This window comes from Actinotalea sp. JY-7876 (assembly GCF_014042015.1).
GTDB lineage: Bacteria > Actinomycetota > Actinomycetes > Actinomycetales > Cellulomonadaceae > Actinotalea.
Genome location: NZ_CP059493.1, coordinates 3,320,341 through 3,431,408, shown reverse-complemented (window position 1 = coordinate 3,431,408; position 111,068 = coordinate 3,320,341). Strand labels below are relative to the sequence as shown.

Annotated in this window: 114 protein-coding genes, 1 tRNA gene and 1 riboswitch (2 of these 116 only partly in view); of the genes, 53 read left to right on the top strand and 62 right to left on the bottom strand. The window is 74.6% G+C overall.

The annotated features are described in order from the left end of the window. From H2O74_RS15900 to H2O74_RS15855, 10 genes are all read right to left on the bottom strand, one after another. A protein-coding gene (locus H2O74_RS15900; protein ID WP_182112462.1) for a hypothetical protein crosses the window boundary here: on the bottom strand, positions 1-89 show its 5' end (the start). 1,297 nt of this gene lie to the left of the window's left edge; only the first 89 of its 1,386 coding nucleotides appear in the window; the start codon lies at positions 87-89; its stop codon lies off the left edge, out of view. Beyond that, positions 86-1,549 (bottom strand): AAA family ATPase, encoded by a 1,464-nt coding sequence (locus tag H2O74_RS15895; RefSeq protein ID WP_182112461.1) that lies wholly within the window; start codon positions 1,547-1,549, stop codon positions 86-88. Before H2O74_RS15895 ends, H2O74_RS15900 begins: the two co-directional genes overlap by 4 nt. Next, the gene (locus tag H2O74_RS15890) at positions 1,546-2,136 is read right to left on the bottom strand and encodes a hypothetical protein (RefSeq protein WP_255491679.1); all 591 of its coding nucleotides are present in this window, start codon (positions 2,134-2,136) and stop codon (positions 1,546-1,548) included. Before H2O74_RS15890 ends, H2O74_RS15895 begins: the two co-directional genes overlap by 4 nt. Positions 2,137-2,184: 48 nt before the next feature. Then, positions 2,185-3,435 carry a toxic anion resistance protein gene (locus H2O74_RS15885; RefSeq protein ID WP_182112460.1) on the bottom strand — a complete coding sequence of 417 codons (1,251 nt, stop codon included), beginning with the start codon at positions 3,433-3,435 and terminating at the stop codon, positions 2,185-2,187. Between the two features lie 134 nt (positions 3,436-3,569). Beyond that, complete coding sequence (locus H2O74_RS15880; protein WP_182112459.1) at positions 3,570-4,388, bottom strand: hypothetical protein; 819 nt, start codon at positions 4,386-4,388, stop codon at positions 3,570-3,572. Then, the gene (locus H2O74_RS15875) at positions 4,385-5,386 is read right to left on the bottom strand and encodes a VWA domain-containing protein (RefSeq protein WP_182112458.1); all 1,002 of its coding nucleotides are present in this window, start codon (positions 5,384-5,386) and stop codon (positions 4,385-4,387) included. The genes H2O74_RS15880 and H2O74_RS15875 overlap by 4 nt, the downstream gene beginning before the upstream one ends. Further along, positions 5,383-6,426, bottom strand: a complete 1,044-nt coding sequence (locus H2O74_RS15870) for a VWA domain-containing protein (RefSeq protein ID WP_182112457.1) — start codon at positions 6,424-6,426, stop codon at positions 5,383-5,385. Before H2O74_RS15870 ends, H2O74_RS15875 begins: the two co-directional genes overlap by 4 nt. Next, positions 6,420-6,911: a hypothetical protein gene (locus H2O74_RS15865; RefSeq protein ID WP_182112456.1), complete on the bottom strand. Its 492-nt coding sequence runs from the start codon at positions 6,909-6,911 to the stop codon at positions 6,420-6,422. Before H2O74_RS15865 ends, H2O74_RS15870 begins: the two co-directional genes overlap by 7 nt. After that, on the bottom strand, positions 6,898-7,863 hold the full coding sequence (locus tag H2O74_RS15860) for a DUF58 domain-containing protein (RefSeq protein ID WP_182112455.1): 966 nt from the start codon (positions 7,861-7,863) through the stop codon (positions 6,898-6,900). The genes H2O74_RS15865 and H2O74_RS15860 overlap by 14 nt, the downstream gene beginning before the upstream one ends. A gap of 14 nt (positions 7,864-7,877) precedes the next feature. Further along, the gene (locus tag H2O74_RS15855) at positions 7,878-8,870 is read right to left on the bottom strand and encodes a MoxR family ATPase (protein ID WP_182112454.1); all 993 of its coding nucleotides are present in this window, start codon (positions 8,868-8,870) and stop codon (positions 7,878-7,880) included. Positions 8,871-9,089: 219 nt separating this feature from the next. Between H2O74_RS15855 and H2O74_RS15850 the strand changes: the two genes are divergently transcribed. From H2O74_RS15850 to H2O74_RS15825, 6 genes are all read left to right on the top strand, one after another. Beyond that, complete coding sequence (locus H2O74_RS15850; RefSeq protein ID WP_182112453.1) at positions 9,090-9,320, top strand: hypothetical protein; 231 nt, start codon at positions 9,090-9,092, stop codon at positions 9,318-9,320. A gap of 31 nt (positions 9,321-9,351) precedes the next feature. After that, positions 9,352-9,714 (top strand): hypothetical protein, encoded by a 363-nt coding sequence (locus tag H2O74_RS15845; RefSeq protein ID WP_182112452.1) that lies wholly within the window; start codon positions 9,352-9,354, stop codon positions 9,712-9,714. Then, entirely contained in the window at positions 9,711-10,250 is a 540-nt protein-coding gene (locus tag H2O74_RS15840) for a glycohydrolase toxin TNT-related protein (protein WP_182112451.1), read from the top strand. Before H2O74_RS15845 ends, H2O74_RS15840 begins: the two co-directional genes overlap by 4 nt. A 27-nt stretch (positions 10,251-10,277) precedes the next feature. Continuing rightward, positions 10,278-10,523, top strand: a complete 246-nt coding sequence (locus H2O74_RS15835; RefSeq protein ID WP_182112450.1) for a hypothetical protein — start codon at positions 10,278-10,280, stop codon at positions 10,521-10,523. A gap of 13 nt (positions 10,524-10,536) precedes the next feature. Beyond that, the gene (locus H2O74_RS15830) at positions 10,537-10,851 is read left to right on the top strand and encodes a hypothetical protein (protein WP_182112449.1); all 315 of its coding nucleotides are present in this window, start codon (positions 10,537-10,539) and stop codon (positions 10,849-10,851) included. A 176-nt stretch (positions 10,852-11,027) separates the two neighbouring features. Then, positions 11,028-13,037 carry a cytochrome c oxidase assembly protein gene (locus H2O74_RS15825; RefSeq protein WP_182112448.1) on the top strand — a complete coding sequence of 670 codons (2,010 nt, stop codon included), beginning with the start codon at positions 11,028-11,030 and terminating at the stop codon, positions 13,035-13,037. A 28-nt stretch (positions 13,038-13,065) separates the two neighbouring features. On the opposite strand, the gene H2O74_RS15820 is transcribed toward H2O74_RS15825, so the two are convergent. Further along, entirely contained in the window at positions 13,066-13,305 is a 240-nt protein-coding gene (locus tag H2O74_RS15820; protein ID WP_182112447.1) for a hypothetical protein, read from the bottom strand. A 189-nt stretch (positions 13,306-13,494) separates the two neighbouring features. Here H2O74_RS15820 and H2O74_RS15815 point away from each other — a divergent pair, with 189 nt between their 5' ends. Continuing rightward, positions 13,495-13,734 carry a DUF6458 family protein gene (locus tag H2O74_RS15815; protein WP_182112446.1) on the top strand — a complete coding sequence of 80 codons (240 nt, stop codon included), beginning with the start codon at positions 13,495-13,497 and terminating at the stop codon, positions 13,732-13,734. A 77-nt stretch (positions 13,735-13,811) separates the two neighbouring features. Here the strand turns inward: H2O74_RS15815 and H2O74_RS15810 are convergent, their stop codons facing one another. The 5 genes from H2O74_RS15810 to H2O74_RS15790 all read right to left on the bottom strand — a co-directional run bounded on the left by H2O74_RS15810 (position 13,812) and on the right by H2O74_RS15790 (position 17,754). Continuing rightward, positions 13,812-14,591: an anti-sigma factor gene (locus H2O74_RS15810; RefSeq protein ID WP_182112445.1), complete on the bottom strand. Its 780-nt coding sequence runs from the start codon at positions 14,589-14,591 to the stop codon at positions 13,812-13,814. Next, entirely contained in the window at positions 14,572-15,258 is a 687-nt protein-coding gene (locus H2O74_RS15805; RefSeq protein WP_182112444.1) for an RNA polymerase sigma factor, read from the bottom strand. The genes H2O74_RS15810 and H2O74_RS15805 overlap by 20 nt, the downstream gene beginning before the upstream one ends. Beyond that, positions 15,258-15,908, bottom strand: a complete 651-nt coding sequence (locus tag H2O74_RS15800; RefSeq protein ID WP_182112443.1) for a class F sortase — start codon at positions 15,906-15,908, stop codon at positions 15,258-15,260. Before H2O74_RS15800 ends, H2O74_RS15805 begins: the two co-directional genes overlap by 1 nt. Positions 15,909-16,051: 143 nt before the next feature. Beyond that, complete coding sequence (locus H2O74_RS15795; protein ID WP_182112442.1) at positions 16,052-16,882, bottom strand: DUF4397 domain-containing protein; 831 nt, start codon at positions 16,880-16,882, stop codon at positions 16,052-16,054. Positions 16,883-17,016: 134 nt separating this feature from the next. Next, positions 17,017-17,754, bottom strand: a complete 738-nt coding sequence (locus H2O74_RS15790) for an alpha/beta fold hydrolase (protein WP_182112441.1) — start codon at positions 17,752-17,754, stop codon at positions 17,017-17,019. A gap of 68 nt (positions 17,755-17,822) precedes the next feature. Between H2O74_RS15790 and H2O74_RS15785 the strand changes: the two genes are divergently transcribed. Then, on the top strand, positions 17,823-18,542 hold the full coding sequence (locus H2O74_RS15785; RefSeq protein ID WP_182112440.1) for a YafY family protein: 720 nt from the start codon (positions 17,823-17,825) through the stop codon (positions 18,540-18,542). Between the two features lie 142 nt (positions 18,543-18,684). On the opposite strand, the gene H2O74_RS15780 is transcribed toward H2O74_RS15785, so the two are convergent. After that, positions 18,685-19,185 (bottom strand): hypothetical protein, encoded by a 501-nt coding sequence (locus tag H2O74_RS15780; RefSeq protein ID WP_182112439.1) that lies wholly within the window; start codon positions 19,183-19,185, stop codon positions 18,685-18,687. A gap of 124 nt (positions 19,186-19,309) precedes the next feature. Here H2O74_RS15780 and H2O74_RS15775 point away from each other — a divergent pair, with 124 nt between their 5' ends. Together H2O74_RS15775 and H2O74_RS15770 are read left to right on the top strand one after the other, a co-directional pair. Then, a complete protein-coding gene (locus H2O74_RS15775; RefSeq protein ID WP_255491677.1) occupies positions 19,310-20,395 on the top strand; it encodes a S1 family peptidase in 1,086 nt (361 codons plus the stop codon). Positions 20,396-20,463: 68 nt separating this feature from the next. Beyond that, the gene (locus H2O74_RS15770) at positions 20,464-20,679 is read left to right on the top strand and encodes a hypothetical protein (RefSeq protein WP_182112438.1); all 216 of its coding nucleotides are present in this window, start codon (positions 20,464-20,466) and stop codon (positions 20,677-20,679) included. A gap of 89 nt (positions 20,680-20,768) precedes the next feature. Here the strand turns inward: H2O74_RS15770 and H2O74_RS15765 are convergent, their stop codons facing one another. Further along, positions 20,769-22,319: a hypothetical protein gene (locus tag H2O74_RS15765; RefSeq protein ID WP_182112437.1), complete on the bottom strand. Its 1,551-nt coding sequence runs from the start codon at positions 22,317-22,319 to the stop codon at positions 20,769-20,771. Positions 22,320-22,505: 186 nt separating this feature from the next. On the opposite strand from H2O74_RS15765, the gene H2O74_RS15760 reads away from it, so the two are divergent. Continuing rightward, positions 22,506-24,401, top strand: coding sequence for an NHL domain-containing thioredoxin family protein (locus H2O74_RS15760; protein ID WP_182112436.1), 1,896 nt, complete (start codon positions 22,506-22,508; stop codon positions 24,399-24,401). Positions 24,402-24,496: 95 nt separating this feature from the next. Here H2O74_RS15760 and H2O74_RS15755 read toward each other — a convergent pair whose 3' ends face one another. From H2O74_RS15755 to H2O74_RS15745, 3 genes are all read right to left on the bottom strand, one after another. After that, positions 24,497-25,000, bottom strand: a complete 504-nt coding sequence (locus H2O74_RS15755; protein ID WP_182112435.1) for a CinA family protein — start codon at positions 24,998-25,000, stop codon at positions 24,497-24,499. Positions 25,001-25,098: 98 nt separating this feature from the next. Next, positions 25,099-25,770: a heme oxygenase (biliverdin-producing) gene (locus H2O74_RS15750; RefSeq protein ID WP_182112434.1), complete on the bottom strand. Its 672-nt coding sequence runs from the start codon at positions 25,768-25,770 to the stop codon at positions 25,099-25,101. Between the two features lie 91 nt (positions 25,771-25,861). Next, complete coding sequence (locus H2O74_RS15745) at positions 25,862-26,452, bottom strand: TetR/AcrR family transcriptional regulator (protein ID WP_182114339.1); 591 nt, start codon at positions 26,450-26,452, stop codon at positions 25,862-25,864. 71 nt (positions 26,453-26,523) lie between these two features. Between H2O74_RS15745 and H2O74_RS15740 the strand changes: the two genes are divergently transcribed. Continuing rightward, complete coding sequence (locus H2O74_RS15740; RefSeq protein ID WP_182112433.1) at positions 26,524-27,054, top strand: DinB family protein; 531 nt, start codon at positions 26,524-26,526, stop codon at positions 27,052-27,054. A gap of 683 nt (positions 27,055-27,737) precedes the next feature. Here H2O74_RS15740 and H2O74_RS15735 read toward each other — a convergent pair. Next, entirely contained in the window at positions 27,738-29,168 is a 1,431-nt protein-coding gene (locus H2O74_RS15735) for an Nramp family divalent metal transporter (protein WP_182112432.1), read from the bottom strand. Positions 29,169-29,282: 114 nt separating this feature from the next. Here H2O74_RS15735 and H2O74_RS15730 point away from each other — a divergent pair, with 114 nt between their 5' ends. Genes H2O74_RS15730 through H2O74_RS15720 form a run of 3 tightly spaced genes read left to right on the top strand, consistent with a single transcriptional unit; the run spans position 29,283 to position 31,233 of the window. Then, complete coding sequence (locus tag H2O74_RS15730) at positions 29,283-29,663, top strand: metalloregulator ArsR/SmtB family transcription factor (protein ID WP_182112431.1); 381 nt, start codon at positions 29,283-29,285, stop codon at positions 29,661-29,663. Continuing rightward, positions 29,660-30,313 carry a cation diffusion facilitator family transporter gene (locus tag H2O74_RS15725; RefSeq protein WP_182112430.1) on the top strand — a complete coding sequence of 218 codons (654 nt, stop codon included), beginning with the start codon at positions 29,660-29,662 and terminating at the stop codon, positions 30,311-30,313. The genes H2O74_RS15730 and H2O74_RS15725 overlap by 4 nt, the downstream gene beginning before the upstream one ends. Further along, the gene (locus tag H2O74_RS15720; protein ID WP_182112429.1) at positions 30,313-31,233 is read left to right on the top strand and encodes a cation diffusion facilitator family transporter; all 921 of its coding nucleotides are present in this window, start codon (positions 30,313-30,315) and stop codon (positions 31,231-31,233) included. Before H2O74_RS15725 ends, H2O74_RS15720 begins: the two co-directional genes overlap by 1 nt. A gap of 41 nt (positions 31,234-31,274) precedes the next feature. Here the strand turns inward: H2O74_RS15720 and H2O74_RS15715 are convergent, their stop codons facing one another. Together H2O74_RS15715 and H2O74_RS15710 are read right to left on the bottom strand one after the other, a co-directional pair. Then, the gene (locus tag H2O74_RS15715) at positions 31,275-32,063 is read right to left on the bottom strand and encodes a DUF899 family protein (RefSeq protein ID WP_182112428.1); all 789 of its coding nucleotides are present in this window, start codon (positions 32,061-32,063) and stop codon (positions 31,275-31,277) included. Positions 32,064-32,168: 105 nt separating this feature from the next. Beyond that, positions 32,169-32,981, bottom strand: coding sequence for an alpha/beta hydrolase (locus tag H2O74_RS15710; RefSeq protein WP_370525772.1), 813 nt, complete (start codon positions 32,979-32,981; stop codon positions 32,169-32,171). Positions 32,982-33,186: 205 nt separating this feature from the next. Here H2O74_RS15710 and H2O74_RS15705 point away from each other — a divergent pair, with 205 nt between their 5' ends. The 6 genes from H2O74_RS15705 (at position 33,187) to H2O74_RS15680 (ending at position 39,189) form a co-directional block, all read left to right on the top strand. Next, positions 33,187-34,167 carry a sugar ABC transporter permease gene (locus H2O74_RS15705; RefSeq protein WP_182112427.1) on the top strand — a complete coding sequence of 327 codons (981 nt, stop codon included), beginning with the start codon at positions 33,187-33,189 and terminating at the stop codon, positions 34,165-34,167. Positions 34,168-34,200: 33 nt separating this feature from the next. After that, on the top strand, positions 34,201-34,899 hold the full coding sequence (locus tag H2O74_RS15700) for a YesL family protein (RefSeq protein ID WP_182112426.1): 699 nt from the start codon (positions 34,201-34,203) through the stop codon (positions 34,897-34,899). Continuing rightward, positions 34,899-36,437, top strand: a complete 1,539-nt coding sequence (locus H2O74_RS15695; RefSeq protein WP_182112425.1) for an extracellular solute-binding protein — start codon at positions 34,899-34,901, stop codon at positions 36,435-36,437. Before H2O74_RS15700 ends, H2O74_RS15695 begins: the two co-directional genes overlap by 1 nt. A gap of 76 nt (positions 36,438-36,513) precedes the next feature. Then, positions 36,514-37,809, top strand: a complete 1,296-nt coding sequence (locus tag H2O74_RS15690) for a glycoside hydrolase family 28 protein (RefSeq protein WP_255491676.1) — start codon at positions 36,514-36,516, stop codon at positions 37,807-37,809. Beyond that, on the top strand, positions 37,793-38,266 hold the full coding sequence (locus tag H2O74_RS15685) for a DUF4064 domain-containing protein (protein WP_182112424.1): 474 nt from the start codon (positions 37,793-37,795) through the stop codon (positions 38,264-38,266). Before H2O74_RS15690 ends, H2O74_RS15685 begins: the two co-directional genes overlap by 17 nt. Next, positions 38,263-39,189, top strand: coding sequence for a carbohydrate ABC transporter permease (locus H2O74_RS15680; protein WP_255491675.1), 927 nt, complete (start codon positions 38,263-38,265; stop codon positions 39,187-39,189). Before H2O74_RS15685 ends, H2O74_RS15680 begins: the two co-directional genes overlap by 4 nt. Here H2O74_RS15680 and H2O74_RS15675 read toward each other — a convergent pair. Genes H2O74_RS15675 through H2O74_RS15665 form a run of 3 tightly spaced genes read right to left on the bottom strand, consistent with a single transcriptional unit; the run spans position 39,179 to position 42,568 of the window. Next, complete coding sequence (locus tag H2O74_RS15675; protein ID WP_220457984.1) at positions 39,179-39,997, bottom strand: DUF6807 family protein; 819 nt, start codon at positions 39,995-39,997, stop codon at positions 39,179-39,181. The two genes, H2O74_RS15680 and H2O74_RS15675, sit on opposite strands and share 11 nt — an antisense overlap. Then, positions 39,994-41,025 (bottom strand): LacI family DNA-binding transcriptional regulator, encoded by a 1,032-nt coding sequence (locus H2O74_RS15670; RefSeq protein WP_182112423.1) that lies wholly within the window; start codon positions 41,023-41,025, stop codon positions 39,994-39,996. Before H2O74_RS15670 ends, H2O74_RS15675 begins: the two co-directional genes overlap by 4 nt. After that, positions 41,015-42,568 (bottom strand): glycoside hydrolase 43 family protein, encoded by a 1,554-nt coding sequence (locus tag H2O74_RS15665; RefSeq protein ID WP_182112422.1) that lies wholly within the window; start codon positions 42,566-42,568, stop codon positions 41,015-41,017. The genes H2O74_RS15670 and H2O74_RS15665 overlap by 11 nt, the downstream gene beginning before the upstream one ends. 42 nt (positions 42,569-42,610) lie before the next feature. Between H2O74_RS15665 and H2O74_RS16520 the strand changes: the two genes are divergently transcribed. From H2O74_RS16520 to H2O74_RS15640, 5 genes are all read left to right on the top strand, one after another. Continuing rightward, positions 42,611-44,206 carry a pectinesterase family protein gene (locus H2O74_RS16520; RefSeq protein WP_220457983.1) on the top strand — a complete coding sequence of 532 codons (1,596 nt, stop codon included), beginning with the start codon at positions 42,611-42,613 and terminating at the stop codon, positions 44,204-44,206. Between the two features lie 118 nt (positions 44,207-44,324). Next, the gene (locus tag H2O74_RS15655; RefSeq protein ID WP_182112421.1) at positions 44,325-45,287 is read left to right on the top strand and encodes an ABC transporter ATP-binding protein; all 963 of its coding nucleotides are present in this window, start codon (positions 44,325-44,327) and stop codon (positions 45,285-45,287) included. Further along, positions 45,284-45,991: an ABC transporter ATP-binding protein gene (locus H2O74_RS15650; protein WP_182112420.1), complete on the top strand. Its 708-nt coding sequence runs from the start codon at positions 45,284-45,286 to the stop codon at positions 45,989-45,991. The genes H2O74_RS15655 and H2O74_RS15650 overlap by 4 nt, the downstream gene beginning before the upstream one ends. Next, positions 45,984-49,295 carry an FtsX-like permease family protein gene (locus H2O74_RS15645; RefSeq protein WP_182112419.1) on the top strand — a complete coding sequence of 1,104 codons (3,312 nt, stop codon included), beginning with the start codon at positions 45,984-45,986 and terminating at the stop codon, positions 49,293-49,295. The genes H2O74_RS15650 and H2O74_RS15645 overlap by 8 nt, the downstream gene beginning before the upstream one ends. After that, positions 49,292-52,090 carry an FtsX-like permease family protein gene (locus tag H2O74_RS15640; protein WP_182112418.1) on the top strand — a complete coding sequence of 933 codons (2,799 nt, stop codon included), beginning with the start codon at positions 49,292-49,294 and terminating at the stop codon, positions 52,088-52,090. The genes H2O74_RS15645 and H2O74_RS15640 overlap by 4 nt, the downstream gene beginning before the upstream one ends. A 110-nt stretch (positions 52,091-52,200) precedes the next feature. Here the strand turns inward: H2O74_RS15640 and H2O74_RS15635 are convergent, their stop codons facing one another. Then, positions 52,201-52,833: a hypothetical protein gene (locus tag H2O74_RS15635; protein WP_182112417.1), complete on the bottom strand. Its 633-nt coding sequence runs from the start codon at positions 52,831-52,833 to the stop codon at positions 52,201-52,203. A gap of 266 nt (positions 52,834-53,099) precedes the next feature. After that, positions 53,100-53,173, bottom strand: a tRNA-Gly gene (locus H2O74_RS15630). A 457-nt stretch (positions 53,174-53,630) separates the two neighbouring features. On the opposite strand from H2O74_RS15630, the gene dcd reads away from it, so the two are divergent. Together dcd and H2O74_RS15620 are read left to right on the top strand one after the other, a co-directional pair. Beyond that, positions 53,631-54,206 carry a dCTP deaminase gene (gene dcd / locus H2O74_RS15625; protein WP_182112416.1) on the top strand — a complete coding sequence of 192 codons (576 nt, stop codon included), beginning with the start codon at positions 53,631-53,633 and terminating at the stop codon, positions 54,204-54,206. Positions 54,207-54,268: 62 nt separating this feature from the next. Further along, positions 54,269-55,339 carry a hypothetical protein gene (locus H2O74_RS15620; protein ID WP_182112415.1) on the top strand — a complete coding sequence of 357 codons (1,071 nt, stop codon included), beginning with the start codon at positions 54,269-54,271 and terminating at the stop codon, positions 55,337-55,339. Between the two features lie 459 nt (positions 55,340-55,798). On the opposite strand, the gene H2O74_RS15615 is transcribed toward H2O74_RS15620, so the two are convergent. Next, positions 55,799-58,174: a (Fe-S)-binding protein gene (locus tag H2O74_RS15615; protein ID WP_182112414.1), complete on the bottom strand. Its 2,376-nt coding sequence runs from the start codon at positions 58,172-58,174 to the stop codon at positions 55,799-55,801. A gap of 289 nt (positions 58,175-58,463) precedes the next feature. On the opposite strand from H2O74_RS15615, the gene H2O74_RS15610 reads away from it, so the two are divergent. The 6 genes from H2O74_RS15610 to mnhG are packed head-to-tail and all read left to right on the top strand — an operon-like array spanning position 58,464 to position 65,112. Continuing rightward, positions 58,464-61,628: a Na+/H+ antiporter subunit A gene (locus H2O74_RS15610; RefSeq protein ID WP_182112413.1), complete on the top strand. Its 3,165-nt coding sequence runs from the start codon at positions 58,464-58,466 to the stop codon at positions 61,626-61,628. Then, entirely contained in the window at positions 61,625-62,173 is a 549-nt protein-coding gene (locus H2O74_RS15605; protein WP_182112412.1) for a Na(+)/H(+) antiporter subunit C, read from the top strand. The genes H2O74_RS15610 and H2O74_RS15605 overlap by 4 nt, the downstream gene beginning before the upstream one ends. Next, positions 62,170-63,723 (top strand): Na+/H+ antiporter subunit D, encoded by a 1,554-nt coding sequence (locus H2O74_RS15600; protein ID WP_255491674.1) that lies wholly within the window; start codon positions 62,170-62,172, stop codon positions 63,721-63,723. Before H2O74_RS15605 ends, H2O74_RS15600 begins: the two co-directional genes overlap by 4 nt. After that, a complete protein-coding gene (locus tag H2O74_RS15595) occupies positions 63,720-64,319 on the top strand; it encodes a Na+/H+ antiporter subunit E (protein WP_182112411.1) in 600 nt (199 codons plus the stop codon). Before H2O74_RS15600 ends, H2O74_RS15595 begins: the two co-directional genes overlap by 4 nt. After that, a complete protein-coding gene (locus H2O74_RS15590; protein WP_182112410.1) occupies positions 64,316-64,705 on the top strand; it encodes a monovalent cation/H+ antiporter complex subunit F in 390 nt (129 codons plus the stop codon). The genes H2O74_RS15595 and H2O74_RS15590 overlap by 4 nt, the downstream gene beginning before the upstream one ends. Next, a complete protein-coding gene (mnhG, locus tag H2O74_RS15585) occupies positions 64,702-65,112 on the top strand; it encodes a monovalent cation/H(+) antiporter subunit G (protein ID WP_182112409.1) in 411 nt (136 codons plus the stop codon). Before H2O74_RS15590 ends, mnhG begins: the two co-directional genes overlap by 4 nt. On the opposite strand, the gene H2O74_RS15580 is transcribed toward mnhG, so the two are convergent. The 4 genes from H2O74_RS15580 to H2O74_RS15565 all read right to left on the bottom strand — a co-directional run bounded on the left by H2O74_RS15580 (position 65,102) and on the right by H2O74_RS15565 (position 67,785). Beyond that, on the bottom strand, positions 65,102-65,350 hold the full coding sequence (locus tag H2O74_RS15580) for a DUF4235 domain-containing protein (protein ID WP_182112408.1): 249 nt from the start codon (positions 65,348-65,350) through the stop codon (positions 65,102-65,104). The genes mnhG and H2O74_RS15580 overlap by 11 nt on opposite strands. A gap of 111 nt (positions 65,351-65,461) precedes the next feature. Continuing rightward, on the bottom strand, positions 65,462-66,754 hold the full coding sequence (locus H2O74_RS15575; protein WP_182112407.1) for a sodium:proton antiporter: 1,293 nt from the start codon (positions 66,752-66,754) through the stop codon (positions 65,462-65,464). Positions 66,755-66,758: 4 nt separating this feature from the next. Beyond that, positions 66,759-67,196: a hypothetical protein gene (locus tag H2O74_RS15570; RefSeq protein ID WP_182112406.1), complete on the bottom strand. Its 438-nt coding sequence runs from the start codon at positions 67,194-67,196 to the stop codon at positions 66,759-66,761. A 133-nt stretch (positions 67,197-67,329) separates the two neighbouring features. Continuing rightward, positions 67,330-67,785, bottom strand: coding sequence for a hypothetical protein (locus H2O74_RS15565; protein ID WP_182112405.1), 456 nt, complete (start codon positions 67,783-67,785; stop codon positions 67,330-67,332). Positions 67,786-67,921: 136 nt separating this feature from the next. Beyond that, a riboswitch (TPP riboswitch) is annotated at positions 67,922-68,042 on the top strand. Positions 68,043-68,119: 77 nt separating this feature from the next. Between H2O74_RS15565 and H2O74_RS15560 the strand changes: the two genes are divergently transcribed. From H2O74_RS15560 to H2O74_RS15540, 5 genes are all read left to right on the top strand, one after another. Next, entirely contained in the window at positions 68,120-69,202 is a 1,083-nt protein-coding gene (locus H2O74_RS15560) for a thiamine ABC transporter substrate binding subunit (RefSeq protein ID WP_182112404.1), read from the top strand. After that, the gene (locus H2O74_RS15555; protein ID WP_182112403.1) at positions 69,199-70,944 is read left to right on the top strand and encodes an iron ABC transporter permease; all 1,746 of its coding nucleotides are present in this window, start codon (positions 69,199-69,201) and stop codon (positions 70,942-70,944) included. The genes H2O74_RS15560 and H2O74_RS15555 overlap by 4 nt, the downstream gene beginning before the upstream one ends. Further along, a complete protein-coding gene (locus H2O74_RS15550; RefSeq protein ID WP_182112402.1) occupies positions 70,941-71,987 on the top strand; it encodes an ABC transporter ATP-binding protein in 1,047 nt (348 codons plus the stop codon). Before H2O74_RS15555 ends, H2O74_RS15550 begins: the two co-directional genes overlap by 4 nt. 255 nt (positions 71,988-72,242) lie before the next feature. Further along, positions 72,243-73,379, top strand: a complete 1,137-nt coding sequence (locus tag H2O74_RS15545; RefSeq protein ID WP_182112401.1) for a GNAT family N-acetyltransferase — start codon at positions 72,243-72,245, stop codon at positions 73,377-73,379. Next, a complete protein-coding gene (locus H2O74_RS15540; RefSeq protein WP_182112400.1) occupies positions 73,376-73,777 on the top strand; it encodes an SRPBCC family protein in 402 nt (133 codons plus the stop codon). The genes H2O74_RS15545 and H2O74_RS15540 overlap by 4 nt, the downstream gene beginning before the upstream one ends. A 12-nt stretch (positions 73,778-73,789) precedes the next feature. Here H2O74_RS15540 and H2O74_RS15535 read toward each other — a convergent pair whose 3' ends face one another. From H2O74_RS15535 to H2O74_RS15525, 3 genes are read right to left on the bottom strand one after another with little or no spacing between them, the layout of a single operon-like run. Beyond that, positions 73,790-74,401, bottom strand: coding sequence for a GyrI-like domain-containing protein (locus H2O74_RS15535; RefSeq protein ID WP_182112399.1), 612 nt, complete (start codon positions 74,399-74,401; stop codon positions 73,790-73,792). A gap of 57 nt (positions 74,402-74,458) precedes the next feature. Beyond that, positions 74,459-75,253, bottom strand: a complete 795-nt coding sequence (locus H2O74_RS15530) for an ABC transporter permease (RefSeq protein WP_182112398.1) — start codon at positions 75,251-75,253, stop codon at positions 74,459-74,461. Continuing rightward, on the bottom strand, positions 75,250-76,212 hold the full coding sequence (locus H2O74_RS15525) for an ABC transporter ATP-binding protein (protein WP_182112397.1): 963 nt from the start codon (positions 76,210-76,212) through the stop codon (positions 75,250-75,252). Before H2O74_RS15525 ends, H2O74_RS15530 begins: the two co-directional genes overlap by 4 nt. A gap of 114 nt (positions 76,213-76,326) precedes the next feature. On the opposite strand from H2O74_RS15525, the gene H2O74_RS15520 reads away from it, so the two are divergent. Then, positions 76,327-77,145, top strand: a complete 819-nt coding sequence (locus tag H2O74_RS15520; protein ID WP_182112396.1) for a TetR/AcrR family transcriptional regulator — start codon at positions 76,327-76,329, stop codon at positions 77,143-77,145. Positions 77,146-77,156: 11 nt separating this feature from the next. On the opposite strand, the gene H2O74_RS15515 is transcribed toward H2O74_RS15520, so the two are convergent. The 8 genes from H2O74_RS15515 to H2O74_RS15480 form a co-directional block, all read right to left on the bottom strand. Then, on the bottom strand, positions 77,157-78,425 hold the full coding sequence (locus H2O74_RS15515; RefSeq protein ID WP_182112395.1) for an RNA polymerase sigma factor: 1,269 nt from the start codon (positions 78,423-78,425) through the stop codon (positions 77,157-77,159). A gap of 10 nt (positions 78,426-78,435) precedes the next feature. Continuing rightward, a complete protein-coding gene (locus tag H2O74_RS15510; RefSeq protein ID WP_182112394.1) occupies positions 78,436-78,780 on the bottom strand; it encodes a YciI family protein in 345 nt (114 codons plus the stop codon). Further along, complete coding sequence (locus H2O74_RS15505) at positions 78,777-79,181, bottom strand: YciI family protein (RefSeq protein ID WP_182112393.1); 405 nt, start codon at positions 79,179-79,181, stop codon at positions 78,777-78,779. Before H2O74_RS15505 ends, H2O74_RS15510 begins: the two co-directional genes overlap by 4 nt. A 131-nt stretch (positions 79,182-79,312) precedes the next feature. Beyond that, positions 79,313-80,125 carry an ABC transporter permease gene (locus H2O74_RS15500; protein WP_182112392.1) on the bottom strand — a complete coding sequence of 271 codons (813 nt, stop codon included), beginning with the start codon at positions 80,123-80,125 and terminating at the stop codon, positions 79,313-79,315. Next, positions 80,122-81,207, bottom strand: coding sequence for an ATP-binding cassette domain-containing protein (locus H2O74_RS15495; protein ID WP_182112391.1), 1,086 nt, complete (start codon positions 81,205-81,207; stop codon positions 80,122-80,124). Before H2O74_RS15495 ends, H2O74_RS15500 begins: the two co-directional genes overlap by 4 nt. Before the next feature lie 216 nt (positions 81,208-81,423). Then, a complete protein-coding gene (locus tag H2O74_RS15490) occupies positions 81,424-82,074 on the bottom strand; it encodes a PadR family transcriptional regulator (RefSeq protein WP_182112390.1) in 651 nt (216 codons plus the stop codon). Positions 82,075-82,222: 148 nt separating this feature from the next. After that, entirely contained in the window at positions 82,223-83,437 is a 1,215-nt protein-coding gene (locus H2O74_RS15485) for an EAL domain-containing protein (protein WP_220457982.1), read from the bottom strand. A 100-nt stretch (positions 83,438-83,537) separates the two neighbouring features. Next, entirely contained in the window at positions 83,538-84,137 is a 600-nt protein-coding gene (locus tag H2O74_RS15480; protein WP_182112388.1) for a YdeI family protein, read from the bottom strand. 307 nt (positions 84,138-84,444) lie between these two features. Between H2O74_RS15480 and H2O74_RS15475 the strand changes: the two genes are divergently transcribed. Then, positions 84,445-85,203, top strand: coding sequence for a DinB family protein (locus H2O74_RS15475; protein WP_182112387.1), 759 nt, complete (start codon positions 84,445-84,447; stop codon positions 85,201-85,203). Positions 85,204-85,296: 93 nt separating this feature from the next. Here the strand turns inward: H2O74_RS15475 and H2O74_RS15470 are convergent, their stop codons facing one another. Both H2O74_RS15470 and H2O74_RS15465 read right to left on the bottom strand, forming a co-directional pair. Continuing rightward, a complete protein-coding gene (locus H2O74_RS15470; RefSeq protein WP_182112386.1) occupies positions 85,297-86,235 on the bottom strand; it encodes a hypothetical protein in 939 nt (312 codons plus the stop codon). A gap of 172 nt (positions 86,236-86,407) precedes the next feature. Further along, positions 86,408-87,436: a suppressor of fused domain protein gene (locus H2O74_RS15465; RefSeq protein ID WP_182112385.1), complete on the bottom strand. Its 1,029-nt coding sequence runs from the start codon at positions 87,434-87,436 to the stop codon at positions 86,408-86,410. 250 nt (positions 87,437-87,686) lie between these two features. Between H2O74_RS15465 and H2O74_RS15460 the strand changes: the two genes are divergently transcribed. Further along, on the top strand, positions 87,687-87,860 hold the full coding sequence (locus tag H2O74_RS15460; RefSeq protein WP_182112384.1) for a hypothetical protein: 174 nt from the start codon (positions 87,687-87,689) through the stop codon (positions 87,858-87,860). Between the two features lie 34 nt (positions 87,861-87,894). Here the strand turns inward: H2O74_RS15460 and H2O74_RS16515 are convergent, their stop codons facing one another. The 10 genes from H2O74_RS16515 to H2O74_RS15415 all read right to left on the bottom strand — a co-directional run bounded on the left by H2O74_RS16515 (position 87,895) and on the right by H2O74_RS15415 (position 94,124). Next, positions 87,895-88,197 carry a transcriptional regulator gene (locus H2O74_RS16515; protein ID WP_220457981.1) on the bottom strand — a complete coding sequence of 101 codons (303 nt, stop codon included), beginning with the start codon at positions 88,195-88,197 and terminating at the stop codon, positions 87,895-87,897. Continuing rightward, positions 88,194-88,691 (bottom strand): hypothetical protein, encoded by a 498-nt coding sequence (locus H2O74_RS16510; RefSeq protein WP_220457980.1) that lies wholly within the window; start codon positions 88,689-88,691, stop codon positions 88,194-88,196. Before H2O74_RS16510 ends, H2O74_RS16515 begins: the two co-directional genes overlap by 4 nt. 29 nt (positions 88,692-88,720) lie before the next feature. Then, positions 88,721-89,041, bottom strand: coding sequence for a PadR family transcriptional regulator (locus H2O74_RS15450; protein WP_182112383.1), 321 nt, complete (start codon positions 89,039-89,041; stop codon positions 88,721-88,723). After that, positions 89,038-89,979, bottom strand: a complete 942-nt coding sequence (locus tag H2O74_RS15445; protein WP_182112382.1) for a hypothetical protein — start codon at positions 89,977-89,979, stop codon at positions 89,038-89,040. The genes H2O74_RS15450 and H2O74_RS15445 overlap by 4 nt, the downstream gene beginning before the upstream one ends. 175 nt (positions 89,980-90,154) lie before the next feature. Further along, positions 90,155-90,637, bottom strand: a complete 483-nt coding sequence (locus tag H2O74_RS15440; protein WP_309232652.1) for a GNAT family N-acetyltransferase — start codon at positions 90,635-90,637, stop codon at positions 90,155-90,157. A 19-nt stretch (positions 90,638-90,656) separates the two neighbouring features. Beyond that, positions 90,657-91,382 (bottom strand): trans-aconitate 2-methyltransferase, encoded by a 726-nt coding sequence (locus H2O74_RS15435; protein WP_182112381.1) that lies wholly within the window; start codon positions 91,380-91,382, stop codon positions 90,657-90,659. 81 nt (positions 91,383-91,463) lie between these two features. After that, the gene (locus H2O74_RS15430) at positions 91,464-91,829 is read right to left on the bottom strand and encodes a DUF2255 family protein (protein ID WP_182112380.1); all 366 of its coding nucleotides are present in this window, start codon (positions 91,827-91,829) and stop codon (positions 91,464-91,466) included. 236 nt (positions 91,830-92,065) lie between these two features. Continuing rightward, positions 92,066-92,545 (bottom strand): type II toxin-antitoxin system RatA family toxin, encoded by a 480-nt coding sequence (locus H2O74_RS15425; RefSeq protein WP_182112379.1) that lies wholly within the window; start codon positions 92,543-92,545, stop codon positions 92,066-92,068. 96 nt (positions 92,546-92,641) lie between these two features. Then, positions 92,642-93,163, bottom strand: a complete 522-nt coding sequence (locus H2O74_RS15420) for a GNAT family N-acetyltransferase (protein ID WP_182112378.1) — start codon at positions 93,161-93,163, stop codon at positions 92,642-92,644. A gap of 22 nt (positions 93,164-93,185) precedes the next feature. Continuing rightward, the gene (locus H2O74_RS15415) at positions 93,186-94,124 is read right to left on the bottom strand and encodes an aminoglycoside phosphotransferase family protein (RefSeq protein WP_182112377.1); all 939 of its coding nucleotides are present in this window, start codon (positions 94,122-94,124) and stop codon (positions 93,186-93,188) included. A gap of 97 nt (positions 94,125-94,221) precedes the next feature. On the opposite strand from H2O74_RS15415, the gene H2O74_RS15410 reads away from it, so the two are divergent. The 5 genes from H2O74_RS15410 (at position 94,222) to H2O74_RS15390 (ending at position 97,999) form a co-directional block, all read left to right on the top strand. Continuing rightward, positions 94,222-95,058: a sigma-70 family RNA polymerase sigma factor gene (locus H2O74_RS15410; RefSeq protein WP_182112376.1), complete on the top strand. Its 837-nt coding sequence runs from the start codon at positions 94,222-94,224 to the stop codon at positions 95,056-95,058. Positions 95,059-95,149: 91 nt separating this feature from the next. Continuing rightward, on the top strand, positions 95,150-95,386 hold the full coding sequence (locus H2O74_RS15405) for a DUF1059 domain-containing protein (protein ID WP_182112375.1): 237 nt from the start codon (positions 95,150-95,152) through the stop codon (positions 95,384-95,386). A gap of 384 nt (positions 95,387-95,770) precedes the next feature. Beyond that, a complete protein-coding gene (locus tag H2O74_RS16875) occupies positions 95,771-96,757 on the top strand; it encodes a cold-shock protein (protein ID WP_182112374.1) in 987 nt (328 codons plus the stop codon). Positions 96,758-96,869: 112 nt separating this feature from the next. Further along, positions 96,870-97,556 (top strand): VOC family protein, encoded by a 687-nt coding sequence (locus H2O74_RS15395; RefSeq protein WP_182112373.1) that lies wholly within the window; start codon positions 96,870-96,872, stop codon positions 97,554-97,556. A 23-nt stretch (positions 97,557-97,579) separates the two neighbouring features. Then, positions 97,580-97,999, top strand: coding sequence for a cupin domain-containing protein (locus H2O74_RS15390; protein ID WP_182112372.1), 420 nt, complete (start codon positions 97,580-97,582; stop codon positions 97,997-97,999). Between the two features lie 182 nt (positions 98,000-98,181). On the opposite strand, the gene H2O74_RS15385 is transcribed toward H2O74_RS15390, so the two are convergent. Beyond that, positions 98,182-99,222: a LacI family DNA-binding transcriptional regulator gene (locus H2O74_RS15385; RefSeq protein ID WP_182112371.1), complete on the bottom strand. Its 1,041-nt coding sequence runs from the start codon at positions 99,220-99,222 to the stop codon at positions 98,182-98,184. A 325-nt stretch (positions 99,223-99,547) separates the two neighbouring features. Between H2O74_RS15385 and H2O74_RS15380 the strand changes: the two genes are divergently transcribed. The 4 genes from H2O74_RS15380 (at position 99,548) to H2O74_RS15365 (ending at position 105,777) form a co-directional block, all read left to right on the top strand. Next, positions 99,548-100,858 carry an ABC transporter substrate-binding protein gene (locus H2O74_RS15380; protein ID WP_182112370.1) on the top strand — a complete coding sequence of 437 codons (1,311 nt, stop codon included), beginning with the start codon at positions 99,548-99,550 and terminating at the stop codon, positions 100,856-100,858. Between the two features lie 86 nt (positions 100,859-100,944). Further along, a complete protein-coding gene (locus H2O74_RS15375; RefSeq protein ID WP_220457979.1) occupies positions 100,945-101,937 on the top strand; it encodes a carbohydrate ABC transporter permease in 993 nt (330 codons plus the stop codon). Beyond that, on the top strand, positions 101,930-102,742 hold the full coding sequence (locus H2O74_RS15370) for a carbohydrate ABC transporter permease (RefSeq protein WP_255491671.1): 813 nt from the start codon (positions 101,930-101,932) through the stop codon (positions 102,740-102,742). Before H2O74_RS15375 ends, H2O74_RS15370 begins: the two co-directional genes overlap by 8 nt. A 20-nt stretch (positions 102,743-102,762) precedes the next feature. Further along, entirely contained in the window at positions 102,763-105,777 is a 3,015-nt protein-coding gene (locus H2O74_RS15365; protein WP_182112369.1) for a glycoside hydrolase family 2 TIM barrel-domain containing protein, read from the top strand. 193 nt (positions 105,778-105,970) lie between these two features. Here H2O74_RS15365 and H2O74_RS15360 read toward each other — a convergent pair whose 3' ends face one another. The 3 genes from H2O74_RS15360 to H2O74_RS15350 all read right to left on the bottom strand — a co-directional run bounded on the left by H2O74_RS15360 (position 105,971) and on the right by H2O74_RS15350 (position 108,327). Then, on the bottom strand, positions 105,971-106,366 hold the full coding sequence (locus tag H2O74_RS15360) for a VOC family protein (protein WP_182112368.1): 396 nt from the start codon (positions 106,364-106,366) through the stop codon (positions 105,971-105,973). A 140-nt stretch (positions 106,367-106,506) separates the two neighbouring features. Continuing rightward, positions 106,507-107,457: an alpha/beta hydrolase gene (locus H2O74_RS15355; RefSeq protein ID WP_182112367.1), complete on the bottom strand. Its 951-nt coding sequence runs from the start codon at positions 107,455-107,457 to the stop codon at positions 106,507-106,509. Between the two features lie 39 nt (positions 107,458-107,496). Beyond that, complete coding sequence (locus H2O74_RS15350) at positions 107,497-108,327, bottom strand: helix-turn-helix transcriptional regulator (RefSeq protein WP_182112366.1); 831 nt, start codon at positions 108,325-108,327, stop codon at positions 107,497-107,499. 84 nt (positions 108,328-108,411) lie between these two features. On the opposite strand from H2O74_RS15350, the gene H2O74_RS15345 reads away from it, so the two are divergent. Then, on the top strand, positions 108,412-108,996 hold the full coding sequence (locus H2O74_RS15345) for a dihydrofolate reductase family protein (protein WP_182112365.1): 585 nt from the start codon (positions 108,412-108,414) through the stop codon (positions 108,994-108,996). 122 nt (positions 108,997-109,118) lie between these two features. After that, entirely contained in the window at positions 109,119-110,129 is a 1,011-nt protein-coding gene (locus H2O74_RS15340) for a trans-acting enoyl reductase family protein (protein WP_182112364.1), read from the top strand. A gap of 97 nt (positions 110,130-110,226) precedes the next feature. Here H2O74_RS15340 and H2O74_RS15335 read toward each other — a convergent pair whose 3' ends face one another. Further along, positions 110,227-111,068, bottom strand: the 3' portion of a protein-coding gene (locus H2O74_RS15335) for a hypothetical protein (protein ID WP_182112363.1). Its footprint extends 46 nt past the window's final position; the window shows 842 of its 888 coding nt (coding positions 47-888); its start codon lies off the right edge, out of view; its stop codon occupies positions 110,227-110,229.

The window sequence follows — 111,068 nt, the reverse complement described above, 5'->3', positions numbered from 1 at the left end:
GCGCCCGTCGGGGCGCCGGGGCGCTGCCCGGGCGGTCCCGGCCAGGCCGCGGGCGGGGCGGGCCGTCCGGGTGGGGCCGTAGCGGTCACGCGGCGCCTCCTTGGGCGGTCGGCTCGGTGGGTGCGATCGTCGGCTCGGCGGTCGGTGCGGCGTCGGCGTCGGGGCCCGTGCCGGTCGCGGTGTCGGTCCCCGCGTCGGTCCCGACGGCGAGGGGCTCGTCCGGGCGCTCCTCGAGGTCGCGCGGCAGCAGCAGGCGCAGGTCGTCCGCCGTCGGCTCGGCGACGTCGCGCAGGCGCCAGGCGTGGCGGCCGATGGCGCCCTCGAGCACGTTCCGCGCGAAGCGGCCGTTGCCGAAGCCCTCGCCGCGCGGGGTCGCCGCGAGGATCTCCCGGAACCGCACGAGGCACTCCGGCGTCGGCGTGAAGTCCGCGGCCTCGGCGAGCCGCACGAAGATCGCCTCGAGCTCCTCGTCGGAGTAGTCCGCGAACTGCACCGTCGTGCGGAACCGGCTCTCGAGGCCGGGGTTGCTGTCCACGAAGCGCGCCATGGGACCGGGGTAGCCCGCCACGATCACGACGAGGTCCTCGCGGTGGTCCTCCATCTCCTTGACCAGGGTGTCGACCGCCTCGCGGCCGTACTGGTCGCCGGCGAGCGCGTAGGCCTCGTCGATGAACAGCACCCCGTCGATGGCGCTCGCGACGACCGCCGAGGTCTTGACCGCGGTCTCCCCGAGGTACTGGCCGACGAGCTCGGAGCGGTCGACCTCGACGAGGTGCCCCTTGGCCAGCAGCCCGAGGGCGGCGTAGATGCCGCAGACGAGCCGCGCGACGGTCGTCTTGCCCGTGCCGGGGTTGCCGGTGAAGACGAGGTGCCGCGAGATCGCGGGGGTGCGCAGGCCGTGCGCCGCGCGCAGCTTCTCCATCCGCAGGACGGCGGCCTGCTGGTGCACCTCGCGCTTGACGTCGGTGAGGCCGACGAGCGCGTCGAGCTCGGCCAGGAGCTCCTCGACCGAGCGGCGCTCCGGCTCGGGCTCCGGCTCGGGCTCGGCGGTGCCGGCAGGGGCGGTCCGGACGGCGCCGGGCGCCCCCCGGTCCGCGGTGCCGGGCGCCGTCGGCCCGGCCGCCCCCACCCGGGTCAGGTCCGCGAGGCTGCGGCCGGGCACGGCGGCGATCTGGGCCGCGCACGCGCGCGTCGCGTTGGCCACCACGCGCTCGGTCGGGGTGCCGAGCGTGCACGCCGCCGTCGCGACGCCGAGCAGCGCGTCGGCGTAGGCGTCCGTGCGGTCCGAGCCCTCGGTCGCGAGCCGCGCGAGCAGGTCCGTGGGCGCCGTGCGCCACCGCCGACCCCGGGCGGCCGCGTCGAAGAACGCCTGGCTCGCGGGCAGCGGCGACGGGTCGACCGCCGTCGCCCAGTCCGCCGGCGCCCCGGGCGCGGACTCGGCCAGCGTCGCGGCGAGCGCCGCGCCCTCGGCGCGCACGGCGTCGTCGGGCAGGCCGGCACCTCGGCCGACGTCGGCCAGGGCGTCGAGCGCCGCGGCGAGGCCGGTCACGCGACGCTCCCGGGCGGTCGCAGGCGGCCGTCGTCCGCGCCGTCGGGACCCGGCGTGCCGCCGCCCGTGCCGACGTCGAGCGCGCCGCCCGAGGAGGCGTGGCCGAACTTCTCGGTGAGGAAGCGGCCGTGCGCGACCAGGGCCGCCGCGTCCGAGCGGTTCACCGCGTCGAGCACCTGGTCCATCGTGCGGCCGAGCAGGTCGAGCTGGTCGATGAGCACCATGAGCGACGTCCGCCCGTTGTCGACGGGGCGCGAGTTCGCCCACTCGCGGGGCAGGCGCAGGTAGCTCGTCACGGCCTCGGGCAGGTAGTCGGTCGCGGTGGCCATGACGACGTACGCCGTCTCGCTGCCCGCGCCGAGGCGCTCGAGGCGCGGGACGGCGTCGCGGACCACGCGCACCACCCGGCCGACGCGCGACGCGACCGGGCCGGGCACCGCGCCGTCGGCCACGAGCGCCTCCACCCGGTCGAGCGCCGCCAGCAGGTCCGCGGCGGTCGGCACCGCGGGCACCGTGGGCCCCGGGGGCGGGGACGGCTGCGCGCTGCGTCCGGTCAGGCGCGCCAGCAGGTCACCGAACGCGCCCATGCGCACCCGTCCCGGACCTCGTGGCCGCCTGCGGGCGCGCCCCCACCGTCACCGGCCGCCGCCCGTGCCGTCGAGGTCGAGGCTGCCGGCGGCGGTCCGCTCGTCGTGCTGCCGGACGCGGTCGAGGTACGACTGCGACTTGGTGACCTCGGTCTGGAGCGTGCCGATCGTCGTCGCCATCGAGTCGAGCGCCTCGACCTTGAAGGTGTCGATCGCGTCCATCGTGGCGTAGATGTTCGCGAACGCGGTCTGGAGCTGCGGCAGGCCGATCGTCGCCGAGGCCGCCTGCTCCTGGATCGCGGCCGAGTTGTCCTTGAGCATCTGCGACGTGCGCTCGATGAGGTTCGATGTCGTCGTGTTCAGGGCGGTGATCTGGTCCAGGACGAGCTTCTGGTTCGTCAGCGCCTGGGAGACGATGACGGCCGTGCGCAGCGCCGAGAGCGTCGTGGTCGACGCGCGGTCCACGCCCTTGATGAGCTCGATGTTGTTGCGGATGAGGATGTCGATCGCGAGGTAGTTCTGGATCGAGACCGCCAGCTGGGTCAGCAGGTCCTGGTGCTTCTGGCGGACGTAGAAGAGCACGTCGTCGCGCAGGGCGCGGGCCTTGTCGGGGTCGGTGGCCTCGAGGTCGGCGATGGTCGCCGACAGGCGTGCGTCGAGCCGCTCGGAGACGTAGACGTACTGGTTGAGCCGCGCCATGGCCTCCCACAGCGCCGTCTTCTCCATGTTCAGCGAGACGTTGTCCTTGCGGAGCTCGTCCTGCCCGTCGCGCAGCGAGTGCATGATCGCGTTGAGGTGCGACTGCGCGGACTGGTACTTGCGGAAGTAGTCGGTCAGCTTCTCGCCGAACGGGAAGATGCCCAGGAACTTCTTCGTCGCCGACGCCTCGGACGGGTCCAGGTCCTCGACCGTGCGCCGCAGCTCGAGCAGCGTGCTGCCGACCTTGGAGCCCGACGCGAGACCGCCCTCGGTGATGGCGCGGACCGGGGTCTGCAGCAGCCGGTTGGAGGACTCGGCGGCCGAGCGGATGTCACGGTCGCCCATCGTCCGCACGTCGGCGGCCTGGGCGGCGAACGCGGGCGAGGCGGCCTCGGCCGCGAGCAGCGACGAGAGGTAGGTGTCGACCTTCGCGTCCAGCCCCGGGATCGCCGCCGCGTCGACGGCGGGCGCCATGGCGGGGGCCGCCGTCGCCGCGACGGGCCTGATCGGCTCGGGCGCCGAGAGGACGAGCGGCTGCTCGACCGTGGCGGGCGGGGCCAGCCGCGCGGCCTGCGCCGCATTCGGGTCCTGGGTGCTCATCGCTCGTCCCTTCCTGCGGTCCGCCGGAGGGCGGTCCGCGTGCGTGCCAACCTATCCGGTGACGTGGGTCTCACGGCGCGCCGTCCCGAACGGATCGACGCGCGTGGCGCCCGGAGGTTCCGGGGGCCCGTCCGTCACCAGTTCTTGGTGCCGGCGCCGCCCTCGCCCTCCTGCTCCTGGCGCTCGCGCTCGGCCTGCTGCTGCGCCTCGCGGTTGCGCTGCTCGAGCTCTTCCTGGCGCCGCTCCTCCTCGCTCTGGTCCTGCTCCTGCTCCTGCTCCTGCTGCTCCTGCTCGCCCTGCGCCTCCTCCTGCTTCTCCTCCAGGCGCTCGCTGCTCTCCTCGTTCTGCTGCTGCTGCTCGGACGACTGGCCCTCGGGCTCGCACTCCTCGCGCGCCTGGACGGCCTCCGCGTAGTCGCGCTCGGCCCACTCGGCCTCCTCGGCGGCGTCGGCGCGGAGCTCCTCGGGCGTCGCGTCGGACCACGGCACGCCGGGCGGGTACTCCTGCCCGGCGTCCACATAGCTCTGCGCCTCGTCGGCCCACGCCGCGAGCTCCTTGGCGGACGCGAGCGCCTCGTCGCCCGTCATCTCGAGCGCGATCGCGTAGTTGATGAGGATGAGGCACTGGGTCGTCGGGTCGTCGGGTGCCACCTCGAGCGCGTCCACCAGGTAGAACTGGCCGAGGATGCCGTCCTCGCCCTTGGTCAGGGTGGTGCCCAGGCCGAACGGCGCCTTCCACTTCTCGACCGGGTCGGTGCTCTTGAGGAACGTCCAGCCGACGGCGGCGCCGCCGATGCTGCCGTCGTGGTACTGCCCACGCGCCGTCGCGGCGACGATGTTCATCACCGCGAGGTGCGTCCCGAAGACGAAGGCGCCGAGCCAGAGGGGCAGGGTCGCCCAGACCAGCCAGCGTCGGCGCACGCGGCGCTGCCGCTCGAGCGGTGTGACGGTCATGCGTCGGCCCTCCCTCGGCGCAGGGGCACCCAGCCGCGCGCGGTCAGCCAGGCCTCGGCGCCGAGCAGCCCCGCCACGACGAGCGCGAGCGGCCAGGTCATCGCCCGCCACAGGTGCGTGTCGCGCCGGCCGTCGGTCGCGATCTCCTCGGGGTCGATGCCCTCGAGCAGCGGCGCGACATCGTCGGGCCCGCCCCGGTGCGCGTAGGGCACGCCGAGCTGGTCGGCGACGGTCTGCAGCGCGGCCTCGTCGATGACGGAGACGGCCTCGGACCCGGTGTCGGGGTCGACGATGTAGGGCGCGTCGGGGGCCGGGTCGAGGGACCCGTCGTACGAGCGCATGCGCCCGCCCTCGGCCGTGCCGTAGCCGAGCACCGCGCCGCCGTCGATCAGCGGCGCGAGCGCCTCGTAGGACTCCGGCACGCCGTCGGTCGTCTGCTCGCCGTCGGACAGGAAGAACACGAGGCGCACGTGGCCGGGGTTGCGCTCCTGGGCGCCGGTCAGCGCGCGCGACAGGGGCTCGAGGGGGCGGTCGACCAGCGAGCCGGTCGAGAAGTCGGTGGCCTCCTGGCGCACCGTCTGCGTCCACGACCGCACGGCGCGCGCGTCGGTGGTCAGCGGCAGCTGCCGGCTGGCCTGGCTGTCCCACGCGATGATCGAGTAGCGGGCGCCGGGCATCGCGCCGACGATCGCCGGCAGGTCGTGCCGGACGCCGTCGAGCCGCGGCAGGCCGTCCGCGGACCAGTCCTCGGCGGCCATCGAGCCCGTGCGGTCCACGACGAAGAACACGTCGACCGCGACGCCGACCTGCTGGTCGGTGACGGCGGGCACGGACGGCCCGAGCCCGAGGGCGGTGACGGCCACGACGGTGCCCGCGCGCAGCCACCACCGGCCGCGCGTCGCGGCCGGTCCGGCGACGGCCTGCCGGACGGCGAACGCGAGGACCGGCAGCAGCACGAGCAGCAGCAGCCAGAGCGGGATCAGGGGTCGCAGCGTCATTCGCCCACCCGCCAGCGCAGGCCGAGCAGGAGCAGCAGCCCGACGACGAGGATCGCGAACCACGGCATCGGCCGGTCCGTCACCAGGCGCTCGGCCTCGGCGTCGAGCGCGACGGCCTGCTGCTCGGTGACGTCCTCGATGACCGCCTCGACCGCCGCGGTGTCCTCCGCGAACCAGGACATGCCCCCGGCCTCCTCGATCGCGTTCGTGAACTCCTCGTTCTGCGGCGAGCCGCGCAGCATCTCGTCGCCGCCGTAGAGCCCGTAGAGGTCGACGTCGCGGTCGCTCACGAGGTCGACGGCCTGCGGCAGGGTGTACACCGGCTCGCCGTAGGGGTCGTTGTCGGTGGCCAGGATGATCGAGCGCGACCGCTCGGTGTCCTGCTCGTCGAACAGCAGCGCGCAGCTCGCCAGGCCGTCACCGATGAGCGAGGCCTGCGCCGGGACGCCCTCGGTGCCCGCGACGAAGTCGAGCAGCGGCTCGATGCCGTCCCAGGTCAGCGGGTCGAGCGGGTCGAAGTTCTCGATGTCGAACCGCAGCGCCTCCTCGGCGATCGCCAGCTCGTCGAGGACCAGCGCGTAGTCGTCCGTGAGCGGGAAGACCGTGCGCGACGTGGAGTTGAAGACCGACAGCCCGATGCGCTCGCCGTCGAAGCCCTCCACGAGGTCAGCGAAGGTCGCCACGATCTCCGAGTCGAAGGGGACCATCGACCCCGACACGTCCAGGCACAGCACGATGTCGCGCGTGCCGAACGTGTCGGTGCGCGTCTCGCGGTCGACGGGCCGGGCGGCCAGGACCGCGGTGCTCACGAGCGCGAGGGCGAGGGCGCCGACGGCGGCCCCGCGCACGATCGAGTACTGGCGCACCGCGCGGCGCACCTCGGGCAGCTCCTCGAGCTCCTCGGTGTGGGCCACCCACCGCGAGGCGTCCGTGCGGGCCGGACGCGTGCGCCAGCCCCAGAACGCGGCGCCGGCGACGGCGAGCAGCACCACGGCGAGGAGCCACGGCCACACGAGGTCCCAGACGGTCGAGGTCACCATCGCCGGATCACCTCCCGCGCGCCCTGGATCGCCCGTTCGCTGGACGCGCCGAGGGCGCCGTACCGGGCGAACGCGGGGCGGTAGTACGTCTCGATGAGGTTGGCGAGGGTCCGGGTGCCGTCGACCCGGCGCAGGTCGCTGAGCGTCAGCACACGCGTGTCCACGCCGCGCCGCACGGTGCCGAACTCGCGCACGACCGCGCTGAGCTCGAGGTGGAGCGCGCGCGTGTCGAGCTCGCCCGCGGCGAAGCGCTGCTCGAGCGCGTCCACCTTGGCCAGGTAGACGGGCCGCACTGTCGCGAAGGGGTCGTCGTACGGCCCGAGCCGTCGTATCGGCGGGGGCGGCGGCGCGTCGTGCTCGGGGCGGCGGCGCGTGTGCCGCACGGCCCACACGACGTACGCGACCGCGAGCGCCATGAGCAGCACGCCCAGCACGGGGACCCACCACGAGTACAGGACGGGGTCGTTGAGCTCATCGACGGGCACGGTGGCTCCGGTCCAGCAGCGAGATCAGCGCGGGCACGACGTCGTCGGTGTGGCGCACGACGACGTCGTGCACCTGCAGGCGGCGCAGCATGGTGGCGCGCTCGGCGGAGCGCCGCGCGCGGGCGGCGGCCGCGGCGCGGCGGACGTCGTCGCGGCCCCGCAGCCACGCGGGGACCGCCCAGCCGTCGCCGACGTCGCGCGTCGTGCCCGGGACGGCCTCGAACGGGTCGGCGTCGGCCACCGCGATGACGAGGACCTCGTGGTGCAGGCACACGGTCTTCAGGGCGTCGTGGTGGGCGACGGTCGGGTTGGCCTCGTCGGTGACCAGCACGACCAGGGAGCGGCGGGTGAGCGCGCCGACGCGGGCGAGCAGCCGGCCGACGTCGGACGGCGGCGCCTTGACCTCGTACGCGCGCTCGACGTGGCGCAGCAGGAGCTCCAGGTGGCCCGTGCCCGCGCGCGGGGGGAGCTGGACCAGACGCTCCTCGTCGCCGGCCACGAGCGCGACGCGGTCACCGCGGTCGCGTGCGAGGTAGGCGACCAGCGTCGCGGCGTCGAGCGCGACCGCGCCCTTGGTCTCGCCGCCGGCGGCGGCCGCCGCCATGGTGCGGCCGGTGTCCACCGCCAGCACGAGGCTCAGGTTGCTCTGACGCACGAAGCGCCGGATGACGGGGATGCCGGCCCGGGCGCTGGACTTCCAGTCGATGTCGCCGACGTCGTCGCCTGGGCTGTAGAGCGACAGGTCGTCGAAGTCCTGGCCGTGGCCTTGCAGGATCGAGCGGTGGCGCCCGTCGAGCAGCCCCGTCGCGCGCCGTGCGAGCGGCAGCTCGAGGCGCGAGCGCAGGTGCGCGAAGCGCGACGCCGACCGGCGCGCCGGAGCCGCCGCGGCGGCGCTCGGCGCGGCGTACGGGGGTGTCGCGGGCGCGGCGCCGCCGACGGGGGACCAGGACACGGTGGGGCCCGGGGTCAGGGGGTCGGCACGGCGTCGAACACCGCGTCGACCAGCTGCTCGGTGGGCACGTTGTCGGCGAGCGCGTCGAAGGTCCGCACGATGCGGTGGCGCAGCACGGGGTGGCGCATCGCCTTGATGTCCTCGGGCGTGACGTAGTTGCGGCCGGCCTGCAGCGCCAGGGCCTGCCCGATGCGCATCAGCGCGATCGACCCTCGAGGGCTCGCGCCGACGCGGATGAGGCGGTCGATGCCGGGGATGGGGCGCGGGCCGCCGCCCCGGGTGGTCGCGACCAGGTCGACGACGTACCGCTTGATCGCGGCGTCGACGTACACGCGGTCGGCCATCGCCTGGAGCCGCTCGAGGTCGGCGAGGCTGATGGGCTCACCGGTGATCGCGGCCGTCTGCCGGCCGGTGGAGATCCGCTCGAGGATCTCGACCTCCTGCGCCGCATCCGGGTAGCTGAGGACCTCCTTGACGAGGAACCGGTCCATCTGGGCCTCGGGCAGCACGTAGGTGCCCTCCTCCTCGATGGGGTTCTGCGTCGCGAGCACCATGAAGGGGCGCGGCAGGGGGTAGACCTCGCCGCCGATCGAGGTCTGCTTCTCCTGCATCGCCTCGAGCATGGCCGACTGCGTCTTGGCGCTCGAGCGGTTGATCTCGTCCAGCAGCACGAGGTTCGCGTGCACGGGGCCGAGCTGGGTGGAGAACGCGCCCGTCGCGTAGTTGAAGATCTGGGTGCCGACGATGTCGTTGGGCATCAGGTCGGGCGTGCACTGGATGCGGTGGAACGAGCCCGACACCGCGGCGGCCAAGGTCTGCGCCGCCGTCGTCTTGGCGAGGCCGGGGACGCTCTCGAGCAGGATGTGGCCGCTGGCCAGGAGGGTGCTGACGAGCGCGACCCGCAGGTTGTCCTGCCCCACCACGCGCTGGGCGAAGACGGCGTCGATCCGGTCCAGCAGGCGCCGCGCCTCGACGTGGTCGGTGTCGTTGATCGGCTCGGTCAGCATGCGTGGTCCTCCGGTGGCCGGCTGGGGGCGCACGGCTCGACGAGGGCTTCGGCGAGCCCGGCGTGGCGGTGCGGCAGACGGCGAGTATGCCAGTCGCCGCGCGGACCGCCAGGGGGGCGGCGCACCTGTGGACCGACCCGTGCTGGCGCGCGGCGCGGCGTCGCCCGATCGGTCCAGTGCGAGACCTGGGCACGGGCGGCGGCGCTCGCCGGTGCCGGGATGACCGCCTTCTACGACGCCGACGCCGCGCTCGCCGAGGTCCAGCGCGACATCGCGCAGGCCGCCGAGCGCGCCGAGAAGGCGCAGCAGGTCAAGGCCGAGATCGACGCGGTCCGCGCGGCGCAGCGCGAGGCCGGCGGGCGCGCCGTCGCCGCGATGGCCGAGGCTTTCGGCGAGGACCCGGCGACCACGCAGCACCTGCGCGCCGAGATCGGGCAGCGCTACACCTGAGGATCGTGGACCGGCCTACCGCTGAGCGGTCGTGGAGCGTCACACTCGTCCCGGTTCCGGTGGGTCGCGTGAGGGGGCGGATGAGCGAGCTCGAGGTCGATACGCAGGTGCTGACGGCGCACGGGTCGAGGTTGGCGATGGTGGCCGATGCCGTGCGCTGGCGCACGACGCCGCGAACCAGGTCGACCTGCACGACGGTGCGTTCGGGTTGCTGTGCGCGTTCCTGCCGGGGTTCGTCAACACGGCGGAAGTGGAGACGGGTCGGGCCATCGGCGCGGCGCGGGACACGCTCGAGGCGATGGTCGACGGCGTGGTGGCGATGGCTGAGGACTATCGCGCTGCGGACGACGGGGTCCGGGGCCGGATGGACACGATCGCCGGAGTGCTGCCGTGACGGCGATCGTGCAGTCAGGGCGGCTCACGGTCGAGCGCTCGGACATCGCACCCTGGTTCGGGCAGCAGGGTGGCGGGATGCAGTACAGGTTCTTCAGCCCGACCGGCAAGGAGCTTTCTCAGGGGGACCTGATCGGTCTGGGCGTCATTCGCAAGGTGGGGAGCCGAACCATGGTCGACCAGCCGCAGGCGCCGCCCGAGTTCGTCGCGTTGCGCGCCGAGGGCGAGGCGCGGGGATTCGTCTACGGGATGGACTTCTTCGTCTGGGGGGTGCCCGGCAACGGCAGCAGCGAGTCGATCATCTTCGGGTGCGAGGGGGCGGACTACACCGTCACCTACAGCGACATGGGACGCGAGAGACGCTTGTACGCCTCGGCGTCCTACGACGATGCGAAGCGCCGCTTCTTCGACGAGGTCGCGCGCCTCGCCGGCCCTCGTGGCCGAGGACCGCTGGCTGGCAAGCCCGCACAGACCGGCTACGAAGGCATGACCCAGGAGCAGGTCTACGAGCAGCTCAAGCGCCAGGGCTACTTCTGAGCCGGGACGGTGGAGAGGGTGTCAGGCATGGCTTCGCGAGCTTTCGGCATCCGTCTGAGCTCCTCGGACGGACGGGCGCGGTACGACTACGGGATCGACGAGCAGGATCCCGAGCGTGGCGTCCTCGTCATCCCGGCGACGGATCCTGACGCCTGGTTCATCGAGGGGCGTGGGGACCGGCCGAGGATGGCCTCGGCCGTGATGGCGACGGCGTACCGGGAGTTCCAGCGCACCGGCGAGTGGCCCGCCAACGCCTCCGTCTTCACCGGCTGAGCGGCAGGGCTGGATGAGCTCCCTGACGAACGTCGCCGCCCACGAGACCGACGACGTCTCGCGCGAGGCGATCGAGCGCCTGCTCGACGACCTCGAGGGGCACGCCGGCGAGGAGTCCGCGAGCGTCTCGGTGAGCCACGAGAGCGGGTGGAACCTCGAGCTCTTCACCGACCTGACAGTCCTCGAGGACGTCGAGGCGGACCCGGGGACGGAGCGGCACCTGCGCGGCCTGTCGCGGGACGAGCGGCTGCGGCTGGCGCTGCTCCTCGTGGCGGGCAGGACGGACGACGTGCTCGCGCTGGACTGGGTGCCCGGCTATGGCTCCTGAGCAGGGCCGGTACGCCGGCCGGCCGGCGCAGGGTCGCACGCCCGACGTCGAGGCCTTCGCGCGGGCGCTCGTCGACCAGACCTTCTTCGCCGACCAGCAGCAACCCTGAGCCGCCCGCGGACCACGCCGACAGGTGACCGGGACCTGCGTGCGCGGGGCCGCCGTAGGCTGGTCGGGTGACTGGTCCGAGCGTGCCGACGACCACGGCCCGGCTCCCCGCCGCGGCGCTCGTCTCCGGGTTCCTCCTGGCGCTCGCGGCCGCCGTCCTCGGTGTCGCGTTCTCCGGCGCCGTCGACGCCGCGCTGCTCGACCCGGGTCCCGCGGTGCGCTGGGGCCTGCCGCTCGCGACGGTGACCTCGGAGCTGGCGGCTGCCGTGACGCTCGGCGCCCTCGCGCTCGCCGCCTTCGTCCTGCCCCGCGCCGCCGGCCGCGCGCCGGGCGAGGGCCGCGCCTGGCCGACGGCGCCCGTGGTGGCCTCCGTCGCGGCCGGCGTGTGGGCCCTCGCGAACGTCGCGCAGCTCGTGCTGACCTACGCCTCGATCGTCGGCCGTCCGGTCGGCGGCGCGGGCTTCGGCTCGGAGCTCGGGCTCTTCGTCACGTCCGTCGGCCTGGGGCGCACGCTCCTGGCCGTGACCGTCGTCGCGGCGCTGACCTGCATCGTCGCGCTGCTGGTGACGCGTCCGCTCGGGGCCTTCGCGGCCGCGCTGCTCGCGACGTCGGCCCTGGTGATGCTCGCGACCACGGGGCACAGCGTCGGCGCGACGAACCACGAGCTGGCCGTCTCCTCGATGTTCCTGCACCTCGCCGGTGCCGCGGTCTGGATCGGCGCGCTCGCGGGCCTGGCACTGCTCAGCGGGCGGCTCGGCCGCGACCTCGCGCCGTCGGTCGCGCGGTTCTCCTCGATCGCGGCCTGGTGCTTCGTCGCCGTGGCCGTCTCCGGGACCGTGAACGCCGTCGGCCGCATGGACGAGGTCGCCGACCTCGCGACGCCCTACGGCGTGCTCCTCCTGGCCAAGGTCGCGCTGTTCGCCGTGCTGGGCGTCCTGGGCTGGCTGCACCGGCGCGCGGTCGTCCGGCGCCTGGCCGAGACGCCCGCGTCCCCGCGCGCGCCGGGCGTCTTCTGGCGCCTGGTCGCCGTCGAGATCGCCGTCATGGGTGCCGTCTCCGGCGTTGCCGTCGCGCTCGGCTCGACCGCGCCGCCGGCCGACCTCGAGCCGCCGACGGCGCCGACGCCGGCCGAGATCGTCACGGGACACCCACTGCCGCCCGAGCCGTCGTTCGACCGCTGGCTCACCAGCTTCCAGTGGGACCTGATCCCGGCGCTCGGCTGCCTCGCCGCCGTCGTCGTCTACGGGCGCTGGGTCGCGCGCCTGCGGCGGCGCGGCGACACGTGGCCGGTGCACCGCACCCTGTGCCTGGTCGCGGGCATGGTCCTGCTCGCGTGGACGACGTCGGGCGGGCTCGCCGTCTACGGCCACGTCCTGTTCAGCGCGCACATGCTCCAGCACATGGTGCTGGTCATGGTCATCCCGATCCTCGTGGTGCTCAGCGCGCCCGTGACGCTCGCGGCGCGCGCCCTGCCGCCGCGGGCGGACGGGTCGTGGGGCCCGCGCGAGTGGCTGCTCGGCCTGGTGCACTCGCGGTGGGCGCAGTTCTTCGCGAACCCCGTGGTGGCGGCGGTCAACTTCGCGGGCTCGATGTTCGTCTTCTACTTCACCGACGCCTTCGAGCTGGCCCTGACGAGCTACGTCGGGCACCTGCTGATGATCGCCCACTTCTCCCTGGCGGGGTACCTGTTCGTCAACGGGCTCATCGGCGTCGACCCGGGGCCCAAGCGCCCGGGCTACGCGCTGCGGCTGCTGCTGCTGTTCGCGACCATGGCCTTCCACGCCTTCTTCGGGCTCGCGATCGTCAGCTCCGAGGCGCTGCTCGCACCGCGGTGGTTCGGGCTGCTGGGCCGACCGTGGGGGCCGTCCGCCCTCGCGGACCAGCACACCGGCGGCGCCATCGCGTGGGGCATCAGCGAGCTGCCGATGCTCGTGCTGGCCATCGCGCTCGCCATCGCCTGGACGCGGGACGACGAGCGCACCGCGCGTCGCCGCGACCGGGCCGCGGACCGCGACGGCGACGCCGAGCTCGAGGAGTACAACGCGATGCTCGAGCGGTTGGGGCAGCGGCGCGGCTGAGCGGCCGGCGCGGGCTGCGGCAGTGCTGTCAGCGGGGCGGCTCGCCCGGCTCGGCGCGATCGGCGTCGCCGCGCTCGACGAGGTAGCTGCGGCCGTCCGGTCCGACGACGCGCTCGAGCGTCGTGCGCAGCTCGCTCTCGCGGCGGCGGTCGGCGTCCGTCGCGGGCCGCCCGCGGCGCAGGTCCCCGACCTCCGCCGGGCCGAGGAACGGCAGCAGGAAGCGCTCGGTGAAGCGGATCCCGAAGGGACGACGGCGCTGGTCGGACATGGTTCCTCGATCGTCGGAGCTCTCGACCACTGTAGGACGCACGCGGCTGCGCGAGCTGCCCACCCGGACGGTGGCGGTGGTCACCCGCACGAGCGATCCCGGACGCTCGACGCGCGGGCGCGAGGGGTCTCCGCCATGCTCGTCCCTGAACCGGCCGGGTCGCCCGGCCGCCGAGGAGGAGGAACGAGCATGGGTATCGGAACCGGGATCTTCCTGATCGTCGTCGGTGCGATCCTCGCCTTCGCCATCGCCCCCGACACGTGGGACGTGGTCAACCTGAACATGGTCGGCTACATCATGATCGCGGCGGGGATCATCTCCCTGATCATGGGCATGGTCTACAACAAGCAGCGCGCCAACACCAGCCACCGCGAGGTGGTCGAGCGGTACGACACGCGCACCCCCCCGCCGGCCGGCCCCGCCGTCTGAGCGGCACCCCCTGCACGACCCAGGACGCCGACGCCCGCGCCATGACTGTGGTGCGGGCGTCGTGCTGACCGGCCGACTCAGGCGTCGAGGACGCCGCGCACGATGCTGTCGCCCGAGTGGGCCGGGTCCCCGTCGAACGGCTCCTCGGACACGTCCACGACGGCGAAGTCCGACAGGTCCAGCCCCTCGGGCACGGTGAAGCGACCCTCGGATCCCTGCAGCACGCCGAGGCTCACCAGCCGCGTGACGTCCCGGTCGATGAGCCACACCTCGCGGAAGTCGCCGTCGCTGCCCGCGTCCTCGACCGAGAGGACCAGCTCGCGCGAGCCGTCGGGCGTGACCTCGACGACGGCCTCCCCGGTCGCGTCCCAGCCCGGGAGCGGCTCGAGCCTGGCCTGCGCGAGCACCTCGGAGTCGGCGTCGCGCTCGCGCACGCCGGACAGGAACGTCGCGCCCACGCCGCCGACCACGATGCCGGCCGCCGCGGCCGCCGCGATCCAGGGCAGCCGGGCGCCGCGGCGGCCGCGGGCCGCCGCGAGGTCGACGACGGGCGCCGTCGGCGCGCTCTCGGCGGGCGCCTCGTCCACGGCGGGAGCCGTCACGGCGCGCGAGCGCCCGTCGGGCTCGAGGTCCGCCGCCAGCCCGAGCTCGTCGCGGATCCCCGTCCAGACCTGCGGGGGCGGCGGCACGAGCGCGTCACCGGGCGTCACGGCGCGCCCGACGGCGACCACCGCGGCCAGCTCGGCCACCGCGGCGGCGCACTCCTCGCACCGGGCGACGTGGGCGCGGACGGCCTCGCTCGCCGGCTCGCCGAGCGCGAGCAGCGCGAGGTCCTCCTCAGCGACGTGCTCCACCATCCACCTCCAACCGGTCGCGCAGGCGCAGCAGGCTGCGTCTGATGTGGCTCTTGACGGTCCCCAGGGGCAGGTCGAGCCGCTGGGCGATCTGGTCGTGCGTGAGGTCCTCCCAGAACGCGAGAGCCATGATGGTGCGTTGCGGCTCGCCGAGGCGCGTCAGCTCGTCCGCGACGGTGACGCGCTCCGCGACCGCCGCCGTCTCCGGCTCGGGCTCGGGGCCGGTGCGCGTCGCGACGGCGACCTCGTTGCGGCGGTCGCGGCCGCGCCGCGCGTGCACGTCGGCGACCGCGTTCCGCGCGATGCCGGTGAGCCACGCGGGCAGCGGCGAGCGGGCGGGGTCGAAGCCGCCCCGGCTGCGCCACGCGCTGACGAACACCTGCTGCGTGACGTCCTGCGCGTCGGCGTCGTCCCGGAGCGAGCGCAGGGCGAGCGTGTGGACGAAGGGCGCCCAGCGCCGGAACGCCTCCGCGAGCGCGGTCTCGTCGCCCCCGGCGAACGCGCGCCCCACGACGTCGTCCGCCCAGGAGGCGGGCGCGTGCAGCTGCGCGACGGGTGACGAGGACAGCGGAGCGCTCCTTCCTGCGAAGGGGGTGGGTCCGGGCCCGAGCCACAGGTGCGGGCCGTGCCCGGGTGGCGTCCCACCGGAGAACTCGACGGCGGAGGACATCAGCGGACGGGGTCGGCGGTGACGATGATGTTGTCCGAGTACCGGGAGGCCTCGCGCTGGAACGTACCACCGCACGTCACGAGCACCAGCCGGGCGGGGCCCTCGCGCGTGAAGACGGTGTCCCAGGCGGCGTCGTCCTTCGCGACGGAGGTCACCGAGGTCACGACGTAGGGCACGACGGCACCGTCGGCGAGGCTCACCTCGACGGTCGCGCCCGGGGCGAGGTCGCGCAGGCGGGCGAAGGGTCCCAGGCCGGCGGAGGCGACGGAGTCCACGTGCGCCGCGATGACGGCGGTGCCCTCGGGCTCGCCCGGCGCGGCCCCGTAGCGGTACCAGCCGGCGCGCTCGGCCAAGGGCGGGATCTCCATCTGGCCGTCGGCCTGCACGCCGACCGGGTCGACGGGAACGTCGATCTCCAGGGACGGGATGCGGACCGCGGTCGGGGCCGGGGCGTCCGGGACGGTCAGGGCCGAGAGGTCGGCGGACCGGACGGGGATGTCGGGCAGGGGCGCCGCGGGGGCCGCCGACGCCGGGGCGGAGGTGGCGGGGGCGGGCGTGAGCCCTTCGGCGTCCCCCGACGGCGCGGGCGCCGTGCACGCGCCGAGGAGGAGGAGGGCCGCGAGCGCGAGGGCCGTGCTGCGTGCGGTCATCTCGTCCTCCTGCCCCGCGCGTGGTGCTGGTGCTCGTGTGTCCGGCCGGTCAGGCCGAGCGTCCGGCCGCGCGGAGCGGCCGGACGAGAGAACCGGGCGCGGGTCCGGCGAAGCGGACCCGCGCCCGGCCTGATCGCGGCAGGTCAGTCCCGCGCGGTCGACGTCGCGTAGGCGCGACGCCCCAGCAGGACGGCCCCGCCCGCGGCGGTCAGCAGCGCCGCGCCGATCAGCCAGGGGGCGGACGACGTGGTGTCCGCCAGTCCGAGCTCGCCGGACGGGACGCCGGCGGGCGAGGAGTGCAGGCCCTCGATGGTCTGCACCGCGAGCTGCAGGTTGCCCGCGTCGAGCGAGCCCCACGCGTAGACGATCGTGCTGACGCCCTCGGTCACGGTGACGTCGGTCGGGCCGATGACGGGCGTCGTCGTGCCGGTCGCGGCGACGGCGGCCGAGATCGTGCCGGCCGGGAGGTCGAGTGACTGCTCGCCCGGGTTGGCGAGGTTCGTGATGACCGGCGAGCCGCCCGCCAGCACGTCGACGGCGGGTGCCGCGGCGTCGTGGCGGACCGTCAGCCGTCCCTGGCCGGCGGCCGTGGGCGTGAGGTCGTTGGTGTAGAGCGTCGCCGTCGGGGCGCCGGACGCGTCGAGGTGAGCGACGGCGGTGTAGTTCATGCCGCCCATGAGCGGCAGGTCGACGGGGCCGATGGCCGGGGCGCTCGCGTCGGCGGCGTCGGCCGCGGTGATCGCGACGCTGTACGTGCCGGCGGGCAGGTCCAGGGGCCCGGCGAGGTCCCCGGGCTGGAAGTCGTCGAGCGTGCGCTCGCCGTTGACCCAGACGTCGACGACCAGGTCGGGGACGCCGTGGAGCACCGAGAGCTGCGCGGTGTCGCTCGTGGCGGCGGCGGCCGGGAGCGCCGCCAGGACACTGAGTCCGAGTGCTGCGGTTCCGGCGAGGCCGGTGGCAAGTCGTGCGCGCATGATTCCTCCTGGGTCCTGCCCCGAGGGGCTGGGGAACTGCTTGACACCTGAACTACTGGCGCCGGGCAGCGTTCGGATGCAGGAGGCTTCAAGATCTTTCGGCGTGCGGTGCGGCCGGTGCCGTCGGCGCGGCGTCAGGCGCGCGCGGCCGCCGCGACGGCCGCGGCGAGGTCGTCCGGCCGCGACAGCATCGGCCAGTGCCCGGTGGGCAGGTCGACGTAGGTGACGTCGTGGCTCTCGGGCAGGTCCGTCGGCATGTGCCCCGCCGCCACGAGGTCCTGCAGCACCGGCGACGGGATGCTCGTGCAGACCACCGTGACGGGGACCGCGAGGCGGCGGGCGTCGCCCCGCCGGGCCGGGGCGTTGGCGACGCCCGCCGGGTGGGGCACCGCGCGGTTCTCGAGCTCGGCGCGCAGCGCGTCGTCCAGGCCCGTCGCGCTGCTGCCCTGCTCGGCGAGCTGCTCCCACGACGGCAGCGGGTGGTCGGCGCCGGACGCGTCCGGTGCGATCGCGTGGCCCGCGCTCAGCGGTCCGGCGTCGACGTAGACGACGCGCCGGACGCGGTCCGGGACCCGGTCCACCACGTGCTGGACCACCACGGCGCCGCCGCTGTGCCCCACCAGCACGACGTCGCCGTCGAGCGCGGCCACGAGGTCGAGCACGGCGTCGACGTGGTCGTCGAGCGTGAGGCCGGAGCGGTCGGCGTCGGCGCTCTCGAGGCCCGGCAGCGTGACGGCGTGCGGGACGAAGCCGGCGGCGCGCAGCCCCGGGACCACGCGGTCCCATGCCCACGCACCGAGCCAGAAGCCGGGGACGAGGACGACGTGGACGGCGGGCGCGGCCGCAGCGGGCGCAGGGGTGGGGAGAGTCATGGCACGAGTCTCGGGCCGCCTCGGTGACACCGGTCTGTCACCATTGCCGCGGGACCTGAGGAGGTGGCGTGAACCGGACCGAGCGCCTCTACGCCGTCGCCGAGGAGCTGCGCCGCGCCGGACCGGCCGGCACCTCCGGCCCGCGGCTCGCCTGCCTGCTCGAGGTCAGCGAGCGGACCGTCAAGCGCGACGTCTCTGCCCTCCAGCAGGCGGGGCTGCCCATCTGGGCGCAGGCCGGCCCGGGGGGCGGCTACGTGCTGGACAGCGTCGCCTCGCTCCCGCCCGTGAACTTCACGCCCGCGCAGGCCGTCGCCGTGGCGGTCGCGCTCGCGGCGCTCCCGCCGGGCAGCCCGTTCTCCGCCGACGGGGCCGCCGCGCGCGGCAAGGTCTTCGACGCCCTCGGACCGGGCGACCGGGAGCGCGCGGGCGAGCTCGCCGGCCGGATCTGGCTCGACGGCCGGGTGCCCGGGACGGGCGCGGACGAGCCGGTGGCGGCGCCGGCCGTGCTGCGCGCCGTCGAGGAGTCGCTCGGCCGGCACCTCGTGCTCGCGATCCGCTACCGGTCCGCGACGGGGGCCGTCACGCGCCGCCACGTCGAGCCGATCCTGCTCGCCCACGCGCGGGGCCGGTGGAACGTCATCGCCTGGGATCCGGACCGCGATGCCGTGCGCTGGTTCCGGCTCTCGCGCATCGAGCGGGCCGACGTGACGCGAGAGCCCTACGAGCCGCGCGCGGTCGACGTCGTGGGCGAGCCGCCCCCGGGCGCGGCCCCCGCGAGCACCGGCTGACGACCCGCCCTGGCCTCGCCGCGCGTCGGCCCCGGCGGAATGTGCGGAGCATGTGACGGGTGTGACCAGAGTGGCGCAGGTGACTCCCGTGGGCCCCACGGGTCCCACCAGCACCATGCTCCGCACCTTCGGGCAGGTGCGGTCAGAGCAGGCGGAACGGCACCTCGGGGTCGAGCACGGCCGCGACGTGGAGCGTCGCGTCGTGCACGCGCACGTCCGTGACCACGACGCCCGCCACCTTCGCCGCGAGGAGCCGGCGCGTGTCGACCGCGATGACCGGGTCGCTCGGGCCGGTGCGTACCTCGACCACGCCGTCCGGCAGGCCGGCCGCGCGCAGGCGCTCGCGGATCTTGTTCTCGACGAGCGGCATGAAGCGGTGCAGCGGGATCCCGCGGCTCTCCGCGGTGACCGCGAGCGTGACCACGCCGTCGGCCCAGCCCGTGAAGCGGGCCGTGATCGGGACCTCGCCGGCGAGCCCGCCGAGCAGGCGGCCCAGACCTCCGGAGCGGCCCATGACCTCCGCCGCGTCGACGCGCAGGCGCAGCGTCTCGCCGTCGGCGCGCAGGCCGTGGACGAACGGCGGCACGACGCCCTGCGTCGTGGCGAGCGTGAGCACCTCGTCGAGGGGGAGCTCGATCCGCACCAGTACCTCCTGGGTGTCTGCGACGGCGGTGGACAGGTGGTGGACGCCGCACGGTCGCTGCCGTCACCGTACGGGTGTCGGTGGCGCCCGGCACACTCGGCGCACGGTGTCGACAGGGGGATGCGTGAGCGGCAGGACGACGAGCGGCAGGGTAGCGAGCGCGACGGGGACGGGCGGCTGGGACCTCGACGAGGCGCGCCGCACCAAGGCCGAGGTGGCGGCCTACGTCCGCGAGCTCGCGGAGCGGCAGGTCGCCAGCAGCGCCGCGGGTCCGCGCGCCGGCGTCGCGCTCGGCCTCGCGCCGCAGCCCGACGGCGGCTACGGCCTCGCGGTGCGGTACCGCCTCGGGGTGCCCTCGGCGCGCATGGTCGCGCGGCGGGTGGTCGAGCAGGTCGGGCCCGCGGTCGACGTCCGGCGGACCGGGCGCATCCGCGCCGTCGCGGCCGGTGGCGCGGCCCCGCCCGTCGCGCGGCCCCGGTCGGTCGGCGGCCCCCGTCCGCCGGTGGTCAGCGCGCAGGCGGTCGGCGAGACCGGCCGCGTGCGGCCGCTGCGTCCGGGCATCTCCATCGCGCACGTCGACGTCAGCGCGGGCACCCTGGGCGCGTTCGTGACCGTCGCGGGCCGCCTCCACGCGCTGTCGAACTACCACGTGCTGGTCGGGTCGCCCTCGGCGTCCGTGGGCGACGCCGTCCTGCAGCCGGGTCCCGCGGACGGCGGGCAGGACCCGGGCGACCGCGTCGGCACCCTCGCGGCCTTCGTCCCCCTCGTCCCCGGCACCACGGCCCTGGTCGACGCGGCGGTCGCCGCGCTGGACGACGCCGACGTCGATGCCACCTACCCGGCGGGCCCGGTCACGACGACGGCCCCGGTGCTGGGCGCCGAGGAGGTCGAGAAGATCGGCCGCACCACGGGCGTGACCCGCGGGAGGGTCACCGCGATCGAGCTGGACGACGTCGTCGTGGGCTACGGCGCGGAGCTGGGGGAGCTGTCCTTCGACGACCAGATCGAGGTCGAGGGGCTCGGGTCGGGACCGTTCTCGCGCGGCGGCGACAGCGGCTCGCTGGTCTACCTGCCGGACGGCGGTGCGGCGGCCGCCGTCGGCCTCCTCTTTGCCGGGAGCGAGAGCGGGGGCGAGAATGGGACCGGGCTGACGTACCTCAACCCGATCGGCGCGGTCCTCGAGGCCCTCGAGGCGGAGCTGGTGGGCTGAGTCCGGCCCCGGCGCGGGTCCCCCCGCCGCAGCGCGAGCCCCCGGGCTCGCCGACCCCGAGGTGCTCCATGGCCGACCTGAACGAGGCGCGGACCGCCAAGTCCCACCTGCGCGCTGCCCTGTCCGGGCACGAGGGCGTGCGCGGGATCGGCGTCCGGCCCGACGGCGACGGCTACGCGCTCCGCGTGAACGTCGAGCACCCCGGCGACCGCACGGGGGTGCCCGACCGGGTCGACGGCGTGCCCGTCGACGTGCGCGTGGTGGGCGCGGTCCGCGCGAGCTGAGCCCGACCCGACCGCGGCGCCGCTAGAAGGCGAGCCCCTTCAGGACGCGGAGGGCTCGCCGCCGCGTCTCTGCTCCGCGCTCGTGGTGCTCAGTCGTCCTTGCTCGGGGCGAACCATCCCGCGACGTCCTCGAGGAGCCGCACCGAGCCGGCGTTGTTGTACAGCGCCCAGCCCCCGTCGACTCCGAGACCGACGACGGCACTGTTGGCGAGGTCGATGCCCCGCCGGGCGTTCACGTTGCTGGTGAAGGGCCGTGCCTGGCCGGAGGGGTGGGCGGTCACGAACGTCGTCGGGCTCGTCGCGCGGGTGCTCGTCAGGTTGAGGAGCACGGCCTGGGCGCCGGCCGGCGCCTCGATCCCACGACCGGGGTCCGTCGTGACCCGGGTGGCGCCCGGGCCGAGCGCCGGGCCCTCGCTCGATGCGGTCCGACGGTGGTCCATCGGCCAGAAGGAGAGGCCGTCCGTCTGCGTGTACCAGCCCTGCACGTCGAGGACGACGTGCTGGTTCCCGCTGTTGTTGTAGACCTCGATCGCTCCGTCGTCGGACAGCGGGACGACGGCGAGGTTGGCGACGTCGGCCCCGCGGTACGCGTTGAGGGTGCTGGTCTCCCACCCGTACGGGTCTCCGGCCTCGTACACGGACAGGTACGAGGTGGGCGCGGTCCCGGCCGTCGCCGTGACGTTGACCGCGACCGCGACCGCATCGGCCGGCGCGTCGGTGGCGAGCGCCGTGATCGGCACCTCGAGCGCCTCGCGCGGCCCGAGCGCTCCGACGTCGACCCGTGTGTCCAGCACCCGCTCCGGTGTCGCCGGCTGGTACCCGGCGAAGCCCGGGGCGTCCTGTGCGTAGACGCCCACCAGGTCGACCACCATGTGCGTCTCGCACAGGTGGTTGTAGAGGACCATCCTGTTGATCTCCTCGTTCCGAGACGTGGCGAGGACGGTGTGGTTCGCGACGTCGGCGCCGGCGCGCGCGTTGACGATGCTCGAGTCGGCACCCCAGGGGTAACCGACCACGTGCGACGCCTGGGCGATGTAGGTCGTGGCGCAGCTCGTCTGCGTGGTCGTGATGTTGACGGCGGCCGCGACGACGTCGCCGGGCGTGTAGGGCAGCTCCACGGTCAGGAACTCACCCCGTCGCAACGGCCGCCGGTCGTCGTCGGTGCGGCTGTCGTACACCCGTCGGGGGTCGAGCGGCAGGTAGCGGCCGGGCGCACCCATCGTGAGGATGACGGCCTCCGGGATGCGGTAGGTGGTCGGCTCGGGGGCCGCATCGACCCACTCGCCCCAGAACGGATGGGTGCGGGAGTTGCTGTCGTAGGTGGTGATCAGCTCGCCGGACGGGTCCACCGCGCGCACGGTCGCGCGCCACGGGACGGTGCGGGAGTGCTGGAGGGTGAAGAAGCCGGGCCCACCGGGCGTGCTCGAGTCCCCGGCGGTGGTGGCGCTCGCCAGCACGCCCGTCACGGTGCCCTCCTCATCGACGGTGACCAGCTCGACGCGGATGCCGTTGAGGGGGACCCGGTGGGTGTCGTACACCACGCCCGTGATGACGTCGCCCGCGGCCTGGGACGGCGACGGTGCGATGAGGACCAGCGCCGGGAGGAGGACGGCGAGGACTGCGGCGACCCGACGGAACACGAGACTCTCCCTAGAATCCGCCGCGGCGGTCCGACGGCACCACAGTGTCGCGTTCCTTGCCACCCGAGGGAAGGCCCGAACGGGCGTCGGGTGCCGAGCACGGCGACGGGCCCGCCGGGGCCGGCAGCCCGCCTCACTGACCGGACGACGGGAACGGAGGCCGGGCGTTTCGGGTTCACTACCGGTGTGACCGAGACGAGCGCCCGCCGCCTGCCCCGCGTCCGCGCGTCCGAGCTCGTCGGTCGGGGCTGGCTCAACACCGGCGGTCGGGACGTCGCGCTCGCGGACCTCCGCGGCAAGATCGTGCTGCTCGACTTCTGGACGTTCTGCTGCGTCAACTGCCTGCATGTGCTGGACGAGCTGCGCGAGCTCGAGGAGGAGCACCGCGACGTCCTGGTGATCGTCGGCGTGCACTCGCCGAAGTTCGTCCACGAGGCCGACCCGGTCGCGCTCGCGGCCGCCGTGGACCGCTACGAGGTGCGGCACCCCGTCCTGGACGACCCCGAGCTGACGACCTGGTCCGCGTACAGCGCGCGCGCCTGGCCGACGCTCGTCGTCGTCGACCCGGAGGGCTACATCGTCGCCCACATGGCCGGCGAGGGGCACAAGCACAACCTCGCCGTCCTGGTCCGCGAGCTCGTCGCAGAGCACGAGGCCAAGGGCACGCTGCACCGGGGCGACGGCCCGTACGTGCCCCCCGCCGCGTCCGCCACGACCCTCCGCTTCCCCGCCGAGGCCGTGCGGCTGCCCGACGGCACCCTGCTCGTCGCCGACGCCGGTCACCACTCGCTCGCCCTGCTGGAGCCCGACGGCGAGACGCTCGTCCGCCGGATCGGCTCGGGTGAGCGGGGCCTGGTCGACGGCGGTCCCGACGACGCGCGCTTCAGCGAGCCCAACGGCCTCGCGCTCGTGCCCGAGGACCTGCGCGAGGCGCTCGGCTACGACGTCGTCGTCGCGGACACGGTCAACCACGCGCTGCGCGGCGTGCGCCTGGCGGACGGCGCGGTCCGCACGCTCGCCGGGACGGGCGAGCAGTTCATGGTGGGCGCGGCCGACAACGTCCTGCCGGCCGACGACGAGCCGGCGCGGCGCCACAAGCTCTCCTCGCCGTGGGACGTCGCCTGGTACCCGCCGCTGGGCGCCTTCGTCGTCGCCATGGCCGGCAACCACACGCTGTGGGCGTTCGACCCGGTCGCCGGCACGATCGAGCACCTCGCCGGGACGATGAACGAGGGCCTCCTCGACGGCCCGGCGGGCGAGGCGTGGTTCGCGCAGACGTCGGGCCTCGCGCTCGGCGCCGACGGGCGGCTCTGGCTCGCGGACTCCGAGGTCTCGGCGCTGCGCTTCCTGGAGCACGACGACGCCGGGACCCGCGTCGGGACCGCCGTCGGCGCCGGGCTGTTCGACTTCGGCCACCGCGACGGGCCCGCCTCGCAGGCGCTGCTGCAGCACCCGCTGGGCGTCGCCGTCCTGCCCGACGGGTCGGTCGCGATCGCCGACACCTACAACGGCGCGGTCCGGCGCTACGCGGTCGGGCCCGACGGCGACGGCGAGGTCACCACGCTCGCGCGCGACCTCGCCGAGCCCAGCGGCCTGCTCGTCGACGTGCACGACGACGGCGGCGTCGAGCTGCTCGTCGTGGAGTCCGCCGCCCATCGGCTGACGCGCCTGCGCCTGCCGGCCCGGCTCGCGGGCGAGCTGCTCGACCACGGCGCGCACCGCACGCAGCGGCCCGTCAGCGAGATCGGCGCGGGCGAGGTGCGGCTCGACGTCGTCTTCACGCCGGCCACCGGGCAGAAGTACGACGACCGCTACGGACCCTCGACGCGCCTCACCGTGTCCTCGACGCCGCCCGGGCTGCTGCTCGACGGTGCGGGCGACGACGTCCCGCTCGAGCGCGTGCTCCGGGTCAACCCCGAGGTCACCGAAGGCGTGCTGCACGTGACGGCGCAGGCGGCGTCGTGCGACGCGGACCCGGCGATCGAGTTCCCCGCGTGCCACCTCAACCAGCAGGACTGGGGCGTGCCGGTCCGCGTCGTCCCGGGCGGCCCGGCGACCCTCACCCTCCCGCTCCACGGCTGACCACCGCCCGCCCTCCGCGATGCCGTCCGCGGCGCCCGCTCGGGCTCCCCGTCGGCCGGTGCCGGTCCGACCGTGGACCGTGGGTGGCGGGCGGGTCAGAGGCCTGTCGTGGCGGCGCGGTGGAGGAGGGCCAGGGCGTGCTCGGTCGTCGCGGTGAGGACCTCGGCCGGTCCGCCGGCGAAGACCTCCTTCTCGGTGTGCGAGCCGCCGGGCGACGCGACGCCGAACCACACGGCGCCCGCCGGCTCGCCCTCCTCCGGCTCGGGTCCGCCGACCCCGGTGCACGAGACCACGAGGTCCGCGCCCAGGAGGCGGGCGGTCTCGCGCGCGAGCACCGCCGCGCACTCCTGCGTGACGACGGGTCCGCGCGGCACCCCGAGCAGGCCGTACTTCACCTCGGGCGAGTAGCACGCGATGGTCCCGCGGAACCACGTCGTGGCCTGCGGGGCGGCCGCGAGGACGGTCCCGATGGTCCCCGCGGTCAGCGACTCCGCCGTGGCGACCGTCCAGCCCCGCCGTCCCAGCGCGTCCGCCAGCTCCTCGGTGAGGTCCTCAGCGGCAGCGGCGGTGGTCTCGATCGCGGTGCTCAGGTTCGACATCCGCCCAGGTTGGCCGACGTCGCCGTGGCCCGCACGCCGACCTCGCACGCCGACGCGGCCGCGGCTCGCACGCGAACCGGGACCGCGGCCCGGTGGGATCACGCGCGCGGCGGGTGGCGCTCCCCGAGCTCGGCGAAGAGCGCCGTGTTGAGCTCGAACGCGACGGCGGCCTCGGCCGCGACCCGCTCCCGCTCGGCGGCGTCGAACGGCAGGGCGTCCAGGCGGGCGCGGTACTCGTCCTTGAAGAGCTTCGGCTTGGGGATCGTCGGGAACGTGTAGAAGCTGACGGCCTCGTCGGGCACGCCGTACGAGCGCTGGAGGATCGCCTTGATCGCCAGCCCGCCGGAGAGGTCGCCGAGGTAGCGCGTGTACGCGTGCGCGACGTAGCCGCCGACCCACGTCCCCGCGACGTCGCGCAGCCGGGCGGCGTACCGCTCGGTCGACGGCAGCACCGGGATCTCCTCACGCCAGCGTGGCCCGACGAGCGCCGCCAGGTCACGCTCGATCGAGGGCACGCGCTGCAGGCCGGGCACGATCATGGTCGCGCCGGCGGGGTCGGCGCCGACGAAGGGCTCGGCTGCCTCGAGCGCGCCGTAGATCACGTGGTGCTGGGCGGCCAGCTCGGCGTAGGCGGCCACCGTCAGGCGTCCGCCCATGAGGGCCTCGACGAAGCCCGAGCGCTCCGCCCGGTCGTGGGCCGCGCGCGTGGCGGCACGCAGGTGCAGGGACAGCGGCCCGTCCGTGAGCGGGTGGACGGCGACGGCGGCCATGGGCACTCCGGGGGACGGGGACCTGACGAGCTGTCAGAACGCCACTGAACCACGCCCGGCCGGGGCGCTCAAGCCTCGCTGCCGGCGGGCGTCAGGCGGCGCCGACCGCCCGGAGCACGAATGTCTCCGTCGCGGCGATCGCGGCCTCGCGGCCCGGGCCCTCGTCGGGCACGCCGCGGCTCGAGAGGCAGGCGTTGATGAGCGGCACGGTCGTCTCGACCGGCTGCGGCGGGAAGGCGCCGGACGCGATGCCCGCCTCGAGGATGCGCCGCAGGATCGCCTCGACCAGCTCGGCGTGCTCGCGCAGCTGGGCCCGGGTGCCCCGCGAGAGCACGCTGCGCAGATCGGGTCCCGGGGCGAGGTGGAACACGCGCTTGAGCTGGGTCTGCTGGCGGACGTACGTGCGCAGCTGCTCGGTCGGGTCGGTCACGCCCGAGAGCGCCCGCTCGAGCGTCGCGACGTACTGCTCCGTCTCGTGCGTGATGAACGCGATGAGCAGCGACTCCTTGTCGGGGAAGTGGTTGTACACCGCCGTCCGACCGATGCCCGCCGCCGCCGCGATGTCCGCGAGCGTGATCGCGTCGAACCCCCTGTCGCTCATGAGCGTGGTGAGCGCAGCGAACAGCTTGTTGCGGGTCTGCTCGCGGTGCTCCGTGAGGGAGCCACCGATGATCTTCGGCACACCTCGATTCTCCCACCGCGCGTCGCGGAGCGCTGCCGCCTCGTGCCGCAGCACGGCGGTACTCTCCGGGCATGACGGACGAGACGATCGAACCGGACACCAAGGACTGGACCTGGGTCACCGAGCGACCGTGCCTCGACTGCGGCTTCCACCCCGAGGCCGTCGCCGGCGACGAGATCCCCGGGATCCTGATGGGGTACGCCACGCGCTGGGAGGACGTGCTCCGACGCGACGACGTCGCCCGCCGGCCCGTCCCGAAGGTCTGGTCGCCCCTGGAGTACGCCTGTCACGTGCGCGACGTCTGCGACGTCTTCGCCGCGCGGGCGCGGCTCATCCGCGAGCAGGACGGCCCGAGCTTCGAGAACTGGGACCAGGACGCCACGGCGGTGGCCGAGCGGTACGGGGAGCAGGACCCGGCTGCCGTGTCCCTGGAGCTGGTCGCGGCCGCACGCGGCGCCGCGGAGGCGTTCACCGGCCTGTCCGACGCCGACTGGGGCCGGCCCGGCTACCGCAGCAACGGCTCGGCCTTCACGGCCCTCTCGCTGGGGCACTACTTCCTGCACGACGTGGCCCACCACCTGAACTACGACGTCCGGGGTTGACCCCCTTCGTCCACATCTTTTGTGCACAGGTCTGTGCGCCGAGGCGGTCGCGACCGTGTGGACATGTGGACAAGCCTGTGGGCAGAAGAACGTCAGGAACTCGTCCCCCAGAGCCCTTGTGGCGGGTCCTCGCGGGGGTCTAGAACTACGTCATCGGCAAGGACGGAACGCCGCACCGACCGGGGAGACCCGGACGGCCAGCCAGGGAGAACCTGGGTGGTGACCACCGGGGAGACCCGGCGGTGACCGCCCTCGGGACCAGGGCGGGCCGGGGTGAGGCGGGCCGCACGAGCCGCCGGCAGGAGCACGGAGGACCAGCCCGACGGGGACACCCGACGGGAGCTCGGCGGGGAGACCCGAGGGGCACGCGGACGACGCCGCGGTGGGCCAGACCGGACCAGTCGGTGTGATCGCACGGCGCACCGTCGGAGCGCGTCGCAGCTCTCGGGAGACCGGGGCCGCGGTGGGTGATCACGCAGCAGGGCCCCTCGGACGCCTATTCCGAGGGGCCCTTGCTGCGTCTCCAGGTTAAGCGTGCGGCAGCCGCTCGCCGCCCACGACACGCGCCGCGGCGCCGCACACCCGGGTGCGTCAGCCGCAGCCGTGGGTCACGCTGCCGACCGTGACCGCGGGACTCGCCGGGTCGTGCCCGGACCGAGCCCCGGCCGGGACGGCGACACCCGTCAGCCGATCTCCAGCAGGCCGGCCGCGCTCAGCGCGCTGTAGAGGCCGAGGAGCAGGATCGCGATGCCGCTCACCCCGAGCGCGATCGCGGAGAACCGGCCGCCGCGCAGCTCCGGGTCGACGCGCGTGCGGCGCAGGTACCAGGCAGCCACCGCGACGGCCGCGAGGAAGATGCCGCCCGCGACGCCGCCGATCAGGATCATGATGAACGGCGAGGCGATCCACAGGAACGTCAGCAGCCACATCAGCGGCAGCGTGACGATGAAGAACTGCATCCACCGGTTGCGGCGGCGCGCGTCCGTCCAGTCGAAGACGCCCAGGATGCTGAGCGCGTTGGCCCAGGACCGCGACCACGACGGGATGGCCGCCCAGATGGTCGAGCCGAGCGCGGCCAGGGCGCCGACGAGGAAGAGGATGCGTCCCCAGTCGCCCAGGACGCTGGAGTACGTCTGGGACAGCACGAGGATCATGTCGTTGCCCTCGGGCACGAGGCCCTGCGGGTGGAGCACGGCCGCGCCCATGACGTAGAACGACATGGTGGAGAGGGTGTAGATCACCCAGGCGACGAGCGCGTCCTTCTGCATCACGGCGATCCACCCGAGCGCCCGACGGCGGTACGCGGGCGTCCCGTCGTTGGGGCCGGACCAGCGCGCGTAGCCCTTCTCGAGGCACCAGTACGTGTAGGCCGTGATCTCCTCCGAGCCCACGCCCGTCAGGCCGAACATCGCGATCGCGACGCCGATCGCGCCGACCGGCAGGCTGAGCGACAGGCCGGACGCGAGGTCGCCGCCCGAGTAGGCGTACTCGGTGAGCGGCAGCCCGAGCGCGATGACGACGGTCACCACGACGAACGTCATGGTGAGGAAGACGGCGACCTTCTCGATCAGCCCGTAGCGGTTCGAGTAGAGGGTCGCGATGGCGATCACCGTCACGAGGACAGCCCAGAACGTCAGGGACGTCGTCTCGAGCGGCCCCGATCCCACCGGGAGCAGGATGCTGAGCGCGGCCGCCATGCCGCCGATCAGCCCGCCCGTCTGGACGAGCTTCGAGATCGCCATGAGCGCCCACATGAGGAAGACCCAGCTGAGGCGCCCGAACCGCGGCGGGACCGTCGCGTAGCCCTCCATCCCGCCCTCGCCCGTGACGATCGAGAAGCGCGCCATCTCGACCTGCACGGCGACCTTCACGAGCGTGGAGAACACGACGAGCCACAGCAGGACGAAGCCCGCCTGCGCGCCCAGTGCCGTGGCGGTGATGAGCTCACCCGCGCCGACGACGGACGCGGAGATGATCAGCCCCGGGCCGAAGAAGCGCAGCGAGCCGCGCCACGTCGTCGGGGGCTCGCGGACGGCGGCCGGGTCGAGGCGGTACGGGTCCCCCTCGACGACGGCGCGCTCCGGCAGGTGCGTCTCGTGCTCGACCGCGGACATTCGCTTCTCCTTCGAGGCGCCGCGACGGCCGGCGTCCGGCACGTCTGGTGTGCGTCGCGAACCACGCTAGGGGCGTCGGCCCGGCGCGCCACCGGAGGCGGGTAGCATCGGCACATGACGATGACACAGGCGCACAGCGATGCAGGCACGGATGGCCTCGGCAGGGCCGACGACGCCGGGCTCGACGCCGCCTCGTGCCTGTTCCGCGGGCTCGCAGACCCGTCGCGCCTCGCCATCCTGCGCCACCTCGCGCTGGGCGAGCACCGCGTCGTCGACCTGACCGCCCACCTCGGGCTCGCCCAGTCGACCGTCTCCCAGCACCTGGCGTGCCTGCGCGACTGCGGCCTCGTCACCGCGCGGCCCCAGGGCCGGGCGTCCGTGTACTCGCTGGCCCACCCGGACGCGACGCAGGCGCTCCTCGCCGCCGCGGAGCAGCTGCTCGCGCTCACCGGCGACGCCGTCGTGCTGTGCTCGACGTACGGGAGCCGTCGGTGACGCGGGCCGGCGTCAGGCCCGCCGCGGGGACGGAGGCCCTCACGCGCCGGGCGCTGCGGCTCGCGCAGCTCACCGTCGCGTACAACGTGGTCGAGGGCGTCGTCGCGATCGGCGCCGGCGTCGCCGCAGGGCTGGTGTCGGTGATCGGGTTCGGCGTGGACTCGGGGATCGAGTCCGCCGCCGCCGTCCTGGTCGCGCTGCGCCTGAGCGCCCGGCTGCGCGACGGCGGCACGGACGAGCGTCGCGAACGCCTCACCCTGCGCGCCGTCGCGGTGACGTTCTTCGTGCTCGCCGCGTACGTCGTCGTCGAAGGGGTGCGCAGCCTCGTGGACGGCGAGGGGCCCGAGCGCTCACCGCTCGCCGTCGGGGTGCTGGTCGCCTCGGTGATCGTGATGCCCGTGCTCGCCGCGGCCAAGCGGCGGGTCGGCCTGGCGCTGGCGGACCCGCTGGTGCTGGCCGACGCCGCCGAGACCCGCATCTGCGTCCTGCTCAGCGCCTCGACGCTCGCAGGGCTCGTGTTCTTCGAGCTCACCGGGGCGGCGTGGCTCGATCCCGTCGCCGGCTTCGTCATCGCGGCCTTCGCGATCCACGAGGGACGCGAGGCGTGGGAGGGCGAGCTGGTCGAGGACGGCGACGAGGACGACGACTGATGGGCGGCCACGCGCACGGCCACGGCGCGTCGACGGCGACCGGACGCCACCGCGGGCGGCTCGCCACTGTCCTGGCGATCACCCTGACCGTCGCGGCGGCGCAGGTCGTCGGCGGCGTCGTGTCCGGCTCGCTCGCGCTGCTGGCCGACGCGGGCCACATGCTCACGGACGCCGCCGGGCTGGCGATCGCGCTGCTCGGCGCGCGCCTGGCCGGGCGGCCGGCGACGAGCACGCGCACCTTCGGCCTCCAGCGCGCCGAGGTGCTGGCCGCGCTGGCGAACGCGCTGCTGCTCGGCGGGCTCGGCGTGTGGGTCGTCGTCGAGGCCGTGCGCCGCTGGGGCGCGCCACCGGACGTCGCCACCGGGCCCATGATCGCCGTCGCCCTGGTGGGCGCGGCGGCCAACGTGGTGGGCCTGCTGCTGCTGCGCGGTGGCCGCCACGAGAGCCTCAACGTGCGCGGCGCCTACCTCGAGGTGCTCGGGGACCTGCTCGGTTCCGTCGCCGTCGTCGTCGCGGGCGTCGTCATCGCGACGACGGGCTGGGTGCGCGCGGACGTCGTGGCGTCGGCCGCGATCGGGCTGGTCATCCTCCCGCGCGCCTGGGCGCTGCTGCGCGACGTGCTGGACGTCCTGCTCGAGGCCACGCCACGGGGCATCGACCTGGACCGCGTGCGCACCCACATGAAGCGCGTCCCGGGAGTCGTCGACGTCCACGACCTGCACGCGTGGACCATCACGAGCGGCGTGCCGGCGCTGTCCGCCCACGTCGTCGTCGACGACGAGTGCCTCGCCCTCGGGCGTGCGGGCGCGGTGCTCGACGCCCTCGGCGAGTGCCTCGGGGAGCACTTCGACACCGACCACTGCACGTTCCAGCTGGAGCCGATCGGCCACGACGCCCACGAGCGGGCCGCGCACGCGTAGCCGTCGATCGGCTCGCGCCGGCGCGTACGTCGGGCGGCGGGTCAGTGGTGGTGGTCGTGGCGCCCGAGCGACTCGACCGGCCCCGCCCCGGGCCGGGTCCACTGCGGCGTCGGGCGGCCGGTCTCGCCCCACGTCGCGGTGCCCTCGGCGTCGGTGCGCCAGTACCAGCACGGATCGTGCCCCTCGGGTCGGCCCTCGGGCTGGTCCTCCCACGCCTCGCGGCGGCCGTAGGGCGTCATGTCGAGCAGGGCGAAGGACCCGCTGGCCGGCTCGGTGCCCCGGCCGGTCGTGGAGTACGTGAGGAACGCCCGGTCGCCGTCGCGCAGGAAGCTCGACAGGTGCCCCATCTCGCCGCCGAGCGGTTCGTCGAGGCCGCGGACGGAGTACCAGGGCTGGGTGTAGCCCATGAACGCGAGGAAGGGGGCGACCTCGTCCCACGGGCCCTCGGTGACGATCGCGAAGGAGACGCCGCGGGCGTTGAGGTAGACGGCGTCCTTGAGGTGCCACGCCGAGACGGTGCAGCCCTCGCACTGGCCCTGGTGCGGGGCCCCGTCGTGCCACATGTGCTTGTACACGACGAGCTCGTCGCGCCCCTCGAACAGGTCGAGGAAGGGGACGGCGCCCTGGGCCCCCACGACCGGGGTCGTGGCGTCGAGCTCGACCATGGGGAGCCGGCGTCGGGCGGCCGCGATCGCGTCGCCCTCGTGGGTGTGGGCCTTCTCCCGCAGGAGGAGCTCGTCCCGCGCGGCGTCCCAGGCGGCCTGGTCGACGATCGGCGGCCGGCCGGGGCGCTGCGTGCCGCCGGGGCGCGCGTGGGTCGGGGTCGTCATGGTGTCCTCCGCGGTGTCCGGGGCCGCGGTTGCGGCACTCCCGTCAGAGAGACCGCTCGCCGGGTCGGAACTGATCGGGCGCGCTGTCACCTCGTCGGGCCGCCGTCAGCCCCCGGTGGGCCAGCCCCGGGACCGCAGCCACGTCTCGCACAGCGAGGTCCAGCGCGCGACGTGCGGCGCCTCGGTCGCGAGCCCGAGACCGTGACGCCCCTCGGGGAAGACGTGGAGCTCGAACGGCACCGCGTGGGCGGCCAGCGCCCCGCAGTACCGCAGCGGGTGGCCGACGGGCACCGACGCGTCGTCGGCGGTGTGCCAGACGAAGGCGGGGGGTGTGCGCGCGGAGACGTGACGATCGGCGCTGTGCGCGGCGCGGGCCTCGGCGTCGGCGTCCGGTCCCAGCAGCGCGGCGACCGAGCCCTCGTGCGGCTCGTCGAGGAAGGAGATCACCGGGTATGCCAGGACCGCCAGGTCCGGCGGGTCCGGCTGCCCGCACAGGGTCGCGGCGAGGTGGCCGCCGGCGCTGAACCCCAGGACCCCGACCCGGCCGGGGTCCACCTGCAGCGGGCCCGAGGCCTCGCGGATCCACGCGAGCGCACGGACGGCCGCCTCGAGCGGCGCGGGGTGGCGCGCGGGTGCGACCGGGTAGCGCAGGACGACGGCGTGGACCCCGAGGCCGGCCAGCCAGTGCCCGACGGGCTCGGCCTCGTGGGCGGCGTGGTGGCGGTAGCCGCCGCCGGGAAGGACGAGCATCGCCGGACGCGCGCCCGGCAGCCGGGACGCGACGACCCGCACGTCCAGCCCGTCCGGCGGGTCGGTCGCCGGGCGACCGGGGCCTCCGATGACCGGCTCGCCCTCGCCCGGCACGCGGACCCGGCGGATGGCGGCGTCGTGGCCCTGGACGACGGCGGACTCGGGCACGGGCTCCTCCTCCGGGGCGAGGCGTCGGCGGCTGGCGACGCGGGCGGCGACGGCGGCTCGCGGCGCCCGGTGATCAGCAACTAGCCAAGCGGGTGTCTCGTGTGCCAGAGTCGGCAAACGGTTTCCCGGAACCGGTTCCCTCCATTGCCCTCGACGACGAGAGGCGGTCCGCCGTGGCTGTCACCACCGCCCTGATGGTAGGCCGATGAGCGCCTCGCCCCTGACCGCGGCGACGGCCCCGGCACCCGTGCCGCCCTCCGGCGGGCTCGTGCCGCGACGCAAGGCGTCCGGCGCCCAGTCGCTGTGGCGCTACCGGGCGCTGTACCTGATGGCGCTGCCCGGGATCGCCTACTTCCTGGTCTTCAAGTACCTGCCCATGGGCGGGCTCGTCATCGCGTTCCAGGACTACATGCCGTTCCTCGGCGTGACCGGGAGCCCGTGGGTCGGCTTCGACCACTTCGTGCGGCTGTTCACGGAGGACTCGTTCTTCGTCCTGCTCCGGAACACGCTGAGCCTGTCCGCGCTGCTCCTGGCCTTCTCGTTCCCGATGCCGATCATCCTGGCGCTGATGCTCAACGAGCTCCGTGGCCGGGTCTTCAAGCGCTCGGTGCAGTCGATCGTGTACCTGCCGCACTTCATGTCCTGGGTGATCGTCGTCTCGATCTTCTACGTGCTGCTGACGACGGACGGCGGCGCGATCAACAACCTCATCCGGAACGCCGGGTGGGAACCCATCGCCTTCCTCACCGACGAGGAGTGGCTGCGCCCGATGTACGTCTTCCAGCACATCTGGAAGACCGCGGGCTGGGGGACGATCGTCTACCTGGCCGCGATGACGGCCGTCGACCTCGAGCTCTACGAGGCGGCGAACCTCGACGGCGCCGGGCGCCTGCGCCAGACCTGGCACATCACGCTCCCGGCCATCCGCCCGGTGATCGTGATCATGTTCATCCTCGCGATCGGCGACATCCTCGAGCTCGGCTTCGAGCACATGTTCCTGCTGCTCAACTCACTCAACCGTGACGTCGGAGAGATCTTCGACACCTACGTCTACACGACGGGCATCAAGAACGGGCAGCTCAGCTACGCCACCGCCGTCGGCATGTTCAAGGGCCTGGTGGGGCTCATCCTCGTCGTCTGCGCGAACCGCCTGGCCAAGAAGTTCGGCGAGGAAGGCGTCTACTAGCCGGTCGGCTCGGGACAGGAAGGAGTGACGCGCATGTTCTCGTTCGAGGGCTTCGCCCGCATCAACGCCGTGCTCGTGAGTGCCTACCGCATCGCGTGGCTCAACGTGCTGTGGACGGTGGCGACGGTCGTCGGCGTCGTCGTGCTCGGCATCGGCCCCGCCTCCTACGCGATGGCGAAGTACGTGGACCGCTGGTTCCGGCTCGGCGAGACGCCCCCGGTCGCCCGCACCTTCCTGAGGTACGCGCTCGAGCAGCGGTGGCGTCCGGTCCTGGTCAGCTGGGTGCTCCTCGGTGCCGGGGCGGTCATCACCGTGAACCTGCTCGCGGTCTCGAACTGGTACGTCCGCGTCCTGAACATCGTCGCCCTGGTCGTGCTGGCCGTGGCCTGCTCCTACGTCTTCTTCGTCATGGCGGCCCTGGACGTCCCGACCATCCGGGGCCAGATCACCACCGCCCTGGTCATCGGCTTCGGCTCCCTGCACTGGACGGTGCTCGCCGCCGTGACCGTGGCGGTCAGCCACGTCCTGATGTTCTCGTTCGCGCTGCCGCTGCTGCTGATGTTCGGCGTCGGGATCCCCGTGGCCGTCCACGCCCTCGTCATGCGCGGCGTCCTGCGCCAGCTCGACCCGTCCGGCGCACCGGACCTCGCGGGTCCGCCCCGCCACGCACCCACGTCCCGACCCGCCCCGGGTCACCTGGTACGGCCACTCTCCCTGGAAGGAAGCTCATGATGAAGACAGCACGCCGAGGTGCCGCTGGCGCTGCCTCGGTCGCGGCGCTCGCCCTCGTGCTCGGCGCGTGCGGTGGCGGCGGCGACGGCGACGGCGGTGGCACGACGGACGAGGGCTCGTCCGAGGCCTCGTTCGACCGGCCGATCACCTGGATGTCGATCCTCCACACGCCGACGACGCCGGACGCCGAGGGTCCGATCCAGGTCGCGCTGGAGGAGCACACCGGGGTCGAGTTCGAGATCCAGTGGGTGCCGGACGCGTCCAAGGACGAGAAGCTCAACGCCGCACTGGCGTCCAACACCCTGTCCGACCTCACGACGCTCACGCAGGTCGACAGCTCGACGGTGCGCAACGCGCTGTCCTCGGGCATGTTCTGGGACGTCGAGGAGTACCTCGAGGAGTTCCCGAACCTCTCCGAGATCGACCCGAAGACGCTCGAGGCGGCGCGCATCGACGGCGGCCTCTACGGCGTCCCGTTCCAGAAGCCGCTGGCGCGCTACGGCGTCCTCGTGCGGCAGGACTGGCTCGACAACCTCGGCCTCGAGACGCCCCACACGGTGGAGGAGCTCGGCGAGGTCGCGCGGGCGTTCACCGAGGACGACCCCGACGGCAACGGCGCGGCGGACACGGTCGGCTTCATCGAGCGTGCCGAGAGCTTCCAGCTCTCGTTCCGCGTCCTGGCGGGCTACTTCGGTGCCGGCGACAAGTTCGTGGTCGATGACGACGACACGGTCGTGCCGGCCTTCACCACGGACGAGTTCAAGACCGCGATGGAGTGGTACCGCGAGGTCTACGAGAACGGGCACATGAACCAGGAGTTCGTGACGACCCAGAAGCAGAACCAGCAGGACGCCATCGCGCAGGGCAAGGGCGGCATCGTCATCACCGGCCTCATGGAGGCGCGGAACTACATGAACCTCGCCCGGTCCGCGAACCCCGAGACCCCGATGGCCTGGGCCCTGGTCAACGACATGACGTGGGGCGACGTCCCGCGCCGCGTCGTCTCCGACACGAACGGCGGCATGGGCGGCTGGCTCGCGATCTCCAAGGAGAACATCAAGACCGAGGACGAGCTGCGCCACGTCCTGGGCTTCATCGACAGCCTCCTGGACGAGGAGGCGTTCGACCTCATGACGAACGGCATCGAGGGGACGCACTACGAGCTCGACGCCGACGGCGTGCTCACGATCCTCGACCAGGGGGTCTGGCAGCAGGAGGTGCAGCCGTACGCCGGCTCGCGGCCCTCGGACCTCGTCGCCACGTACAAGGTCAGCGACCCGTACCAGAACCTGTCGAACGAGCTGATCCCGCTGAACGCCGAGTTCGCCGTCACCAACCCGGCCCAGCCGCTCACGTCGGAGACCTACGACGCGCAGTGGTCAGCGATCAACCAGTCGATCGCTGACGCCTTCAACCGCTACGTCATGGGCGACATCGACATGGACGGGTACGAGGACGCCATCGAGTCCGCCCGCGGTCAGGGCCTGGACGCCGTCATCGAGGAGTTCACGGCCTCCTACGCCGAGGTGAACGGCTAGCACCCGGACGCCGGCCCACGGTGCCCAGCACCGTGGGCCGGCACCGGCTCCACACGCACGACGAGAGGCACGGGACGTGCAGGGTACTGACGAGATGTGGCAGGGCGCGGAGACCGGTCTGGCAACCGGGTGGCTCCAGGACGCCATCGACCGCGCGGCGGACGCCGGCGGCGGCAGGGTCGTGGTCCCCAGCGGTGTGCACCGCACGGGGGCGCTGCGGCTGCGTTCGCACGTGGAGCTCCACCTCGAGGCGGGCGCCACCCTGCAGTTCGTCCCGGACCCCGCCCTGTACCCGGTGGTGCAGGTCCGCTGGGAGGGCGCGCCGGTCGACGTCCACCAGCCGTGCCTGTACGCGCACGGCGAGACCGGCGTCGCCATCACGGGACTGGGCACGATCGACGGCGGCGGCCCCGCCTGGTGGGACCTCTTCCGCAACCACCGCGACCAGCTGGCCGCCGCCCGGCCGACGCTCATCGGCCTGCACGAGTGCACGCGCGTCACGGTGCGCGACCTCACCCTGCAGAACTCGCCGAGCTGGACGGTCCACCCCGCGCTGTGCAGCGACGTCACGATCGCCGGCCTGCGGATCTTCAACCCGGACGACTCGCCGAACACCGACGGCATCGACCCGGAGTCGTGCCGCAACGTCCGCATCAGCGACTGCCACATCGACGTCGGCGACGACTGCATCGCGATCAAGGCGGGCACCGAGCACGCACCGGAGCCCGTGCCGTGCGAGAACGTGGTCGTCACCGGCTGCACGATGGTGCGCGGTCACGGTGCGGTCGTCATCGGCAGCGAGATGTCGGGCGGGGTCCGCAACGTCGTGATCAGCAACTGCGTGTTCCAGGGCACCGACCGCGGCGTCCGGATCAAGACGCGGCGCGGCCGCGGCGGCGTGGTCGAGGACGTCCGGATCACCAACATCGTGATGGACGGCGTGCTCTGCCCCGTCGTCATCAACCCCTTCTACTTCTGCGGGCCGGACGGCAAGGAGCCGCACGTCGGCGACCGGTCCCCGCGTCCGGTGGACGGCTCGACGCCGCTCATCCGCCGGATCCACGTCTCGCACGTGACCGCGCGCGACGTCGACGCGTGCGCCGCCTACCTCTACGGGCTCCCGGAGCAGCCGCTGAGCGAGATCACGCTGCACGACGTGAGCGTCTCGTTCGCCGACGAGCCGGTGCCGGGCTCCCCGGACATGGCCGTCGGCCTCGACCCGGTCACCTCGCTCGGCGTCCGGCTGGGGAACGTCACCGACTCCGAGCTCGCGCAGGTCCGGGTGCGTGGCGCCGTCGGCCCCGTCGTGCTCGCCGAGGGGTGCACCGACGTCGTCCTCGACGTGCGGGGAGACCATGACGCGCCTCGCTGACCCCGCGGTCACGGCCTGGGTCTCGCGCCCGGCCGTCCCGCCCCCGACGGTCCCGCGCGGGGCCGAGCTGTGGACGGCCGGCCTGGGCGTGCTCCTCGCGACCGTCTTCCTGGGGGGCTTCTCCCTCACGATGAACCGGGTCGACGAGGAGACCTTCGAGCGCGTGGTCCAGCCGGCGCTCGGCGGCGACCAGGCCGGTGCGGCGTCGTACGAGTCGATGCAGACGCTCGGCGCCTGGTTCGGCTTCACGCTCGTGGCGGTGCTGGTGCTCGGCGCCGTCGGGCTCCTCGTGGCACGACGTCGGCCGTGGCTGCGCCGGGCCGGCTGGTGGTTCGCCGCCGCCGGGCTCGTCTGCCTCCTCGGCAGCCAGCTGATCCTCTTCCCCGTCGCCTTCTTCTTCTTCCTCAGTGCGGGCTTCTTCGCCCTGCGTCCCGTTCCTGACAGGAGCACCTCATGACAACGACGACCACCCGCGCGGCGCGCCGGCAGGGCCGCGTGACCGGCCGCGTGACCCGCCGCACGACACCGGGCATGAGGGCGTTCCAGGTGCTCAACGTCGTGCTCCTGACGGGGTTCGCGCTCGTGTGCCTGGTGCCCTTCGTCCACGTCATCGGCAGCTCGTTCGCGAGCCCGGGCGAGCTCGCGACCCGGCCCTTCGTGCTGATCCCCAACGACGTCACCCTCGACGCCTACCGGTACATCCTCTCGACGCCCACCATCTTCCGGGCCATGGGCGTCTCGGTGTTCGTCACGGTGATCGGCACGTTCGTCAGCCTGGTCGTCACCTCGCTGATGGCCTACGCGCTGTCGAAGCGCTACCTGCGCGGGCGGCGCGTCATCAACTTCATGGTCGTCTTCACCATGCTCTTCAGCGGCGGCATGATCCCCACGTTCATCGTGGTCAACTCGCTCGGTCTGCTCGACTCGCTGTGGTCGCTGATCCTCCCGGTGACGGTCAACGCCTTCAACTTCGTCATCATGCGCAGCTTCTTCCAGGCCATCCCCGACAGCCTCGAGGAGGCCGCCCGGATCGACGGCTGCTCGGAGCTGGGCGTCTTCTGGCGCATCGTGCTCCCGCTGTCGATGGCCTCGATCGCCACGATCGGCCTCTTCTACGCCGTCGCGTACTGGAACACCTACATGTGGGCGATCCTGTTCATCAACGACTCCTCGAAGTGGCCCATCCAGGTGCTCCTGCGCCAGATCGTCATCGTGGCGAGCGGGATGAACGCCGACTCCTCCGTGGTCGACGTCGTCCCGCCGGCGCAGTCGGTGAAGATGGCGGTCATCGCGGTCGCCACGCTCCCGATGCTGCTCGTCTACCCGTTCATCCAGCGCTACTTCGTCAAGGGGGCGCTCATCGGCTCGGTCAAGGGCTGACGGCGCCCGCGAGCCCGGCGGCGAGGGCCGCCGGGTCGGTGACGGGGGCGTCCGTGACGAGCGTGCGCGTGTGCAGCACCAGCTCCTCCCCGGCCGCCAGCCGACGTCGTGCGGTGTGCGCGACGGCGGGGCCGAACCCCACGTAGCCCTCGGTCCGGACGAACCAGGGCAGGACCGTGCCGACCTGGACGCACAGCAGCGTGGCCTCGGGACCGCGCACCAGGAGCCACGGCGTGGCGACGCCGTGCGCGCGCTCGACGCCCGGGCCCTGCGCGGTCTCGGCGTGCGCGCCGGCGAACGGCGTGCGCCAGAACCAGCCCCCGTAGAACGCGCCGTGCCGGCCGTTCGTCGCCGGGCTCCCGAGGCTGACCGCGGTCTCGGCGCGCAGCACCGACCGCCAGTCGAGCACCCAGCCCGGCCCGGCCGGCCGGGCCCGCAGCTCGCGGAGCTCACGCAGCTGGACCGTGCCGTCGACCGACGTCCAGACGACCGTCAGGTCCGCGCCCGAGCCGTCGGGCAGCGGGCGCGCGGCGACGACGTCCTGCCGGCCGTGGTTCGCCAGCAGGGTCGAGCCCACGTCGCGGACGTAGGTCCGCCCGCCCCAGTACGAGGTGCCGTCCACGTCGGGGAAGGGCAGGCCGACCCCGGCGTGGTGCGGGTGGTCCGCCGGTGCCGCCTGCGTGACCGGGGTGCCGCGCAGCGTCGTGACGGGGTGCAGCAGCGGACGCGGGGAGGCGTCCGGCGCCATGTCCCGGCCGTCCTGCAGGCGCGCCACCGCCGTGCGGCCGACGCTCAGCCGGTCGGTCACGCCGGACCGCCTGGGGCGGGGCCCGTGCTGCGCCGGACGGTGAGCTCGGGCACGAAGTGGGTGGTGCCCTGCGTGGCCACGCCGTGCAGGAGTGCCTCGACCTCGCGCCACGCCGCGGCCCCGACGTCCGCCAGCGACACCCGCACCGTGGTCAGCGGCGGCGCGGAGAACCGGGAGAACGCGATGTCGTCGAAGCCGACCACCGAGAGCCGCCCCGGCACGGGCACCTGCTCCTCGCCGAGGCGCGCGAGCAGGCCGAGGGCGACGACGTCGTTGTAGGCGACGACGGCGGTGGCGCCCGCCGCGGCGACCGCCGGCCACGCCGCGTAGCCGGCGTCGAGCGTCACCCCGCAGGACAGGCGCGTCACCTCCAGCGCGTCGTGCTCGCGCTCCAGAGCGCTCAGCGCGCGCAGCCGGGCACGGTTCGGGCGGCTCGAGGACGGCCCCTGCAGGTAGGCCAGCCGCCGGTGGCCGAGGTCGAGCAGGTGCTCGACGAGGGCCCGGGTGGCGCGCTCGTAGTCGATGGTCACCACGGGCACGTCGGCGAGGTCGGGCTGGCGGTTGATGGCCACCGCCGGTGTCACCGTGCTCAGCAGGGCCCGCAGGTCGTCGTACGGCAGGCGGGAGGAGCACACCACGACGGCGTCGCTGCGCCGGCGGGCCTCGCGCACGAGGGCCTCCTCGGCCGAAGGGTCCTCCTCGGAGTCGCACACCAGCACCCGGTACCCGGCGGTGGCGGCCGCCGCGTTCAGGCCCCGGAGGATCTGCTGGAACATCGGGTTGCCCAGGTCCGGGAGCACGATCGCCACGGTGTGCGTCACGCCGAGCGACAGCGACTGCGCGGTGGAGCTCGGGGAGTACTCGAGCTCGCGCACGACCCGGCGCACCCGGAGGGCGACCTCGGTGTCCCGGATGACACGCCCGTTCATGACCCGGCTGACGGTCGCCCGCGACACCCCGGCGACGCGGGCGACGTCGGCGATCGTGGCCGGCCGGCGGGAGGACCCGGCGGGCCCGTCAGGTGGCATCGGGGACCTCGAGCCGCACCGGGCCGACGGTCGCCACCGCGGGTGCGGGGGAACCGAGCGGTGCGGCCGCGAAGACCCCGATCTCCGCCCCGACCCAGTGCCCGGCCTGCGCCGGCAGCCCTGAGCCGAGGACGCGCCAGGTCCCCTCGGCGGTGCGCGCGGAGAGCCGGACGAAGGCCTCCGGGTCGACGTCGACGCGCAGCTCGACCTCGCGCGCCGGCGCGGGCTCGTCGACCAGCAGCGTCTCGTCCTGGTCGCCGTTCTCCCGGACCGCGGCGACGAGCCGCTGCCCGCCGGCCGCCTCGCGCAGCCCGCACCAGAGGTAGGAGCGGCCGAGCACCGTGACGCCGGCACGCGCCCCGTCCGGGCCGTCGAGGGTCAGCGTGCAGGTCCAGCGCCCGCCCGTGCCCGGGAGCTGCTGGGCGAGGACCTGGGGGAGCGAGCGCACGTTGCCGTCGTCGTTGCCGGGGCCGCGCAGCTCCAGGCGCCCGTCGCGCGTCCGGGCCCAGCCGTCGCCCGGGTTCGCCTGCCAGAACCACTGCCGGCCGAGCCCGTCGGTGAAGTCGTCCGATCCGGGCAGCACCCGCGAGCCCTGCGTCGTGCCGTGGGGTGTGGGGTGGGTGATCACGGGGGTGCCGTAGCCCTCGCCGGTCGGGGTGCCGATGATCGGCCAGCCGTCGTCGCCCCACGTCATCGGCTGCAGGTGCACCACGCGGCCGAACGGCCCGCGGTCCTGGAAGTGCAGGAACCAGTCGGCGCCGTCCGGGGTGTCGACCCAGGCGCCCTGGTGCGGGCCGTTCACCGGCGTCTCACCCTGCCGCATGACCACGCGGTGCTCGTAGGGCCCGGTGACGCGCTCGGACCGGAAGACGGACTGCCACCCGTTCGCCACGCCGCCGGCCGGGGCGAAGATCCAGTACCACCCGTCGTGGTGGTACATCTTCGGGCCCTCGAGCGTGGTGCACCCGGGGATGGCGTCGCCGTCGATCACGACCCGGCCCGGCCCCGTGGCGGTCGTCAGGCCGGCGTCCACCGGGACCAGGCCGAGGCGGTTCTTCACGCCGCTGCGGCTCTTCGCCCAGCCGTGGACGAGCCACGTGGAGCCGTCCTCGTCCCAGAAGGGGCACGGGTCGATGAGCCCCAGGCCGGCGAGCAGGAGGCGGGGCTCGCTCCAGGGGCCGCGCGGGTCCTCGGCGCTCACGACGAAGATGCCCCGGTCGGGGTCGGGCCACACGATGTGGAAGACGCCGTCGTGGTGGCGGATGCTCGGGGCCCAGACCCCGCCGCCGTGCCGGGGCAGGTCGAAGTGCTGCTCGGGGACGAGCCGGGGCAGCGCGTGGGTCACGATCTCCCAGCGCACGAGGTCGCGGCTGTGCAGCACGGGCAGGCCGGGGGACCGGCTGAAGCTCGACGCGACCATCCAGTAGTCCTCACCCACGCGGACGGCGTCGGGGTCGGGCAGGTCGAGGTCGAGGACCGGGTTGCGGTAGCTCGCCCCCCTCCGGGCAGGCGCGGCGGGCAGGGCGGCGTCGGTGGCGCTCATGCCGTCGAGCATAGGCGGAACCGGTTACTAGTGTGGTGGTCCATGGCCAAGACCGCGCGCGTCGGGGACGACGTCGACCTCCTGCCCGCCCTGGCCGCCGCCCTGGCGGACCCCGACGTGACCGAGGTCGTCCTCGAGCCGGGGACCTACGTCGAGCAGGTGGTGATCGCGCCGCGGGCCGCCCCGCTGACGGTGCGGTCCGCCACGGGCCGCGCCCAGGACGTCCGGATCACCTGGGGACTGCGCCAGGGGGACCGCGGCCGCGACGGACTGCCGATCGTCCAGGACTGCGCGACCGTCACGGTCGACGCCGACGACGTCACGATCGAGCACCTCACGATCGAGAACACCTTCGACCGCACCGCCGACCCGGGCCTGGAGGACACCCAGGCGCTCGCGCTGCGGACCCGCGGCGACCGCGTCCGCCTCCGCGGCTGCGCGCTGCTCGGCCGGCAGGACACGGTCCTGCTGGACGCGCCGGGCTGGTCGGACACGCGCCACGTGCACCTCGTCGACTGCCTCGTGGTCGGGGACGTGGACGTCGTGTACGGCCGGGCCCGCGCGGTGGTGGAGGGCGGCGAGATCCGCTCCGTCGGACCGGGGTGGGTGGCCGCCCCCAGCACCGCCCGCGAGAACACGCGCGGGTTCCTCTTCCGCGGCGTCCGTCTGACGGGGCCGGGGCTGCCGGACGGCAGCGTCCGGCTCGGTCGACCGTGGCACCCCGGCGGCAAGGCGGACGCGGTCGGCGAGGCGCTCTTCGTCGACTGCGTCATGGGGCCGCACATCGCGGCGGACGCGTGGTCGCCGATGGGCGGCTTCGCCTGGGAGGACGCCCGCTTCGGCGAGCACGGCAGCACCGGCCCGGGCGCCCACGAGGGCCCGGGCCGTCCGCGGCTGCGACCCGAGGCCGTGCCCGGCGTCGCCGAGGTGCTGGGCGGGTGGACCGATGCGGCACCGGGGCCCGCCCCGCTCAGCGGCCGGGCGGTCGTCGTGTCCGACTCCACAGCCTCGCCCTACGGTCCCGCACGCGCCCCCCGCACCGGGTGGGGCGAGATGCTCGCGGACGCGACCGGCCTGCGCGTGGAGAACCTGGCGGTGTCGGGCGCGAGCTCGGTGAGCTTCATCGCCTCGGGGCAGATGGACGCGGCGCTCGCGGTCACGGGTCCCGGCGACCTGCTGCTCATCGCGTTCGGGCACAACGACGAGAAGCCGGACGAGCGCGGCACCCTGCCCTGGTCCACCTACCCGGCGGCCCTGAGCCGCTACGTCGTCGGCGCCCGGGCGCGCGGCGCGGTGCCGGTGCTGATCACGCCGGTGGAGCGGCGCCGGTTCGTCGACGGCCGGGCGCGGTCCAGCCACGGCGGCTACCCGCAGGCCGTGCGTCGCCTGGCGGAGGAGGACGGCGTCGCGCTGGTCGACCTCACCGCCTCCTCGCGGCGGCTGTGGCAGCGGATGGGCGAGGAGGGCAGCAAGGCGGCGTTCCTCTGGCTCGAGCCCGGTGCCTGGCCCGCCTTCCCCGACGGCGAGCAGGACGACACGCACCTGTCCGACCACGGCGCCCGCCTGGTCGCGGACCTGCTGGCCGCCGGCCTGCGCTCCCTCGGCCTGGTGCCCGGGGGTGACGGCGTGCGGGGGTGACGCCCGCGTCCCGGTAGCGGCGCCACCGTCGTTCGCCCGGGACTGTGGTCCTCGGCCTGCGCTCCCGCTACGTTCGGCACGCGGGCAGGGGCGCCCGGCCGCGGCACCCGGGGGACGCATGTCTGAGAGCACGCTCGAGAACCTCGGCGCGCGGGTGCGCCGGGCGGAGGAGTTCGGCCGGGACGCGATGATCGTGTGCGACAACCTGGTCCGCATCTACCGGACCGGTCCGGTCGAGGTGCAGGCGCTGCAGGGTCTGGACCTGCTCGTCGACAGGGGCGAGATGGTCGCCGTCGTCGGCGCCTCCGGGTCCGGGAAGTCGACGCTGCTGCACATCCTGTCCGGCATCGACGCACCGACGGCGGGCCGCGCGCGCGTCGCGCGCTGGGACCTCATGGCCATGCCCCGCGCCGAGCGCGCCGCGTACCGCCGCTCGACCGTCGGCTTCGTGTGGCAGCAGGCGTCGCAGAACCTCGTGCCCTACCTGACGGGGACCCAGAACGTGCTGCTTCCCCTGTCCTTCGCGGGCACGGCGCGGCGCCTGCGCCGGGCCCGCGCGCGGGAGGTGCTCGACCTCATGGGCGTCGCCCACTGCGCCGACCGGCTGCCCCGCCAGATGTCGGGCGGCGAGCAGCAGCGGGTCGCGATCGCCGTCGCGCTGGTGAACGGCCCGAAGGTGCTGCTCGCCGACGAGCCCACGGGTGAGCTCGACACGACGACGTCGGCGCAGGTGTTCGGCGCGCTGCGCGCGGCGAACCGCGAGGCGGGCGTGACGGTCGTCGTCGTCACCCACGACCCCGCGGTCAGCGAGCAGGTCGAGCGCACGGTCGCGATCCGGGACGGCAGGACGAGCAGCGAGGTCCTGCGGCACGCCTCGGGTGACGACGACGTCGTCGCGCAGGAGTACGCCGTGATGGACCGCGCCGGGCGCGTCCAGGTGCCGCGGGAGTACCGCGACGCGCTCGCCCTGACGCGGCGCGTCCGGCTCGCGCTCGAGGCCGACCACGTGAGCATGTGGGCCGACGACTCCCGCGGTGCGGGCGGCCAGGCCGGCTCCGGTGCGCGACGGGGCGGTGCGTGAGCGCCCCGGGCGGCGCGGCCGCACGCGCCGGCGCCGGCGTCCGGACCCGGGACGTGCGCAGGACGTTCGGCACGGGCGCCACCGCGGTGCACGCGCTCGACGGCGTCAGCCTCGACGTCGAGCCGGGGGAGATGGTGGCGCTCGTCGGGCGGTCCGGCTCCGGGAAGACCACGCTGCTCAACGTCGTGGGCGGGCTGGACCGTCCCGACGCGGGGACCGTCCTGGTCGACGGCGTCGACGTGACGGCGCTCGACGAGGCCGGGCTGGTCGGGCTCCGGCGCGAGACCGTCGCCTTCGTCTTCCAGACCTTCGGCCTCATCCCGGTGCTCAGCGCGGCGGAGAACGTCGGCGTGCCGCTGCGGCTGCGGGGGCTGTCGGTGCCCGACCGGGAGCGGCGCGTCCGGCTGCTCCTGGACCTCGTCGGCCTCGGCGACCACGCCTCGCAGCGCCCGGACGAGATGTCCGGCGGTCAGCAGCAGCGCGTCGCGATCGCGCGCGCCCTCGCCGCGTCCCCGCGCCTGCTCGTCGCGGACGAGCCCACCGGCCAGCTCGACAGCGAGACCGGCCTGGCGGTCATGGCGCTCATCCGGGGCGTGGTCGAGGCCGAGGGCATGACAGCCATCGTCTCGACGCACGACCCCGTGATGATCGCCCTCGCCGACCGTGCCGTCCGGCTGGTCGACGGCCGGCTGGCCGATGCCTGAGGTGCGCCGCGCGGGGTCCGGCCCGCGCGGCGCACCCGTGCTGCTCGTCCTGCGTCGCGCGCTGACGCAGGCGCGGCTGCTCGCCGCGGTGGCCGCCGTGGTCGTGACCGGCGCCGTCGTGCTGGGCCTGTGCGCGACGCTGCTGACGACCGCCCAGGACGAGGCGCTCGTCGCCGCCCTCGGTCGCACCGACGCCGAGGACGTCGGCGTGCGCGCCGGGGTGCGGCTCGACGAGGGGGCTACGGCACCCGCCGACGCGGAGCGTGCCGCCGCCGACGTGGTCGACGCGGTCGAGGCCGCGTACGCGGCGTTCCCCACGACGACGTCGGTCTGGGCGGCGTCCACCCCGCTCCACCTGCCCCCGCTCGACAGCGGCGAGCTGCGCCTCGCCTACCTCCTCGAGGGCGACGACCTCGCCGAGCACGCGGACCTGTCCTCGGGTCGGTGGCCGGCGGGCGCGGCCGGTGCGGGCGGCTCGCCGGTCGAGGTCGCGCTCCTCGACGCGACGGCCGGCCTCCTGGGCGTCACGGCGGGCTCGACGCTGACGCTGTCCGCGCAGCCCGCGCGCTCCGGAGCGGCGGCGGTCGACCCGGTGACCGTCGAGGTGGTGGGGACGTTCCAGCCGCAGGGCGGCGATCACGCGACCTGGGAGCGGGACCCGTTGGGTGCGGCCGGGTCCGCGTCCGGGAACCTCCCCGTGTACGGGCCCTTCGTCGTCGCGCCCGGGACGCTGCTCGGCGAGCGCCCGGTCGAGCGCCTGAGCGTCGTGACGGTGCCCGACCTGCGGTCGGTGGAGCCGGGGACGGCGGCGAGCACGCGCGTGGCCGTGGCCGGACTGCGCGACGCGCTCGAGGAGTCGCTCGGGCAGCGGCAGCGCGCCCTCGCGCTCCGCACGCCGTACCCGCGCACGCTCGCCCAGGTCGAGGACCAGCAGGGCGTGGTCGCGTCGGGGGTCCTCGTGGCGGCGCTGCTCGCGACGGTGCTGGCCGGCGCCGCGCTCGCGCTCACGGGCGGGCTCGTCGCGGCGCGGCGCTCGGCGGAGTCCGCGCTGCTCGCCGCCCGCGGTGCGGCCGGACGCCGCCTGGCGGCGCACGCCTCGGTCGAGGCGCTGGTCCTCGCGGGCCTCGCGACGGCGGTCGGCATCCCGCTGACGCTCCTGCTGCACCGCGCGGCGCGCTCGCTCCTCGTCCCCGGGGCGGCGGGCGACGCGGTCGCGCCCCCGCCGGGCGCGACGCCCGCCGTGGTGGCCGCCGTCGCGTGCGGTGCGCTCGCGCTCGCCGCGGTGCTCGTGGTGCCCGCACTGCGCGGCGTCCCCGCGGGGGGCGGACGCCGGCCGGCGAGCGGGCTCGCGGTCCGCGCCGGCGCCGACGTCGTGCTCCTCGCCCTCGCCGTCCTGGGGTACCTCCAGCTGCGCGCGCACGGCGTGGCGACGGGCCCGGCGCCGGACCCGGTGCTGGTCGCCGCGCCGGTCCTGTGCCTGGTCGCGGGCGCGACACTCGCGCTGCGCCTGCTCCCGCGCGTCGCCGCGCTCGCGGAGCGCCACGCGGCGCGCTCGCGCCGCCTCGTGGTCCCGCTGGCGGCCTGGGACGTCGCACGACGGCGGCACTCGGGCGCGGGCTCCTTCCTCCTCGTCCTCGCGAGCGCCGCGACCGTGCTCGCCCTCACCGGGCAGGCGACCTGGGCGCGGTCGCAGCAGGACCAGGCCGGTGCCCAGGTGGGCGCGGAGCTCGTCGTCACGTCGGCGGAGCTCGCGCCGCTCAGCGCCGGACCCGCCCTCGCCGAGGCGACGGGCGGGACGCCGTCGGCCGTGCTGCAGCGGCCGGTCGGCCTCGGGTCGCGGGCGGGGGGCGAGCAGGCGGGGGAGCCGGCGCAGCTGCTCGCGGTCGACCTCGCCGGACCCGGGCTGCAGGTGGGCCGCCCGCCGCCCGGCACGACGTGGTCCCAGGCGACCGCGGGTGCGGCGCCCACCGGTGACTCCCCGGCCCCGGTGCTCCTCCCCGTGACCGACGACCTGCGCGTGCGCCTGACCGGCACGGTCCGGGACACGACGACGCTGCTCGCGGCGCCGTCGCTGGTCGTGCAGGACCGGTGGGGGGACCAGGCGGTGCTCGCGGGCGCGCCGGTGCCCCTGGACGGCCGGACGCACGAGGTCCGGGTCGCGCTCGGCGAGCCGCCGGGTGAGGGGCCCGGCGGGGGGCCCGGTGGCGCAGCCGTCGCCGCCCCGCTGCACGTCGTGGCCGTGCGGCTCGCCCTCACCCTCGCCGACGGTGCGGACCCCCCGGCGACGGACCGCACGGCGCGGACCGCGGTCGAGGTGGAGCTCGTCGGGGCGTCCACCTCGCAGGGGGCCGGGCCGGCGCAGTGGTCCGGTGCGCGGGAGCCGGGTGACTTCCAGGTGGTCCGTAACGCCGCCGCGAGCCAGCAGGGCGGCGCCGACGGCGTCGTCCTGACCGCGACCGCCTCGGTGTCCCCCGTGGGCGTCCTGTGGGAGGGCGGGGACCTGCTGGTCGTCGCCGGCCCGCCGGTGACGGACCTGCCCGTCGTCGTCACCCGCGCGCTCGCGGACGGGCTGGGTCTCGAGCCCGGGTCGAGGCTGTCCGTCACGGTGGGTCTCTCGGCGGTCGACGCCGTCGTAGCGTCCGTCGTGCCCTACCTCCCCGCGGTGTCCGACGGACCCGCCGTCCTGGCCGACCGCTCCACGCTGGCACGCGCCCTGCTGGGCAGGCACGACCTCGCCGGCCTCACCGACCGGTGGTGGGTCGCCGACGTGCCGGACCCCCGGGCGGCGACGCAGGCGGTCGCCGACGCCGGCCTGGGACGCGCGGTCACGAACGAGGGCACCGCGGCGGAGCTCCACGACGGCCCGCTGCCGCGCGTCCTGCGGCTGGGGACGGCCGTGCTCCTGGTCGCGGGGATCGTGCTCGCGCTCCTCGGCACGGCCGCGCGGGTCGCCGCGGCCGTCGGCGCGCGGGCGGTCGAGGTCGCGCGCCTGCTCGGCCTCGGCCTGTCCCGTCGCTCGGTGCTGTCCGCGTTCGTGCTCGAGCACGCGGCGACGTCGCTGGTGGCCGTGCTCGCCGGGACGGTGGTGGGCGCCGTCGTCTCCTGGCTGACGTCGCCGCTCCTGGTGGTCTCGAGCACCGGCGAACGGCCCGTGCCCGACGCCGTCCTCGTGTGGCCGGCCACCGCGCTGGCGGTGGCCGTGGCGGTGCTCGTGCTCGGGTCGACGGCGGTCGTGGTGCCGGTCGCGGCGGCGGCGGTGCGCCGCGCGGGTGCCACCCACCTGCGCATGGACGCGGCCCCATGAGGGCGCCCGCAGGGCATGGGCACCGACGGCCCGGCCGCGCACGCCTCCCGCGCCTCGGCGCCGCGTGGGACGCGCAGCTGCGCACGTCGCGGTCGGACGTCCGACCCCTGGCCCTGGTCGCGGTGGCGCTCGTCCTGACGCTGCTGCTCGCCGACGCCGCGCCCCGGCTCCTCACGCGCGTCGCGGACGAGACCGTCCGGACGGCCGTCGCCGGGGCCGCCACGGCCGGCCTCACCGTCTCGGCACGCCTGCCCGAGCGCGCCGTGGAGACCGGCCGCGACCCGAGCACGGGCGAGCAGCTGCCGGACCTCGCGGCCCAGATCGCCGACGCGCTGCCCGCGGAGCTGGTCGCCGTCCTCGGCCCGCCCGTCGCCACGGTCTCGACGGCCGAGCTGCACGCCGCCCTCCCGGGCGGCGGCGAGGCCCTGATGCGGATGGCCTACACCTGGCGGGACGGGGAGCCGGGCGTCGAGTGGGTCGAGGGCGTCGCGCCCGGGAGCTCCCGCGGCGGCGACCTGAGCGCGGGCGGACCGGAGGCGTGGCCGGTCGAGGTCGGCCTCGCGGCGCCGGTCGCCGAGCTGCTCGGCGCGCGGGCGGGCGAGCCGTTGACCGTGGCCGGTCCGGACCGGGTCCCGCTCGACGTCACGGTGACCGGCATCTTCCGTGCGCAGGACCCGCGCGACCCCGTCTGGTCCGGGGTGCGGGGCATGCTCGAGCCGGTCGTGCGAGGCAGCGGTGCGGGCCTCACGACGACGGTCGGTGCCTACCTGTCGGTCACGTCGGTCCCCGACGCGCGGGTCGCCCTGCTCGCCTCGCCGTCCGGGGTCTCGCGGTCCATCACCTTCCCGCCGCGCGCCGAGGCCTTCGACCTGGCGGGCCTCGAGACGGTCGCGCAGCTCGCGGGGGGTGCCGAGGCCGCGCCGCAGGCGCTCGCCGTGCCGGGTCCGCGTCCGACGGTCACGACGACCCTGGACACCGTCCTGCGGGCGGCCGCGGCGCGCGTCGGCGCCGCGGGCGCGCAGGCGGCGGTGGTGCTCGTCGGCGTGCTCGGGGCGGCTCTCGGGGTGCTCGGCCTGGCGTCCTGGCTGCTGGTGCGGCGGCGGGCGGTGGTCGTGCGGCGCAGCCGCGCGCGCGGGGCGGGGCTCGTCGCGCTCGTGCTGACGCCGCTCGTCGAGCAGGTCGTGCTCGCGGCGGCCGCCGGGACGCTCGCCCTGGCTGCCGCGCAACGGCTGGTCCCCGGTCCGACGTCGTGGTCGTGGGTCGTGCCCGTGCTCGTGGTCCAGGTGTTCGCCGTCCCGCTGCTCACGCTCGTCACCGCGGTGCGCGGCGAGCAGGGCCGGGCGCCCGCCGACCACCACGAGCGCCGCAGGTCGCGGGCGGTCTCGCGCGTGCGACGCGTCGCCCTCGAGGCGTCGCTCGTGCTCCTGGCGGTCGCCGCGGTCGTGACGCTCCGCTCGCGCGGCCTGCCCGCGGACCCGCGCGGCGCGGACCTCCTCGTGGTCGGGGCGCCCACGCTCGCGGCCGTCGCCGCGGGAGTGCTCGGGGCGCACGCGGTGCGCGCGCTCGAGCGCGGGGCCGTGACGCTGGGCCGGCGGTCGCGCCACGTGACCCCGCTGCTCGCCGCAGCGCGCAGCGCCTCGGCCGGGGGCGCCACCGTGCCGTTCGTCGCCCTGACGGTCTGCGCCGCGCTCGCCGGGTTCTCGGCCGTGACCTCGGCGACGCTCACGGGAGGCCAGGTCGCGGGCTCGTGGGACACGGTCGGGGCCGACGTCGTGGTCCGGGCCGACGGCGGGGACGTCGTGGGGACCGCCTCCGACGTCGCCGGGGAACCGGGGGTGCGCGCCGTGGCCGTCGCCCGCCTGGCCCCCACGGTGCAGCTCCTCGGCGTGCCGGACAACGGGCGCGTCGACGTGCTCGCGGCGGACGCCGAGGACCTCGCGCGGTTGTGGGCGGCCTCGCCCGGGGCCGACGTGCCCGAGCCCGACGCGCCCGAGCTCGCCGGGCTCGCCGGCGGACCGCTCCCGGACGGCTCGCTGCCCGTGCTCGCGAGCACCGCGCTGGCGGCCGAGCTGGCCGAGGGCGGCGGGATCGTGTGGGAGGGCGGCGCGGTCGGCGTGACGGCCGTCGGGACGGCTCCGGCGCTGCCGTCCGCGCTCGCCGGGGACGCGGCCCGGGGGGCCGACCTGCTCGTCGTGGACCGCGCGGCCCTCGCGACGGCCGCGGGCGCCGACGTCGTGCCCGACGTCCTGTGGGCGGTCGGACCCGGTGCCGAGCAGGCCGTCGCCGACGCGGTGGGCGACGAGCCGGCGGACGGCGGTGCCGTGGTGACCGGCCGCGCGGGGTGGCTGCAGGAGCGCCGCGCCGAGCCCCTGACCGCCGGGCTGCTGCTCCTGCTGCGCGCGAGCGTGCCCGTGCTCCTCGCGCTCGGGGGACTCGTCGTCGTGCTCGCGGCGGCCGGCAGCGCGCCCGCCCGGGCGTCCGCGCACGCCGTGCTCCGCGTCGTGGGGCTCGCCCGCCGCGACGTGCGGCGGGTCGCCCTCGGTGAGCTGCTCCCGTGGGTGCTGGCCGCTTGCGCCTGGGGTACGGCCGTCGGCGCCGCGCTCGCGGCCGCCGTGAGCGGGCCGCTGGAGCTGCGGCTGCTCACGGGTCAGGCGGGCGACCCCGCGCCTGCGGCGCCGTGGTGGGCGCTCGGGGCGCTCCCCGTGCTCGCGCTCGTCGTCGTCGCGGTGGTCGCCGTCGAGCAGTCCGCACGCCGCCGGGAGCGGCTCGGCCTGGTGCTGCGCGCCGGCGGCTGAACCGCCCGTGCCGCGCGTCAGAGCGCGATCGTCGCTTCGGGCCTCGGGGGTAGTCGAGCCTCCGGGGGCGTTCCCGCCAGGGTCCGAGTCCGGCGGGAAGCTCGCTGGACTCAGGTGAGGTCGATGACCTGGATACCGGGGAACTGGTCGATCCACGGCTGCACCTTGGCGAGCGCCTCTTCCTTCGTGTCCGAGGGGGTGAGGCTCCCGTTGTACTCCCGGGCGGCCGGAACGTTGCCCACGAATGCGCTGTACCGGATCCGCGTCACGGTGTTGCCGTCGTAGGTGGGGATCTTCTGGAACCGGATGGACGGGACACCTGTCTTTGCGAACTCGTTGCTGACCGCGGTGAGGGCGTCCCTGCTTGCCTGCCACTGACTCGTGCTCTCGGGCAGCGGACCGCCGTATGCGGCCTCGAAGTCGTTGACGACCTGGGCGGGGAGGGGCTGACCCGGCTGCACCACGACGCCGTTGCCGCCGTGGGGCGACACGTAGACCGGGATGCCCGCGGCGCGGGCTGCCTCGACCTGGTCCAGCGGGATCGCCGCGCCGGCCTCGGTGGGGAACGGGGGCGCCTCGGTCGTGGGCTCCGCGGTGGGCTCGTCCACGACCGGCTCGGTCGTGGGCTCCGATGAGGGGGTGCTCTCAGGCTCCGGGGTCGCTGCCGTCCCGCCCGTGCACGCTGTCAGGCCCGCCATCACGGCGATGGTCACGGCGAGCGTCGTCGTCCTACGCGTGGTCACGCTCCTGTATCGGTCGACCAGGACCGTTCTTGACCCGGCCTGCTCGCGATAGCTGGCGAAGCGCCCGCATGCGGGAGTGGTGTCTGGTGCGAGCACAGCGGCGCGCACGCGTGGACGCCGAAAAGACGCTCTTGACCCCGCGACCGGGCGGACGACAGACGATCGCCGCGTGCCGGCACGCCGTCCTCGTCCCTAGGTCGTCCCTAGCTCTCATCCCGACGACGAAGGGCCAGACCGGAGCATGTGCTCTGACCTGGCCCTCGAGGTGGAGCGGGTGACGGGAATCGAACCCGCGCTATCAGCTTGGGAAGCTGAAGTTCTACCATTGAACTACACCCGCGAACGCCCGGATGCCCGGGCGTGCGGACCGATCATACCCGCCGCGGCGCGACGCTCCAGCCCTCCCTGTCCCCCGCGTCCGCATGCGCTCGCCGGTGCTGCCGGGCGCCGTCGTGCACAGCCGTTGTCCACAGCTCCGCCCCCCGGATCCCCGCACGAGCACCGCAACCTGTGGACAAAAATGTGGAGAACCGGTCCCGCCCCAGGTCAGCCCCGCGACGCTTCGCCCGGCGCCCCTCGACCACGTCCGAACCGGACGACGACGTCCTGCGCAGCGGACGTACTCGCGGGGAACGGACGTGCTCACCAGCCGGTCCCGGGCGGGCCGATGTGGCACCCGCCCCCGTCGCCCGCCACCGGCACGGCGAGCACGTCCGAACCGGACGAGCACGTCCTCCGCAGTGGACGTGGTCGGGTGGAACGGACGCGCCCGGTGGGCAGCCGCTAGCGTGTCGCCCGTGCTGCTCTCCGACCGCGACATCCGCGCCGAGCTCGACTCCGGTCGCATCCTGCTCGACCCGTACGAGCCGACGATGATCCAGCCGTCGAGCATCGACGTGCGGCTCGACAAGTTCTTCCGCCTGTTCGACAACCACAAGTACCCGTTCATCGACCCGGCGCAGGACCAGCCCGACCTCACGCGCCTGGTCGAGGTCGAGCGGGACGAGCCGTTCATCCTGCACCCCGGCGAGTTCGTCCTCGGCTCGACGTACGAGGCCGTCACGCTGCCCGACGACGTCGCCGCGCGTCTCGAGGGCAAGTCCTCGCTGGGCCGCCTCGGCCTGCTCACGCACTCCACGGCGGGGTTCATCGACCCGGGCTTCACGGGCCACGTGACCCTGGAGCTGTCGAACGTCGCGACGCTGCCGATCAAGCTGTGGCCGGGGATGAAGATCGGCCAGATGTGCTTCTTCCGCCTCTCGTCGCCGGCCGAGGAGCCCTACGGCTCGGCGACCTACGGGTCGCGGTACCAGGGACAGCGCGGCCCGACGGCGTCGCGCTCCTTCCTGTCGTTCCACCGCACGCAGGTCTGACGCACCGGCCCGGGCAACGTCCCGGAAGCACACCGGCAACACGACCGACCTAGGCTGCGACCATGCCGTTGCCCGTACTGGATCCCACGTCCGACGACGTCGTCTCCCACCATCTCCTGGTGCTGCCGGGCGACGTCGGGCCGGACGAGGTCGGGACCCTCGCGGCGAGCCGCTTCCCCCGCGCCACCTGGGAGCGGGAGCCGACGACCGCGACGCCACGTCCCTCCGGCGGTGCGCGCGGGCTGCGCGTCGTGACGCCGCCGCCGGGGCGCCTGCGCCTCTCGCGCCACAGCGTCCTCGTCGGCCCGTACACGCTCGACCGCCCGACGGCGGCGGCGCTCGGTGTGCCCGCGCAGGCCGGCATCGCCTACGTCGTCGAGGCGCCCGTCGAGCGCGGCGAGCGACCGTTCCCGTACGGCGGCGACCGCGACGGCCTGCGACGCGCGTTCCCCGAGGGCCTGCCCGTGCGCGACGAGGAGCGGACCGTCGCGTGGCTGCTCGCCGCCGCCCGGCGGCTCGGTGGCGCCGTGCGGACCAGCGCCCGCGGGGGGAGTCCCTCGGCGCTGCTGGTGCCGGACCCGGCGGCCGCCGTCGACCTCACCGTCTGGACGGACATCTGGCTCGAGCCCGAGGCGGCGCTCACGGTCATGCGGCAGGCGCTGCCCCGCGCCCGCCTCAACCTCCCGACGCCGCACTACGCCGGCCCCGCCCGGCACGCGGCACCGGTGCCCGGCACGGAGCCCCTGACGGACGACATGCGCCGTCGGCTCCACGCGGCCGCCGACGACCACGACATCGCGGCGCTGACCTCGCCCCCGGCGATGACCGGCTACGGCGCCCTGGCGGACCTCGACCTCGACGGGATCGTCGCGCTCGAGGTGGCAGGCGAGACGCACGTGCCGCCGGTCATCGCGCAGGTGCCGTGGGCCGTCGCCGGTGCGGTCGCCTACCGCGTGCGGTGGGAGCCGGTCGACCTCGCCGACGCCGAGGCCGAGCGCCCGTCGCTCGCGCACAAGGTGGCCCGGGGCCGGGCGACGCCGCTGGTCATCGCGCTGACGCGTGCGGTCCACAAGGCCGTCGGCGGCGAGATCACCGACGTCATGGACTTCATCGTCGACCCCGCGGACCTCTAGCCCCCGCCCCGCCCCGCACACCGGGCCCGCCCGCAGGCCTCGCCGCCCGCCGCGGCGCCACCCCGCACTACCGCTCCCGGCCCCGCTCCGCGGCACCCACCCCGCTCCGCGGCACCCACCCCGCTCCGCGTCACCCACCCCGCTCCGCCTCGCCGCGGCCAGATGTTCGCGTCCGCGCATCCGCGCAGCTGGAGGCGTAAGGAACGTGGCCAGGTGTGCGGTTGCGCGGACGCGAACATCCGTGCGGCGGGAGGGAGGAGCGCGGCCGGGTGCGCAGACGCTCGGACGCGCGCATGCGTGCGGGTGGAGGGGTACGGAACGTGGCCAGGTGTGCGGTTGTGCGGACGCGAACATCTGGGCGGCTGGGTGGGTGCCGGAGCGGGCGGCGACCGGGGTGGGTGCCGGAGCGGGCGGGCGGGGGTAGGGGTAGCGGCGCGGACTGCGCGCCGGGGGACCGCCTCAGGGCTGGGGTGGGCGGACCGCGTCGAGGAGCAGGCGGGCGACGTCGAGCACCTCTGGCTTCGGCGCGGCGCCACCGGTGCCCCCCGCGCCGTCGGTGGCGGCGGAGGCCGCGGCCACGCCGTCGGTCAGCATGATCGTGCAGAAGGGGCACCCGGTCGCGATCGCCGACGCGCCCGTCCCGATGGCCTCGGCGGCGCGGTCGGTGCCGATCCGCGTGCCCGTGGTCTCCTCCATCCACACCCGCGCGCCGCCGCCGCCGCAGCAGAACGACCGCTCGCGCGTCCGCGGCATCTCCGCCAGGCGCACGCCGGGCAGCGCGCCGAGCAGCTCGCGCGGCGGCGTGTAGATCTGGTTGTGCCGCCCGAGGTAGCAGGGGTCGTGGTACGTCACGACGTCCTCGGCCGGCGCCTCGCCGGGCCGTGCCACCGGGGTGAGCCGGCCCTCGCCGACGAGCCGGTCGAGCAGCTCGGTGTGGTGCACGACGTCGTACCGCCCGCCGAGCTGCGGGTACTCCCGCGCGATCGTGTTGAAGCAGTGCGCGCACGTCACGACGATGCGCTGCGCCTTGGCCTCGGTGAGCACCTCGACGTTCGCCTGCGCCAGCATCTGGAAGAGGAACTCGTTGCCCGCGCGGCGCGCCGGGTCGCCGCTGCAGGACTCGCCGTCGCCGAGCACGGCGAAGCTGACGTCGGCGAGGTGCAGCAGCTCGGCCACCGCGCGCGTCGTCTTCTTGGCCCGGTCCTCGTACGCGCCCGCGCACCCGACCCAGAACAGGTACTCGACCTCGGACGCGTCCTCGACGTCGACGCCGATGACGCGCACCGGGAAGTCGAGGCCCTTCGCCCAGTCGAGCCGCTGGCGGGCGGGCAGCCCCCACGGGTTCGACTGCCGCTCGAGCTTGGTGAACATCGGCCCCAGCTCGTCCGGGAAGGCGGACTCCATGAGGACCTGGTTGCGGCGCAGGTCGACGATGTGGTCGACGTGCTCGATGTCGACGGGGCACTGCTGGACGCACGCGCCGCACATCGTGCAGTCCCACAGCGCCTGCGGGTCGACGACGTCGCCCACGAGCGTCAGGACGTCGACGCCGGCGTGGCTCTCGTCGGCCGGTCCGGGCCCGCCCTCCCACGGCAGCGGCACGTGCCCGGTCGTCGCGGTGTGCCCGGCCGGCTCCGTCGACGCGTTCGCCGCGGCCCGCAGGTACGGCGCCGTCGCGTACGCGTGGTCGCGCAGCGCCGTGACGACGAGCTTGGGCGAGAGCGGCTTGCCCGTGTTCCAGGCCGGGCACTGCTCCTGGCAGCGGCCGCACTCGGTGCACGTGGAGAAGTCGAGCAGGCCCTTCCAGGTGAAGTCCTCGACCTGCCCGACGCCGAGCCGGACGTCGTCGGGCAGGTCCTCCAGCTTCTCGAGGTCCACGGCCTCGCCGCCGACGCGGAGCGGCGGGAGCGCGCCGAGCGCCGGGCGACCGTCGACCTCGCGGCGGGCCCAGACGTTGACGACCGCGAGGAACCGGTGCCACGAGACGCCCATCGCGGGCCGCCGGCCCACGATCACCATCCAGCTCATCGAGATGAGGATCTTCAGCAGCGCGACGACCACGATCGCCGCCTCGACGGCGGCCGGGGACCAGCCGGTGAACCACTGGCCGAACCAGGCGGTGAGCGGGAAGTGCGCGAGCGACCCGGGCGCCGCCGGGTAGGTCCCCGCGCCCGGCGCGTGGACCTCCTGCGACAGCGGCGCGTAGGCGAACCAGCCGAGGGTGCTGCCCTGCACCGCCATCGCGTACTCGAGCCCGCGCAGCAGCAGCACGCACACCACCACGCCCAGGACGACGCCCTCGACGACGTAGGCCTGCGCCCAGTTCGATCCGAAGAACCGCGAGGCGCGCCCGTCCGGCGGCGCCATCTCCCCGGCGGGCGTCGACACCGCGGCCGACGGCCGCGCGGCCCGACCGCGTCGCGGGTGCTCGCGCTGGCGCACAGCGATGAGGAGCACGATCCCGACGAGCGAGAGCCACGCGATCGCCTCGGTCAGCCACTCGAACGGGAGCAGGCGCCCCACCAGCGGGACGGCGAAGTGCGGGTCGACGAGCTGGCCGTAGGCCTGGACGAGCGTGAGGAAGAGCAGCGGGAAGCTGACCATGACGGCCCAGTGCGCGACGCGGACGAACGGCCGGTGCTGGAACCGGCCGTGGCCGACCAGCTCCTTCGCCACCAGCCAGGTCCGTCGCACGGGGTGGTCGGTGCGGCCCGCCGCCGGCCCGCCCCGGCGCAGCGTGCGCACGATCGCGCGGACGCCGAGGGCGAACGTCCAGACCCCGACGACGGTCGCGGCCAGGGCGATGACCAGGGCGGTGAGCTGCAGCGCGGGCACCCTGTCACGCTAGCCGGTCGGTCGCGGCGGGCTCGTGACCGGCGCCCGGGCCGCCGCCCGCCGGTCCGGAGCAGCGCGGCCATGGCTTGACCCGGGCATGACCGCACGGTGAAGGTCACCGCATCGCAGCCGGTAGACTTGGACCCCCGGGGTGCTGCGACGGCGCCCGGGGGCCGGCGGGGCTCACCGCCACCCTTCTCAGCCTGACCCTGGCCCCGTGCCGCCGCACCCTCGGCGAGCGCGCCGGGCCGCCGACCGACCGACCACCGCCCAACAGGACGGAGCGGACGTGCTGCTGCTGCTCGCGGTTCACCTCCTGGTGGCCCTCGTCGCGCCCGCACTCTGCCGCCTCCTCGGACGCCGCGCGTTCCTGATCCTGGCCCTCGCGCCGGCCTCGGCCGCCGCGTGGGCGCTCAGCCAGACGAGCGCCGTCATGGCCGGGGACGGCCCCGTCGAGATCGTCGAGTGGGTCCCGTCCATCGGGATGGAGCTGGCGTTCCGCCTCGACACGCTGTCGTGGCTCATGGTGCTGCTCGTGGGCGGCGTCGGGGCGCTCGTGCTCGTGTACTCGTCGGCCTACTTCTCGCGGTCCGCGTCGGGCCTCGGCCGGTTCGGCGGGGTCCTCGTCGCCTTCGCCGGCTCGATGCTGGGCCTCGTCACGACCGACGACATGCTGCTCCTGTACACGTTCTGGGAGCTCACGACCGTCTTCTCCTACCTGCTGATCGGCCACTACGCCGACCGCAAGGCGTCCCGCCGCGCGGCGATGCAGGCCATCATCCTCACGACCGCGGGCGGCCTCGCGATGCTCGTGGGGCTGGTGATCCTCGGCGAGCACGCGGGCACCTACCGGATGTCGGAGGTCATCGCGGACCCGCCGTCGGGCGCCGGCGTCACGGTCGCCGTCGTGCTGCTGCTCGCGGGGGCCGTGAGCAAGTCCGCGCTCGTGCCCCTGCACTTCTGGCTGCCGTCGGCCATGGCCGCGCCGACGCCCGTCTCGGCCTACCTGCACGCCGCCGCGATGGTCAAGGCCGGCGTGTACCTCGTCGCGCGGTTCGCCCCCGGATTCGCCGACCTGGCGGCGTGGCAGGTCGTGGTGCTGGGACTCGGCGCGTGGACGCTGGTCCACGGCGGCTACCGCGCGCTGCGCCAGTACGACCTCAAGCTGGTCCTCGCCTTCGGCACCGTGAGCCAGCTCGGCCTGCTGGTCATGCTCGTCGGGTCCGGCTCGCGCGCCGCCGCGCTCGCGGGCATCGCGATGCTCGGCGCCCACGCCATGTTCAAGGCGTCGCTGTTCCTCACGGTCGGCGTCGTCGACGCCGCCACCGGCACGCGTGACCTGCGCCGGCTCTCCGGGGTGGGCCGCAAGCTCCCGCTCACCGCCGCGGCCGGCGCGCTCGCCACGGCGTCGATGATCGGCCTGCCGCCGTTCGCCGGCTACGTCGCCAAGGAGGCGGCGCTCGAGGCGCTCCTGCACGACGTCGGCACCCTGCCCGGGCTCCTCGTGCTCGTCGCGATGGTCGTCGGGTCCACCCTGACCGTGGCCTACGGCCTGCGGTTCTGGTGGGGCGCGTTCGCGCGCAAGGAGGGCGTCGACGACGTGCTGGACGACGCCGTCGACAAGCGCGGCACGGAGGCCCGGGCCGGGCGGGGCGCCGAGGAGCCGGTCGCGGTCAGCCAGCCGTCGCTCGTCCTGGTGGTCCCCGCCGCGCTGCTGGCCCTCCTCGGCCTCGTTGCGGCGCTGGTACCCACCGTCGGCGAGGAGCTGCTGAGCCCCTACGCGGACACGCTCCCGGGCGAGCCGGGGCACCTGGCGCTGTGGGCCGGGCTGACGCCCGCGCTCGGGCTCACGGTCCTGGTCCTGGTCGCCGGCGTGCTGCTGTTCTGGTGCCGGGCGGCCGTGGAGCGCGCGCAGGCGCGGGTCAGCGTGCCGCTCGAGGCCGACGGCGTCTACCGCCGCACCATGCGCCGTCTCGACGACCTCGCCGCGGACGTCACCGCCCTCACCCAGCGTGGTTCGCTGCCGCTGTACCTGGGCACGATCTTCGTCGTGTTCGTCGCGCTCGCCTGGAGCGCCATGGGCAACGGTCCCGCGTTCGCGGACCTCCAGGTCCGCGCCTGGGACACGCCCGTGCAGCTGCTCGCGGGCGGGCTCGCCGCCGTCGCGGCCGTCCTCGCGGCCCGCGCCCGACGCCGGCTCAAGGCGGTCGTCCTCGCGGGCGTCAGCGGCTACGGCGTCGCGGCGATCTTCGTGCTGCACGGGGCGCCGGACCTCGCGCTGACGCAGATCCTCGTGGAGACGATCACGCTCGTCGTCTTCGTCCTCGTGCTGCGGCGGCTCCCCGCGTACTTCTCGGTGCGCCCGCTGGCGGGCAGCCGGTGGGTCCGGCTCGCCATCGGCGCGGCCGTCGGCCTGACGGTCGGTGCGCTCGCGCTCATCGTGCCCAACGCGCGGGTCGACGCCCCGGTCTCGACGGACTTCGCCGAGGAGGCCTACGTCTACGGCGGCGGCAAGAACATCGTCAACGTGACGCTCGTGGACATCCGCGCCTGGGACACCATGGGCGAGATCTCGGTGCTCCTGGTCGCCGCGACCGGCGTCGCCTCGCTGATCTTCCTCAGCCGGCGCAGCGGCGAGGTGCTGCGCACCCGCGACCTGGACGAGGACAGCTCCGTGTGGGCCCAGGCGGGCGACCCGATGAGCGCGTTGCGCGGCCCCGCCGCCGGGGCGCGTGCGCGGGTCACGGACCCCGCCTCCGCCGACGGTGACGACGGCGACGTGCTCGCGGGCGACGAGCCGGGCGGGCAGCGGCGTCATCGCGGTCCGCGCGCGCCAGCGCTCGGCGAGGGTCGCCAGCGGGAGTGGCTGCGCGGGGGCAGCACGCTCGCGCCCCAGCGCCGGTCGGTGATCCTCGAGATCACGACCCGGCTGCTCTTCCACTCGATGATCGTCTTCGCGGTCTTCCTGCTCTTCTCGGGCCACAACGCGCCGGGCGGCGGCTTCGCGGCCGGCCTCGTCGTCGGGATCGCCCTCATCGTGCGGTACCTCGCGGGCGGCCGGTACGAGCTGGGCGAGGCCGCACCCGTCCACCCCGGCCTGCTCCTCGGCACCGGGCTGTTCCTGTCGGCCGGCGTCGGTCTGGTCGCGATCCTCGCCGGCGGCTCGGTCCTGCAGAGCGTGATCATCGAGATGGACCTGCCGCTGCTCGGCCACGTCAAGCTCGTGACGTCGCTCTTCTTCGACTTCGGCGTGTTCCTCGTGGTGATCGGGCTGATGCTCGACATCCTGCGCAGCCTCGGGGCCGAGATCGACCGGCACGGCGAGGAGGCCGGCACGGCGGAGGTCTCGGACGAGCTCCCCGTGGCTCCGCAGGCGACCGACGACCCCGGCGTCGCGGCGGCGGCAGGGTCCGCGCGGGGCTCCGGCACGTCCGACGCGGGAGGACCCTCATGATCGAGATGTCCCCGAGCCTCGCTCTCGTCGCCACGATCGTCGTCCTCGTGACGGTGGGCGTCTACCTGCTGCTCGAGCGGAGCCTGACCCGCGTGCTGCTCGGCGTGATCATCCTGGGCAACGGCGTCAACCTCCTCTTCCTGGTGGCGGGCGGCCGTGCGGGCGGCGCCCCGATCATCGGGCTCACGCCCGAGGGCGAGATGAGCGACCCGCTGCCCCAGGCGATGGTGCTGACCGCGATCGTCATCACCCTGGGCATGACCGCCTTCCTGCTGGCGATGGCGTACCGGTCCTGGCAGCTCAACCGGCACGACGAGGTCCAGGACGACCTGGAGGACCGCCGGATCGCCCGGCGCGCGGCCGCGGACCAGGCGGCCTACGCCGACGCCGACGCCGACGTCACCACCACCCTCGACGAGGATGCGGAGTCCGTGCGCGACGAGACCGGACCGGTGGACCAGGGCATCGACGGCGACGGCGCGCCGATGCACGCGACGCTCGACGAGGCCGCGTCCGGCCGGCGCGACCGCGGGGGTGACGCGTGAACCTCAGCGACCTGACCTGGGTGGTGCCGCTGCCCGTCGTGCTGCCCCTCTTCGGCGCCGGCCTCGCCCTCGCGCTGTGGAGGCACGGGCGCGCCCAGGGCGTCATCAGCGTCATCGTGCTCTCGCTCGTCCTCGCCTCCTCGGTCGTCCTCCTGGTGGCCGCCGACCAGGGCCCGCTGGTGCTCGACGTCGGTGGCTGGGCGGCGCCCGTGGGCATCGACCTGGTCGCCGACCGGCTCTCCGCGCTCATGCTCACCGTCTCGTCGGCGGTGACCCTGTGCGTCCTGCTGTACTCGCTCGCCCAGGGCGTCGAGGACGGCGACGCCGAGACGCCGATCGCGATCTTCCACCCGACGTACCTGGTCCTGACCGCGGGGGTCGCGAACGCGTTCCTCTCCGGCGACCTGTTCAACCTGTACGTCGGCTTCGAGATCCTGCTCGCGGCGTCGTACGTGCTCATCACCCTGGGTGGGACGGGCGAGCGCATCCGGGCGGGCACGATCTACGTCGTCGTCTCGCTCACCTCGTCGGTCATCTTCCTGCTCGCGATCGCGCTGGTGTACGCGGCGACGGGCACCGTGAACATGGCGCAGCTCGCCGAGCGGCTGCCGGAGGTGGACCCCACCGTCTCGCTCGCGCTGCAGCTGCTCCTGCTGCTCGCCTTCGGGATCAAGGCCGCGGTGTTCCCGCTCTCGGCCTGGCTGCCCGACTCCTACCCGACCGCGCCCGCGCCCGTGACCGCCGTCTTCGCGGGCCTGCTCACCAAGGTCGGCGTCTACGCGGTGATCCGGACCCAGACGCTGCTGTTCCCCGACGGCCGGGTCGACGACCTGCTGATGTGGGTCGCGCTGCTGACCATGGTCGTGGGCATCCTGGGCGCCGTCGCGCAGAACGACATCAAGCGACTCGTGTCGTTCACGCTGGTCAGCCACATCGGCTACATGATCTTCGGCATCGCGCTGTCGTCGGAGCAGGGCCTCGCGTCGGCGATCTTCTACGTCGCGCACCACATCACCGTCCAGACCGCGCTGTTCCTGGTGGTCGGCCTGGTGGAGCGCCGCGGCGGGTCGACGTCGCTCGACGACCTGGGCGGGCTCGCCAAGCTCGCGCCGGTGCTCGCCGTCCTGTTCTTCATCCCCGCCATGAACCTCGCGGGGATCCCGCCGCTGTCGGGCTTCCTCGGCAAGGCAGGTCTGCTCCAGGCGGGCGCCGCCGTGGGCACGCCGTTGGCGTGGGCGCTGGTCGCCGGCGCCGTCGTCACCTCGCTGCTGACCCTGTACGCCATCGTCAAGGCGTGGAACAAGGCGTTCTGGCAGACGCCGCCCGTGGAGCCGCCGGCCGCTCGCCTGCCCGGCGGCATGCTCGGCCCCGCGGGCGCGCTCGTCGCGCTCGGCCTCACCCTCACCGTCGTCGCCGGGCCGCTCTTCGCCTACACCGAGCGTGCCTCGCTGACCCTGCGCGACCGCGACCAGTACATCACCGCGGTCCTGCCGGACGGCTCGCGGGGCGAGGGCCAGTCGGCCGACGTGACGGAGGAGGCCGAGGGATGAGCCTGCACCCGCGCCGCCGCTCGCTCGGCTTCCCCCTCCTCGCCGTCGCCTGGCTGACGGTCATCTGGGTGCTGCTCTGGGGAGACCTGAGCATCGCCAACGTGCTGTCCGGCATCGTCATCGCGGTCGTCGTCGTGCGGCTGCTGCGCATGCCGGTGATCGACTTCCACGGGCGCGTCCATCCCGGGGCGCTGGCCTACCTGCTCTACCGGTTCGCGGTCGACCTCGTGGTCGCCAGCACCCAGGTCACCCTGCTGGCCCTGGATCCGCGCCGGACCCCGCGCAGCGCCGTCATCGCCGTCCAGCTGCGCTCCCACTCGGACCTCTACCTCACGCTCACGGCGCAGTTCTGCTCGCTGGTGCCCGGGTCCGTCGTCGTCGAGGCCCACCGCACGACCGGGATGCTCTACGTGCACGTGCTGGACGTCGACATGGCGCACGGTGTGGACGCCGCCCGCCAGCACGTCCTGGACCAGGAGGAGCGCATCCTGCGCGCGCTGGCGTCGGACGAGGAGCTGGCGCAGGTCGGTCTGCGCCGGCGCCCCGAGGACACCCCGGCCGTCGCGTCGGGCGCGTCGAGCGGGGGTGCGCGATGACCGTCGTCGTGCTGGTGTGCGGCGCCCTCCTGGGCTCGGCCGCGGTGCTCGCCCTCATCCGGGCCGAGAAGGGCCCGAGCATGCTCGACCGCACGGTCGCGCTCGACATCCTCACCGGCGCCCTCGTCGGGGGCATCGCGCTCGAGGCGGCGTGGTCGCGGCGGGTCGACACCGTGCCGATCCTCGTCGTGCTGTCGCTGGTCGGGTTCCTCGCCTCGGTCACGGTCGCGCGCTTCGCCGCCGTCGAGACCGAGGGCGAGGGCCGCATCCTCACGCGCGAGGAGCTCGCGGCGCTCGAGAACGAGCGCATCGAGGCCGAGCGTGCGGAACGCGAGAGCAGCGACGAGGAGCACCGCGGCGGCCGCGCGAAGGGGGAGGTGTCATGAGCTGGGAGACCGTGCTCGACGTCGTCGCGTGGCTCTGCCTGCTGGGTGGCTCGCTGCTCGCGTTCTCGGCCGGCGTCGGCGTCGTCCGCTTCCCGGATCTGCTGGCGCGCATGCACACGGCGGCCAAGCCGCAGGTGCTCGGACTCCTGCTGCTCATGCTCGGGCTCGGCCTGCGCCTGCGGACGGGGCACATCATCTGGATGCTCGTGCTGGTCGTGCTGTTCCAGATGCTCACGGCGCCGGTCGCGTCCCACATGCTCTCGCGCGCGGGCTACCGGACCGGCAAGGTGCGCAGCGAGATGCTCGTCGTGGACGAGCTGACGCGTGACATGGAGGCCGCCCAGGCGCAGGCGAGCCGCGAGGAGCAGCAGGACGAGCGCGAGGGCGGCCCCGCAGTCAGCGGATGATCTTGGCGGCGCCGCGCGTCGCGAGCACCCGGGCCAGCGCGACGATGGCCCCCGAGATCGCCGCCGAGGCGAGCACCTCCCCGACGCGTGCGTCGCCCGGGTCCTCCGCCTTGGGCGGCTTGTGGCCGAGCACCTTGTTCCAGCTCCGGTCGATGAGCTGGTTCGCCAGCCACGCCGCGCCCAGCGCGAACCCGAGGCCGACGGCCTTGGCGACCCACGACTCCTTCTTGGACTCCACGGTTCCTCCTGATGATCGTCCTGTCGAGAGGCTAGTGCCGCACGGGTCGCCGCGCGCCCGCTGGTGCGGGGCGTCCGCCTCACCCCAGCCGGAACCCGCGGATCGACACAGTCAGACGGCCGTGTGCGCCGGGTCCTCGTCCGTGCCCGCCGCGCGCCGCTCGCGCGCGCGGTCCAGGCGGGCCATGACGGGCGTCGCCGCGACGCCGTGGAGCAGGATCGAGCCGACCACGACGAGCGCGACGACGGCCCAGATGCGCTGCGGGTCGGCGAAGTCCCCGTGCTCCAGCGCGTACGCCACGTAGAAGAGCGAGCCGACGCCGCGCACGCCGAAGAAGGCGATCACCCGGCGCTCCCGGCGGCCCGTGCGTCCGCCCGCGAGGCCGATCATCCCGGTGAGGGGACGGACCACGAGGAGGAACAGCGCGGCGAAGGCGACGTCGGCCCACCCGATCCCGGCGAGCAGCCCGCGTGCCACGGCGCCGCCGAGCATGACGATCACCACCACGGTGAGCAGGCGCTCGACCTGCTCCACGAAGGAGTGCAGGACCGCGTGGTACTCGTCGTGGCGCTCGACGTCGCGCAAGGCGACGGCGCAGACGAAGACGGCGACGAAGCCGTAGCCCTCCGCGAGCTCGACCGCGCCGTAGGCGAGGAACGTCGCGGCCAGCGCGACGAAGCCCTGCGCGTGCTCGCTCAGGTGTCGCCGTCGGGCGAAGTCGGAGAAGAAGAGCCGGCCCAGGAGCCGGCCCACGACCGCGCCGCCCAGCACGCCGACGGCGATGCGCCAGCCGACGTCGACGACCAGCCACTCGCCGGCCCAGCCGTCGAGCGCCGGTCCGGCCACGCTGATCGCGATGGCCGCGTACGTGAAGGGGAAGGCGAGCCCGTCGTTGAGGCCGGCCTCGGCCGTCAGGGCGAACCGGGCCTCGTCGTCGTCCTGCCCCGGCTGGGCCGTCGGCTCGTTGACCTGCACCTCGCTCGCGAGGACGGGATCTGTCGGTGCGACGGCGGCCGCGACGAGCACGGCCGCGGCGAGCCCGAGCCCGAGCAGCCACGACCCGAGCACCACGGCCGCGATGATCGACAGCGGCATGGTGATGCCGAGGAGCCGCCACGTGGTGGCCCACGGGCGCAGCCCGACGCTGCGGTTGATCGCCAGCCCTGCGCCCATGAGGGACACGACGACGCAGATCTCGGTGAGGTGGAGCGCGACGACGTGGTGCTCGACCGGATCCGGGTCGGGCAGGCCGGGCAGCAGCGTGAAGGCCAGGATGCTGGCGCCCAGGAAGACGGCTGGCATCGACAGCGGCGCGCGGTGCAGCGCCCGGGGCAGTACGGCGGCGGCGAGGGTCGCGACGCCGATGACGGCGAAGACGGCCCCGCTGCCGTCGAACTGGATCACCGCATCACGTCGGCTCGAGCCAGAGGTAGACGTTCTGGCCGGACTCGTGCGCGGCAGCGACCAGGCCCGTGATGGAGCGCACCAGCGGCTGCAGGTCCTCGCCCGCCGCGTCCATCTCCTCCGACGCCGCCCACGCCTGCGCGACCTCCCCGGGCGCGTCGGCGTCCTCGGGCGCGTCGAGCTGCGCCAGCACCTCGCACAGGAACGGCGGCAGCCGGAAGAGGAGCTCGTGGTCGAGGTCCACCTCGGCCACCTCGAGGTCCCCGCTGCCGAAGCGGACGGCCTTCGCGGCGATCTCGCCGAGCACCTCGAGGTCGACGGGCGTCAGCGAGACGTCCAGCGCCGACGTCGCGTCGTCGAGGTCGTCCCCGGCGTCGAGCGCGTCGGCGCGGGCGATCGCCTCGGCGTGGGTCCCTGCGAAGAGCTGTGAGACGAGCGACATGGCCGTCCTCCCGGGGTGCTGCTGGGCCGTGTCGCGAGCGTAACCAGCAGCCGCCCGCGTGTCCCGGCGTACGTCAGCGGGCGGGTCCGGTCACGTCCTCGCGGTCGACGAGCAGCGCGTCCGCGGCCGCCGCTCAGGGGCGGGCGGAGCCCTGGATCGCGTCGACGATGCTCTTCGCCGCCCCGCGCTTGACGCCGACGTTGAGGCGCACGAGCGAGGCGCCGTCGGCCGGGTCCACCAGCGAGATCTCGTTGAGCACCATCGAGCGCCACCGGACCTCCAGCGCGGCGCGGGGCGCGGCGAAGATCGTCTCGCCGATGCCCGCGCCCATGGCCGTGCGCGCGATGAGCAGCACCCGCTCGGTCGTGCCCACGAACCACGCGGCGGGCGGGACGACGGCGACCATCAGGCCCACCGATCCGCCCGTCGCGGCCAGGGTCGCCATCGACGCCGCGGCGCCCGCGAGCGTCTTCGCCGAGAAGTCCCGCTTCGTGCCGCCCTTGACCTGGACCGTCGTCACGGCGAGCACGCGCTCTCCCTCGACCAGCTGCGCCTGGACGTGCTCGAGGAGGTCGGACTTGGCGGACATGGCGGCTCCTGCCGGACGGCTCGTCGGACGGCGCCAGCGTAGGGGCGGGCGGCGGGCCCCAGCAGGACCATGAGGGTGATCGGCGCCGTGTCGACGTCGCACGAACCGGCCGCGGACCTGCGGCGGTAGAGTCGGCTCCGAACGACAGGGGAGCGTCGCCCGGGCCACCGGGCGCAGGACGCTGAGAGTGCGGGTGACCGCAGACCCTCGAACCTGATCCGGGTGATGCCGGCGTAGGGAGTCGGGAACGTCTCAGACGTCGTCCACGTCGGCGCGGCACGATGCCGCGGCCGCCGCGGATGGCGTCCCCCTCCTGCTACCACGAGGAGGAGCCATGGCGAGGATCGCCACCCACCACCGCACGCGACGGCTCGCGCCGTACGCGGCCCTCGCCGTGCTGCCGCTCGCGGCGTGCTCCGCGATCGGCGCCGACCCGGAGCCCGCGGCGTCCGGCGACGGCGCCGGCACGGTCGTGCTCGTCACGCACGACTCGTTCGCGCTGTCCGACGACGTCGTCGCGGCCTTCGAGGCGGAGACCGGCCTCACGCTCGAGACCCGCGCGCCCGGCGACGGCGGCGCGCTCGTCAACCAGCTGATCCTCACCAAGGACGCCCCGCTGGGCGACGTCGTCTACGGCATCGACACTACCTTCGCGAGCCGCGCGATCGCCGAGGGCGTGCTCGAGCCCTACGAGTCGCCGGCGGCCGGCGCGGACGTGGCCGCGCACGCGGTCGACGACGGCCACCACCTGACGGCGGTCGACGTGGGCGACGTGTGCGTCAACGTCGACCACGAGTGGTTCGCCGAGGCGGGCGTCCCCGAGCCGACGACGCTGGCCGACCTGACCGATCCCGCCTACCGGGACCTGCTCGTCGTGACGAACCCGGCGACGTCGTCGCCGGGTCTGGCGTTCCTGCTGGCCACCGTCGCGGAGCTCGGCGAGGACGGCTGGGAGCAGTACTGGACGGCGCTGCGGGACAACGGCGTCAAGGTCGTCTCCGGCTGGTCGGACGCGTACTACGTCGACTTCTCGGGCCCGTCGAGCGAGGGGGAGCGCCCCCTCGTGCTCAGCTACGCCTCGTCGCCGCCCTCGGAGGTCGCCGAGGGCGCGACGCAGGCGCCCACCGGCGCGCTGCTCGACACCTGCTTCCGCCAGGTCGAGTACGCGGGGGTCCTGGCCGGGGCCGCCAACCCCGACGGCGCCCGCCAGGTCGTCGACTGGCTGCTGAGCCAGGACGTCCAGGCGGACCTGCCCGGCAGCATGTACGTCTACCCCGTGGACACGTCGGTGCCGCTGCCGGACGCCTGGGCCCAGCACGCACCGCTGCCGGCCGAGCCCCTGACACTGGACCCCGCGCTCATCAGCGAGCACCGCGACGCCTGGATCGAGCGCTGGACGGAGATCGTGATCGGGTGAGCGCCACCCTGCCGGCCGAGCCCGCCACGCCCCCGCGCGCGCTCGTCGCGCCGGGGGCCTGGCCGGTCGCGCGCCGGTGGGTCGGCTGGGGGCTGGCGGCGGGCCTGCCGCTGCTGTTCCTCGGCGTGTTCTTCGCGTACCCCGTCCTCGCGCTGCTGCGGCTGGGCTTCGTCGGCGACACCGGCGGGCCGGACCTGTCCGGCGTCGCCGACGTGCTCGGCCGCGCCCGGACGTGGCGGATCATCGGCACGACGCTGGGCCAGTCCGTGGTCGGCACGGCGCTGTCCCTGGTGCTCGGCCTACCCGTGGCCTTCCTGCTGCACCGGCGCGAGTTCCGCGGGCGCCGGGCCCTGCGCGCGTTCGTCGTCGTGCCGTTCGTGCTGCCCACCGTGGTCGTGGGCGTGGCGTTCCGCTCCGTCCTGGCCGACTCCGGACCGCTGGGGTTCCTCGGCATCGACGGGACGTTCGCGGGCGTCGTCGCGGCGCTCGTGTTCTTCAACCTGGCCGTCGTGGTGCGCACGGTCGGCGGATTCTGGGCCGGGCTGGACCCGCGCGCCGAGCAGGCCGCGCGCGCGCTCGGCGCCTCGCCCTGGCGGGCGTTCCGGCACGTCACGCTGCCCGCGCTCACGCCCGCGATCGCGTCGGCCGCGGCGATCGTCTTCCTCTTCTGCGCGACGGCGTTCGGCGTCGTCCTCGTGCTCGGCGGGACCGGCTACGGCACCGTGGAGACGGAGATCTGGGTCCAGACGACGCAGTTCCTGGACCTGCGCGCGGCGGCGGTGCTCTCGGTCGTCCAGATCGCCGTCGTCGCGGGGTGCCTGCTGCTCGCCGGCCGCGCCCGGAGCAGCCGCGAGCGCGCCCTGCAGCTCCTGCCCGACGCCGGCCCGCCGCGGCTCGCGCTGCGCGGCCCCGCCCGGCGCCGGGGCGACGTCCTCGCGGTCGCCGTGACGGCCGTCGTCGTCGGCGTGCTGCTCGTGCTGCCGCTCGCCACGGTGGTCGTGCGCTCGCTGCGCACGCCGACGGGGTGGGGCCTGGGCAACTACGTCGCCCTCGGCACGACGGGCGGCGCCAACGCGCTCAGCGTGACGGTGTGGGAGGCGGCGCTGACGTCGGTCCGGATCGCCGTGGACGCGACGGTGATCGCCGTCGTCGTCGGTGGGCTCGTCGCGCTGGTCGCCTCGCGCCGGCCCCGCGCGCCCGGCGCCCGGCGCGCGGTGCGGGTCCTGGACGCGCTGTTCATGCTGCCGCTCGGCGTCTCGGCGGTGACGGTCGGGTTCGGGTTCCTCGTCACCTTCGACCGGCCCTTCGGCCTGGACCTCGACCTGCGCTCGTCCGCGGCGCTCATCCCCGTCGCCCAGGCCGTGGTGGCGACCCCGCTCGTGGTGCGTAGCGTGCTGCCCGTGCTGCGCGCCGTCGACACCCGCCTCCACGAGGCCGCTGGCGTCCTCGGGGCGACGCCCGCGCAGGTGCTGCGGCACGTCGACTGGCCGGTCGCGGCGCGCTCCCTGGGGGTCGCGGTCGGCTTCGCGTTCGCCGTCAGCCTCGGCGAGTTCGGGGCGACGTCGTTCCTTGCGCGGCCCGAGCGGCCGACCCTGCCGGTCGTGATCTTCCGGCTGCTGGGGCGGCCGGGCGCCGAGAACCTCGGCATGGCGCTCGCGGCCGCGGTGCTGCTGGGGCTCATGACGGCGCTGGTCATGGGCCTGGCCGAACGGCTGCGCCCGGCGGGCGGGACCGAGCTGTGAGCGGGGCGGAGGGACCCGGCGCGACCGGCCTGGCCGTGCGCGACGCCGTCGTGCACTACCGGGACGACGACGGGACGGTAGCGACGGCCGTCGACCACCTGTCGCTCGACGTGGCGCCGGGCGAGGTGCTCGCCCTCCTGGGGCCGTCGGGGAGCGGGAAGTCGAGCCTCCTGCGCGCCGTCGCCGGGCTCGAGCCGCTGTCCGCCGGGCGCATCACCTGGGACGGCGCCGACCTCGCGGGGGTGCCCGTGCACCGGCGCGGCTTCGGGCTGATGTTCCAGGACGGGCAGCTGTTCCCCCACCGCGACGTCGCGCGCAACGTGGCCTTCGGGCTCGAGATGGCGGGGGCGACGCGTGCCGAGCAGCGCGCGCGGGTCGCCGAGCTGCTGGAGCTGGTGGGGCTGGCCGGGTTCGAGCGGCGCGAGGTGGCGACGCTGTCCGGCGGGGAGCGGCAGCGCGTCGCCCTCGCGCGCTCGCTGGCCCCGCGCCCGCGGCTGCTGCTGCTCGACGAGCCGCTCTCGGCGCTCGACCGGTCCCTGCGCGAGCGCCTCGCGGCCGAGGTGCGCGCGGCCCTCGTCGCGACCGGCACGACGGCCGTGTTCGTCACCCACGACCACGACGAGGCCTTCACGGTCGCCGACCGGATCGCGGTGCTCGACGCCGGGCGCCTGCTGCAGGCTGCGCCGCCCGTGGTGCTGTGGCACGAGCCCGCGTGCCGGCGGGTGGCCGAGTTCCTCGGGTACGAGGCGTTCGTCGCGGCGGCGTCGCAGGTGGGTGCGCTGCTGGGTGGCGGGCCGGGCGGCGCGACGCTCGCGCTGGGCCCGGGATCCCTGGCGCGCGACGACGACGGTCCGCTGACGGGCCGCGTGCTCAGCGCGGCGTTCGGCCGGGGCGTGGTGGAGGCGGTGGTCGAGGTGGACGGCGTCGGCCCGGTGACGGTCGTCGAGCCGAGCACCCCGGCGGGCGCGGCGCGCGGCCTGCCGGCGCCGGGCACCCCGGTGCGCCTGCGCGCCAACCGCGCCGCCATCGCCGTCCTCCCCTGACCCGCCCCACCTCCTCCGCCCCCAACCCCACCCGCCCCACCCCACCCGCCCCACCCACCCGCCCCACCCACCCACCCGCCCCACCCCAGCCCGCCGAGTACGTCCGTTCGACGTGAGGACGTCCGGTGCGGCGGACGTACTCGGTGGGAACGGACGTGGTCGTCGGCAGGCGTGGGTGGGGCCAGCCGGGCAGGCGGGCCCGGGCGGGCGGATATGGGCTGGCGTCCGGGTGCGGGCGCGGGGGACGCTCGGGGCGTGACGACTTCCACCGCGCACGTGAGCGTCGTCGAGCTCTCGGCCGACGACGACTGGGCGCTCGAGGGCACGGTCCTGGTCAGCGACGCCATCGACCTCGCGCTCTACGGCCACGCCGACTTCTCCATCGACGTCCCCACGGTGCGCGCCTCGATGAAGACGAATGCGTACCGCCGCGTGCACCGGTTCGTCGCCGTGCGCGACGGCGAGCGTCGGGCGGAGGCGGTCGTCGGCCGCGGCTTCGTCCACCTGCCCCTCGTCGGGGACACCCACACGGCCCAGGTCTACGTGGGCGTCCACCCGGAGCACCGCCGGCAGGGCATCGGGTCGGTGCTGTGGGACGCGTGCCTGGGCACCGCGCGTGCCGCCGGCCGCTCGGTGATCCACGCCGAGCCGGCCTATGCGCCCGAGCCGCCGCCGGGCCCCGGCACGCTCGAGGCGCCGACGGGCAGCGGCCGCATCCCCGTCGACGACGACACGACCCGCTTCGTCCAGGCCCGCGGCTTCTCCCTCGAGCAGGTCGTGCGCCAGTCGCTCCTGGAGCTGCCGGTCCCTGCCGAGGTGCTCGCGCCGCTGCTCGCGGAGGCGACCCGCGCGGCCGGGCCCGACTACGTCCTGCACGCGTGGGAGGACGCCGTGCCGGACGAGTGGCTCGACGGGCTCGCGATGCTCGAGACGCGGATGAGCACCGACGCGCCGAGCGCGGGGCTCGACGTCCACGAGGACCCGTGGGACGCGGAGCGCATGCGGGTCGGGCTCGCGGAGCGCGCCGAGCGCGACGAGTCCTACGTCGTCGTCGCGGCCGAGCACGTCCCCACGAGGTCGCTCGCCGCGTTCACGATGGTCGAGCTGCCGCGGGCGCGTCCCGAGGTCGTCTACCAGGACGACACGCTCGTGCTGCGGGAGCACCGCGGGCGGCGGCTCGGGATGCTGGTCAAGGCCACGATGCTCGAGGAGCTCGCCGTCCGCCGGCCCCGCGCGCGGCGTGTCCACACGTGGAACGCCGAGGAGAACGCCTTCATGCTCGGCATCAACGTCGCGCTCGGCTTCCGGCCGGCGTCGGTGGACGCGGTGTGGCAGCTGCGTCTGGATCATGACGAGCGAGCGTCGCAGGACGGTGGCACCCTCGGACGATGACGTTCGAGTCGCGACACCTGAGCGTGCGGATCGACCGCCCGGCGACGGAGGTCTACGCCTTCGCGTCCAACCCCGCCAACCTGCCGCGGTGGGCACCCGGACTGGGGTCCGAGGTCGTGCACGAGCGCGGCGGCTGGTTCGTGCAGACACCAGCCGGCCGCGCCCGGGTCACCTTCGCCCCGCCGAACGAGTACGGCATCCTCGACCACGAGGTCCTCACGCCCGCCGGCGAGGCCGTGCACGTGCCGCTCCGCGTCCTGACCGCGGGGGACGGGAGCGAGGTGGTCTTCACGCTGCGTGCGGCGCCGGGCATGACGGCGGCCGACCTCGAGCGCGACGCCGCGCTCGTGACCGCCGACCTCCAGCGCCTCAAGCGGGTCCTGGAGGGCCGCCCCTGACGAGGAGCCCGGTCAGCGCGTGACCGGTTGGCGCAGGATCGTCCGCAGCCTCGCGGGCGCCGTGCGCCGGGGGTCGCTGAGGTAGATCTCGTGGTGTCTGCCCGTCAGGCTCAGGCCCTGCGCGGGGACGAACTCGTGGTGCAGCGCGTCGAGCACCGGGCCCTCGTCGTCGTACGGGCCGACGTGGAGCGTCTGGACGCTCAGACCCTCGTCCAGCTCCTCGAGGCGGACGTCGTCGAGGGTCGGCGCGCCGCCCTTGCGGGCGACCGTGGCCCGGGCGGCCTCGACGTGCTCGGCGCCCAGCCACGACGGCGCCAGGATCATCAGCGTCCAGTCCCACTGCGCCTTGTCCCGCCGGCTGGTGAACGCGGCCATGTCCTGCGCCCACCACAGCGCCTCGAGCGGCATGACGGTGTAGTCGCGGCCGAGCTCGACCTTGCTGAGGAACTTCAGCGCGTACGCCAGCGGGTAGAGCGAGCTCACCGCGTCGCGGTACGCCGACGACGTGTTCGGGTCGCCGTGGCCGTCCACCATGAGAAAGCTCGCGGGCGGCACGGTGACGAGCGAGAACGTCCCGCGCCGGGCCGTGTAGGTGCCCAGCTCGCGCTTGAGGTCGACCTTCATCGCGCCTCCTCTCCGGCGCCATCGTGGCGGACGACGGCGGCGGTGACCACCCGCGGGTCACGCGCGCTTGCGCAGCGCGAGCACGGCGAGCACGACGGACCCGACGCACCACGTGACCAGGACCGCCAGGGACCGTCCGGAGATGTCGAACGCGTCGGGCGCCAGGCCGGTGCGGACCAGCTGCGCCATGGGCTCGATGGGGAGCCAGGCGTGCGCGTCCTGCAGCCACTGCGGCATGCGCTCCGCGGGGTAGCTCACCGGCGAGAACAGGAGGACCACGAACACCAGCGCCTGCGTGACGAGCTGGGCGAGCGCCGGCGGGAGGAGCGAGGCGATCGCGTACCCGACGGAGGCGGCGGTCAGGGAGACGAGCAGGGCCGCGGGAACGAGCCACGGCGCGGGCGCGAGGTCGATGTCGAAGCGCAGCAGTCCGGCGACGATGCCGAGCACCATGCCGGGCAGCGCGAGCAGGGTCCAGACGAGCAGGTCGGACGCGAGGAACGCGGCGCGTGGCACGGGCAGCGTGCGGAGCCAGTCGAGGCTCCCCTCGGTGCGCGACTGAGAGAGCAGCTGCGGGGTGAGGACCAGCCCGATCGTGATCAGCGTGATGGTCGGCGCACCGGTGGCCAGGTACAGGGCGGTCCGTGGGTCGGGATCCCCGACGAGCAGGCCGTAGCCGATCACGGTCGCCACGGCGATGAACGCCTGCACCACGACCATGAGCGGCAGGTACTGCGTCTGGCGGCGGAACTGCCACTGCATCAGCAGCAGCGTCTGGCGCAGGGCGGTCCGCGGACCGGCAGGCAGGGGCGTGCCGGTCGTGAGGGGACCGGTCAGGGGCAGCGCGGTCATGCCGCGACCTCCTCGGTGGTGGTGGTGTGCTGGGCCTCGCCGACCAGGTGGACGTACACGTCCTCGAGCGAGGCTGGGGTCAGGGCGTACCGCTCGGCGCGCCCGGAGTCGACCTGCGCCTGCGCCCACGCGACGACGTCGGCCGCCCGGTCGGCAGGCACGACGCCCGCCGCGCGCAGACGTCCGGTCGCGCCGGGGCGCACGGCCGGGTGCCAGGCGACGGGGGCGTCGTCGGCGAGGTCGAGGTCGAGCGTCAGGGAGCCGCGCAGCGAGGCGGTCAGGCCGGCGGGCGTGTCCGTCGCGAGCACGACGCCGTGGTCGAGGATGGCCAGGTGGTCCACCACACGCTCGGCCTCGCGGACGTTGTGCGTGACGAGCAGCACCGCGTGGCCCGCGTCGGCCAGGCCCCGGATCTGCTCCCAGAGCAGGCGCCGTCGCACCGGGTCGACGTCGTTCGTGGGCTCGTCGAGCACGACGAGGGCGCCGGGCTGCACGGCCGTCATCGCGAACGCGGTGAGCCGCGCGATGCCGCCGGAGACCTTCTCGGCCGGCGTGTCCGCCCACGGGCCCAGGTCCAGCGCGTCGAGGAGGGCCTCCGCGCGCCGCCGCACCCGGGAGCGCTCGCCCCCGCGGATGCGGCCGACGAGCTCGATGGCGCGGCGCGGAGTGAGCCCGGTGATCGGCACGTTGGCTTGCGCCTGGATCGACGTCAGCCGCCGCGCGACCTCGGGCCGCGCGACCGCGTCCACACCGGCGAGCGTGATGGATCCGGCGTCCGGCCGCACCAGGCCCACCACCTGGTGCACGAGCGTCGTCTTGCCCGCGCCGTTGTGGCCGAGCAGGCCCACGACCTGCCCGGCGGCCAGGTCCAGGTCCACCCCGTCGTTGGCCTGGACGCCCTGGGGCCCGCCGTACCGCTTGCTCAGCCCGCGAACGCGGAGCAGCACCTCGGAGGTCATCGGAATCTCCATTCTGGTCGGTAGGTGCTCAACGGTAGACACACATACCGATCGGAATCAAGCACTGGATACCGAGCGGTGTACCGATCGGTATCCGTCGGGTAGCCTCGGGTCATGACCCAGGACCCGAAGGACCCCCAGGACTCGATCGGCGCGGCGACCCGCGCGCTCGCGGACGCCACGGCCAGCCTGACCCGGCTCCTGGGCGAGCACGCGCGCTCCGTGATGCCCGAGGTGGGCGAGGCCGTCGCGTCGTCGCTGCGGGAGGCGGCCCGCGGCCTCGCCGAAGCCTCCGAGGCGGCGTCGCGGGCGACGACGTCGGGCGGCTCCTCCGCCGAGGAGCGGCGACGCCAGAAGGTCGACCGCACGCGCGCCGACCTGCTGGAGGCGGCCGCGCGGGTGATCGCGGCGAAGGGCTACGAGGGCGCGTCGGTGGGCGACATCGCCGCCGAGGCCGGGTACACGAAGGGCGCCGTGTACGCGCACTTCGGGTCGAAGGAGGAGGTCTTCCTCGCGCTCGCGTCGGACATGCTCCGGGTCACGATCGACTCACCCGGCGCCACCATCCCGGGGGTCACGGTCGACGGGGTCGACCAGGACGCGGTCGCGGAGTGGCTCACCAGCGTGATGGACGACCACCGCATCCTGCTCTCGCTCGAGTTCCTCGCCTACGGGCTGCGCCATCCCGAGGCGTCGGGGGAGCTCGCTCGCCTGCACGTGACCTCGCACGAGGTGCTCGCGGACCAGATCGCCGAGGTGCGCCGGGCGCGGCGCGGCGACGACGCCGAGCCCGGCACCACGCAGGACGACTTCGACACCGCGCTCGCGGTCATCAGCGTCATCAACGTGGCGACGCTGGAGGGCCGGCTCACCGGGTCGCCGCGCCTGTCGCCGCGGGCCGGCGCGCGCGTCATCGCGAAGCTGCTGGGCTGAGGGGCGACGCCTCAGGGTGCCGCCGGCGCCCGCACCGCGGCGGCGCGCTCGGTGAGGTGTCGGCGCTCGGCGTCGCTGCGGACGAGGGCGAGCGCCCGGTCGAACGACGCGAGCGCCGCCTCGCGCCGGCCGAGGCGAGCGAGCAGCTCGGCGCGCACCGCGGGCAGGCGGTGGTGGTGCGGGAGCAGGGCTTCCAGCCCGTCCAGGAGCGTGAGACCCGCCGCCGGACCGTCGGCCTCCGCCACCGCGACCGCGCGTGCCAGCCGCACGACGGGCGACCCGGTGTGCGCCTCGAGCGCCGCGTAGTGGCGCGCGATGACGGGCCACCGGGTCGCGTCCGCCGTCGTCGCGCGGGCGTGCTCCGCGGCGATGAGCGCCTGGAGCCGGTACTCCTCCGCGCGCCCCGTGGTCGGCGCCAGGCCGGCGAGGAGCGTCAGACCGGCGTCGATGTCGTCGTGGTCCCAGCGGGACCGGTCCTGGTCCGGCAGCAGGACGAGGGCGCCGTCCGCGTCGGTCCGTGACCCGCGCCGCGAGTGCTGGAGCAGCAGGAGCGCGAGCAGCGCGCGGGTCGTCGGGCGGCCGGGCAGCTGCTCGTCGAGAAGGCGCGTGAGGCGGATGGCCTCGTCGGCGAGGTCCACCCGCAGGCCGCGGTCGCGGGGACCGGGGTGGTAGCCGGCCGTGAACAGCAGGTACAGGACCGTCGCGACCGCCTCGAGGCGCTCCTCGAGGCGCTCGGGCGGCGGCGTCGTGAGCCGGATGCCCGTGGTCGCGAGGCGCTTCTTCGCTCGGGTCAGGCGCGCGGCCGCCGTCGGCTCCTGGAGCAGGAGGAGCGCCGCGATGTCGGGCACGTCGAGGCCGACGACGAAGCGCAGCGTCAGGGCCACGCGGGCGTCCGGGGCGAGCGCCGGGTGGCAGCAGGTGAGGATCAGCCGCAGGCGCTCGTCCTCGACGTGGGCGCCCGGGTCGACCGTCGCCGCCGCCTCCTCGCGGAGCTGCGCGTCGACCAGGACGAGCGGCTCCTTGCGCCGGTGGACCGCCTCCGAGCGCAGCACGTCGACCGCTCGCCGGCGTGCGGCCGTGAGCAGCCACCCGCCCGGGTTCGTCGGGACGCCCGCCGCCGGCCAGGTGCGCGCCGCGGCCGCGAACGCGTCGGCGACCGCGTCCTCGGCCAGGTCGGCGCGGGCCGTCTGCCGCAGGACGAGGCCGACGAGGCGGCCCCAGTGCTCGCGCCACGCGAGCTCCAGGGCCGCCCCGACCGGCCCGCCGTCCTCGTCCGTCACGCGACCGCCGTCAGTCCATGTCGGCGACGGGACGGATCTCGAGCGTGTACTCGGGCAGCAGGCGGCAGAGGTCGGTCACCGCGTCGAGGTCCGGGGCGTCGAGCAGGTAGAAGCCGCCGAGCTGCTCGGCGGTCTCCGCGAACGGCCCCTCCGAGATGTCCACGTGCTCGCCGCGGCGACGGACCGTCGTCGCGGACGCGACGCCGACCAGGGCCTCGCCGGCCAGCATCGTGCAGCCACGCTCGGGGACGGCCGCGGAGAATGCCTCGTGCTCGGCGTAGTAGCGCTCCTGCTCGGCGGGGGTGGCGTCGCGCCAGACCGACTCGTCCTGGTAGATGAGCACGAGGAACTTCACGACGCCACCTGCTCGGCGGCCGCCGCGCCGGACTGCGGCTGGTCGGTGGGGCGCACGATCGGCCGGATCTCGACGGCGCCGGTACCGGCGAGCATGGCGGCGAGCCGCGCGAGGTCCTGCACGTCGGCGGTCCGGATCACGTAGTAGCCGCCGAGCTGCTCCACGGTCTCGGTGAACGGGCCCTCGGTGACCTGGACCTCGCCCTCGCGGGACCGCACGACCAGCGACGTCTCGCTGAGCCGCAGCTCCTCGCCGCCGAGGATCTCGTGGCCGCGCTCACCGCACAGCCGGGAGAACTCGTCGTGCTCGCCGTACGCCTGCGCCACCGCGGCCTCGTCGGCGTCGCGCCACTCGCGCTCGTCGCCGTGCAGCAGCAGCACGTAGTCCCGGGTGGTGCTCATCGTTCCTCCTCGCGTCCGACGACTCCTGGTGGCGCCGTCGGAAGCATGACGGGCGCCGGGGGCCGGAATCGACACCCTCGCCGGGCGAGTCGACGCGGGGCGCGACGTGGGCGCGTGACCGGGCGGACGGCTCAGGCGTTCTCGCGGCGGAACGTCGCGGTGCCCCACCACACGGCCAGCACGAACATCACGATGGACCAGGCGGTGCCCCAGACCAGGCCGGAGCTCGCGAAGTCGCCGGCGAAGGAGGAGCGCACCCCGTCGACGACGTGCCGGATCGGCATGAAGTCGCTCGCGCTCTGCAGCCACGCCGGGCCGATGGTCATCGGCAGCAGGATCCCCGAGAGCAGGAGGACCGGCATCATCACCATGTTGATGACCGGGGCCATGACGTCCTCGGACTTGGTGGTCAGCGCGAGCGCGTTGGACGCCGCTGCGCACGCCCCGCCCAGCAGGAGGGTGAGGACCACGCCGAGCACGATGCCCCCGCCGGACGCGACCATCCCGAGCAGGTACCCGAGGCCCACCAGGATCAGCGCCTGCACGAAGAGCTGGAGCAGGTCGCGGTAGAGGCGGCCGACCAGCAGCGCCGTGCGGCTGGCCGGCGTCACCCGCTCCGCCTCGATGACGCCCTCGCGCCACTCGCCGATCAGGCTGAACCCCGCGAAGAAGGCGCCGAAGACGCCGAGCTGGACGAGCATGCCCGGCACGAAGAACGTGTACGCGTTCGTCGCCCCGAACTGCCCGATGAGCGGCTCGAGGAGGGGCCCGAAGAGCAGCAGGTAGAGGATCGGCTGCAGCATCCCGATGATCACCCACGCCGGGTTGCGCAGGTTCATCCGCAGCTGGCGGCGGAACACGATGACGCTCTCCCGGAAGAACGACGACGGCGTGCCGCCCGGCACGGCGAGGTCGGCGGAGAGGGCGGGTGCGGTGGCGGTCATCGGTCGGCTCCTGGCGTGGTCGGTGTCGCGGCGGGCGCGCCGGTGCTCGCGCCGGCGGCGGCCGGCTCGAGGTCGGGCTCGCCGGCGCCGGCGTCGGTGCCGCCCGTCGGCTCGGTGGCGGACTCGGCGTCGCGCAGGCTGCGCCCGGTGAGGGCGAGGAAGACGTCGTCGAGCGTCGGTCGGAGCACGCCGATCGACTCGAGGCCGATGCCCGACGTGTCGAGGTCCCGCAGGAAGCCCTGGAGCGTCCGGCCGGCACGCGGCACGCGGCCGCGCACGTGGTTGCCGTCCACCTCGACGGTGGTGCCGGCGAGTGCCGCGAGACGCTCCGCCGCCCGGGACGCGAGCGTGGCGTCCACGAGCTCGAGCTCGACGAGGTCCCCGGCGACCTGCGCCTTGAGGTTGTCGGCCGTGTCGGACGCGACGATGCGGCCGCGGTCGATGATGACGATGCGGTCCGAGAGCGCGTCGGCCTCGTCGAGGTAGTGGGTCGTGAGCAGGACCGTCACGCCGAGGCGGTCGCGCAGGCCTCGGATGTGCTCCCACAGGTTGGCGCGCGCTTGGGGGTCGAGCCCCGTCGTCGGCTCGTCGAGGAAGACGAGCTGCGGCTCGTGGATGAGCCCCATGACCACGTCGAGCCGCCGCTTCTGCCCCCCGGACATGTTCTTGGGCATGCGGGTCCACAGCCCGGGCAGGTCCATCTGCTCGAACAGGTGGCGACCGCGCCGCTCGACGACCGACTTGGGCAGGCCGTAGAGCATCCCGTGGTCGACCACCTCGTCACCGGCCCGGGCGCCGCTGTAGGCGCCGCCCGACTGCGAGACGTAGCCGATGCTCCGCCGGACCTGCACCGACTCGCGGACCACGTCGTAGCCCGCCACGCGCGCCGTGCCCTCGGTCGGGCGCAGGAGCGTCGTGAGCATGCGCAGCGTCGTCGTCTTGCCGGCGCCGTTCGGGCCGAGGAAGCCGACGACCTCGCCCTCCGCGACGTCGAGGTCCACGCCGTCGACCGCGCGCACCTCGCTCTTGGTCCTGCCCTGGCGGGCCAGGAACGTCTGGACCAGCCCTCGTGCCTCGATCATGCGTCCCCCAGGTGTTCAAACTTGAACATCACTCATGCTGCGACCGGCGTCACAGCGATGTCAACGGATTCCGGCGCCGGCCCTGGAGACCAGACCCGGTCCGGGCCGCCGACTCATCGGGTGCGAGCCGCCGGGTCGGTGCCTGACCGGGCGAGCGTCCCACCGGCGTCCGACACGGCCGGGTCGCCCGGCGCGGTACGTCCCCGGCGCGCCGGGTCAGCCGGCGCGCGTCCTGAGCAGGGCCCGGTATCGGGCCTGGTCGGCGGCCATCTGCCACCCCGGGTCGTCCGCCGCGGGCTGCCAGCGCATCGGCTCCCCGGCGAACGCGAGGCCGCCGCGCGCGACGACGTCGACGAGGTCACGCACCCAGGTGCGCTCGAGCTCGGCGAGTCCCAGCTGGAGCTCGAGGACGCGCTCGACGTGCGGTGGCGAGGTGACGTCCGCCGTGGCGTGCGCCCGCCGCAGGGCCTCGACGTGGGCGTCGAGCCGCGAGGCGCGCGTGGCGAGGTGCTCCCGCACGACGTCGCGCGGGAAGAGCAAGCACATGCTCATGGCCGTGTGCACGGGCAGCGGGTTGAGCGGGTCGACGGTCGTCAACGCGTGCTCGAAGAGCCGGGAGAGCTCCTCGCGCCCCGACGGCGTCGTCGTGTAGACCGCGACCGAGCGGCCGCCGTCCTGCAGGTCCGCCCGCTCCAGGTGGCCCTGCTTGGCCAGCGTCGCCAGGCTCGAGTACACCGATCCCGGCAGGACGTGGGCCCAGTCGCCGACGCCCCACGACATGAGCTCGCGGCGGATCTGGTAGCCGTTGACCGGCTCGAACAGGCGCACGGCCCCCAGCACCAGGAGCCGGGTCTCGGGCGCCGCCATGCGGGGAGTCTAGGTCGCGCGCCCCGTCGCCGCCCTTCCTCGTGAGCACGGGCGTGACCCTCGACGGACGCGTGATTGTCCTCGAGCCGGACGGGTGACGTGCGAGGGCGAGAGGCGACTGCCCGCCGGACGACGTCGGGACGGGACGTCAGGAGCGGGCGGCCGCGCGCGGCGTGGGGACACCGGGGGCGAGGGGCGCGAGAGCGTCCGCGGGGCCGGGGCGGCCGAAGTACCAGCCCTGGGCCTCGTCGACGCGCAGCTGTCGCAGCGCCGCGACGTCGGCCGCGGTCTCGACACCCTCCGCGACGACCGTCGTGCCGTTCCCGTGGGCGAACGCCACGAGCGCCTCGACGAGCGTGGTCAGCACCGGGTCGGCGCTGACGCCGTCGACGATGCTCCGGTCCAGCTTGATGACGTCCGGGGCGCACAGGACGATGTGGCGCAGGGACGCGAAACCCGCGCCGACGTCGTCGATCGCGAGCCGCATGCCGGCCGCGCGGGGCCCGGCGAGGGCCGAGCGCAGGGCGTCGTAGTCCTCGACCGGGGAGTGCTCGGACAGCTCCAGGACGACCCGGTCCAGCGGCAACCGCCGCAGGAAGCGCGCGCACGCTCGCGAGAGCAGGACCGCCGGCGACACGTTGAGGGCGAGGTGCCCCTCGATCGCAGCGAGGTGCTCCGCGGCCCGCTCGAGCGCGAGCAGCTCGAGGCGCTCGCCCAGGTCCACGTCGTGGGCCTCGGCGAAGACGACGTCGGGCGTGGTCCGCCAGTCGGCCGGGAAGCGCGCCAGCGCCTCCGCGCCGGTGCGCAGGCCGGTCCCGAGGTCGACGATCGGCTGCAGGAGGATCCTCGGTCCGCCGGCCCGCATCATCGGGACCAGGCGGTGCTCGATGGCCTCGCGGCGCTCGCGCTCGCGGACGCCGGGCTCGATGATCATCGCGGCGGCGGACGCGAGGACCTTGAGCAGGGCCGCGTCGCGCTCGGAGAGGTTGCGCTCGGGGGTGAGGCCGGCGGCGCAGAACGTGCCGTAGAGCCGTCCGTCGCTCAGCGTCACTGGCACCGAGACGTAGCTCCGGAAGTGCGCGAACCGTGCCGCGGGTTGCTTCATCGCGGCCGGGTGGTCGCGGATGTCGGGCATGACCTCCGGCGCGTCGCCGTCGAGCACGGTCTTGCAGAGCGTGGTGTCGCGGCGCTGCCGTGCGCCGTCGCTCAGGAAGACGGGCAGCGAGGTGTCGACGACTTCCATGATCTGCGTGTCGCCCTGGATCCTCGTGAGGAACGAGACGCTCAGTCCGAGCGCCTCCCGCGCCTGGCGCAGCAGCGTTGCGACCTGGTGCTCCGCCTCGGACCTCTGTCGCCGCGCCACGCCTGCTCCGCCCCCGTGCGACACCGTGCCACCCGTTCGGTCGCCCATCGGCCGGTCCGCGCCGGTGGTGAGGCAAACCCGCGCGTCGGCCGCGACCAGCTCAGGCGTTCTCGGGTCGGCGGCGCTGGGGGTGGGGCGTGCGGCCCTCGGCGAGCGCCGCGACGAACTCGGCGATCTTGCGCTCGCGGGTCTCGGCCCGCTTGACGGCGCCGATCGGGTAGAGGATCGCGTACCGGTTACCGGAGGTCAGGACGTCCCACCAGGCCTGGGCGCGCGGCTCGGCGGCGAGGGCCGCCAGGAGGTCCTCGGGGACCTCGATCGTCGCCGGACCGGCGTACGCGGTGTCCCAGCGGCCGTCCGCCCGGGCGGCGTCGACCTGCGCGCGTCCGGCCGGGGTCATTCGGCCCTCGGCCTCCAGCCGGCCGACCCGCTCGACGTTGATCGCGGACCACCGGGAGCGCGCGCGCCGCGGCGTCATGCGCTGGAACGACGACTCGGCGTCGCGCGACCGCGCCTGGCCGTCGATCCAGCCGAAGCAGAGGCACTCCAGCACGGCCTGCTCGTAGGTGAGCGAGGTGACGGTGCCGCCCTTGCGCGTCAGCGCGAGCCAGACGCCGTCGGCGGACGCGTGGTTGTCCTGCAACCAGGCGCGCCACGCGGCGGCGTCGGGCACGACCAGCTCCGGCAGCTCGATGGCCATCCCGCCATGGTGCCCGACCCCACCGACACGCCCCACCCCGACGTCGCCCTCCCGCTGTCGCCGTCCTCCGCCCCGGCCCCGCCCACCGACCGCACCGCTCGCCGACCACGTCCGTTCCCACCGACCACGTCCGCTGCGGAGGACGAGCTGGGTGGGAACGGACGTGGTCGCTGCCGGGGCGCGGCGGACCGACGTGGTCGCCGGCGTCCAGGGCGCGGCGGCCAGCGCGCCTTCCGGAGGCAGCCGGTGCGGCGTAGCGTCGGCGGCGCGCCGGGGAGTCCGGCGGTCTGCGTGCGGGGAGGGGTTCATGGCGTCCTTCACCGGGTCGGACGACCTGCGCGGCGCGGAGTTCCGCGGCGTCGACCTCACGGGCGCCCGGCTCGTGAACTGCGACCTGTCCGGGGCGGTGATCCGCGGCGCCGACGTCGCCGGTGCCGAGATCGACGCCCCGTGGCTGTACGACGGCTCGCTGGTGGTCAACGGCGTCGACGTCGCGCCGTTGGTCGACGCGGAGCTGAACCGGCGCTTCCCCGGCCGCGGCGAGCGATACGCGCAGGACCCGGACGGCCTGCGTGCTGCCTGGGCGGCGCTCGAGCGGACCTGGGAGGGAACCATCGAGCGCGCCGCGTCGATGCCGGCGGGGACCGTGGACGCCCAGGTCGACGGCGAGTGGTCCTTCGCCCAGACGCTCCGGCACCTCGTGATGGCGACGGACACCTGGCTCGGCCGCGGGATCCTCGAGCGGGAGCAGCCGTACCACCCGGTCGGCCAGCCCAACGGCGAGTACGAGACCGACGGCTACGACATGTCCGGGTTCTCCCTGCAGGCGCCGTCGTACGCGGAGGTGCTCGAGGCCCGGGCGGACCGGGTCGCGATGGTGCGCGACTTCCTCGCCGGCGTGACGTCGTCGGACCTCGACGTCCCGCGCAGCAACCCCTGGGGGCCCGACCAGCCCGAGACCACGCGCTCGTGCCTTCACGTGATCCTCGAGGAGGTGTGGGAGCACCACCGCTACGCCGTGCGCGACCTAGACGCGATCGCGGCGGACCCGTCCCTCACCCCCTGACCGCGCCGCCCTGGCGTCCGAGCTCGTCCGTTCCACGTGACCACGTCCCCCACGGCGGACGTGGTCGGCGGGAACGGACGTGCTCGCGGTCGGTCAGAGGAGCGCGAACCGCGGGGTCAGCTGCCGGCGTTCCGTGGGCGGGATGAAGGGCTGGACGCGTCGCAGGAGGCGCTCGGGGCTCCGCGTGTCGTCGGCCATGACGCGGAGCACCGCCCAGCCCTCCGCCCGCAGGGCGTCCTCGCGCCGCTTCTCGGCGAGCAGCGCCACGCGGCCGACGTCGTACTTCGCGACGCCGTCGTACTCCAGCAGCAGCCGCCAGGCCGGCCAACCCAGGTCCGCCCAGAAGGTGCCGAGCGCGGTCCGCACCGGGACCTGCGTCGTCGGCGCCGGGAGTCCGGCCCGCAGGACGGCGAGCCGGGCGAGCGTCTCGCCGGGTGACTCGGCGCCGTCGTCGGCGACGTCGAGGACGGCGCGGGCCCGCACGACGCCACGCCGCCCGGCCATGGTCGTGAGCAGCTGGAGGCACACCGCGAGGTCGGCGCCGCGGTGGAGGGCCGCGTCGGCGACGACGAGTCCAGCGGCCGGCGGGCAGGACATCGCGCAGTCGACCACCGTGCGCTCGAGCGTCGTGACGGCCCGCCCGCAGTGCAGCGTCCGGTCGCCCGCCGCGAGCTCGAGGACGTGCCGGACGACGTCGGCGCTGCACCCGCTCCGGGACGGCCGCGCCTGGGCGACGTGGGTCCGCTCGGGCACCCGCAGCACCGGCAGGCGCCACAGCAGCGCCGCCGACTCGTGGGTCACCACGTGGTCGATCGTCAGCTGGCTGCCCAGCGCGGCGATGCGGGCGAGCGCCAGCGCGCGGGCACGGTCACCGCGGAGGTGGTCGACGTCGACGTAGGCACCGCGCCGGACGCGGACCCACCGACCGCTGCGCAGGTGGGCGGCGGCGAGCGACGGGTCGACGTGCCGCGCCAGGTGGACGGGCGGCAGCGGCTCGTCGGCGGGCAGGGACGCTCCGGGTCGTCGTGGCACGGGACCACGGTGCGCGCGGGAGGCGGCTCCCTGGCGCCGGGCCCGTCGGTCCTGTGGACGCGGGCGTGTCCACAGCCCCGCCGACGCCGCCCCGCTGAGCACGTCCGTTCCCCGTGAGCACGTCCGCCCCGAAGGGCGTTCTGGGTGGGAACGGACGCACTCGGCCGCGGTGTCACCAGGCCGGGTCGGCTTCCGGAGCGGGCATCTGCGTCACGGCGGACGGGCGGATGTCGAAGGTCACGGCGGGGAGTGCCGCCGACCGGTACGTGCCCACCACGGGCGCCAGCGTGTCGGCGAGGCTCGCGGCCTGCTCGGGCGACAGGCCGACGACCCAGCAGCTCGGCTCCTCGCGCAGCGGCCCGACGCCGGCCTGGGGCACCAGCAGCAGCTCGGTGCCCGGTCCGCGCAGCATGAACGCGGCACCGCGGGCCACCCTGTCGAGCAGGGCGCGCCGCAGTCCGTCGACGGGGTGCGTGCTGAGCGTGACGGTGATCCGGGAGCGCCCCAGGGCGCGATCGGCCAGGCGCGCCGACCGTGCGACCTCGAGCGTCGAGACGACGAGCGCGACGCGCTCGGATCCGTCCACCTCGCTTCCCGCCTCGACCTGCGCCGCGACGCCGGGCAGCGCGAGCGTCGACGTCCGCCGGGGCGCCGTGACCAGCATCGGGAGGTGCTGGTCGAGCAGGGCGCGGAAGCCGGACCATCGTTCGTGCGCCGCCAGCTCGTCCGAGGTGATGCCGACGGCCTGGAGGAAGGCATCGCCGAGGTCCGGGTCCGGTGCGAACAGGAGGTGTCGCAGCGGCGAGGGCGCGTCCGGCGTCACGGGAGCGTTGAGGTCGAACGTGTGGCCGGGTCCGAGGAGCTCACCGGTTGCGGCCAGGTACGTCGCGACGTGGTGGAGCAGGTCGAGCGGCCACCGTGGCGGCTGCGTCTCGGCGTGACGCTCGAGGCGGAAGGTGAGCTCGGCCGTCGGTGCCACGCCCGCCGGAGCCGCGCGGGCGCCGGGAGCCGTGAGGCCGAGCCCGATGTAGTGCCAGTGGGGCACGGGAAGGTCGCGCGAGTGGACGAGCACGGTCTCCATCGGAGCGACGTCCCACGGGACGCTGGCCCGGTCGATGCCCACGACGGCCACCGGCGCGGAGTCGCCGTAGCAGCGCTCGATGGCCGCCTCGAGCCCGAGGCGCCAGAGGGTCTCGTCCACCGCGGCAGTCTGTCGGACGCCACCGCCCGCGTCTGCCCCCCGTCCCACCACCCGGCCGACATTCACCCGCTGAGCGTTCGCCGCTGAGCGCGTCCGTCCCACGCGAGTACGTCCGGTGCAGAGGACGTGCCGGGTGGGAACGGACGTGGTCGGCGGGAGATGGGAACCGCCGGGCGGTCAGGGGTGGGTGCGGGGCGGCCGGGAGGGGGTCGTCGCCAGGAACCACGCCACGCCGACGACGACGTGCAGGGTGAAGCTCCTGACGCTGACGCCTGCGGGTCGGGACCTGCGGGGGCGGATCGCCGACAGCATCGCGGAGCACAGCATGGTGCTCGCACGACTCGGTGAGGAGCAGCGCGACGCCCTCGTCCCGATGCTGGACGCTCTGCTCGCGGGCGAGGCGCCGCCGGCCCGACCCGCCTGAGGCCGACCGCTGACGCGTGCCCCCCGGCGGGCGGTCAGGTCGTGGTGGCCATCGCGGCGATGCGCCGCAGCTCCGCGAGGTGGCCGTCCAGCGCCGCGCGGCCCGGCTCGGTCAGGGCCAGCCAGGTGCGGGTCCGCGACCCGTGCGGAACCTTCGAGATCGCCACGTAGCCGGCGTCGGCCAGGACCTTGACGTGCTTGCTCAGCACCGAGTCGCTGATGGCCAGCGCATCGCGCACGGTGGCGAACTCCAGGGCCTCCACCGCGGCGAGCATCGCGCAGATCTGCAGGCGGTTCGAGGCGTGGATGACCTCGTTGAAGACCGGTTCCGCGGTCACGCGGCCGCCCGCACGCCCGCGCCCGCTCGGACCCGACGTCGCAGCCGCTCGTCGATCCGTCGCTCGGTGACCACGGTGGCGACGAAGGCGACGGCGCCCGCGACGTGCAGGGCCGCGGGGACGCCCGCGAACGCCTGCAGCGCGAAGGCGAGCGCGAGCAGGCCGAAGACGACGACGTACCAGGCACCCAGACCCTCGGCGTACCGCTCGACCGAGACCCCTGTCGCGCGCTTCAGCGCCCAGAGCAGCACCACCGGGGCGACGACCGCACCGAGCGTGATCAGCAGGGTCGCCACGGACTCGGTGGTGCCGCGCGCCTCCGGTCTGCCCACGAGCAGGCCCATGCCGACGAACATCGACGTCGTGCAGGAGGCGGCGCCCAGCCGGTACCACCACGGCGAGGCGATGCGCTCGGCGAGCAGGGCCCGCGCGTCGTCGAGCTGGCGCAGGGCGGCACGGGCGTCGTCGGGGGTGGCGCTCTCGCGAGTTTCCATAGCGGCAAGTCGCCCGCGACCAGGAGGGATCACTCGCCCGACCGCACCGCCTCCGCTGCCTCGACGAACGCGCGCCACTGGGCGCGCAGGTCCTCGCGCCGGGCGCGGCCGGCGGGCGTCAGCTCGTAGACCTTCCTGGCGGGGCCGGACTCGCTCTCCTCCCACCCCGCCGTGATCGCCCCCTCGTCCTCGAGCCGGACGAGCAGGGGGTAGAGCTGGCCGCCCTTGATCGGCTGGAGCCCGGCCGAGACCAGGGCCTGCGCGATGCCGTAGCCGTGCCGTGGCGCGACCGCGAGCACGTCGAGGACCAGCATCGGCAACGAGGCGCGCTGCCACGCCGCGAGGCTCATCGCCGTCCCACCCACGGGCGGTCCGCCCGGCGACCGGCCAGGGCGAGGACGGCGCTGAGCAGCAGGACGACCACCGCGGGGATCGTCAGGGAGCCCCAGCTGTCCATGGCGAGGATGAGCCCCGCGACCGCGAGCGGCATGACGGTGCCGGCGACGGTGGAGATCCACCAGCGGCGTGCCCGTGCCGTCCTGTCGGCGTCGGCCACCTGACGAGCCAGGACCACCGGGTGGCCGAACTCGTCGAACGCCGACGAGCTCCCGGCTCGGGTCGCCTGCTCGACCTCCGTGACGTGGCCGCGGGCGGTGGCCGAGGGCACCAGTCGGGTCCGCAGCGCGTGGTGGAACCGGCGCAGCCACTCCGCGTCGTCCCAGCTCTCGCGCAGCACGGGCTGGCGCGTGCGGCGCGCGGCCACGAGCGCGAGGACGCCGGGCACGAGCGCCGCCGCACCCCACAGCGGCACGGGGACGTCCCGCGCCAGGACGTGGCCCGGGCCGACGCCGGCGGCCGCGCCGATGCCCGCCAGCGCGAGCGCACCGACGGCGACGAGCGCACCGACTGCCGGGAGGGGACGGCCGGCGGAGAAGAGGGCCCGGCCGGCGACCCAGCCGAGGAAGGCGACCGTCACGCTCAGCGCGACGAGGACCGACGCGAGGTCGACGTCGACGGCCCAGCCGCTGCGGACCGCCGTGAGCACCGCCCCGACCACCGCGATCGCGACGAGCGTGGCGCCCGCCTCGAGCAGCGCCGGCCGCAGGCCACCGCCCTGCGAGGTCCGCACCGCCTCGTCCGCGGTCCCGAGCTCGGCGGCGTCCTCCGCCGCGAGCTCACGGGCGTCGCCGAAGAGCTCGGCGGCGGGGACGCCGGCCGCGTGGACCGCTGCGAGCAGCTGGCGCTCGCGCTCCCCGAGCGCGTCTGCCGGGACCGGTCTGGCGCCCATCGAGGCGCGATACCGCGTCGCCCACGCCCGGTCGCGCTCCGGCCACGCGATCACGTCCACTGATTCCCCTACCTAGGTCTGATTCCTACCTAGATAGAACCACGGCGGCGCGGGCGCGGCAAGGCCCTCCGGTCCGACATGGACCCCACCACGCGTGACGGGTCGCGGTGTGCGCTCAGAGCTCCCGCAGCATGGTGTCGGAGTCGCCGTTGCGTCCGACGACGGCGAAGCCGTGCCGCTCGTAGAGCGCTCGCGCCGCCGTGTTGCCGTCCTCGACGCTGAGGCTCAGCGCACGTCGGCCCAGGCCCCGGGCCTGCTCGACGCAGCCGGCCAGGAGGGCCGAGCCCACGCCGCGCCCCCGGTGCGCCGGCGCCACGGCCATGCCGATCTCGGGGACGTCGTCGGCGACGTACCCGTAACCCGGTGCCGCCGCGGGCAGCGCCCGGGCCCAGACGGCCCCGAGCGGCTCGTCGCCGTCGACGGCGACGAGACCGAAGTCGTCCGGTCGCTTCCACCCGGCCAGGTAGCGCGCGGTGTGGAGGTCGGCGACCACCTGGTCGCGGGTGAAGCGGGGCGTGCCATCCCAGTTGAACGCCTCCAGGAGCAGGTCGTACAGCAGGTCGAGGTCGCCGGTGGCAGCGTCGCGGAGGGTGATCACCGGGAGATCCTGCCCCGGATCAGCGGCCCGCGCGGTGTGCGCGGAAGATCATCATGGGCGAGTCGGGTTCGCACGGTGCACCGTCCCAGCCTCCCCGCACGTCGTCGACGACGAACCCGGCGTCGGTCAGCTGCTCCTCGATGAGCGCGCGCTCGCGGAACGCGAGGCACAGCTCCTCGACGACCTCCTCGCCTGTGTCCACGAACAGGGTGTGGAACGTCGCGGCGACCAGGCCCGGCGCCGGTTCGGTGATCTCGGACCACTCGCGCAGCGGGCCCCGGCCGGTCTGCCGGAGCGTCGGCGCGCCGGCCCACCAGTCCCAGGCCCGGGCGCGGGGGTTGCGGCTCTCGAAGGCGAGGACGCCGCCGGGGCGCAGGGCGCGGCCGACGTCGGCGAGCGTGCGTTCCCACGCCCCGTCGGGGATGTGCTGCGCGACGTTGCCGGACATGACGGCGTAGTCGAACGGTCCCGCGGGGAGGTTTCGGCTGTCGCCGAGGACCCATCGCACGTCGCCGCCGCCCGGACGGGCGGCGGCGTACGCGAGCATGGCGGGCGAGGGGTCGACCCCCACGACGGTGCGGCCCGGCCCCGCGAGGGTCACGGTGAGGATGCCGGTCCCGCAGCCGAGGTCGAGCACCGCCCGCGCGCCGACCTCGTCGGCGAGAGCGCGGAACCAGTCGTGGTCCGGCCCGTCGGGGTTGTCCTCGTCGTAGAGCTCGACGAGCCGTGCGTCGTAGTCGGCCACCGCGCGAGCGTACGCATCGGCCGGACGCGGACCGCGCCGGCGCCTCGAGCGGCTCGGGGGGTGGTTCGCCACCGCCGCCGCTCAGCGCGGTTCGACGCGCAGCGTGGTCGCCGCGGCGAGCGGGCTGGTGATGGCGCGCACCGCCGAGCCGTCGCCGTACTTGACGTGGTACGCCTGGTCGATCGCCTCGTCGTGGGTGTCGTCCGGGGTGAACACGACGTCGGCGCGCAGGCCGCCGGCGTCGATCACCCCCGTGCCGGTCCGTCTGGCGGCGCGGTACCACGCACCCGACTCGCCGCGGACCGATCGGATGAAGAGATCCCCGTCGACCGCGACGTGCCACACGGTCGCCGGGTTCCGCGGTGTCCCGTCAGGTCGCAGCGCGGCGACCTGCAGCTCACCTTCGCGGTCGATCGCGGACAGCTGGTCCTCGTGCCAGGTCGTCATGATTCCCCCTAGACCCGCCACGCTACGTCGCGGTGGCTCCCCCGGCGATCGGTCGTCCGGCTCAGCGCTCCGGGCGAGGCCCCGCGCTGACGTGCCCGGTGACCCGCAGGCCCAGCGTGCCGCGGGTCACCGCGAGCAGGACCAGCGCCGTCGCGGTGGACGCGATGAGGACCACGTGTCCGGGCCGCCCTCTCCCGGGTACGGCAGGCGCTACCGCCGCGCCCGACGGCGTCCGGCTACCCGGTCCGCTCGCCGGCCGCGGCGAGCACGACGGGGTCGGCGCAGCCGCGGGCGAACCCGGCGATCCGACGGTCGATGTCGCGCTGCAGGACGACGCGCCCGATCCGCTCGGCGAGCGGCGCCAGCCACGGCGGGCGGCAGGTGAAGCTGTAGCGCCACACCGCACGCGTGCCGCCGTCGGGCAGCGGGGTGAACCGCCACCCGGCGGCCAGGACCGCGAAGAACCATGGCCCCTCGACCATCTTCATGCCGACGTTCGTCGGGGGTCGGTAGGAGACGTACTGGCTGACCATGCGCAGCCCCGACCGGTGGCGGGTGAGGGTCCGGACCCCCACCGCCGGGGCCGTCGCGCCGTCGAGGAACCGCTGGTGCCGGATGAAGGGGTCCCAGCGCAGGCGGGCGTCGCCCGTGGTCTGGGACACGGCGTACGCGACGTCGGGCGGGACCGCGACGTCGACCGAGGCTTCGACGATCATGCGGCGACCCTAGGGCCGCGGCCGGATTCCCGTCGCTCGGTCCCGGTAGCGGCTGACGGTCCCGTGACGGATGACCAGGCGCGCCGGCCCGGACGGTCAGCCCTCCCAGCGGACCTCGCCGTCGACCACCGTGGACGTGGCCCGCAGCCCCAGCGCGCGGGCGACGCCCGCCGAGGCCTCGTGGTCGGGGTGCACGTGGGCGACCAGAGAGCCGACGCCCTGCGTGCGGAGCCAGTGCGCGACGGCGGCAGCGGCCTCGCTCGCGTACCCGTGGCCCTGGTGGTCGGTGCCGATGACCCAGGCGAGCTCGGCCTCGACGGCGTCCTCACCGGGTGACAGCGTCGCCTGCACGGTGCCGATCAGGCGCTGCGTGTCCTGACGGCGCAGCATCCAGTTCAGCCAGCCCTGCGAGCCGTCCGCGGACTGCCCGACGGCCTGCCGGGCGAACCGGTCCGTGAGCTCCTGCTGGGAGGCCGGTTCCCCGCCGGTGAAGGTGTGGAGCCGGTGGTCGTCGAAGACCTCGAACGCCTCGGCGGCGTGGCCGACGTGCAAGGGCTCGAGCGCGAGGCGGGGCGTCTGGAGCGGTGCTGCGGGGGGCCATGCCACGGGGTGGTCCATGCCGTGAGGCTAGGGCCAGCCGTCAGTGCCGCCCGCCCGCGGCCTCGGATTCGGCCTCGGACCCGGACCCGGACCCGAGGGTGCGTCGCACGAGACGCCGCGCGACGCGGACCTGCTCCGGCACGCGGTCGGGCGCGTGCTCGAGCGCCCAGCGCGTCAGGTCCAGGGCGCTGACCAGCCGCGACAGCGCCGTGTCGCGTCGGTCCACCTCCTCGCCCCACCCCTGCGCGAGCGCGGCCAGGGCGGTGTCGTCCGGGTCGCCCACCTCGGACCGCCTGAGCAGCAGGTGGAGCAGGTCGGTGGTGGGCACCGGGCCGGCGGTCGCCGAGCCCCAGTCGAGCAGCACCGGCCCGCCCTGCGCCGGGACGCGCAGGTTGCGCGGCGACAGGTCGCCGTGGGTCAGCCCGAACGACGGGGGAGCGTCACGCGCCTCCGTGAGCAGCGCGCGCAGCGGCGCCCGGTCGGCCGCGCGGTAGACGCCGAGCCCTACGAGGGGGTCGTCCGGCCCGAGCGCCTCGAGGTTGTGGTCCACGTGCGCGACCCACGCCGCGGGCAGGTCCCGGCCGAACCGCGAGAAGAGCCCCGCGGGCGCGTCCGTCAGGGGCAGCGCCGCGATGCGCCGGCCCAGCTCGCCGAGCAGGCGCCAACGCTCGGCCACCGGGACGCGCCCGAGGCCGACGTCCGCGACGTACCGCTGCACCATCGCCGCACGTCCGTCGAGCTCGCCCAGCCACAGCACCTCGGGCACCCCGATGCCGTGCTCCGCCGCCCGCCGCATGCACCACGCCTCGAGGTCGAGGTCGACGGCCTGCCCCGGCCGCGGTGCCCGCACGACGACGCGGTCCGCGCCCGAGCCCAGCACGGTCACCTCGTTCACGCCGCCCGCGACGTCGGGAGCGGCGACCGGCCCGTCGGTCTGGCCCGCGGCCCTGGCCACGGCGACTGCGAAGGCCGGGTCCACGGCAGCAGGCTAGTGCGGCACGCCGTCGCTCTCGGTCACACTCACGACGGAGCGCTCGTCATCCTGGCAACGCCCCGCGGAAGGACGGCTGAGCGACGTGAATCACACGGAAGCCTTCGAGCGGGAGCGGCCGCGCCTCGTGCGCCTGGCAGCTCGCGTGCTGAACGATCACGCCGAGGCCGAGGATGCCGTGCAGCAGGCCTGGCTCCGCCTGCAGCGCTCCGACACGGACATCGACTGCCTTCCGGCATGGCTGACGACGGTGACCACCCGGGTGTGCCTGGACCGGCTGCGGTCCCGGACCCCGGTGCCCGTGGGAGCGGTCGAGGTGCCCGGGGTCGCGCACGACGTCGCCGACGAGGTCGCACTGGCCGACACGGTCGGCGTCGCCCTGCAGGTGGTGCTGGACCGACTCTCGCCGCAGGAGCGCGTGGCGTTCGTGCTGCACGACAGCTTCGGTGTCGAGTTCTCGACCATCGCGACCATCCTCGACACCTCGCCGGTGGCGGCCCGCAAGCTGGCCTCACGGGCCCGCGCCAAGGTGCGCCGGCCGTCGCCCGAGGAGCGGCCGTCCAGCTGGGAGGTCGTCGACGCGTTCATGGCGGCAGCGCGCGACGGCGAGTTCGAGCGCCTGATACGGCTCCTAGCCCCTGACGCCGTCGTCACCGCTGATGCGGCTGCCGTGCGCGTCGGCACACCGGAGCGACTCGATGGTCGCCACGCGGTGGCGACGTTCTTCAACGGCAGCGCACGCGCCGCGCTCCCGGTCTACGTCGAGGACCGGCCCGCCGCCGCCTGGTTCCACCGCGGGGAAGCGAAGGTCCTGTTCGACTTCACCGTGGTCGACGGCGTCGTCAGCGCCATCACGTTCCGCGCCGAGCCGGACGTGCTCGCCCGGGTGTCGCGCCGCGAGGGCGAGGAGCGCCGTTCCTGACCCCGGCGGTCGTCACACTCGCCGGCCGCCACTCGTCACTCAGGTGCAGGACCGCTCGACCCACGGCCACGATCACCGGAAGGGACCGACCATGAAGACCATGACCTGCCGCCAGCTGGGGGGACCGTGCGACCTCGAGCACCGCGCAGACAGTGCCGACGACGTCATCAAGGCCCAGGATCGCCACCTCAAGGATGAGGAGAAGGCGGGCGACGCCTCCCACCAGCCGGCGCGTGACGCCATGAAGGGTCGCTGGCGCCACCCGAAGAAGTCGCTCGACTGGTACGGCGACGTGAAGAACGCCTTCGCCGGCCTGCCCGAGAGCTGAGAAGCCCCGACTCGACGCGTACCGGAAGCCGGAGACCCATGACCTCGACGACGAACCCGGCAACCGCTCCCGGGAACGGCCATGACGTTCTCGGGGGCGTGGTGCACGAGCACCCGTGAGCGGCGCATCCGCATCGCCGAGGAGAAGCTGGAGACCGGCGAACGCCGACCATGCTGCTGGCCCGGGTGCACGCACCGGGAGCGCACCGGGAGGTGAGGGGGCATGCCCTAGGGCGGGCTGTCGCGAGCGCGCGGCCGCATCGTCATCGCAGACGGCCAGGCCGAGCAGCCGAGGACGTGCGACGCCGCGTTCACCGCGCAGGGCCACCGATCTGATCAGGGACACTGGAGGGAGCAACCGTCACTCGACAAGGAGTCAACAACCGTGCCCCAGGGAACTGTCCGCTGGTTCGACGCCGAGCGGGGCTTCGGCTTCCTCGCCCTCGGCGACGACACCGAGGACCTGTTCGTCCATGCGTCCGAGATCGTCGGCGGCGACGGCGCCAAGGTGCTCCGCGAGGGGCAGGCCGTCGAGTTCGAGGTGGGCGAGGGGGACCGCGGCCCGCAGGCGCGCCGCGTCCGCGTCACGGGAGACCAGGCCGCCGACGCGCCCCTCGGGGTGCTCGGCACCGTCGCCTGGTACGAGCCGAGCAAGGGCTACGGCTTCGTCATGCCCGACGGCGGGGGCGCCCAGATCTTCGTGCACAGCTCGGCCATCGTGGGCGGCGGCGTGATCGCGGAGGGCCAGCGCGTCGCGTTCCTCGTCGTCGACGGTGAGAAGGGGCCGCAGGCCGACCACCTGCTGCCGCTCGGGGCGCAGGCCGCCCAGGCCGCGGTGTCCGACGGCGCGGACGGCACCGTGACCTGGTACGACGCCGAGAAGGGCTTCGGATTCGTGACCCCCGAAGCCGGCGGGCAGGACATCTTCGTGCACGTCCGCGCCCTGGCCGGTGGGCTCACGGAGCTCGCCGAGGGCGACCGCGTGACGTTCGACATCGCCGAGAGCGAGAAGGGCCCGCAGGCCCGCAACGTCCAGCTCGTGGGCGGCTCCGCGCCGCGGCGCGGGCCCGCGGCGGCGCCCGGCCGCGGTCGGCCCGACCGCTCCGCGCCGTCCGGGCGCGGTCGGCCGGACCGTGCGCCGTCCGGCGGATCCACCTCCGGGCCGCCCGCGCGCGGCGGCGAGGGCGTGGTCGCGCGGTACGACGCGGATCGTGGCTTCGGCTTCATCACGCCGGACGCGGGCGGCGCGGACCTGTTCGTCCACGTCTCGGTCGTGCGGGGCGGCGAGGCGCTGCAGGAGGGGGACCGCGTCCGCTTCAAGGTCCGCCAGAGCGACCGCGGAGCCCAGGCCGACGGCGTCGAGCGCGTCTGAGCCGGTACGTCCGGCGGTCCCGCCGTCCACCCGACCCTGGACGGCCGGGTTCACGGCGCCGTAGCGTCGGCGTGCACGAGCCTGCGCGTCACCGCACCTGGGGGCACCGGACATGGACATGCTGGCGAACAGCGAGATCACCGCTGCCGGGCTGACCGACTGGCGCAAGCTGGCCCAGGGGCTGCACGCGCGCTACCTGGTCGACGACTTCGGTGCCGCCGCGCGGTTCGTCGCCGCGGTCGGCGAGGCCGGCGACGCGCTCGGGCACCACCCGAGCGTGTCGATCGGCTCGGGGCACGTCGACCTGAAGCTGGTCAGCGACGACGCCGTCTTCCGTGACGGCGAGGGCACCGAGCACGTCGTGGAGTGGGTGACGCAGCAGGACCTCGACCTCGCGGGTCGGATCACCGAGATCGCCGCCGAGCACGCGCTCGCGGCCGACCCGGCCTCGGTGAGCGTCCTCGAGCTCGGGCTCGACACGGCGCGGTCGGCGACCATCGCCCCGGTCTGGGCCGCCCTGCTCACCGGGGACGCCGCGTCCCAGGGGCGCGGGTCGCCCAGCGACGAGGTCCGCGACGCCACGGGTCGGCTGCCGAACCTGTGGTTCGGGGACGCCGAGGAGAGCGAGGGCCAGCGCCAGCGCTTCCACGTCGAGGTCTACGTCGCCCCCGAGGTGGCCGACCAGCGCATCGCCGCCGCCGTGGCCGCGGGAGGGACGGTCGTGGACGACAGCCAGGCGCCGTCGCTCACCGTGATCGCCGACCAGGACGGCAACCGGGGCATCGTCTGCGTCGCCTGAGGTCTGTACCCCGAGGAGGGGCCATGGAGGTCACACGCAGCGGCGGCTCGACGAGCGCCGGACCCGCGGACTGGTTCACCGGCACGGTGTGGATCGACGGCATCCGCATCCCGGACGACCGCTCGGCGCTGGGCTGCGGGCACGTGCGGTTCGCCCCCGGCGCGCGCACCGCCTGGCACCGCCACCCCAAGGGCCAGACCCTCTACGTCACCGACGGCATCGGCTACGTCGCGGCGCGGGGCGGCACGGTGCAGGAGATCCGCCCGGGCGACGTCGTCCACATCGCGCCGGGGGAGGAGCACTGGCACGGCGCCACGCCCGAGCGCTTCATGGCCCACGTCGCGCTGCAGGAGGCTGATGCGGACGGCGAGGTGGTGACCTGGCTCGAGCACGTCACCGACGAGGAGTACCGCGCCGGGGCGGCCTCGCGATCGCAGGGCTGAACCTCTCGTCCGCGGCAGTCGGGTGAGGCCCACAACGTCAGCCGCGCCTTGCACCGCTTCCGGGCGGCCGTCTCGGACTGAGGGCCGTCCGGCCGGCGTCGGCGGAGCATGCGCACCTCCGGTGATGTCGCCCTCGCGACGTCGCCCGCCCGCGTGAGCGCCGCGGCCCCGCCGTCGGATGGCTAGTCGCGGTCGACCGGCCGCGGCCCGGTGCTCGACCGCACGACGAGCTCGGTGGGGACCAGCACGCGGTCCTGGACGGCATTCGCGCCGTGCCGCACCTGCCCGACGACGAGCCGGACGAGCTCGTCCCCGATCTGGGTGAAGTCCTGGCGCACGGTGGTCAGCGGCGGCGCCGAGAAGCCGCTGAGCTCGATCCCGTCGAAGCCGACGACCGACACGTCCTGCGGCACGCGCAGACCCGCCTCGCCCAGGGCGCGGACCAGCCCGAAGGCCATGTCGTCGTTCGCGCAGAACACCGCGGTGAGCGACGGGTTCCCGGCGAGCTCACGCCCCACCGCGTAGCCCGAGGCGGCGGTCCAGTCGCCCCGCACCAGGGGCGGCGGCCGCAGGCCCGCCTCGTCGACGGTGCGCTGCCACGCCGCGGCACGCGCGCGAGCGGCCCCCGACGTCGCCGGGCCGGCGAGGTGGTGGATCGTGCGGTGGCCGAGGTCGACCAGGTGCTGGACGGCGTCGCGCGTGCCCTGCACCTGGTCGGCGACCACCCCCGCGTAATGCCCGGTGAAGCGGGAGTCGGACACGGCGACGGGCATCCCCCGGGGCAGGGTGAGGGTCTCCGGGGTCGCGCCCTCACCCCAGAGGATGATGAGGCCGTCGATCGCCTGGTGAGGCAGGCGGTGCGCAGCGGCCTGCCAGGTGTCGGCCGCGGGGTCGCGCACCGTCAGCAGCGTCACGGAGTAGTCCTCGGCCGCGGCCGCGCGCACGACCGCCTCGGTCGTCAGCGCCTCCCCGGGGCGCCCGAGCCGGTTCGCGAGCAGGCCGATCGTGCCGTACGAGCCGTTGCGCAGCGCACGGGCGGCGCGGTTGGGCGTGTACCCGAGCTCCTGCATGGCTCGCAGGACCCGCTCGCGCGTCGCCGGGCGGACCACCTCGGCACCCGTCGAGACGCGGGAGACCGTCTGGGCGGAGACGCCCGCGAGCTTGGCGACGTCCTCGATGGACGCGCCGACCTTCCTGCGCCCCCGGCCGGTGCCTGCTGCCACACAGTGATGCTAGTCCGGCGATGTTGACGTCAACGCCGACAGTCACATTTCGGCCCGTCTGGCGCGCGTGCCGTTACCCGATCGTGATGGGAGAACCTGGTCAAGGCGCAGGGGAGCCCATATGTTCACCTAAACATTTGCGGCTCAGAGAGGAGCAGCAAGCGCGCCATCACCGACCGATCGGGCTCCCGATGTGGGCAGGCGCGATCGAGATCCGGCGCGGACCGCACCCCCGGGGTGACGGTCCGTGCGACAGCTCGCCTACCCCATCCAGCCGATCCCCGGCGCACGCCGACGGGCGGCAGCGACACGAAGGAATCCTCAGATGACCACGTTCCGGAAGTCGGCCTCGGCAGGTGCCGTCCTCACCCTCGCCCTCGCCCTCGCCGCCTGCAGCGGCGGTTCGAGCGAACCGGGCGGCAACGACGAGGCGGCGGCGGAGGGGGACGGCACGCTCACCGTGTGGGCGTGGGACCCGGCCTTCAACATCTACGCCCTGGAGGAGGCCGAGAAGATCTACCAGCAGGAGCACCCCGACTTCGAGCTCGAGATCGTCGAGACGCCGTGGGAGGACGTGCAGACCAAGCTGACGACGCTCGCGCAGTCCGGCCAGCTCGAGGAGCTCCCGGACATCTTCCTCATGCAGAACAACGCGTTCCAGAAGAACGTCATCAACTACCCGGACGTCTTCAGCGACATGTCCGACGCGGGCATCGACTTCAGCGAGTTCCCCGAGTCCGTCGTGACGTACTCGACCGTCGACGGCGCCACCTACGGCGTCCCGTTCGACAACGGCACCGCGATCTCGGCCCTGCGGACGGACGTCCTCCAGGAGGCCGGCTACACGGTCGAGGACTTCACGGACATCACGTGGAGCGAGTACATCACCCTCGGCAAGGACGTCCTGGCGAAGACGGGCAAGCCCCTGCTGTCGGGCCAGGCGGGCTCCGCCGACACGCTCATGATGATGCTGCAGAGCGCCGGGGCGAGCCTCTTCGACGACGAGGGCAACCCGACGATCACCGGCAACGAGGCGCTGCTCGAGGCGATCGACGTCTACCAGGAGCTCGTCACCTCCGGCGTCCTCCTCGAGGTCAACTCGTGGGACGAGTACATCGGCACGCTGACCAACGGCACCGTCGCGGGAACGATCAACGGGGTCTGGATCGTCGGCTCCATCCAGTCGGCCGCCGACCAGTCCGGCCTGTGGGACGTCACGAACCTGCCCAAGATCGACGACGTCGACGGCGCGACCCACTACTCCGCGAACGGCGGCTCCTCGTGGGCGGTCAGCGCGACGGGCGACACGGAACTGGCCGCGGACTTCCTCGCGTCCACGTTCGCCGGCTCCACGGAGCTCTACGACACGATCCTCCCCGCCTCGGGCGCCCTGGCGAACTGGACCCCGGCGGGTGAGAGCGACGTCTACTCCGAGCCCCAGGAGTTCTTCGGCGGCTCGCCGATCTTCAGCCGGGTCGTCGAGTACGCCAGCGAGGTCCCGAGCAACAACACGGGGGCCTACTACTACGAGGGCCGCGACGCGGTCAGCGTGGCCGTCACCAACATCATGGGCGGGGCCGACCCGGAGTCGGCCCTCCAGGAGGCGCAGAGCACCGTCGAGTTCGCGATGCAGTGACGTCCGGACCGGGCGCGGTGGACTGCTCGCCGCGCCCGGTCGCCGTCCGACCCGCGTCCATCCCCTCCGCAGAAGGTGAGCCAGCCGTGTCCAACGCCGCGCCGACTGACGAGGCAGTTCCTCCCGTCGCCCGGTCGCGGGCCCCGCGCCCGCGACGCCCCAGCCGTTCGTCCCGGCCCCCGGGCGGTCCCCGCCCGGCGCTCCGCCTGGAGCGGCGCCGGAGCCTGACGGGCTGGTCCTTCCTCCTGCCCGCATCGCTGCTCATCGTCGGGCTCAACTTCTGGCCGATGCTGCAGGCCTTCCTGCTCTCCCTGCAGACCGGCCGCGGGACGCGGCTCCAGCAGGCGGAGCCGCTGTGGTCGAACTACCAGCGGCTGCTCGAGGACGCGACCTTCAAGCAGACGCTGCTCACCACGTTCGTGTACCTGATCGTCCAGGTCCCGATCATGCTGGCCCTGGCCCTGGTGCTGGCCACGCTCCTCAACGACAAGAACCTGCGGTTCAAGGCGTTCTGGCGGACGGCCATCTTCCTGCCGAGCGCCGTCGGGCTCGTCTCCTACGCCCTGGTCTTCCGCACGATGTTCGCCAACGACGGCCTGGTGAACGACGCCCTGCTCTGGGCGGGACTCATCGACGGCCCCGTCAACTGGCTGGGCGAGCCGGGCACCGCCCGGATGGTCGTCATCCTCGGCCTGCTGTGGCGATGGACCGGCTACAACATGATCTTCTACCTGGCCGCGCTGCAGAACATCGACCACTCGACCATCGAGGCGGCGAAGATCGACGGCGCAGGGGGCTTCAAGACGTTCTGGTACGTCACCATGCCGCAGCTCAAGCCGATGATCCTGCTCACGGCGATCTTGTCGACCAACGGCACGCTTCAGCTCTTCGACGAGTCGTTCACCCTCACCGGGGGCGGGCCGGCGAACAGCTCGATGAGCATCTCGCACTACCTCTACCTGGTCTCGTTCCAGAACAACCCGAACTTCGGGTACGCGTCCGCGATCTCGTACGTGATCCTCATCATCGTCGCGGTCCTGGCCGCGATCCAGCTGAGAGTTGGTGACAAGCGTGACTAGGCGGGCGTGGCGCCGGGTGCCCGGCTACCTGTTCCTGACGGTCGCCGCCCTGGCGTCGATCTTCCCGCTGTACTTCATGGTGGTCTCGGCGACGAACACCAGCCAGGAGGTGCTGGCCTCCAAGCTCCTGCCGGGCACGAACCTGCTGGCGAACTTCGCGACGCTGACGTCGACCGCCGCCCTGGGCCCGGCCCTGTGGTACTCCGGCCTCATCGCGGTCGCCACCACGGTCCTGGCGCTGGCCATCACCTCGATCGCCGGCTACGGCTTCGAGATCTACCACACCCGGGCCAAGGACTGGCTGATGGGCCTGCTGCTGCTGGCGATCATGATCCCGTTCGCGGCGACGATGATCCCGCTGTTCCGGATGTTCGCCGATCTGGGCCTGGTGAACTCCTGGTTCGCGGTGGTGCTGCCCACGATCTCCACGCCGTTCCTCATCCTGCTCTTCCGCCAGGCGTCCCGGACCTTCCCGCACGAGATCATCGAGGCGGCGCGGATCGACGGCCTCCGGGAGCTCGAGATCTTCCTGCGGATCTACCTGCCGTCGATGAAGCCCACGCTCTCCGCGGCGGCGGTCATCACCTTCATGGCCTCGTGGAACAACTTCCTGTGGCCCAAGGTGATCCTCGTCGACAGCGCGACCCAGACCATGCCCATGCTGCTGGCGAACATCCGCGCCGGGTACGTGACCGACTACGGGATGCTCATGCTCGCCGTGCTCATCGCGTCCGTCCCGGCTGTGGTGATCTTCCTCGTCCTGCAGCGCAGCTTCGCCCAGGGCATCACCGGTGCCCTCAAGTGACCTACGACGGAGTGACACAGATGGCGTTCGACCCCGCCCGCATCGCTGACCCCGAGTTCTTCGCCGAGAACCGGCTCCCCGCCCACTCCGACCACCGCTGGTTCAGTGGCCGGGCGGAGGCGGCGACCGGGACCAGCGCGTTCGAGCAGTGCCTCAACGGGCTCTGGAAGTTCCACTACGCGAAGAACCCGGCGCAGACGGTCGCGGGCTTCCAGGACCCCGACTACGACACCTCCTCGTGGGACGACATCCGCGTCCCCGCCCACATCCAGCTCGAGGGCTACGACCGCCCGCAGTACACGAACGTCCAGTACCCCTGGGACGGCCACGAGGCGCTCGAGCCGGGGCAGGTGCCGACCCGGTTCAACCCCGTCGGCAGCTACGCGACGACGTTCGCGCTGGACCGCCCGCTGGCGGACGGCGAGCGGCTGAGCGTGTCGTTCCACGGCGCAGAGAGCGCGATCGCCGTCTGGCTCAACGGGACCTACATCGGCTTCGGGGCCGACTCGTTCACGCCCTCGGAGTTCGACCTGACCGAGGCCGTGGTGGACGGGGAGAACACCCTCGCCGCCCAGGTCTTCAAGTGGAGCGCGGGGTCGTGGCTCGAGGACCAGGACTTCTACCGCTTCTCTGGGATCTTCCGTGACGTCGTCCTGTACCGCCGGCCCGCGGCGCACCTCGAGGACCTGAGCGTGCGCTCCGTCGTGTCCGACGACCTGCGGACCGCGCAGGTGGTGCTGCGTCCCATGGTCAGCGGCGGCGGCTCCGTGCGGGCGACCCTGGTGGGGCACGGCGACCTGGTCGAGTCCGGGGACGGCGAGCTCTCGATCACCCTCGCCGACCCGCACCTGTGGAGCGCCGAGGACCCGTACCGCCACACGCTCGAGATCGAGGTGCTGGGGCCCGACGGCGCCCCGACCGAGCTCGTCGTCCAGCCCGTCGGCGTGCGCCGGTTCGGCATCGAGGACGGCCTGCTGAAGATCAACGGCAAGCGGGTCGTGTTCCGGGGCGTCAACCGGCACGAGTTCGGGCTGAACGGGCGCGTCGTCACACGCGAGGAGACCGAGGGGGACGTGCGCCTCCTCAAGTCCATCGGGGTGAACGCCGTCCGCACGAGCCACTACCCCAACAACTCGTACTTCTACGACCTGTGCGACGAGTACGGGCTGTACGTCATCGACGAGATGAACCTGGAGACCCACGGCATGTGGGACCGGGTCGCCGCGGGCGAGCTCAGCGTCGACGCCGCGCTGCCCGGTGACCGACCCGAGTGGCTCCCGGCGCTGCTCGACCGCGCGGCCAGCATGGCGCAGCGCGACAAGAACCACCCCAGCGTCGTCATGTGGTCCTGCGGGAACGAGTCCTTCGGGGGCACGAACCTGCTCGCCGTGTCCGAGTGGTTCCGCGCGCTCGACGACCGTCCGGTGCACTACGAGGGCGTCCACTGGGACCCGCGCTTCCCCGAGACGACCGACGTCGTGAGCCAGATGTACACGCCGGCGGGGGACGTCGAGGAGTGGCTGCGGACTCACCGGAGCAAGCCCTTCATCCTGTGCGAGTACGCCCACGCGATGGGCAACTCGTTCGGCGCCGTGGACAAGTACCTGGAGCTCGCGGACCGCGAGCCGCTCTTCCAGGGTGGGTTCATCTGGGACTTCGCCGACCAGGCCATCCGCCTGCGGGACCGGCACGGACGCGAGTACGACGGCTACGGCGGCGACTGCGGCGAGGCGCCGCACGACTACGAGTTCAGCGCCAACGGCATCGTCCTGGTCGACCGCACGCCGACACCGAAGGTGCAGGAGGTCCGGTACCTCTACCAGCCGTTCCGGATCGCCGTGTCGCACGCCGAGCTCGAGATCCACAGCCGACGGCTCTTCACCGACACCTCGGACCTGGACTGCGTCGTGACCCTGCGACGCGACGGGACGGTGCTCCGCGAGACGTCGCTGGCGATCGACGTCGGGCCGGAGGAGACGCGGTCCTACCCGCTCCCGGTGGTCGTGCCCAGCACGCCGGGCGAGTACGCGATCGACGTCTCCCTGAGGCTTCGGCACGCGACGGCGTGGGCACCGGCCGGGCACGAGGTCGCCTGGGAGCAGCAGGTCATCGTGATCCGGCCGACGGCGCCGGCGAGGTCGCGCGAGACCGCGCCCACCCTCGTCGAGGGCTTCCACAACATCGGGGTGCGCGGGCGGCACTTCTCGGCCCTGTTCTCGCGCAAGCACGGCGGCCTGGTCTCCTACCGCTACGGCCTGACCTCGGACGGCGGCCGCGAGCTGCTCCAGGGCATCCCGCGCCCGAACTTCTGGCATGCGCCGACGTCCAACGAGCGTGGCTGGGGCATGCCGTTCCGGGACGGGCACTGGCTGCTCGCGAGCCGGTACGCGGAGCCGTCGCCCCGCCTGGAGCGGCCGGTCGCCACCCTGCGCGAGGACCACGTGGAGGTCCGGTACGGCTACCTGCTGCCGACGACGCCGCACAGCGAGTGCGACGTCGTCCACCGGGTGTACGGCAGCGGGCGGGTCGAGGTGGACCTGAGCCTGCGCCCGGGCGCCGGCCTGCCGGACCTGCCCGAGCTGGGCATGCTCTTCACGGCCGACGCGAGCCTGCGGCACCTGCGCTGGTACGGCGACGGGCCCGACGAGTGCTACGTCGACCGGCGCCGCGGGGCGCGCCTGGGCATCTACGACGCGGACGTCCAGGACCAGCTCACGCCGTACGTGCGCCCGCAGGAGGCCGGCAGCCGCACGGGGGTCCGCTGGGCCACGGTGACCGACGACCGGGGCGCGGGGCTGCGGTTCGACTGCGACGAGAAGATGGAGCTCTCGGCCCTGCCGTGGACCCCGTTCGAGATCGAGAACGCCCAGCACCCCGTCGACCTGCCGCCGATCCAGCACACGATCGTGCGGCCCGCGCTGATGCGCCGGGGCGTCGGCGGCGACGACTCCTGGGGAGCCACGACGCACCCGGAGTTCCTGGTGCCGCAGGGCAGCGACCTCGTGTTCCGGTTCGCGTTCCAGGGCCTGCGCTGATCGGGTCCCGACCACGACGCCGAGGTCTCCACGCGCGACGGCGTGGAGGCCTCGGTGGTCGGGGCGGGGTCCGCTCGCGTCCGGCGGGATGTCTGGGCAGCGAGGCGCCGGCCTCGAGGACCGCGTGGTTGGCGCCGCCGTCGGGCCGCGCTCGGACCCGCGGGACACCTCCGGGTGAGGGCCGACCGGGGGCTCAGGCGACGCAGAACTCGTTGCCCTCCGGGTCGAGCATCACCACGTGCCCGAGGACCGTTCCGCCCTCGTCCTGGTAGTGCTCCTCGCGCACGACGCTCGCCCCGGCGCCGACCAGCTGCGTCACCTTCGCGCGGATCAGGTCGGCGCGGGCGTGCCAGTCCCAGGGCGGCTCGCCGGCGACCCGCAGGTCGATGTGCAACCGGTTCTTCGCGCTCTTCGGCTCAGGGACGCGAAGCCAGCTGATGGCCGCACCGACGCCCTCCGGGTCGACGATCGAGGCGCCGTCCGGGTCGACGTACCCCGGCTCGGGGACGTAGCCGAGCGCCAGTGCCCAGAAGGCTGCCAGCGCATGCGGGTCGGCGGCATCGCCACCGAGCGTCCAGTGCATCGCCATGCCGAACGGTAGGCGCCGCGGGACGAGGCGCGCCAGGGGGCCGGGCGTGAGGTCGGGCGCCTCCGGTCACACGGGTCGGTTCGTCGTCCGCGCTGTCCACACCATCCGCCGTCGACGTCGCACATCCGCACCGACGACGGTCATGCGCACGTGCGTCCTCGCTGCAAAGGTGCGACCTCGCCCGACGTCAGCCGGCGGAGCTCCTGGTCGACGGCGTCGAGCAGGGCCTGGAACCCCGGCTCCTCCACGGGGAAGTGGCCGCACCCGTCGAGCTCGACGAGGCGCGTCCCGCCCCGCAGGCGTGCGAGGTACGCGGCGCTGACGTGCGTGGGCGTCCAGCGGTCCGAGCCCGGGTGGAGGAGCAGGACCGGTGGGCCGTCGTACTCCTCGGGGCGCACGGCAGGCCCGCTCTCGAGGAACGTGCGGAACCAGCCCAGAGGCATGGCACCCCCGCCGCCCTCGCGGTCGCGCAGCACCTCGGCGCGGAGCCCGGGATGGTTCGAGATCGTCGTCATCGGCGCGATCCAGCGCAGCGGGAGGCGGAGCCTGCCGAGCGGTCCGACGGCCAGCCGCAGAGCGGGGCCGGCGAGACGGGCCAGCCACGGCGCCCGGACCAGCACCGCGCGGACGTGCGGATCACGGGTGTCGAGGAGGCAGGTCACGACGACGAGGTCGGCGCGGCCGCCCAGGGCCGCCGTGTCCAGCGCCAGCATCCCGCCCATGCTCGCCCCCATCAGCACGAGCGGCCGTCCGTCGTCGATCTCGGCGACGACGTCCGTGAGCACCGCGCGCCAGTCGTGGAAGGTCAGGGCACCGGGCCGCGCCCCGCGGGTCAGCCCGTACCCCGGCAGGTCGAGGACGGTGACGCGGGCACCGAGCGTCGACAGGTGCGCCGCGAAGGGCCACATCGCCGCCGCGTTGCCCCCGGCCCCGTGCACGAGCAGCATGCGGACCGGGGCGTCCGGTGCGCCGACGTGCTCGAGGTGGACGTCCCAGTCCCGCCACCGCCAGGTCTCGGCATCCCGTCGTGCGTCCGGGGGGACCGGTCGGACGTACGGCTCGTAGCGCCGGTCGTCGGCAGCGGGCGTCATCCGTCCAGTCTTCCCGTCCCACGTCGTGGGTCCGTCCCGTCAGACGCGACCCGGTGCCTGCCCGATCGCGGCGTGAGGGGTAGGGACCGCCGGTGCTGCCATCAGGCCCCCCGGGGTCGCGCCGGCGTACCGACCGAATTCACGCGTCAGGTGGCTCTGGTCCGCGTACCCGTGGGCCACGGCCAGATCGGCGAGGGGACGGCGTCCGAGATCGGCGAGGGCGCGCTCGAACCGGACCACCTGGGCGGCCGCCTTCGGGGTCAGGCCGACGAGTGCCTCGAAGCGCTCGGTGACGTACCGGTGGCTCCACCCGGTCGACGCCGCGAGCTCGGCGACCCGGAGCCGGCCGCCGCTCGCGCTGATCCGGTGCCAGAGCCAGGTGACGAGCGGGTCCGAGGGGTCTGACGCACCCGTGAGCCGCAGGAGCGCGTCGTCGACCAGGGCGAAGCGCTCGCGCCACGTCCCGGCGGACGCCAGATGGTCGCCGAGGTCGGCGCCCAGGGCCGGCGCGACGTCACCGAGGGCCGTGACGCGTCGCGCGACCTCGCGCCCGGGAACGCCCAGGACCCGCTGGACGCCGAGCGGCGTCAGGAACACCTGCACGCACTCGCGCGCACCGCGGAAGACCGTGTCGGTGTAACCCGGCATGAGGCCCGCGACGAAGGCGGTGTGCGTGCCCTGGTCGCCCGACGGCGCGTCGATGGTCAGCCGTGAGTTCCACGACACCACCAGGGGGACCAAGGTTCCCGCCGGTTGCCGGCGGTGCACCTCGCCCGGCGCCTCCTCCCGCAGACCGACGACGCCGGCCACCGTGCCGCGCAGCGCGGGGTGAACCCGGTGCCGCACGAGTCCGATGGCGTGCTCATCCACGCGGATGCCCCCGATCGATTTCCTTCAAGCGGCCGCCGGACCTGGGGCGGCAGCCTCGTCCCATCGAACGAGAGGAGAAGGACCATGCGCAAGGTGGTGGCCGTCGAGTTCCTGAGCGTCGACGGCGTGATGCAAGGGCTCGGCTCGCGCGACGAGGACACCGACGGGGGCTTCGCCCACGGCGGCTGGGGCGCGCACTACGGGGGCGCGCTGCAGGAGGTCATGGACGGGAGCGAGCTGGCGGCCACGACGGGATACCTGTTCGGGCGACGGACCTACGAGAGCCTCGCGGCCTTCTGGCCCACCCAGCCCGACGACAACCCCATGGCGCGACACCTGAACGCGACGCCGAAGCACGTGGTGTCCCGCACGCTGACGCATCCCGAGTGGGCGGGGACGGCCGTCGTCGACGGCGACCTCGGGTCGGCGGTGCAGCAGCTGAAGGACCGCGGCGAGGGCTCGATCACGGTCCTGGGCAGCGGTGTGCTCGTCGCCGAGCTTTTCCGGCTCGACCTCGTCGACGAGATCAGCCTCTTCGTGCACCCATTGCTCCTCGGGACCGGCAAGCGCCTGTTCCGCGGGCTTCCGGCCCCGCGCCGGCTGCAGCTGCTCCGCTCGGCCACCACGAGCGCCGGGACGCTGGCCGTCCGCTACGCGATCACCCGCTGAGACGGCAGCGTCGGAGAGTGGGCTAGCCGAACAGGATCGCGCGCGAGCGCCCCGCTCATCCACCACGCCCCGCGCGCGTCGCGCCCTCGACGTGCCCGCCCGTTCCCGCGACCATGATCCGCATGAGCACCCCGGTCCTTGTCTACGGCGCCTCCGGTCACACGGGTCGGTTCGTGGTCCGCGAGCTCGTGCGCCGGGGCCTGGTGCCCGTGCTCGCCGGACGCAGCGCCGAGCGCCTGGCGGCGGCGTCGCCGAGCGACGCGCTCGCGGTGCGCGAGGTGGGCGTCGACGAGCCGGACCGGCTGCGCGAGGCCGTCGCCGACGTCGGCGCGGTGATCAACTGCGCGGGCCCGTTCCTCGACACCGCCCTGCCGCTCGCACGCGCCGCCGTCGCGGCCGGCGCCCACTACCTCGACGTGACGGCGGAGCAGCCGGTGGTGCGGGCGGTGTACGACGAGCTCGACGGCCCGGCACGCGCAGCCGGCGTCGCCGTCGTCCCGGCGATGGCGTTCTACGGCGGCCTCGCGGACCTGCTCCTGACCGCCGTCCTCGACGGCGCGCGGGCCGCGGACGAGGTCGACGTCGCGATCGCCCTGGACCACTGGTGGCCCACCGAAGGCACCCGCGCGACGGGTGCGCGCAACACGGTGACCCGGCAGGTCGTCCGGGGCGGCCACCTGGTGCCCCTGGCGGCCCCGGCGGCCACCGCGACCTGGGCCTTCCCGCCGCCGTTCGAGGAGCAGGCCGTCGTCGAGCTGCCGCTCTCCGAGGTGATGACCGTCCACCGCCACCTCCAGGTCGGCGAGCTCCGCTCGTGGCTCACCACGGCGCCGCTCGAAGAGCTCCGGGACGCCCGGACACCGCCGCCGACGGCGTCCGACGACGACGGGCGGTCCGCGCAACGGTTCGTCGTCGACGTCGCGGTGCGTCGGGGCTCCGCGCGGCGCCGCATCACCGCGAGCGGGCGCGACATCTACGCGATCTCCGCGCCGATCGTCGTCGAGGGCGTCGCCCGGCTCCTCGACGGCCGTCACCGGGGCACGGGCGCCCTCGCACCGGGACAGGCGTTCGACGCCGCGGACCTGCTGCAGAGCCTGACCGCCGTCGACGCCTTCGCGACGTCACGAACGTAGGAGCCTCCCCAGGTCGAGGTCGCACATCCGCACCGAGGACGGTGTTGCGCACGTGCGTCCTCGCTGCAGACGTGCGACCTCGCCGGGCGGCAGGCGCTCAGGTGGAGAGGGAGGGGCGCGGGGTGAGGGTGAGGTCCGGGAGGGCGCGGCGCACCCGTGCGGCGAGGTGGGCTGGACGGCGGAGGTCCTCCGCCGTGAGTCGCAGCAGGCGCCAACCGCCGTCGAGGAGCGCGTCCTCGCGCCGCTTCTCGGCGACGACGACGTCTCCGGTCCTGTCCGCGTACTTGCCGCGCCCGTCGTACTCGGCGAGCGCTCGGTGCTCCGGCCACCCGAGATCGGCCCAGAAGGTGCCGAGGTGCGTCTCGACGGGCACCTGCGTCTCCGGGCGCGGGAGGCCGACCTCGAGCAGCGCGACGCGCGCGAGGCTCTCACCGGCCGACTCCGCGCCGTCGTCGGCCGTCTCCAGGGCGAGCCGGGCGCGGACGACCCCGCGTCGGGGGCCCAGGGAAGCGAGGAGCTGCGCGCAGCGCTCGCGGCTCGCGCCCCGGTGCAGCGCTGCGTCCGCGACGACGACGCCACCGCGCACCGGCTCCGTCATCGCGCAGTCGACCACCGTGCGCTCGAGGCTCGTCGTCCGGAGCCCCTGCAGCACGACGACGTCCTCGGCCGTGAGGGTACGACGGCGACGCACGACGTCGGGGCTGGCGGTGGAGCGCGCGCTGAAGGGCTGGACGACGTGCGTGACGGTCGGAGTGCGGAGGGTCGGGAGTCCCCAGAGCAGCGCGGCGGAGGTGTGGCTCAGGACCGTGTCGGACGTGAGCTGGGCGCCGATCGCCACGATCCGTGCGAGCGCGAGGGTGCGCCGCGCGTCGGCCGACTCGAGCACCCGGCTCTCGACGTAGGCCCCGGGCCGGACACGGAGCCAGCTGCCGTCGCGGA

Bases quoted from the DNA above. Each gene is read 5' to 3' on its own strand.
- H2O74_RS15700 (WP_182112426.1), top strand. From the start codon at position 34,201: ATGTTCTCGTTCGAGGGCTTCGCCCGCATCAACGCCGTGCTCGTGAGT.
- H2O74_RS15405 (WP_182112375.1), top strand. From the start codon at position 95,150: ATGAAGACCATGACCTGCCGCCAGCTGGGGGGACCGTGCGACCTCGAG.
- H2O74_RS15480 (WP_182112388.1), bottom strand. From the start codon at position 84,137: ATGGCCATCGAGCTGCCGGAGCTGGTCGTGCCCGACGCCGCCGCGTGG.
- H2O74_RS15525 (WP_182112397.1), bottom strand. From the start codon at position 76,212: ATGACCTCCGAGGTGCTGCTCCGCGTTCGCGGGCTGAGCAAGCGGTAC.
- H2O74_RS15810 (WP_182112445.1), bottom strand. From the start codon at position 14,591: ATGGTGGAGCACGTCGCTGAGGAGGACCTCGCGCTGCTCGCGCTCGGC.
- H2O74_RS15535 (WP_182112399.1), bottom strand. From the start codon at position 74,401: ATGAAGGTCGACCTCAAGCGCGAGCTGGGCACCTACACGGCCCGGCGC.
- H2O74_RS15645 (WP_182112419.1), top strand. From the start codon at position 45,984: ATGCCTGAGGTGCGCCGCGCGGGGTCCGGCCCGCGCGGCGCACCCGTG.
- H2O74_RS15695 (WP_182112425.1), top strand. From the start codon at position 34,899: ATGAAGACAGCACGCCGAGGTGCCGCTGGCGCTGCCTCGGTCGCGGCG.
- H2O74_RS15450 (WP_182112383.1), bottom strand. From the start codon at position 89,041: ATGAGCCTCGCGGCGTGGCAGCGCGCCTCGTTGCCGATGCTGGTCCTC.
- H2O74_RS15490 (WP_182112390.1), bottom strand. From the start codon at position 82,074: ATGGCGGCGCCCGAGACCCGGCTCCTGGTGCTGGGGGCCGTGCGCCTG.
- H2O74_RS15355 (WP_182112367.1), bottom strand. From the start codon at position 107,457: ATGACGCCCGCTGCCGACGACCGGCGCTACGAGCCGTACGTCCGACCG.
- H2O74_RS15495 (WP_182112391.1), bottom strand. From the start codon at position 81,207: ATGATCGAGGCACGAGGGCTGGTCCAGACGTTCCTGGCCCGCCAGGGC.
- H2O74_RS15345 (WP_182112365.1), top strand. From the start codon at position 108,412: ATGCGCAAGGTGGTGGCCGTCGAGTTCCTGAGCGTCGACGGCGTGATG.
- H2O74_RS15730 (WP_182112431.1), top strand. From the start codon at position 29,283: ATGACGATGACACAGGCGCACAGCGATGCAGGCACGGATGGCCTCGGC.
- H2O74_RS16510 (WP_220457980.1), bottom strand. From the start codon at position 88,691: ATGGAAACTCGCGAGAGCGCCACCCCCGACGACGCCCGTGCCGCCCTG.
- H2O74_RS15705 (WP_182112427.1), top strand. From the start codon at position 33,187: ATGAGCGCCTCGCCCCTGACCGCGGCGACGGCCCCGGCACCCGTGCCG.
- H2O74_RS15540 (WP_182112400.1), top strand. From the start codon at position 73,376: ATGACGTTCGAGTCGCGACACCTGAGCGTGCGGATCGACCGCCCGGCG.
- H2O74_RS15685 (WP_182112424.1), top strand. From the start codon at position 37,793: ATGACGCGCCTCGCTGACCCCGCGGTCACGGCCTGGGTCTCGCGCCCG.
- H2O74_RS15475 (WP_182112387.1), top strand. From the start codon at position 84,445: ATGGCGTCCTTCACCGGGTCGGACGACCTGCGCGGCGCGGAGTTCCGC.
- H2O74_RS15340 (WP_182112364.1), top strand. From the start codon at position 109,119: ATGAGCACCCCGGTCCTTGTCTACGGCGCCTCCGGTCACACGGGTCGG.
- H2O74_RS15380 (WP_182112370.1), top strand. From the start codon at position 99,548: ATGACCACGTTCCGGAAGTCGGCCTCGGCAGGTGCCGTCCTCACCCTC.
- H2O74_RS15590 (WP_182112410.1), top strand. From the start codon at position 64,316: ATGACCGTCGTCGTGCTGGTGTGCGGCGCCCTCCTGGGCTCGGCCGCG.
- H2O74_RS15395 (WP_182112373.1), top strand. From the start codon at position 96,870: ATGGACATGCTGGCGAACAGCGAGATCACCGCTGCCGGGCTGACCGAC.
- H2O74_RS15720 (WP_182112429.1), top strand. From the start codon at position 30,313: ATGGGCGGCCACGCGCACGGCCACGGCGCGTCGACGGCGACCGGACGC.
- H2O74_RS15505 (WP_182112393.1), bottom strand. From the start codon at position 79,181: ATGAGCACCACCCGGGACTACGTGCTGCTGCTGCACGGCGACGAGCGC.
- H2O74_RS15565 (WP_182112405.1), bottom strand. From the start codon at position 67,785: ATGTCCGCCAAGTCCGACCTCCTCGAGCACGTCCAGGCGCAGCTGGTC.
- H2O74_RS15530 (WP_182112398.1), bottom strand. From the start codon at position 75,253: ATGACCGCGCTGCCCCTGACCGGTCCCCTCACGACCGGCACGCCCCTG.
- H2O74_RS15870 (WP_182112457.1), bottom strand. From the start codon at position 6,426: ATGGTGACCTCGACCGTCTGGGACCTCGTGTGGCCGTGGCTCCTCGCC.
- H2O74_RS15850 (WP_182112453.1), top strand. From the start codon at position 9,090: ATGACCGCCTTCTACGACGCCGACGCCGCGCTCGCCGAGGTCCAGCGC.
- H2O74_RS15445 (WP_182112382.1), bottom strand. From the start codon at position 89,979: ATGGGCGCCAGACCGGTCCCGGCAGACGCGCTCGGGGAGCGCGAGCGC.
- mnhG (WP_182112409.1), top strand. From the start codon at position 64,702: ATGAGCTGGGAGACCGTGCTCGACGTCGTCGCGTGGCTCTGCCTGCTG.
- H2O74_RS15740 (WP_182112433.1), top strand. From the start codon at position 26,524: ATGACGGACGAGACGATCGAACCGGACACCAAGGACTGGACCTGGGTC.
- H2O74_RS15640 (WP_182112418.1), top strand. From the start codon at position 49,292: ATGAGGGCGCCCGCAGGGCATGGGCACCGACGGCCCGGCCGCGCACGC.
- H2O74_RS15835 (WP_182112450.1), top strand. From the start codon at position 10,278: ATGGCTTCGCGAGCTTTCGGCATCCGTCTGAGCTCCTCGGACGGACGG.
- H2O74_RS15875 (WP_182112458.1), bottom strand. From the start codon at position 5,386: ATGACGCTGCGACCCCTGATCCCGCTCTGGCTGCTGCTGCTCGTGCTG.
- H2O74_RS15855 (WP_182112454.1), bottom strand. From the start codon at position 8,870: ATGCTGACCGAGCCGATCAACGACACCGACCACGTCGAGGCGCGGCGC.
- H2O74_RS15735 (WP_182112432.1), bottom strand. From the start codon at position 29,168: ATGTCCGCGGTCGAGCACGAGACGCACCTGCCGGAGCGCGCCGTCGTC.
- H2O74_RS15755 (WP_182112435.1), bottom strand. From the start codon at position 25,000: ATGTCGAACCTGAGCACCGCGATCGAGACCACCGCCGCTGCCGCTGAG.
- H2O74_RS15800 (WP_182112443.1), bottom strand. From the start codon at position 15,908: ATGACCGCACGCAGCACGGCCCTCGCGCTCGCGGCCCTCCTCCTCCTC.
- H2O74_RS15560 (WP_182112404.1), top strand. From the start codon at position 68,120: ATGGCGAGGATCGCCACCCACCACCGCACGCGACGGCTCGCGCCGTAC.
- H2O74_RS15805 (WP_182112444.1), bottom strand. From the start codon at position 15,258: ATGTCCTCCGCCGTCGAGTTCTCCGGTGGGACGCCACCCGGGCACGGC.
- H2O74_RS15425 (WP_182112379.1), bottom strand. From the start codon at position 92,545: ATGATCGTCGAAGCCTCGGTCGACGTCGCGGTCCCGCCCGACGTCGCG.
- H2O74_RS15595 (WP_182112411.1), top strand. From the start codon at position 63,720: ATGAGCCTGCACCCGCGCCGCCGCTCGCTCGGCTTCCCCCTCCTCGCC.
- H2O74_RS15880 (WP_182112459.1), bottom strand. From the start codon at position 4,388: ATGACCGTCACACCGCTCGAGCGGCAGCGCCGCGTGCGCCGACGCTGG.
- H2O74_RS15790 (WP_182112441.1), bottom strand. From the start codon at position 17,754: ATGACTCTCCCCACCCCTGCGCCCGCTGCGGCCGCGCCCGCCGTCCAC.
- H2O74_RS15420 (WP_182112378.1), bottom strand. From the start codon at position 93,163: ATGGACCACCCCGTGGCATGGCCCCCCGCAGCACCGCTCCAGACGCCC.
- H2O74_RS15680 (WP_255491675.1), top strand. From the start codon at position 38,263: ATGACAACGACGACCACCCGCGCGGCGCGCCGGCAGGGCCGCGTGACC.
- H2O74_RS16520 (WP_220457983.1), top strand. From the start codon at position 42,611: ATGGCCAAGACCGCGCGCGTCGGGGACGACGTCGACCTCCTGCCCGCC.
- H2O74_RS15520 (WP_182112396.1), top strand. From the start codon at position 76,327: ATGACCCAGGACCCGAAGGACCCCCAGGACTCGATCGGCGCGGCGACC.
- H2O74_RS15655 (WP_182112421.1), top strand. From the start codon at position 44,325: ATGTCTGAGAGCACGCTCGAGAACCTCGGCGCGCGGGTGCGCCGGGCG.
- H2O74_RS15750 (WP_182112434.1), bottom strand. From the start codon at position 25,770: ATGGCCGCCGTCGCCGTCCACCCGCTCACGGACGGGCCGCTGTCCCTG.
- H2O74_RS15430 (WP_182112380.1), bottom strand. From the start codon at position 91,829: ATGACGACCTGGCACGAGGACCAGCTGTCCGCGATCGACCGCGAAGGT.
- H2O74_RS15500 (WP_182112392.1), bottom strand. From the start codon at position 80,125: ATGACCGCCACCGCACCCGCCCTCTCCGCCGACCTCGCCGTGCCGGGC.
- H2O74_RS15815 (WP_182112446.1), top strand. From the start codon at position 13,495: ATGGGTATCGGAACCGGGATCTTCCTGATCGTCGTCGGTGCGATCCTC.
- H2O74_RS15890 (WP_255491679.1), bottom strand. From the start codon at position 2,136: ATGGGCGCGTTCGGTGACCTGCTGGCGCGCCTGACCGGACGCAGCGCG.
- H2O74_RS15820 (WP_182112447.1), bottom strand. From the start codon at position 13,305: ATGTCCGACCAGCGCCGTCGTCCCTTCGGGATCCGCTTCACCGAGCGC.
- H2O74_RS15715 (WP_182112428.1), bottom strand. From the start codon at position 32,063: ATGACGACCCCGACCCACGCGCGCCCCGGCGGCACGCAGCGCCCCGGC.
- H2O74_RS15770 (WP_182112438.1), top strand. From the start codon at position 20,464: ATGGCCGACCTGAACGAGGCGCGGACCGCCAAGTCCCACCTGCGCGCT.
- H2O74_RS15665 (WP_182112422.1), bottom strand. From the start codon at position 42,568: ATGAGCGCCACCGACGCCGCCCTGCCCGCCGCGCCTGCCCGGAGGGGG.
- H2O74_RS15570 (WP_182112406.1), bottom strand. From the start codon at position 67,196: ATGTCGCTCGTCTCACAGCTCTTCGCAGGGACCCACGCCGAGGCGATC.
- H2O74_RS15795 (WP_182112442.1), bottom strand. From the start codon at position 16,882: ATGCGCGCACGACTTGCCACCGGCCTCGCCGGAACCGCAGCACTCGGA.
- H2O74_RS15885 (WP_182112460.1), bottom strand. From the start codon at position 3,435: ATGAGCACCCAGGACCCGAATGCGGCGCAGGCCGCGCGGCTGGCCCCG.
- H2O74_RS15360 (WP_182112368.1), bottom strand. From the start codon at position 106,366: ATGGCGATGCACTGGACGCTCGGTGGCGATGCCGCCGACCCGCATGCG.
- H2O74_RS15670 (WP_182112423.1), bottom strand. From the start codon at position 41,025: ATGCCACCTGACGGGCCCGCCGGGTCCTCCCGCCGGCCGGCCACGATC.
- H2O74_RS15365 (WP_182112369.1), top strand. From the start codon at position 102,763: ATGGCGTTCGACCCCGCCCGCATCGCTGACCCCGAGTTCTTCGCCGAG.
- H2O74_RS15830 (WP_182112449.1), top strand. From the start codon at position 10,537: ATGAGCTCCCTGACGAACGTCGCCGCCCACGAGACCGACGACGTCTCG.
- H2O74_RS15605 (WP_182112412.1), top strand. From the start codon at position 61,625: ATGATCGAGATGTCCCCGAGCCTCGCTCTCGTCGCCACGATCGTCGTC.
- H2O74_RS15390 (WP_182112372.1), top strand. From the start codon at position 97,580: ATGGAGGTCACACGCAGCGGCGGCTCGACGAGCGCCGGACCCGCGGAC.
- H2O74_RS15620 (WP_182112415.1), top strand. From the start codon at position 54,269: ATGCCGTTGCCCGTACTGGATCCCACGTCCGACGACGTCGTCTCCCAC.